Origin of the sequence: Streptomyces sp. NBC_01314, assembly GCF_041435215.1 — a bacterium.
GTDB lineage: Bacteria > Actinomycetota > Actinomycetes > Streptomycetales > Streptomycetaceae > Streptomyces.
Genome location: NZ_CP108394.1, coordinates 3,447,884 through 3,563,226, shown reverse-complemented (window position 1 = coordinate 3,563,226; position 115,343 = coordinate 3,447,884). Strand labels below are relative to the sequence as shown.

General features: G+C 70.6%; 97 protein-coding genes, 2 pseudogenes and 1 riboswitch (2 of these 100 running past the window's edge). Of the genes and pseudogenes, 74 read left to right on the top strand and 25 right to left on the bottom strand.

Annotated elements, in window-relative coordinates; translation table 11 throughout:
- A protein-coding gene (locus OG622_RS15535; protein WP_371576687.1) for a D-alanine--D-alanine ligase family protein crosses the window boundary here: on the top strand, positions 1–565 show its 3' end. Its footprint begins 593 nt before the window's first position; 565 of the gene's 1,158 nt are visible here — the last part of the coding sequence; the start codon falls outside the window, past its left edge; it ends in the stop codon at positions 563–565.
- A gap of 84 nt (positions 566–649) precedes the next feature.
- Here OG622_RS15535 and OG622_RS15530 read toward each other — a convergent pair whose 3' ends face one another.
- Together OG622_RS15530 and OG622_RS15525 are read right to left on the bottom strand one after the other, a co-directional pair.
- Complete coding sequence (locus OG622_RS15530; protein WP_371576686.1) at positions 650–1,171, bottom strand: DUF3515 family protein; 522 nt, start codon at positions 1,169–1,171, stop codon at positions 650–652.
- A 20-nt stretch (positions 1,172–1,191) separates the two neighbouring features.
- A complete protein-coding gene (locus OG622_RS15525) occupies positions 1,192–1,425 on the bottom strand; it encodes an Lrp/AsnC family transcriptional regulator (RefSeq protein ID WP_005479877.1) in 234 nt (77 codons plus the stop codon).
- 218 nt (positions 1,426–1,643) lie between these two features.
- Between OG622_RS15525 and OG622_RS15520 the strand changes: the two genes are divergently transcribed.
- Both OG622_RS15520 and thiD read left to right on the top strand, forming a co-directional pair.
- Positions 1,644–2,609, top strand: a complete 966-nt coding sequence (locus OG622_RS15520) for a thiamine-phosphate kinase (RefSeq protein WP_371576685.1) — start codon at positions 1,644–1,646, stop codon at positions 2,607–2,609.
- The gene (gene thiD / locus OG622_RS15515) at positions 2,606–3,439 is read left to right on the top strand and encodes a bifunctional hydroxymethylpyrimidine kinase/phosphomethylpyrimidine kinase (RefSeq protein ID WP_371576684.1); all 834 of its coding nucleotides are present in this window, start codon (positions 2,606–2,608) and stop codon (positions 3,437–3,439) included. The genes OG622_RS15520 and thiD overlap by 4 nt, the downstream gene beginning before the upstream one ends.
- Positions 3,440–3,546: 107 nt before the next feature.
- On the opposite strand, the gene rpmB is transcribed toward thiD, so the two are convergent.
- The gene (rpmB, locus tag OG622_RS15510; RefSeq protein WP_286064931.1) at positions 3,547–3,732 is read right to left on the bottom strand and encodes a 50S ribosomal protein L28; all 186 of its coding nucleotides are present in this window, start codon (positions 3,730–3,732) and stop codon (positions 3,547–3,549) included.
- Between the two features lie 300 nt (positions 3,733–4,032).
- Here rpmB and OG622_RS15505 point away from each other — a divergent pair, with 300 nt between their 5' ends.
- The gene (locus OG622_RS15505) at positions 4,033–5,718 is read left to right on the top strand and encodes a DAK2 domain-containing protein (protein ID WP_371576683.1); all 1,686 of its coding nucleotides are present in this window, start codon (positions 4,033–4,035) and stop codon (positions 5,716–5,718) included.
- Positions 5,719–5,736: 18 nt separating this feature from the next.
- Here OG622_RS15505 and OG622_RS15500 read toward each other — a convergent pair whose 3' ends face one another.
- Together OG622_RS15500 and OG622_RS15495 are read right to left on the bottom strand one after the other, a co-directional pair.
- The gene (locus tag OG622_RS15500; protein ID WP_371576682.1) at positions 5,737–8,700 is read right to left on the bottom strand and encodes a tetratricopeptide repeat protein; all 2,964 of its coding nucleotides are present in this window, start codon (positions 8,698–8,700) and stop codon (positions 5,737–5,739) included.
- Entirely contained in the window at positions 8,697–10,592 is a 1,896-nt protein-coding gene (locus tag OG622_RS15495; protein WP_371576681.1) for an HSP90 family protein, read from the bottom strand. Before OG622_RS15495 ends, OG622_RS15500 begins: the two co-directional genes overlap by 4 nt.
- 191 nt (positions 10,593–10,783) lie before the next feature.
- On the opposite strand from OG622_RS15495, the gene recG reads away from it, so the two are divergent.
- From recG to mutM, 8 genes are all read left to right on the top strand, one after another.
- Positions 10,784–12,991 (top strand): ATP-dependent DNA helicase RecG, encoded by a 2,208-nt coding sequence (gene recG / locus OG622_RS15490; RefSeq protein WP_371576680.1) that lies wholly within the window; start codon positions 10,784–10,786, stop codon positions 12,989–12,991.
- Positions 12,992–13,162: 171 nt separating this feature from the next.
- Complete coding sequence (rsmD, locus tag OG622_RS15485) at positions 13,163–13,750, top strand: 16S rRNA (guanine(966)-N(2))-methyltransferase RsmD (protein ID WP_371576679.1); 588 nt, start codon at positions 13,163–13,165, stop codon at positions 13,748–13,750.
- 26 nt (positions 13,751–13,776) lie between these two features.
- Positions 13,777–14,256, top strand: coding sequence for a pantetheine-phosphate adenylyltransferase (coaD, locus tag OG622_RS15480; protein ID WP_371584105.1), 480 nt, complete (start codon positions 13,777–13,779; stop codon positions 14,254–14,256).
- Positions 14,257–14,345: 89 nt separating this feature from the next.
- The gene (locus OG622_RS15475) at positions 14,346–15,425 is read left to right on the top strand and encodes a cell division initiation protein (protein WP_371576678.1); all 1,080 of its coding nucleotides are present in this window, start codon (positions 14,346–14,348) and stop codon (positions 15,423–15,425) included.
- Positions 15,426–15,556: 131 nt separating this feature from the next.
- Positions 15,557–16,204: a DUF177 domain-containing protein gene (locus OG622_RS15470; protein WP_371584104.1), complete on the top strand. Its 648-nt coding sequence runs from the start codon at positions 15,557–15,559 to the stop codon at positions 16,202–16,204.
- 2 nt (positions 16,205–16,206) lie between these two features.
- A complete protein-coding gene (gene rpmF, locus OG622_RS15465) occupies positions 16,207–16,380 on the top strand; it encodes a 50S ribosomal protein L32 (RefSeq protein WP_007493396.1) in 174 nt (57 codons plus the stop codon).
- 19 nt (positions 16,381–16,399) lie between these two features.
- Positions 16,400–17,215: a ribonuclease III gene (gene rnc / locus OG622_RS15460; protein WP_371576677.1), complete on the top strand. Its 816-nt coding sequence runs from the start codon at positions 16,400–16,402 to the stop codon at positions 17,213–17,215.
- Positions 17,216–17,460: 245 nt separating this feature from the next.
- Complete coding sequence (mutM, locus tag OG622_RS15455; RefSeq protein WP_371576676.1) at positions 17,461–18,321, top strand: bifunctional DNA-formamidopyrimidine glycosylase/DNA-(apurinic or apyrimidinic site) lyase; 861 nt, start codon at positions 17,461–17,463, stop codon at positions 18,319–18,321.
- Here the strand turns inward: mutM and OG622_RS15450 are convergent.
- Positions 18,294–18,734 (bottom strand): winged helix-turn-helix transcriptional regulator, encoded by a 441-nt coding sequence (locus OG622_RS15450; protein WP_371576675.1) that lies wholly within the window; start codon positions 18,732–18,734, stop codon positions 18,294–18,296. The genes mutM and OG622_RS15450 overlap by 28 nt on opposite strands.
- 76 nt (positions 18,735–18,810) lie before the next feature.
- Complete coding sequence (locus OG622_RS15445; protein ID WP_371576674.1) at positions 18,811–19,782, bottom strand: CAP domain-containing protein; 972 nt, start codon at positions 19,780–19,782, stop codon at positions 18,811–18,813.
- A gap of 188 nt (positions 19,783–19,970) precedes the next feature.
- On the opposite strand from OG622_RS15445, the gene OG622_RS15440 reads away from it, so the two are divergent.
- The 4 genes from OG622_RS15440 (at position 19,971) to OG622_RS15425 (ending at position 26,337) form a co-directional block, all read left to right on the top strand.
- On the top strand, positions 19,971–20,252 hold the full coding sequence (locus OG622_RS15440) for an acylphosphatase (RefSeq protein WP_371576673.1): 282 nt from the start codon (positions 19,971–19,973) through the stop codon (positions 20,250–20,252).
- A 402-nt stretch (positions 20,253–20,654) separates the two neighbouring features.
- Complete coding sequence (locus tag OG622_RS15435; protein ID WP_005479841.1) at positions 20,655–20,855, top strand: hypothetical protein; 201 nt, start codon at positions 20,655–20,657, stop codon at positions 20,853–20,855.
- A gap of 221 nt (positions 20,856–21,076) precedes the next feature.
- A complete protein-coding gene (smc, locus tag OG622_RS15430; RefSeq protein ID WP_371576672.1) occupies positions 21,077–24,697 on the top strand; it encodes a chromosome segregation protein SMC in 3,621 nt (1,206 codons plus the stop codon).
- Between the two features lie 221 nt (positions 24,698–24,918).
- The gene (locus tag OG622_RS15425) at positions 24,919–26,337 is read left to right on the top strand and encodes a sugar porter family MFS transporter (RefSeq protein ID WP_371576671.1); all 1,419 of its coding nucleotides are present in this window, start codon (positions 24,919–24,921) and stop codon (positions 26,335–26,337) included.
- 137 nt (positions 26,338–26,474) lie between these two features.
- On the opposite strand, the gene OG622_RS15420 is transcribed toward OG622_RS15425, so the two are convergent.
- Positions 26,475–27,446, bottom strand: coding sequence for an LLM class flavin-dependent oxidoreductase (locus OG622_RS15420; RefSeq protein ID WP_371576670.1), 972 nt, complete (start codon positions 27,444–27,446; stop codon positions 26,475–26,477).
- Positions 27,447–27,648: 202 nt separating this feature from the next.
- Between OG622_RS15420 and ftsY the strand changes: the two genes are divergently transcribed.
- Positions 27,649–28,848 (top strand): signal recognition particle-docking protein FtsY, encoded by a 1,200-nt coding sequence (gene ftsY, locus OG622_RS15415; RefSeq protein ID WP_371576669.1) that lies wholly within the window; start codon positions 27,649–27,651, stop codon positions 28,846–28,848.
- Positions 28,849–28,955: 107 nt separating this feature from the next.
- Here the strand turns inward: ftsY and OG622_RS15410 are convergent, their stop codons facing one another.
- Positions 28,956–29,612, bottom strand: a complete 657-nt coding sequence (locus OG622_RS15410) for a bifunctional DNA primase/polymerase (protein ID WP_371576668.1) — start codon at positions 29,610–29,612, stop codon at positions 28,956–28,958.
- A gap of 426 nt (positions 29,613–30,038) precedes the next feature.
- Here OG622_RS15410 and OG622_RS15405 point away from each other — a divergent pair, with 426 nt between their 5' ends.
- The 5 genes from OG622_RS15405 (at position 30,039) to ffh (ending at position 37,736) form a co-directional block, all read left to right on the top strand.
- Positions 30,039–31,514 carry a hypothetical protein gene (locus OG622_RS15405; protein ID WP_371576667.1) on the top strand — a complete coding sequence of 492 codons (1,476 nt, stop codon included), beginning with the start codon at positions 30,039–30,041 and terminating at the stop codon, positions 31,512–31,514.
- 430 nt (positions 31,515–31,944) lie between these two features.
- A complete protein-coding gene (locus OG622_RS15400) occupies positions 31,945–33,189 on the top strand; it encodes an ammonium transporter (protein WP_371576666.1) in 1,245 nt (414 codons plus the stop codon).
- Complete coding sequence (locus OG622_RS15395; RefSeq protein WP_093498850.1) at positions 33,186–33,524, top strand: P-II family nitrogen regulator; 339 nt, start codon at positions 33,186–33,188, stop codon at positions 33,522–33,524. The genes OG622_RS15400 and OG622_RS15395 overlap by 4 nt, the downstream gene beginning before the upstream one ends.
- Positions 33,525–33,550: 26 nt before the next feature.
- The gene (locus tag OG622_RS15390) at positions 33,551–36,001 is read left to right on the top strand and encodes a [protein-PII] uridylyltransferase (protein ID WP_371576665.1); all 2,451 of its coding nucleotides are present in this window, start codon (positions 33,551–33,553) and stop codon (positions 35,999–36,001) included.
- A gap of 184 nt (positions 36,002–36,185) precedes the next feature.
- Entirely contained in the window at positions 36,186–37,736 is a 1,551-nt protein-coding gene (gene ffh / locus OG622_RS15385; RefSeq protein WP_371576664.1) for a signal recognition particle protein, read from the top strand.
- Positions 37,737–38,073: 337 nt separating this feature from the next.
- On the opposite strand, the gene OG622_RS15380 is transcribed toward ffh, so the two are convergent.
- Positions 38,074–38,934, bottom strand: a complete 861-nt coding sequence (locus tag OG622_RS15380; RefSeq protein WP_371576663.1) for an SAM-dependent methyltransferase — start codon at positions 38,932–38,934, stop codon at positions 38,074–38,076.
- 202 nt (positions 38,935–39,136) lie between these two features.
- Between OG622_RS15380 and proS the strand changes: the two genes are divergently transcribed.
- From proS to OG622_RS15290, 18 genes are all read left to right on the top strand, one after another.
- The gene (gene proS / locus OG622_RS15375; RefSeq protein ID WP_371576662.1) at positions 39,137–40,552 is read left to right on the top strand and encodes a proline--tRNA ligase; all 1,416 of its coding nucleotides are present in this window, start codon (positions 39,137–39,139) and stop codon (positions 40,550–40,552) included.
- A gap of 260 nt (positions 40,553–40,812) precedes the next feature.
- Positions 40,813–41,409: a hypothetical protein gene (locus OG622_RS15370; RefSeq protein WP_371576661.1), complete on the top strand. Its 597-nt coding sequence runs from the start codon at positions 40,813–40,815 to the stop codon at positions 41,407–41,409.
- A gap of 417 nt (positions 41,410–41,826) precedes the next feature.
- The gene (gene rpsP, locus OG622_RS15365; RefSeq protein ID WP_371576660.1) at positions 41,827–42,246 is read left to right on the top strand and encodes a 30S ribosomal protein S16; all 420 of its coding nucleotides are present in this window, start codon (positions 41,827–41,829) and stop codon (positions 42,244–42,246) included.
- Positions 42,247–42,248: 2 nt separating this feature from the next.
- Positions 42,249–42,488: an RNA-binding protein gene (locus tag OG622_RS15360; protein ID WP_005479813.1), complete on the top strand. Its 240-nt coding sequence runs from the start codon at positions 42,249–42,251 to the stop codon at positions 42,486–42,488.
- An 84-nt stretch (positions 42,489–42,572) separates the two neighbouring features.
- A complete protein-coding gene (rimM, locus tag OG622_RS15355) occupies positions 42,573–43,172 on the top strand; it encodes a ribosome maturation factor RimM (RefSeq protein ID WP_371576659.1) in 600 nt (199 codons plus the stop codon).
- The gene (gene trmD / locus OG622_RS15350) at positions 43,172–44,005 is read left to right on the top strand and encodes a tRNA (guanosine(37)-N1)-methyltransferase TrmD (protein WP_371576658.1); all 834 of its coding nucleotides are present in this window, start codon (positions 43,172–43,174) and stop codon (positions 44,003–44,005) included. The genes rimM and trmD overlap by 1 nt, the downstream gene beginning before the upstream one ends.
- A gap of 134 nt (positions 44,006–44,139) precedes the next feature.
- Complete coding sequence (rplS, locus tag OG622_RS15345; protein ID WP_030797849.1) at positions 44,140–44,490, top strand: 50S ribosomal protein L19; 351 nt, start codon at positions 44,140–44,142, stop codon at positions 44,488–44,490.
- A 57-nt stretch (positions 44,491–44,547) separates the two neighbouring features.
- Entirely contained in the window at positions 44,548–45,279 is a 732-nt protein-coding gene (gene lepB, locus OG622_RS15340; RefSeq protein ID WP_371576657.1) for a signal peptidase I, read from the top strand.
- The gene (gene lepB / locus OG622_RS15335; RefSeq protein ID WP_371576656.1) at positions 45,272–46,402 is read left to right on the top strand and encodes a signal peptidase I; all 1,131 of its coding nucleotides are present in this window, start codon (positions 45,272–45,274) and stop codon (positions 46,400–46,402) included. Before lepB (OG622_RS15340) ends, lepB (OG622_RS15335) begins: the two co-directional genes overlap by 8 nt.
- Positions 46,368–47,258, top strand: coding sequence for a signal peptidase I (lepB, locus tag OG622_RS15330; protein ID WP_371576655.1), 891 nt, complete (start codon positions 46,368–46,370; stop codon positions 47,256–47,258). The genes lepB (OG622_RS15335) and lepB (OG622_RS15330) overlap by 35 nt, the downstream gene beginning before the upstream one ends.
- An 80-nt stretch (positions 47,259–47,338) precedes the next feature.
- Positions 47,339–48,085 carry a signal peptidase I gene (gene lepB / locus OG622_RS15325; RefSeq protein WP_371576654.1) on the top strand — a complete coding sequence of 249 codons (747 nt, stop codon included), beginning with the start codon at positions 47,339–47,341 and terminating at the stop codon, positions 48,083–48,085.
- Positions 48,075–48,590, top strand: coding sequence for an NUDIX hydrolase (locus OG622_RS15320; RefSeq protein ID WP_371576653.1), 516 nt, complete (start codon positions 48,075–48,077; stop codon positions 48,588–48,590). Before lepB (OG622_RS15325) ends, OG622_RS15320 begins: the two co-directional genes overlap by 11 nt.
- Positions 48,591–48,646: 56 nt before the next feature.
- Positions 48,647–48,955 carry a DUF2469 domain-containing protein gene (locus tag OG622_RS15315; RefSeq protein WP_005311352.1) on the top strand — a complete coding sequence of 103 codons (309 nt, stop codon included), beginning with the start codon at positions 48,647–48,649 and terminating at the stop codon, positions 48,953–48,955.
- Between the two features lie 178 nt (positions 48,956–49,133).
- Positions 49,134–49,529 (top strand): YraN family protein, encoded by a 396-nt coding sequence (locus OG622_RS15310; RefSeq protein ID WP_371576652.1) that lies wholly within the window; start codon positions 49,134–49,136, stop codon positions 49,527–49,529.
- On the top strand, positions 49,529–51,151 hold the full coding sequence (locus tag OG622_RS15305; RefSeq protein WP_371576651.1) for a YifB family Mg chelatase-like AAA ATPase: 1,623 nt from the start codon (positions 49,529–49,531) through the stop codon (positions 51,149–51,151). The genes OG622_RS15310 and OG622_RS15305 overlap by 1 nt, the downstream gene beginning before the upstream one ends.
- Positions 51,152–51,185: 34 nt before the next feature.
- Positions 51,186–52,346, top strand: coding sequence for a DNA-processing protein DprA (dprA, locus tag OG622_RS15300; protein WP_371576650.1), 1,161 nt, complete (start codon positions 51,186–51,188; stop codon positions 52,344–52,346).
- 272 nt (positions 52,347–52,618) lie between these two features.
- On the top strand, positions 52,619–53,455 hold the full coding sequence (gene whiG / locus OG622_RS15295) for an RNA polymerase sigma factor WhiG (protein WP_371576649.1): 837 nt from the start codon (positions 52,619–52,621) through the stop codon (positions 53,453–53,455).
- Between the two features lie 242 nt (positions 53,456–53,697).
- Positions 53,698–54,255, top strand: coding sequence for a TetR/AcrR family transcriptional regulator (locus tag OG622_RS15290; RefSeq protein WP_371584103.1), 558 nt, complete (start codon positions 53,698–53,700; stop codon positions 54,253–54,255).
- A 72-nt stretch (positions 54,256–54,327) separates the two neighbouring features.
- Here the strand turns inward: OG622_RS15290 and OG622_RS15285 are convergent, their stop codons facing one another.
- Positions 54,328–54,894, bottom strand: a complete 567-nt coding sequence (locus tag OG622_RS15285; protein WP_371576648.1) for a peptidoglycan DD-metalloendopeptidase family protein — start codon at positions 54,892–54,894, stop codon at positions 54,328–54,330.
- Between the two features lie 324 nt (positions 54,895–55,218).
- On the opposite strand from OG622_RS15285, the gene rpsB reads away from it, so the two are divergent.
- The 12 genes from rpsB (at position 55,219) to OG622_RS15225 (ending at position 67,199) form a co-directional block, all read left to right on the top strand.
- The gene (rpsB, locus tag OG622_RS15280) at positions 55,219–56,175 is read left to right on the top strand and encodes a 30S ribosomal protein S2 (protein ID WP_371576647.1); all 957 of its coding nucleotides are present in this window, start codon (positions 55,219–55,221) and stop codon (positions 56,173–56,175) included.
- A 159-nt stretch (positions 56,176–56,334) separates the two neighbouring features.
- Positions 56,335–57,171, top strand: a complete 837-nt coding sequence (gene tsf / locus OG622_RS15275) for a translation elongation factor Ts (protein WP_371576646.1) — start codon at positions 56,335–56,337, stop codon at positions 57,169–57,171.
- 195 nt (positions 57,172–57,366) lie between these two features.
- A complete protein-coding gene (pyrH, locus tag OG622_RS15270) occupies positions 57,367–58,128 on the top strand; it encodes a UMP kinase (RefSeq protein ID WP_037696047.1) in 762 nt (253 codons plus the stop codon).
- A gap of 155 nt (positions 58,129–58,283) precedes the next feature.
- Positions 58,284–58,841 (top strand): ribosome recycling factor, encoded by a 558-nt coding sequence (gene frr / locus OG622_RS15265; protein ID WP_037696051.1) that lies wholly within the window; start codon positions 58,284–58,286, stop codon positions 58,839–58,841.
- Entirely contained in the window at positions 58,841–59,959 is a 1,119-nt protein-coding gene (locus OG622_RS15260; protein WP_371576645.1) for a phosphatidate cytidylyltransferase, read from the top strand. The genes frr and OG622_RS15260 overlap by 1 nt, the downstream gene beginning before the upstream one ends.
- Positions 59,960–60,150: 191 nt before the next feature.
- Positions 60,151–60,594, top strand: coding sequence for a hypothetical protein (locus tag OG622_RS15255; RefSeq protein ID WP_371576644.1), 444 nt, complete (start codon positions 60,151–60,153; stop codon positions 60,592–60,594).
- A gap of 2 nt (positions 60,595–60,596) precedes the next feature.
- Positions 60,597–61,037, top strand: a complete 441-nt coding sequence (locus tag OG622_RS15250; protein ID WP_371576643.1) for a hypothetical protein — start codon at positions 60,597–60,599, stop codon at positions 61,035–61,037.
- A gap of 127 nt (positions 61,038–61,164) precedes the next feature.
- Positions 61,165–62,271 (top strand): 23S rRNA (adenine(2503)-C(2))-methyltransferase RlmN, encoded by a 1,107-nt coding sequence (gene rlmN, locus OG622_RS15245; protein WP_371576641.1) that lies wholly within the window; start codon positions 61,165–61,167, stop codon positions 62,269–62,271.
- 79 nt (positions 62,272–62,350) lie between these two features.
- A riboswitch (TPP riboswitch) is annotated at positions 62,351–62,457 on the top strand.
- Positions 62,458–62,546: 89 nt separating this feature from the next.
- Positions 62,547–63,623, top strand: a complete 1,077-nt coding sequence (locus tag OG622_RS15240) for a thiamine ABC transporter substrate binding subunit (protein WP_371576639.1) — start codon at positions 62,547–62,549, stop codon at positions 63,621–63,623.
- A 110-nt stretch (positions 63,624–63,733) separates the two neighbouring features.
- Positions 63,734–65,338, top strand: coding sequence for an ABC transporter permease (locus OG622_RS15235; protein ID WP_371584102.1), 1,605 nt, complete (start codon positions 63,734–63,736; stop codon positions 65,336–65,338).
- Complete coding sequence (locus tag OG622_RS15230; RefSeq protein ID WP_371576638.1) at positions 65,338–66,375, top strand: ABC transporter ATP-binding protein; 1,038 nt, start codon at positions 65,338–65,340, stop codon at positions 66,373–66,375. The genes OG622_RS15235 and OG622_RS15230 overlap by 1 nt, the downstream gene beginning before the upstream one ends.
- A 14-nt stretch (positions 66,376–66,389) precedes the next feature.
- Positions 66,390–67,199: a maleylpyruvate isomerase family mycothiol-dependent enzyme gene (locus OG622_RS15225; protein WP_371576637.1), complete on the top strand. Its 810-nt coding sequence runs from the start codon at positions 66,390–66,392 to the stop codon at positions 67,197–67,199.
- Between the two features lie 113 nt (positions 67,200–67,312).
- On the opposite strand, the gene OG622_RS15220 is transcribed toward OG622_RS15225, so the two are convergent.
- From OG622_RS15220 to OG622_RS15190, 7 genes and pseudogenes are all read right to left on the bottom strand, one after another.
- On the bottom strand, positions 67,313–68,008 hold the full coding sequence (locus tag OG622_RS15220) for an LAETG motif-containing sortase-dependent surface protein (RefSeq protein ID WP_371576635.1): 696 nt from the start codon (positions 68,006–68,008) through the stop codon (positions 67,313–67,315).
- Positions 68,009–68,201: 193 nt separating this feature from the next.
- Positions 68,202–69,326 carry an LOG family protein gene (locus OG622_RS15215; protein ID WP_371576633.1) on the bottom strand — a complete coding sequence of 375 codons (1,125 nt, stop codon included), beginning with the start codon at positions 69,324–69,326 and terminating at the stop codon, positions 68,202–68,204.
- Between the two features lie 133 nt (positions 69,327–69,459).
- A complete protein-coding gene (locus OG622_RS15210) occupies positions 69,460–69,867 on the bottom strand; it encodes a VOC family protein (RefSeq protein ID WP_371576631.1) in 408 nt (135 codons plus the stop codon).
- Between the two features lie 120 nt (positions 69,868–69,987).
- Positions 69,988–71,274 carry a hypothetical protein gene (locus OG622_RS15205; RefSeq protein WP_371576629.1) on the bottom strand — a complete coding sequence of 429 codons (1,287 nt, stop codon included), beginning with the start codon at positions 71,272–71,274 and terminating at the stop codon, positions 69,988–69,990.
- A 335-nt stretch (positions 71,275–71,609) separates the two neighbouring features.
- A pseudogene (locus tag OG622_RS15200) lies at positions 71,610–72,329 on the bottom strand (ABC transporter ATP-binding protein); the annotation flags it as partial.
- A gap of 212 nt (positions 72,330–72,541) precedes the next feature.
- On the bottom strand, positions 72,542–73,906 hold the full coding sequence (locus tag OG622_RS15195) for an aspartate aminotransferase family protein (protein WP_371576627.1): 1,365 nt from the start codon (positions 73,904–73,906) through the stop codon (positions 72,542–72,544).
- 19 nt (positions 73,907–73,925) lie between these two features.
- Positions 73,926–74,441 (bottom strand): Lrp/AsnC family transcriptional regulator, encoded by a 516-nt coding sequence (locus OG622_RS15190; RefSeq protein WP_371576625.1) that lies wholly within the window; start codon positions 74,439–74,441, stop codon positions 73,926–73,928.
- A 163-nt stretch (positions 74,442–74,604) separates the two neighbouring features.
- Between OG622_RS15190 and OG622_RS15185 the strand changes: the two genes are divergently transcribed.
- The 5 genes and pseudogenes from OG622_RS15185 (at position 74,605) to OG622_RS15165 (ending at position 79,738) form a co-directional block, all read left to right on the top strand.
- On the top strand, positions 74,605–76,041 hold the full coding sequence (locus OG622_RS15185; RefSeq protein WP_371576623.1) for a gamma-aminobutyraldehyde dehydrogenase: 1,437 nt from the start codon (positions 74,605–74,607) through the stop codon (positions 76,039–76,041).
- A 102-nt stretch (positions 76,042–76,143) separates the two neighbouring features.
- Positions 76,144–76,393: pseudogene (locus OG622_RS15180) on the top strand (spermidine/putrescine ABC transporter substrate-binding protein); the annotation flags it as partial.
- 208 nt (positions 76,394–76,601) lie between these two features.
- A complete protein-coding gene (locus OG622_RS15175; protein WP_371576621.1) occupies positions 76,602–77,261 on the top strand; it encodes a YceI family protein in 660 nt (219 codons plus the stop codon).
- An 85-nt stretch (positions 77,262–77,346) separates the two neighbouring features.
- Positions 77,347–77,895, top strand: a complete 549-nt coding sequence (locus tag OG622_RS15170; RefSeq protein WP_371576619.1) for a hypothetical protein — start codon at positions 77,347–77,349, stop codon at positions 77,893–77,895.
- A gap of 148 nt (positions 77,896–78,043) precedes the next feature.
- Positions 78,044–79,738 (top strand): sigma-70 family RNA polymerase sigma factor, encoded by a 1,695-nt coding sequence (locus OG622_RS15165; protein WP_371576617.1) that lies wholly within the window; start codon positions 78,044–78,046, stop codon positions 79,736–79,738.
- A 120-nt stretch (positions 79,739–79,858) separates the two neighbouring features.
- Here OG622_RS15165 and OG622_RS15160 read toward each other — a convergent pair whose 3' ends face one another.
- Positions 79,859–80,545: a glycerophosphodiester phosphodiesterase gene (locus tag OG622_RS15160; RefSeq protein WP_371576615.1), complete on the bottom strand. Its 687-nt coding sequence runs from the start codon at positions 80,543–80,545 to the stop codon at positions 79,859–79,861.
- 22 nt (positions 80,546–80,567) lie between these two features.
- On the bottom strand, positions 80,568–81,680 hold the full coding sequence (locus OG622_RS15155; RefSeq protein ID WP_371576613.1) for an adenosine deaminase: 1,113 nt from the start codon (positions 81,678–81,680) through the stop codon (positions 80,568–80,570).
- Positions 81,681–81,894: 214 nt separating this feature from the next.
- Here OG622_RS15155 and OG622_RS15150 point away from each other — a divergent pair, with 214 nt between their 5' ends.
- Positions 81,895–82,917 carry a DUF4190 domain-containing protein gene (locus OG622_RS15150; RefSeq protein ID WP_371576611.1) on the top strand — a complete coding sequence of 341 codons (1,023 nt, stop codon included), beginning with the start codon at positions 81,895–81,897 and terminating at the stop codon, positions 82,915–82,917.
- 98 nt (positions 82,918–83,015) lie between these two features.
- Here the strand turns inward: OG622_RS15150 and OG622_RS15145 are convergent, their stop codons facing one another.
- Positions 83,016–83,582, bottom strand: coding sequence for an NADAR family protein (locus tag OG622_RS15145; RefSeq protein ID WP_371584101.1), 567 nt, complete (start codon positions 83,580–83,582; stop codon positions 83,016–83,018).
- Between the two features lie 213 nt (positions 83,583–83,795).
- On the opposite strand from OG622_RS15145, the gene OG622_RS15140 reads away from it, so the two are divergent.
- The 6 genes from OG622_RS15140 to OG622_RS15115 all read left to right on the top strand — a co-directional run bounded on the left by OG622_RS15140 (position 83,796) and on the right by OG622_RS15115 (position 91,050).
- The gene (locus OG622_RS15140; protein ID WP_371576609.1) at positions 83,796–85,331 is read left to right on the top strand and encodes a gamma-aminobutyraldehyde dehydrogenase; all 1,536 of its coding nucleotides are present in this window, start codon (positions 83,796–83,798) and stop codon (positions 85,329–85,331) included.
- An 83-nt stretch (positions 85,332–85,414) separates the two neighbouring features.
- Positions 85,415–86,659, top strand: coding sequence for a PotD/PotF family extracellular solute-binding protein (locus OG622_RS15135; RefSeq protein WP_371576607.1), 1,245 nt, complete (start codon positions 85,415–85,417; stop codon positions 86,657–86,659).
- Positions 86,660–86,667: 8 nt separating this feature from the next.
- Positions 86,668–87,840 (top strand): ABC transporter ATP-binding protein, encoded by a 1,173-nt coding sequence (locus OG622_RS15130; RefSeq protein ID WP_371576605.1) that lies wholly within the window; start codon positions 86,668–86,670, stop codon positions 87,838–87,840.
- Positions 87,840–88,772: an ABC transporter permease gene (locus OG622_RS15125; protein WP_371576603.1), complete on the top strand. Its 933-nt coding sequence runs from the start codon at positions 87,840–87,842 to the stop codon at positions 88,770–88,772. Before OG622_RS15130 ends, OG622_RS15125 begins: the two co-directional genes overlap by 1 nt.
- Entirely contained in the window at positions 88,773–89,600 is an 828-nt protein-coding gene (locus OG622_RS15120; RefSeq protein WP_371576602.1) for an ABC transporter permease, read from the top strand.
- A gap of 31 nt (positions 89,601–89,631) precedes the next feature.
- On the top strand, positions 89,632–91,050 hold the full coding sequence (locus OG622_RS15115; RefSeq protein WP_371576600.1) for an NAD(P)/FAD-dependent oxidoreductase: 1,419 nt from the start codon (positions 89,632–89,634) through the stop codon (positions 91,048–91,050).
- Between the two features lie 768 nt (positions 91,051–91,818).
- Here the strand turns inward: OG622_RS15115 and OG622_RS15110 are convergent.
- Together OG622_RS15110 and gabT are read right to left on the bottom strand one after the other, a co-directional pair.
- Positions 91,819–92,505: a phosphatase PAP2 family protein gene (locus OG622_RS15110; protein WP_371576598.1), complete on the bottom strand. Its 687-nt coding sequence runs from the start codon at positions 92,503–92,505 to the stop codon at positions 91,819–91,821.
- Between the two features lie 375 nt (positions 92,506–92,880).
- Positions 92,881–94,224: a 4-aminobutyrate--2-oxoglutarate transaminase gene (gene gabT / locus OG622_RS15105; protein WP_371576597.1), complete on the bottom strand. Its 1,344-nt coding sequence runs from the start codon at positions 94,222–94,224 to the stop codon at positions 92,881–92,883.
- A gap of 338 nt (positions 94,225–94,562) precedes the next feature.
- Here gabT and OG622_RS15100 point away from each other — a divergent pair, with 338 nt between their 5' ends.
- From OG622_RS15100 to OG622_RS15090, 3 genes are all read left to right on the top strand, one after another.
- Positions 94,563–96,692 carry an ATP-binding protein gene (locus tag OG622_RS15100; protein WP_371576595.1) on the top strand — a complete coding sequence of 710 codons (2,130 nt, stop codon included), beginning with the start codon at positions 94,563–94,565 and terminating at the stop codon, positions 96,690–96,692.
- Between the two features lie 146 nt (positions 96,693–96,838).
- Positions 96,839–98,599 carry a PucR family transcriptional regulator gene (locus OG622_RS15095; RefSeq protein WP_371576593.1) on the top strand — a complete coding sequence of 587 codons (1,761 nt, stop codon included), beginning with the start codon at positions 96,839–96,841 and terminating at the stop codon, positions 98,597–98,599.
- 270 nt (positions 98,600–98,869) lie between these two features.
- Positions 98,870–100,321, top strand: coding sequence for an aldehyde dehydrogenase family protein (locus OG622_RS15090; RefSeq protein WP_371576591.1), 1,452 nt, complete (start codon positions 98,870–98,872; stop codon positions 100,319–100,321).
- Between the two features lie 144 nt (positions 100,322–100,465).
- Here the strand turns inward: OG622_RS15090 and OG622_RS15085 are convergent, their stop codons facing one another.
- Positions 100,466–103,318: a glycoside hydrolase family 3 C-terminal domain-containing protein gene (locus tag OG622_RS15085; protein ID WP_371576589.1), complete on the bottom strand. Its 2,853-nt coding sequence runs from the start codon at positions 103,316–103,318 to the stop codon at positions 100,466–100,468.
- A gap of 377 nt (positions 103,319–103,695) precedes the next feature.
- Here OG622_RS15085 and OG622_RS15080 point away from each other — a divergent pair, with 377 nt between their 5' ends.
- The 6 genes from OG622_RS15080 to OG622_RS15055 all read left to right on the top strand — a co-directional run bounded on the left by OG622_RS15080 (position 103,696) and on the right by OG622_RS15055 (position 112,823).
- Positions 103,696–105,381 (top strand): extracellular solute-binding protein, encoded by a 1,686-nt coding sequence (locus tag OG622_RS15080; RefSeq protein ID WP_371576587.1) that lies wholly within the window; start codon positions 103,696–103,698, stop codon positions 105,379–105,381.
- Between the two features lie 26 nt (positions 105,382–105,407).
- Positions 105,408–106,448, top strand: coding sequence for an ABC transporter permease (locus tag OG622_RS15075; protein WP_371576585.1), 1,041 nt, complete (start codon positions 105,408–105,410; stop codon positions 106,446–106,448).
- Positions 106,445–107,425: a carbohydrate ABC transporter permease gene (locus OG622_RS15070; RefSeq protein ID WP_371576583.1), complete on the top strand. Its 981-nt coding sequence runs from the start codon at positions 106,445–106,447 to the stop codon at positions 107,423–107,425. Before OG622_RS15075 ends, OG622_RS15070 begins: the two co-directional genes overlap by 4 nt.
- Before the next feature lie 230 nt (positions 107,426–107,655).
- Positions 107,656–109,893, top strand: coding sequence for a 1,4-beta-glucanase (locus OG622_RS15065; RefSeq protein ID WP_371576581.1), 2,238 nt, complete (start codon positions 107,656–107,658; stop codon positions 109,891–109,893).
- On the top strand, positions 109,893–111,872 hold the full coding sequence (locus tag OG622_RS15060; RefSeq protein ID WP_371576580.1) for a beta-galactosidase: 1,980 nt from the start codon (positions 109,893–109,895) through the stop codon (positions 111,870–111,872). Before OG622_RS15065 ends, OG622_RS15060 begins: the two co-directional genes overlap by 1 nt.
- 195 nt (positions 111,873–112,067) lie before the next feature.
- Positions 112,068–112,823, top strand: a complete 756-nt coding sequence (locus OG622_RS15055) for a hypothetical protein (RefSeq protein WP_371576579.1) — start codon at positions 112,068–112,070, stop codon at positions 112,821–112,823.
- A gap of 74 nt (positions 112,824–112,897) precedes the next feature.
- Here the strand turns inward: OG622_RS15055 and OG622_RS15050 are convergent, their stop codons facing one another.
- On the bottom strand, positions 112,898–115,153 hold the full coding sequence (locus tag OG622_RS15050; RefSeq protein ID WP_371584100.1) for an alpha-galactosidase: 2,256 nt from the start codon (positions 115,151–115,153) through the stop codon (positions 112,898–112,900).
- A 150-nt stretch (positions 115,154–115,303) separates the two neighbouring features.
- On the opposite strand from OG622_RS15050, the gene OG622_RS15045 reads away from it, so the two are divergent.
- Positions 115,304–115,343: the 5' end (the start) of a LacI family DNA-binding transcriptional regulator gene (locus tag OG622_RS15045; protein ID WP_371576578.1), read on the top strand. It continues 1,031 nt past the right edge of the window; only the first 40 of its 1,071 coding nucleotides appear in the window; the start codon lies at positions 115,304–115,306; the stop codon falls past the right edge of the window.

Below are 115,343 nucleotides of genomic sequence, written 5' to 3'. Positions count from 1 at the left end.
CGACCTCGCCGGTGAGCATGGTTGGCCCCTCTTCGTGAAGCCCGCCCGCGCGGGCTCCTCCATCGGCATCACGAAGGTCGACGACCTCGCCGGTCTCGACGAGGCGATCGCCGAGGCCCAGCGCCACGACCCGAAGATCCTCGTGGAGGCGGCCCTGCGCGGCCGGGAGATCGAGTGCGGCGTCCTGGAGTTCGAGGACGGCCCCCGCGCCTCCGTCCCCGCCGAGATCCCGCCGCCCGAGGCCCACGCGTACTACGACTTCGAGGCCAAGTACATCGACTCGACGCCCGGCATCGTCCCGGCCCCGCTGACCCCGGAGGAGACCGCCGAGGTCCAGAAGCTCGCCGTCGACGCCTTCGACGCGGCGTCCTGCGAGGGCCTGGTCCGCGCGGACTTCTTCCTCACGGAGGACGGCGAGTTCGTGATCAACGAGATCAACACCTTGCCCGGCTTCACCCCGATCTCGATGTACCCGGCGATGTGGAAGGCGAGCGGTATCGCATACCCGGAGCTGGTGGACCGCCTGATCCAGGCGGCGCTGCACCGCTCCACAGGTCTTCGCTGAGGGGCGCCCCGTAGGGGGCGCGGGGAACCGCGCGACCAGCCACGACGGACTCGCGGTCTCCCGACGGCCTTCCGAGGCACTCCCTCAGGAGGCGACCCCCTCGGGAACCGCCTTCTTGATGGCGGGCGCCAGCCCGACAAGGATCGGCGAGGTGTCCTCCGCGGCCCGATCCGCCGGCACCGAAACCTCCACATACGCGGAGCGGTTCGCGGTGGTGAAGCGGTACGACCCGTCGTCCCGCTTCTCCATCAGCCAGTCCACCCCGTCGACGGCCCCGGCCACGGCATCGGCATCGCGTCCCTCGGCCACCCCGGGGTCGATCATCTTGGGCGGCTGAGGGACACCACAGCGCAGTATGATCACCGCGTCACCCCAGCCCGCCGTCAGCTCGGAGGCCGGCTGCGGATCCTGGCGGCCGAGACCGTCCACCTTTCGCGGCAACACCTCGTCCAGGTTCCGGCACAGTTTCACGGCGGCGGCCCCAGCGCTGGGAACCGCCGCCGAGCCGCCGTCGTCTGCTGAGGAGCAGCCCGCGACGGCGATCAACGACACGGCCAGGACGGGCAGCCCGAGGCGAGTGGGGCGCCGGTGACGGAACGAGTTCACCGGCCAAGGGTAGACGGGGGCTACAGGTGCACGACCGGGCAGGTCAGGGTGCGGGTGATGCCGTCCACTTGCTGGACCTTGGCGACCACCAGTCGGCCGAGGTCGTCGACGGTGTCGGCCTGGGCGCGCACGATGACGTCGTACGGACCCGTCACGTCCTCGGCCTGGACGACCCCAGGGAGCTTGCTGATCGTGTCGGCGACGGTCGACGCCTTGCCGACCTCCGTCTGGATCAGGATGTACGCCTGTACCACGGAACCTCCAGGGCGGCCACGAGGATCATGTGGGGAAAAGGAACGCCACGGTATCGCGTCGCCACGCGCCGCGGGGAGACCCGTGGAGGCCGCGCCGCCCACACCGGGGTGCGGGGACGACGGAAGTTGACGGTCCACTCGACCGTACCGAGGACGACAACGGCCCGCGACCGGGCACGACTGACACTGGAAGCGGCACGAGAAGGGGCGATACGACGATGAAGGGCACCGTGGGAGAGCTGGGGGAGTTCGGGCTCATCAGGGAGCTCACCTCCCGGCTCACCACCACCCCGGCCGTCCGGGTCGGCCCCGGCGACGACGCCGCCGTGGTGGCGGCGCCGGACCGCAGGGTCGTGGCGAGCACCGACATCCTCCTGGAGGGACGGCACTTCCGGCGCGACTGGTCCACGGCGTACGACGTCGGGCGCAAGGCCGCCGCGCAGAACCTCGCGGACATCGCCGCCATGGGAGCCGTGCCCACCGCGTTGCTCCTCGGCCTGGTCGCGCCCGCCGAACTCCCGGTGACCTGGGCCACCGAGCTGATGGACGGACTGCGCGACGAGTGCCAGGTCGCCGGTGCGGCCGTGGTGGGCGGTGACGTCGTCCGCGGCGACACCATCATGATCTCGATCACCGCCCTCGGCGACCTGCGCAACCACGAGCCCGTGATCAGGGGCGGCGCCCAACCCGGGGATGTCGTGGCCGTCACCGGCTGGCTCGGCTGGTCCGCCGCCGGGCACGCGGTGCTCTCCCGCGGCTTCCGTTCGCCCCGCGCCTTCGTGGAGGCCCACCGGCGTCCCGAGCCGCCATACCACGCGGGCCCGGCAGCCGCCTCCCTCGGCGCGACCGCGATGTGCGACGTGAGCGACGGGCTGATCGCGGACCTGGGGCACATCGCCGAGGCGAGCAAGTGCCGGATCGACATCCGCTCCGGCGCGATCGACATCCCCTCCCAGATGCACGACATCGGCCAGGCCGTCGGCGTCGACCCCCTCCAGTGGGTGCTCACCGGCGGCGAGGACCACGCGATAGTGGCGACCTTCCCGCCGGACGTGAAGCTGCCCGCGCGGTGGAAGGTGATCGGTGAGGTCCTCAACCCCTCGGCGCTGCCCCAGGTGACCGTGGACGGGGCGCCCTGGACCAGCAAGGGCGGCTGGGACCACTTCGGGGACATCGAGTCATGAGCGCGTCCGGAGCCGCGGGCCCGGCGGGTGCCCCTCCGAGGGTGCTCACCGTGGCCGGGTCCGACTCCGGCGGCGGGGCCGGGATCCAGGCCGACCTGAAGACGATGCTGGCGCTCGGGGTGCACGGCATGAGCGTCGTCACGGCCGTCACCGCGCAGAACTCCGTCGGTGTGCAGGGCGCTTGGGAACTGCCCGTGGAGGCCGTGCGCGCCCAGTACCGCAGTGTCGTCGACGACATCGGCGTCCAGGCGGTCAAGACCGGCATGCTCGCCTCCGCCGAACTCGTCGAGACCGTCGCCGAGTTGCTGGCCGCCACGGACGCTCCCGTCGTCGTCGACCCGGTCGGCGTCTCCAAGCACGGCGACCCGCTCCTCGCCGCCTCCGCGCTGGACTCCGTACGGACGCGCCTGCTGCCGGTGGCGACCGTGGCGACCCCCAACCTCGACGAGGTCGCCCAGCTCACCGGCGTACTGGTCCGGTCGGAGGCCGGGATGCGCGAGGCGGCCGAGGCCCTGCTGGCGTACGGGCCCCGATGGGCGCTGATCAAGGGCGGCCATCTCCCGGGAGACGCCGTCGACCTGCTGACCGACGGGTCCGACGAACACTGGCTGCGGGCCCCCAGATACGACAACCGGCACACGCACGGCACGGGCTGCACCCTCGCCTCCGCGATCGCCTCGTACCTCGCGAAGGGACGGACCGTGCCGGAGGCCGTGGCGGCGGCCAAGGAGTACGTCACCGGGGCGATCGCCGCCGGGTTCGCGCTCGGCGGGGGGATCGGCCCCGTGGCGCACGGGTGGGCCCTCACGCGGGGTACTCCGGCAGCCTGATGCGCGTCGCCGACCTCTCGGTGGGCGGACATGGCAAAAAGCCGGCCCACCTTACGGTGGACCGGCTCTGAGCAGCGAACCAGCAGTGGCCGCGCGCTGGCTGAGCGTCAGCGCGAGACCTTGCCGGCCTTGATGCACGAGGTGCAGGCGTTCACGCGCTTCGGCGTCCCACCGACCACGGTACGCACGCGCTGGATGTTCGGGTTCCAGCGACGGGACGTACGGCGGTGCGAGTGCGAGATGCTGTTGCCGAAGCCCGGCCCCTTGCCGCAGACGTCGCAGTTGGCAGCCACGGGTCACTCCAAAGACTTCAGATGCTCTTACGGTTGATCCCGGCATGCCGGAATCACGATCCCAGTAACTGGGACCTGAGTGGCGTTGCCGGGGGGAGAGTCCGATTGGATCGTCGATCTGTATCGGACAACCGGAGCAGCATACAACGACTGCCTCGGTACAACGAAACTACCATGGCTGGTCCGGGCCTCGTCCCGGCCCCCTTACCCGCGGTCACCACCGCGGGTCTACGCTGCGTGCGACGTGCGGCGTCCCCTCTGGTCCCACGTCCAGCAGCCACGCAGCTCAAGGAGGCGCAGGTGCCGCAGGTGCCGCAGACATTCTTCGATGCTCTCGCGGTACGCACCTGGTGCGGACTCGCGCTGGCGGCGCTGGGACGCGCGCGTGAGGAGATCGACGCCATCAACGTGTACCCGGTGGCCGACGGCGACACCGGCACGAACCTGTACCTGACGATGGAGTCGGCCGCGGCGGCCGTGGAGGCGGTGTTCGCGGGCCACGAGGCCGCCGGCCCCACGGCCGGTGTGGGCAAGCCCACGCTCGCCGAGGCGGTGCGGGCCATGGCGCACGGGGCCCTGATCGGGGCCCGGGGGAACTCCGGGACGATCCTCGCCCAGCTTCTGCGGGGCATGGCCCAGATCCTCTCCGGCGACGGTGAGGCGGCCCACACCGACGGCCGGGGCCTGCGCCTCGCCCTCCGGCACGCCGCCGACTCCGCCCGTGACGCCGTCGCCCACCCCGTCGAGGGCACCGTCCTCACGGTCGCCTCCGCCGCGGCCGACGCGGCCACCGGCACCGAGGGCGACTGCGGCACGATCGCCCGCGCCGCCTACGAGGGCGCCGGTACGGCCCTGGCGGCGACCCCCGGCCAACTGGCCGCCCTGGCCCGCGCCGGCGTCGTGGACGCGGGCGGACGGGGCCTGGTGGCGGTGCTGGCGGCACTGGTGGAGACGTTCACGGGGGAGGCGCCGAGGGCGGTGGTCGTAGCCGGGGGGCACGCGCGCGTGGCCGAGGTCGCGGAGGCCGCGGAGGTCTGCGCGGACGACCGGCCCGGCGCGGGCGGTCCCGCCTTCGAGGTGATCTACCTCCTGGAGGCGGACGACACGGCCGTGGCCCGCCTGCGGCGACGGCTGGACGCGCTCGGCGACTCGCTCGTGGTGGTCGGCGGGGACGGCCTGTGGAACGTCCATGTGCACGTCGACGACGCCGGCGCCGCCGTGGAGGCGGGCGTCGAGGCCGGGCGGCCGTACCGGATCCGGATCACGCACTTCGGGGCCGAGGACGCCCACATGACCGGTGAGGCCGGGCGGCAGCCGCGCGAGCGCGCCCAGCGGGCCGTCGTGGCCGTCGTACCGGGGGAGGGCCTGGCCGGGCTGTACGCCGAGGCCGGCGCGACCACGGTCCTGGCCCGCCCCGGGGAGCCGCCCGCCAGCGGGGAGCTGGTGGAGGCCGTACGGCGTGCCCACGCGCGCGAGGTGGTGCTGCTGCCCAACGACGCGGACCTGCGCCACACGGCGGCGGCCGCCGCCGAGCAGGCCCGTGCCGAGGGCGTCCGGGTCGCCCTCATCCCCACCCGCTCGGCCGTCCAGGGCATCGCCGCCCTCGCCGTCCACGAGCCCGAACGCCGCTTCGACGAGGACGTCGTCTCCATGACCTCCGCCGCCGGCGCCACCCGCTACGCCGAGGTCGTCATCGCCGAGCGCCAGTCCTGGACCATGGCCGGTATCTGCCAGGCCGGCGACGTCCTCGGCCTCATCGACGGCGACGTCGCCGTCATCGGCTCCGACGTCACCCTGACCGCGGCCGCGGTGGTCGACCGGATGCTGGCCGCAGGCGGCGAGATGGTCACCCTCGTCCTGGGCGACGAGGCCCCGGCCGACGTCGTGGACCATGTGGAGACACGGGTACGGGAGTACCTGGCCGTGGACACGGTGGTGTACCGGGGCGGGCGGCAGGGCGCCCTGCTGCTGATCGGCGTCGAGTAGGGCTCTCCCCGCCCCCACTCAGCCCTCGTCGCGCACCTCCGCCGCCGCCTCCAGCAGCCGCTCCGCCTCCGCCCGCCGGGCGAGCGCCGTCTCGTCGTCCCTCCCGGCGAACGCGGACAGCACACCCCGCGCCCGGCCCGCAGCCGCGGCACCCCGCCGGAGGTCGGTCTCCAGCCAGCCCGCGGCGAGTTCGGCGGCGGTCCGCTCGTCGAGGAAGTCCGTGCCGAGGGAGTGGTACACCGAGACCGCCCGCTCGACGAAGCCGAGCGCCTCCTCGAAGACAGCACCGAAGGAGGCGAGTTCCGCGTCCTCGGCCACGGAGCGGGCGAGCAGGTCGCCGAACTGCCGGCAGGTCTCCCCGAGTTCCGCGACGATCCGCCGCCGGTTCTCCTCGCCGGTCACGTCGGACAGGGCCGCCTCGCAGCCCACCACCGCGTCACCCATCAGCTCCCGCGCCGCGTCCGGAGCGGAGGGCCTCGCGCCCTCACGGCTCTCCCGCGCCGCGTACCAGGCCCGCGCCCGCAGCGCCCTGACATACCCGTGGACGTTCCCCAGCTCGCCCCAGAGGTCGACGGCACGCGCGTACGCCCGGTCGGCCTCCGCGGGCAGCCCCGCGCGGGCCAGGGCTTCCGCGGCGAGATGGGCGAGCATGGCGTGGTCGCGCTGCTCGGGCCAGTGCCGGGCGATGTCGGCGGCCCGCAGCCACCGTTCGGCGGCCTCGCGGTGCTCACCCAGTTCGGTGTGGCAGTCGCCGAGCCACCATAGGGTCTGTGCGACGGCCCCGTCCCCGTGCGTCTCGGTGGTGAGATCCGGCAGCGCCGACTCCAGCACCTCGGCAGCCTCCGCCCACCGCCCCAGCCGCAGCAGGAACCCGCCGAGCAGATGCCGGGCCCAGGCACCGAGCGTCGGACCCTCACCCGCCTCGTCGGCCCAGTGCGCCGCCTCCAGGGCGTGCTCGGAGGCCGGCTCCACCCGCTCGCCGGCCCCGAGCAGTTCGGCCAGCTGGAGGTGCAGCTGGGCGTGGCCGACCGGCTCCAGATCCGACCCGCCGTGCTCCAGCGCCGCGCGGGCCGCCCGCTCGGCGGTCTCCAGGTCCCCGAGGTGTTGCGCGACCCCGGCGAGCCGTGACTCGTACTGCGCCGCGAACCACGGCAGCCCGGCCGCCACATACCGCTCCGCGGCCTCCGCGAACAGCCCGGCGGCGGCCTGGGCGTCCCCGCCGCGCGCGGCCAGCTCCCCGAGCATCGCCCGTGCCTCCGCGGCCCGCGAGGCCAGCCGTACGTCTTCCGCGCGGCGCGGCTCGACGAACTCCCGCAGCTCGCGCACGGCGGCCTCGGCCGGGGCCACCGCGTCGGCGTCCTCCGTCTCGTGCATCCTCTGCACGAGTATCCGCGCCCGCCCCACCAGCACGGACGCCGTCTGCCGCACACCCGTCCCGCCGTCCGCCCACAGGGCGAGGATCCGCTCGTACGGCTCGGAGATCAGCTCCAGGGCCGCATCCGCGTGGCCCGTCAGGGCATGGACGTTCGCCCCGCGCGCGCGTGCCGCCAGCGCCTCGCCCGGGTCGCCGGCCTCCTCGTACAGCTCGGCCGCGCGTTCGAAGAGGGCGCGGCCCTCCGGCCCGAGGCCGATCGCCTCGTGGTCGACGATCTCCGCGCGGTCCCGGGCGTCCAGTTCCGCGCCCTCGGCCCGGGCGGCCCGTGCCACGGCAGCCCAGGCCCCGACGGAACCGGGATGCAGCGACTCGGACAGCCGCCGGGCCTCGGCGAGGAGAGCGGGCAGGTCGTCCGGGGCGGCGACGGTTCCCATCCGCTCCACGGCGGCCGGCGGCCGGGGCGCGGGAACCGGAACGACGGTCCGATGCGAACGCACACCCAGCGGCAGCCGGTCCAGCAGCGGCGGCCGGTCCATCCGCTCACGGACATGCGTGCTGACGTACGCCGTGCCGTTGCGCTCGTCGAAGCGGGCGGCCAGGGAAAGGGCCTCCTCGCGCGCGTGGGAGGCCAGTTCGCCCGCGGTCCAGGTACGCCCGGCGGGACCGGGGACCGTTTGATCCGTGAACCCGCGTGCGGTCAGCCGGCCCATGAGCAGGGCCACCGCGCTCATGAAGTCCAGCTTGCTGCGCGGGTCCCCGGAGTCCGTGAAGTACGCCGGTCGCTCGGCCAGCAGCTCCAGGCCGCGCGCCTCGTTGCCGGTCAGGGCACAGAACTCCACGTGGTCCGCGTACGCGCCCCGCATGCTCTCCATCGCCCGCACCAGCCGGAAACCGCGCAGATGGTGGGCCCGCGCCTCGTCGGGGCGCCCCAGGCGCAGCAGCGGCACCAGGGAGGACGCCAGGACGGTGTGCGGCTCGTGGGCGCAGCTGTACTCGCCCTCCAGCACCGGCGCCCACAGCTCCAGCGCGTCGGCGTCCTCACGCCGCCGGGCCCGCCACCAGCCCTGGCCGTGCAGCTCGCACGCGTGACAGTCGGCCATCGTGTCCCGGTCGGCGGCCAGCCACGCCCCGTACGCCCGCTCGGCCCGCGCCAGGTCGCCGATGTGCGCGGCCACACTGAACTCGGCGCTGCGCACGGCCCGTTCCGAGTGCCCGGCGAGCCGGTAGCGGTGCTCCATCTCACCGAGCCACTTCTCGATGGAGGCGAGCGGGACGTGCGGCTGGTTCAGCATGCCGGCCGACATCCACTTGAACACCCAGTGCAGGGAGTGGATCTCGTACTCGTCGAAGTCCTCCGGGCGCTCGTCCCACATGCGCAGCAGGCGCGCGAAGGGGACGAACATCTTGTCCTTCTCGGAGCTGTAGTTGTAGACCTTCAGCTGGTGCCCGAGCGCCTCGATCACGGCGAGCGGCACGTTCAGCTTCTCGGCCTCCGCGAGCAGCAGCTCCGCGCGCGCGTTGCGTGCGGGGCCCTCCGGCTGCTCGTAGTTCTCCGCCATGGCCCGGCGCAGTTCGTCGAAATCTGTGATGCCGGTGAAGTGGTTCATCCGCGGCCGTCCTCCCCGAAGCCCGAACCGGAACCGGAACCGGGCCCCGACCCGGGCTCGGTGTGCGTGGCCCACTCCAGCAGGCCGATGAAGGCGCGGTTCAGGAGCGCCGAGTCCGCGGGTCTCAGTGGCCGCTGGGCCATCAGCAGGGCCTGCCCGTACAGGGACTCCGTGGCCGTGCCGATCAGCTCCCGGTCGGACAGGGAACTGATCCGCCGGATCAGCGGGTTGAGATGGTTGAGCACCAGCCGCGCGCGCGGGGCACTGCCCCGCAGCGAGCCCAGGATGCCCGCCCACAGATCGTCGGCGTGCTCCTGCGCCTCCGCGCGGGCCTGCTCGTGCCGGGAGGAGCGGTCGTCCAGGTGCAGCGCGGGCACCGAGAGCGGATGGAAGGCCCGCAGCACGACATCGCACCCCAAGGGGTCGAGTTTGGCCCGCGCGGCCGACAGGAAGCCCGCCAGCGCCAGTTCCTCGTCCGGGTCCAGCGTGTCCAGGTGCGCGGTCACCGTCTCGGCGTCCAGCTCGGCGACCACCGTCCCCGGACGTACCGACGGCAGCGCCTCGACCAGCTCGCTGTCGTACGTGTAGCCGCCGTTGACGACCCCCACGCCCTGCGCGGACGCGATCGGCGCGACCTGGCGGTACTCCTCGACCGTCCGCGTGAAGTGCACCACCGGGTGTCGCTGCGCGAACTCCTCCAGGGACAGCCGCCCGTCGGTCGTCTCGAAGGGCAGCCACGGCAGCATCGTGCGCAGCATCTCCCTGTCGTGCCGCGCCAGGGACTTCACGCCCAGGTAGTGCACCGACAGGAAGGCGGCCAGCCGCTCCGGATCTCCGGCGGCGAGCCCGGTGAGCCAGCCGCGGATCCGCTCGCCCAGTGCCTCCCGCACGGCCGCCAGGGTCTCGTCCTCGTACAGCGACTCCCGCGACGCGGTGGGCCGCAGACTGTCCGTGTCGAGGACGCACCGCACGAAGAACGCCCAGTCGGGCAACAGCTGTTCGGCCCGCTCGGTGAGCAGCATGCCCTTCAGATGCACCCGGTGGCTCGCCCGCTGGGCCGGGCTGACGGCGGTCGGCAGGACGTACGCCACGCCCCGGATCCCGGCCAGCGGCACGTTCAGCTCTATGGACTCCAGCGGGGTGAACCCGAACAGGTCGTGACAGTGCCGGGCCAGGGCCACCCGCCGGGTGGCGGGGGAGGGGTACGCGCGGTCCCAGGGCGCCGGCAGATCGGTGACGGCCTCGTCGCCCACCCGGACGTCGTACGGCAGCAGCGCCCCGAAGTCCCGTGCCAGTGTCAGCACGCGCGCGGGGGAGAGCCATTCGGCCGCCCCGGGCCGCGCGACCAGGTGCACGGTCGTGCCCGGCTCGGGACGCGCCTCGTCGGGCAGTGTCCGCACGGTGTACGAGCCGTCGTCGGCCGCCGTCCACTCCACGGGCGGCGCGTCCGGTGTACGGGCACTGCGGCTGACGACGCGGATCCGCTCGGCGACCACGAAACAGGCGAGCAGCCCGATACCGAACTGCCCCAGAAAGTCCGAGCGGACCTCCTGAATGCCACCGTCGCCGCGCTTGGAACTGCGCCCGATCGTGGCGAGCAGGTCGTGTACATCGGATTCGGTGAGACCGATGCCCGAGTCCTCCACCCGCAGCGCGCCGCCCTCGGCGAACAGCCGGACCCGCGCGGGCGCGTCCGGCTGTTCGGCTCGGCGCGCGGTGATCGCGTCCACGGCGTTCTGCAGCAGCTCCCGCAGATAGACCTTCGGACTGGAATAGAGGTGGTGCGAGAGAAGATCCACCAGGCCACGCAGATCGACCTGGAACGTATGAGGCGACTGGGGTGCCTGAGGAGTCTGGGGTGCCTGGGATGACTGTGAGGTCATTGAATCCATCGTCGCAGCGCCGGTGGGATGGGATTCTGGCGACGGCGGCGGGGTCGGGCGGTCCCGCGAGACGGTGACCGCGGACGGAGACGGGCCGGGCCCGTAACCAGGCCCGGGAGTGGGTCATCCTAGGCGCGAACGACCCGCCTGACCAGCGGATTTCAAGGACCTATACGGGATTGTCAGTGCCGTGGTGTGCAATGGATCTCGTGCCCGCGCTCGAAGAACCGCTCAAGAACACGCTCGGCGCCGCCACCGCGAAGGTGATGGCCGAGCACCTAGGCCTGCACACCGTCGGGGACCTGCTGCACCACTATCCCCGCAGGTACGAGGAGCGCGGCCAGCTCACCCACCTCGCCGACCTGCCCATGGACGAGCACGTCACGGTGGTCGCCCAGGTCGCCGACGCCCGCCTGCACTCCTTCGCCTCCGCCAAGGCCCCCCGGGGCAAGGGCCAGCGCCTCGAAGTGACCATCACGGACGGCAGCGGCCGCCTCCAGCTCGTCTTCTTCGGCAGCGGCGTGCACAAACCCCACAAGGACCTCCTCCCCGGCACCCGCGCGCTCTTCGCCGGCAAGGTCTCCGTCTTCAACCGCCGCCTCCAACTGGCCCACCCGGCCTACGAGCTGCTGCGCGGCGACGACGTCACGGAGACCGTCGACACCTGGGCCGGCGCCCTCATCCCGATCTACCCGGCCACCGCCAAGCTGGAGTCCTGGAAGATCGCCAAGGCCGTCCAGACGGTCCTGCCGAGTGCGCAGGAGGCCGTGGACCCGCTGCCCGAGTCGCTGCGGGAGGGCCGGGGCCTGGTATCGCTGCCAGAGGCTCTCCTGAAGATCCACCGCCCCCACACCAAGGCGGACAGGGACAGCGCCCGCGACCGCCTCAAGTGGGACGAGGCCTTCGTCCTCCAGGTCGCTCTCGCCCGCCGCCGCCATGCCGACGCCCAACTCCCCGCGGTCGCCCGCCGGCCCGCCCCCGACGGCCTGCTCACCGCCTTCGACGCCCGCCTCCCCTTCACCCTCACCGAGGGCCAGCAGAAGGTCTCCAGGGAGATCTTCGACGACCTGGCCACCGAGCATCCGATGCACCGACTGCTCCAGGGCGAAGTGGGTTCGGGCAAGACGATGGTGGCGCTGCGCGCCATGCTCGCCGTCGTCGACGCCGGTGGTCAGGCGGCCATGCTCGCGCCCACCGAGGTGCTCGCCCAGCAGCACCACCGGTCGGTCACCGAGATGATGGGCGAGCTGGCCGAGGGCGGGATGCTGGGCGGCACCGAGCACGCCACCAAGGTGGTGCTGCTCACCGGGTCGATGGGCGCCGCGGGCCGCCGACAGGCGCTGCTGGACCTGGTCACCGGCGAGGCCGGCATCGTCATCGGCACCCACGCGCTGATCGAGGACAAGGTGCAGTTCCACGACCTGGGTCTGGTCGTCGTGGACGAGCAGCACCGCTTCGGCGTCGAGCAGCGCGACGCCCTGCGCGGCAAGGGCAAGCAGCCGCCGCACGTCCTCGTCATGACGGCCACCCCCATCCCGCGCACGGTCGCCATGACCGTCTTCGGCGACCTGGAGACCTCGGTCCTCGACCAGCTCCCCGCCGGCCGCTCACCCATCGCCAGCCATGTCGTCCCGGCCGCCGACAAGCCCCACTTCCTCGCCCGCACCTGGGAACGCGTCCGCGAGGAGGTGGAGAAGGGCCATCAGGCGTACGTTGTCTGCCCCCGCATCGGGGACGAGGACGACGACCCGAAGAAGTCGGGCAGGAAGTCCCCGGAGGACGAGGCCGAGAAGCGCCCGCCTCTTGCCGTCCTCGACATCGCCGACCAGCTCGTCAGGGGCCCCCTCCAGGGCCTCGGCGTCGAGGTGCTGCACGGCCGTATGCACCCCGACGACAAGGACGCGGTGATGCGCCGCTTCGCCGCCGGCGAGACCCATGTCCTGGTCGCCACCACGGTCATCGAGGTCGGCGTGAACGTCCCTAACGCCACCGCCATGGTGATCATGGACGCCGACCGCTTCGGCGTCTCCCAGCTCCACCAGCTCCGCGGCCGGGTGGGCCGAGGCTCCGCCGCCGGCCTCTGCCTCCTGGTCACCGAGATGCCCGAGGCGAGCCCGGCCCGCCAGCGCCTCAACGCCGTCGCCTCCACCCTCGACGGCTTCGAACTCTCCCGCATCGACCTCGAACAACGCCGCGAGGGTGACGTCCTCGGCCAGGCCCAGTCCGGCGCCCGCACCAGCCTGCGCATGCTCGCCGTCATCGACGACGAGGAGATCATCGCCGAGGCGAGGGAGGAAGCGGCGGCGGTGGTGGCCGCCGACCCGGACCTGGAGCGCCTGCCGGGTCTGAGGACAGCCCTGGACGCGCTTCTGGACGAGGAGCGGGAGCAGTACTTGGACAAGGGCTAGGGAGCAGTACGCGACGGGGGCTGAGGGCAGCCGCGCTGCTCTCGCTCGCAGGGGCGCGGGGAGCCGTGCGAGCGACGACGACGAACCCGCGGCGGCCGACGGCGGGCAGGTACCCATCCCCCTCCGCCTGCCAGACTGAACCGCACAGCCGCCCACGAAGAAGGACCCCACATGACCCGCGTGATCGCAGGCCGAGCCGGCGGACGGCGTCTCTCGGTGCCGCCCGGCACCGGAACCCGCCCCACCTCCGACCGCGCACGCGAGGGCCTCTTCTCCACCTGGCAATCCCTCCTCGGCGGCCCCCTGGACGGCGAAAGGGTCCTCGACCTGTACGCGGGCTCGGGCGCCGTCGGCCTGGAAGCCCTCTCCCGGGGCGCCGGCCACACCCTCCTCGTCGAGGCCGACGCCCGCGCCGCCCGAACGGTCCGGGACAACGTCAGATCGCTCGGCCTCCCCGGCGCAGAGGTGAGACCGGGCAAAGCGGAGCAGATCATCCAGGGCCCGGCGCCTGACGAGCCGTACGACCTCGTCTTCCTCGACCCTCCGTACGCCGTCTCGGACGACGATCTTCGCGAGATCCTGCTCACACTCCGTACCGGGGGCTGGCTCGGAGAGGAAGCCCTCGTCACCGTGGAGCGCAGTACCAGAGGCGGTGAGTTCGCCTGGCCGACCGGTTTCGAAGCCATCAGGGCCCGTCGCTACGGCGAGGGAACGTTTTGGTACGGTCGCGCCGCCTCTACGTGCGAAGACGCACGATGACCGGACCGGAGAGCGAGGGAGCCCAAGTGCGCCGTGCCGTCTGTCCCGGGTCGTTCGACCCCATCACCAACGGACACCTCGACATCATTGGCCGCGCCTCCAAGTTGTACGACGAGGTCTACGTCGCGGTGATGATCAACAAGTCCAAGAAGGGCCTCTTCGAGGTCGAGGAGCGGATGGAGCTGATCCGCGAGGTCACCACCGAGTACGCGAACGTACGGGTGGAGGCCTTCCACGGCCTGCTCGTCGACTTCTGCAAGCAGCGCGACATCCCGGCCATCGTCAAGGGTCTGCGCGCGGTCAGCGACTTCGACTACGAGCTGCAGATGGCCCAGATGAACATCGGCCTGTCGGGCGTGGAGACCCTCTTCGTCCCCACCAACCCCACCTACAGCTTCCTGTCGTCCTCCCTGGTCAAGGAGGTCGCGACCTGGGGCGGCGACGTCTCCCACCTGGTGCCCCCGCTCGTCCTCGAAGCCCTGGGCGAACGCCTGAAGCAGGACTGAGCGGACGAACGTCCCCCGCTGGCCGTACAGTCGACCCGACCGTCTCCAACACAGTCGTAGAGAGTGGCGAGCACACGGTGGACCACACGGTGGACGTTCAGAAGAAGCTCGACGAGATCGTCTCGGTGGTCTCCGGCGCCCGATCCATGCCCATGTCGGCCTCGTGCGTGGTCAACCGCGCCGAGCTGCTCTCCCTCTTCGACGAGCTGCGCGCGGCCCTGCCCGACTCCCTCGCCCAGGCACGGGAACTGATCGGCGACCGTGACCACATGGTCGAGCGGGCCCGCATGGAGGCCGAGCGGATCATCGAGAACGCGCACGCCGAGCGCGGCTCCCTGATCTCCGACACCGAGGTCGCCCGCCGCTCCCAGAACGAGGCCGACCGCATCCTGGGCGAGGCCCGCCAGGAGGCCGAGGACGTCCGCGCGGAGGCCGACGACTACGTCGACTCCAAGCTCGCCAACTTCGAGGTCGTCCTCACCAAGACCCTCGGATCGGTGGGCCGCGGCCGCGAGAAGCTCCTCGGCACGGGCCCCGGCCTCGACGAGCGGGGCTACGAGGACGAGGACGCCCCCGAGCGCAGCCACGACCCCGAGACCCTGCGCCGCGACGCCGACGCCTACGTGGACTCCAAGCTCGGCGCCTTCGAGGCGGTGCTCGCCAAGACCCTGGAGGCCGTCGGCCGAGGCCGCCAGAAGCTCCACGGCCGGATCGCCACCGACGACCTCGGCACCCTCGCCCTGAACGACGACGGCACCTCCCCGCAGCTCACCAGCGACGCCGACTACCTGGCTGGGCTCGCCGACCTCTCCGACGCCCCCGCCCAGCAGGCCCGGCCGGTGACGGAGCAGCAGTCGTACGGCGGGCAGCAGGACGCCTACCGGACGACGGCGTACCAGCAGGATCCGTACGGGGGCTACCAGCAGCAGTACGCCCCGGCCCAGCAGGCCGCCGACCCCTACGGCTACCAGCAGGCCGACCCGTACGCGGCCGGCTATCCGCAGCAGCCGACGTACGACCCGAACCAGGAGCACGGGCAGCAGGACCAGGGGCAGCAGGACCAGCAGGGGTACGCGCAGCAGCAGGCGAACGTGCTCGACGAGACCAGCCTCTTCGACACGACCATGATCACGGCGGAGCAGTTGCGCCGTTACGAGCAGGGTCGCTGACACCGGATTGGGCCGAGAGCGAAAGGTCCAGTATCCTGGCTCTTCGGTCGCGTGTACGTCCGCGGTCAATGCTGCCCGGGAACACCGAAGGGCAGTGCCCCTGAGTTTCAAGATCGAAAGCAGGAACGGCTCTGAACGCCCGCCTCGACCACCGTAACCCTCTCGTGTTCGACACACACGAGCTGGGGCGACGTCCTGGTGCGCTGCAGCGCCTGACCCGTGAGATCGACGCTCCCAAGGACCTCGGGCTCCAGGGAGTCGTCGGGGTGCCGGAAGGCGCCCCGCTGAAGCTCGACCTCCGTCTTGAGTCGGTCATGGAAGGTGTGCTTGTCACCGGCACCGCCCGTGCACAGGCCAAAGGGGAGTGCGTAAGGTGTCTGGAGCCGCTCGAGCTGGAGCTCGAAGCGGAATTCCAGGAGATGTTTTCGTACCCTGACGCCGACGACCGGGGCCGTGTCAAAGCGGAGCCGGCCGACGACGCCGAGGAAGACGAGGACATGCTCTTCATCGAGGACGGCTTGTTCGACCTCGAACCCGTGCTGCGTGATGCGGTGGTGCTCGCACTGCCGATGCAGCCGGTGTGCCAGGACGACTGCCCCGGCCTGTGCTCCCAGTGTGGAGCGCGGCTGGCGGACGACCCGGACCACCACCACGACGCCGTCGACATCCGTTGGGCGGCACTGCAGGGACTCGCCGGTTCACTCGAAGATGGCGAGAAGGACGAGTTGGGCGGCGGCGCGCTTCCATCAGCGCACGTCGACGAGAAGCAGGAGAAGTAGCCGTGGCTGTTCCGAAGCGGAAGATGTCGCGCAGCAACACGCGCCACCGCCGGTCGCAGTGGAAGGCTGCGGTCCCCACCCTGGTTGCGTGCGAGCGCTGCCACGAGCCCAAGCTGCAGCACATCGCGTGCCCGTCTTGCGGCACCTATAACAAGCGCCAGGTCCTCGAGGTCTGAGCGGCTGGTGAGAGGCTCTATGTCTGACGCCAAGGCGGAGACCAACGCCAAGAAAAAGGCGGAGAACACAGCCTCGTCCCACACGCTTCTGGAAGGGCGGCTCGGCTACCAGCTCGAGTCCGCCCTTCTGGTGCGTGCGCTGACCCACCGTTCGTACGCGTACGAGAACGGCGGTCTGCCCACCAACGAGCGCCTGGAGTTCCTCGGGGACTCCGTCCTGGGTCTCGTGGTCACGGACACGCTGTATCGCACCCACCCCGACCTGCCCGAAGGCCAACTGGCCAAGCTGCGGGCCGCGGTGGTCAATTCTCGTGCGCTGGCGGAGGTGGGCCGCGGGCTCGACCTCGGCTCCTTCATCCGGCTCGGCCGCGGTGAAGAGGGCACGGGTGGCCGGGACAAGGCATCCATCCTCGCCGACACCCTCGAAGCGGTGATCGGCGCGGTCTATCTCGACCAGGGGCTCGACTCGGCGGCGGAGCTGGTGCACCGCTTGTTCGACCCGCTGATCGAAAAGTCTTCGAACCTCGGAGCCGGCCTGGACTGGAAGACCAGTCTCCAGGAGCTCACCGCGACCGAAGGGCTCGGTGTGCCCGAGTACCTGGTCACGGAGACCGGCCCCGATCACGAGAAGACCTTCACAGCTGCCGCCCGCGTCGGAGGCGTCTCGTACGGCACCGGCACCGGCCGCAGCAAGAAGGAAGCGGAGCAGCAGGCGGCCGAGTCCGCCTGGCTCGCGATCCGCTCCGCGGCGGACGAGCGGGCGAAGGCGGCGGCCGAGGCCGCGGCCCTGCCCGATGAGCCCGCCGAGACTCCTTCCGACGCCGGCCCGGCCTGACGGTCCGGCCGGGGGCTGCCGCCCCCAGACCCCCCGCGAGGGGATGAGGGGGCGGCTTCGGTACGTTGTCGCGTGCGTGCGGGTTGTGGTCGCTCGCGCAGTTCCCCGTGCCCTGCAAAAAAATTGCACGAGGCGCGGCCCCTGCTTTTTGAGGGGCGCGGGGACCGCGCGACCAGCCGCGCACCACCTGCGGCCGCCACCCGACATCACCCCAGAGCTCTCAGGCCCCACGTCCGGAGGACCCCGTGCCAGAACTCCCCGAGGTCGAGGTCGTACGACGCGGCCTGGAGCGATGGGTGGCCCACCGGACGGTCGCCGACGTGGAGGTCCTTCACCCACGGGCGATCCGCCGCCACCTGGCCGGCCCCGAGGACTTCGCGCTCCGGCTGAAGGGCCACCGCATCGGGGAGCCCAGCCGACGCGGCAAGTACCTGTGGCTGCCCGTGGAGGACACCGGCATCGCCGTCCTCGCCCATCTCGGCATGAGCGGCCAGCTGCTCGTGCAGCCGCACGACGCGGCCGACGAGAAGCATCTCAGGATCCGCGTCCGCTTCGCGGACGACCTCCGTACCGAACTCCGCTTCGTCGACCAACGCACCTTCGGCGGACTGTCGTTGCACGACACCACCCCCGACGGCCTGCCGGACGTCATCGCGCACATCGCCCGTGACCCTCTCGACCCGCAGTTCGACGCGGAGGCCTTCCATCAGGCGCTGCGACGGAAGCGCACGACCATCAAACGGGCCCTGCTCGACCAGTCGTTGATCAGCGGGGTCGGCAACATCTATGCCGACGAGGCGCTTTGGCGGTCGAGGATCCACTACGAGCGCCCCACGGCCGGTTTCACCCGCCCCCGTACCACCGAACTCCTGAGCCACGTACGGGACGTGATGAACGCGGCGCTCGCGGTGGGCGGCACGAGCTTCGACAGCCTGTACGTCAACGTGAACGGCCAGTCGGGGTACTTCGACCGGTCACTGGACGCGTACGGCCGCGAGGGGCTGCCCTGCCGCCGCTGTGCCACGCCGATGCGGCGGCGGCCGTGGATGAACCGGTCCAGCTACTTCTGCCCGACGTGTCAGAGGGCGCCGCGCGTCCCGTCGTAACGCTCGCGGGACCGGAGCACCTCCCCCATGCGGTCCTCCACGCAGGTGATGAGGGACAGCAGGCGCTCGGAGACGTCCCGGCCGAGCGGGGTGAGGGTGTAGTCGACGCGGGGCGGATTGGTGGGCTGGGCCTCGCGATGGACCAGGCCGTCGCGCTCCAGGGCGTGCAGGGTCTGGGAGAGCATCTTCTCGCTGACGCCGTCGACGCGACGGCGCAGCTCGTTGAAGCGGAGCGAGCCCTCGTGCAGTGCGCTGATCGTGAGCACGCCCCAGCGGCCCGTGACGTGCTCCAGGGTGCCCCGCGACGGACAGTTCCTGGCGAACACGTCGAAGGCCAGCCTGTCGAGGTTCGAGGCGTCCGCGCCCGCGGCGGCCTGCGCGGGCGTCACGGCGGTGTGCGCGGCTGATTCCATATGCCGAGCATACTCCGGCGCAGCGCTAACCAGAAGGTTGCACTAACTCCTGGTTAGTGAACGCGCCCGGCGGCGTCTAGTAGCCGAAGTCCTGTGTCCACCACGGTCCGCCGTCGCCCAGGTGGACACCGACGCCGAGGGTCTTGAAGTCGCAGTTGAGGATGTTCGCCTTGTGGCCGGCGCTGTTCATCCAGGCCTCCATGACCGCCTCGGCGGTGGCCTGGCCGCGGGCGATGTTCTCGCCGCCCAGGCCGGTGATTCCGAGGGCGGCGGCGCGGTCCCACGGGTCGTCGCCGTCGGGGTTGGTGTGGTCGAAGAAGCTGCGGAGGGCCATGTCCTCGCTGAAAGCCTCGGCCAGCTTCGCCAGATCGCTGTCGGCCGCCACCGGGCTGCAGCCCGCTTTGGCCCGCTCCTCGTTGACCAGGAGGAGGACCGCGGCCTCGGCCTGGGTCTCGACGGAGACCTCCACCGGGGAAGTGGTCTCCTTCTCCTTCTCCTTGGTGGGCTTGGCGGACGGCGTCTTGGTCTTCTTCGAGCCGGAGTCCTTGCCCGCCTTGTCGGAAGGCTTCTCGGGCGGCTTCCCCGAGGGGGACGGGCTGTTCGACGGCGAGGCCTCGCGCTGGGCGTCGCGGCTGGTGGACTCGTCCTCGCGCTGTTCCTGCGCGGCGCCGTCCGTACCGCCCTGCTGGGTCGCCGCACCCGTCGGCGAGCCGACGGGAACCACTGTCTCGTTGGCGTTGCCCCCGCTGACCGCGTACTTGTCGCCGCCCGGCAGCACCCCGGTGGCGACGGCGACGGTTCCGAGGGCGACGGCGGCGGAGACACCGAGGAGGCCGGTCTTCACAGGAGTCACGGTCCGCTTCTTACGGCGGCGCGAACCGCCGGCGCGCGAGGCGGCCTGGGCGTCGGCCTCCAGGACCGCGGCGAACCCGTACAGGTTCTCGGGACCGTAGTGGGGCTCCTCGGGAGCGAAACCCGTGTCGGTGACCCCGGCGGCGCGGCCCCCCCTGGCGGCGCGGCCGGCGGCGGAGCGTCGGTGGCGTCCCATGTCTTGGCCTTCCTCGTCCTTGCGTGTCCTGCGGTCAACGTTGGGGATCTCGTCGACGTTGTGATCGTCGCCTTCACGAACCTCACACGAAGGAGTGAGTTTCATATGAGATTCATTGGGTGGGGACGCTACAGCATGGCGCCAGGGGAGGAAGGGACCCGAGAGACATTGCCCGTTAGCGTGCAGGCATGAGTGAGGATGTACGGCTGGTCGCCTGGGTGCGTGGACGGGTGCAAGGGGTGGGTTTCCGCTGGTTCACCCGGGCTCGGGCGCTGGAGATCGGCGACCTGAGTGGTTTTGCTCTCAATTTGTCCGACGGGCGGGTGCAGGTGGTCGCCGAAGGCACCCGCGAGGCGTGCCAGGGGCTTCTGGAGTGGCTCCAGGGCGACGACACGCCCGGGCGCGTGGACGGCGTCACCGAGATCTGGGACACATCGCGAGGGGGCTACGACGGCTTCGCCATTCGCTGACCCCCTTCAGTGCAGCGGGCCGGGCGAGGGTGGAGGGGCGCGCCACCGGCATATGCCAGGAGCATGCACAAACCAGAAATGTGCAGGTGATTGCCAAGACAGGTTTGTCGTGGCACGCTCCGAAGAAAGGATGATCCCCTTGCTCCGCCGGCCAGGAGATGTCCCGGAAGCGCCGCAGCGTCGCCCGCTCAGGGCCGCGCGGCAGTGGGGTGCCCGCCGATGCGGGGCGTGATCGTGTTGACCGTCAAACTTTTTGGTGAGACGCTAAAAGCAACCCCGCGCACCTTAGCTGTTTGGCATGGAGAACGGCAGCAAAACTCAACAGTGCCAAGCATCGCGGGTGCGATTCCCTCACGACCCACACCGCTTCGGTCGGTCACTCAGTGTGGAGGACCATCCATCATGGCAAAGGCGCTTCTCGGTTACGTCGGCGGCTCCGACCCGCGACTCCTCGCCGAGATGCGACGGCTCCAGCAGCGTGTCCAGGACCTGGAATCCGAACTCGGACGAATCCAGGCGGAGAACGACGCGCTGACGGCTGCCGCTTCTCACGACTCGCTCATGGAGCTCGACGCACGCCAGGCGGAGCCTGCGCTCACCTGATCACCGCATCGCACCACGACAGACAGCAGTGGTCGGGCCGCTCGTGTCAGCCGCTACGTTGTCAGATCTGCAAGGGACGCCTTCTCCAGGCGTCCCTTCTTTCTTTCCCCCCGAACTCCCGAATCCCCCACACTCTTTAACGTCTGATGTGCCCTGCACGTTCATGTGCGAAACCGCGCGTTCATGGAGTGGGACAAGGCCGGAAGGTAGAGTCCGGCGGCGTGCACCTCAAGGCCCTGACCCTCCGCGGGTTCAAATCGTTCGCCTCGGCCACCACGCTCCGGTTCGAGCCGGGCATCACGTGCGTCGTCGGACCGAACGGCTCGGGCAAGTCCAACGTCGTGGACGCACTCAGCTGGGTCATGGGCGAGCAGGGCGCGAAGTCCCTGCGGGGCGGCAAGATGGAGGACGTCATCTTCGCCGGTACCACCGGGCGACCCCCGCTCGGCCGCGCCGAGGTGTCCCTGACCATCGACAACTCCGACGGGGCCCTCCCCATCGAGTACTCAGAGGTCACGATCACGCGGATCATGTTCCGCAACGGCGGCAGCGAGTACCAGATCAACGGCGACACCTGCCGCCTCCTCGACATCCAGGACCTGCTCTCCGACTCCGGTATCGGACGCGAGATGCACGTCATCGTCGGCCAGGGCCAGCTCGACTCCGTCCTGCACGCCGACCCCATGGGCCGCCGCGCCTTCATCGAGGAGGCCGCCGGTGTCCTCAAGCACCGCAAGCGCAAGGAGAAGGCGCTGCGGAAACTGGACGCCATGCAGGCCAACCTGGCCCGCGTCCAGGACCTCACCGACGAACTCCGCCGCCAGCTCAAACCCCTCGGCCGCCAGGCCGCCGTCGCCCGCCGGGCCGCCGTCATCCAGGCCGACCTGCGGGACGCACGCCTGAGACTGCTGGCCGACGACCTCGTACGACTCCACGCGGCGCTCCGCACCGAGGTCGCCGACGAGGCCGCGCTGAAGCAGCGCAAGGAGGCCGCCGAGACCGAGCTGAGGAAGGCGCTCCAGCGGGAGGCGCTTCTGGAGGGCGAGGTACGACGGCTGGCTCCGCGTCTTCAGCGGGCCCGGGAGACCTGGTACGAGCTGTCGCAGCTCGCCGAACGGGTGCGCGGCACGATCTCCCTGGCCGACGCCCGGGTCAAGAGCGCCACCTCCGCTCCCCCCGAGGAGCGGCGCGGACGCGACCCGGAGGACATGGAGCGCGAGGCCGCCCGTATCCGGGAACAGGAGGCCGAGCTCGAAGCGGCCCTGGAGGCGGCCGAGCACGCCCTGGAGGACACGGTCGAGCACCGCGCCGAGCTGGAGCGCGAACTGTTGGGCGAGGAACGTCGGCTGAAGGACCTCGCCCGCTCCATCGCCGACCGCCGCGAGAGCCTCGCCCGGCTGAACGGCCAGGTCAACGCCGCCCGCTCCCGCGCGGCCTCCGCCCAGGCCGAGATCGACCGTCTCGCAGCCGCCCGAGACGAGGCACAGGAACGTGCGGTCACCGCCCAGGAGGAGTACGAGGCGCTGAAGGCCGAGGTCGACGGCCTCGACGCCGACGACACCGAACTGGCCGAACAGCACGACACCGCGAAGCGCGCCCTGGCCGCGGCCGAGGCCACTCTCACCACGGCCCGTGAGGCCGCCACTGCCGCCGAACGCCGCCGCGCCGCCACCCAGGCCCGCCATGAGGCACTCTCGCTGGGCCTGCGCCGCAAGGACGGCACAGGCGCGTTGCTCGGCGCGAAGGACCGGCTCGGCGGGTTGCTGGGTCCGGCCGCGGAACTGCTGACGGTGACCCCGGGCCACGAGATCGCCCTGGCCGCCGCATTCGGGGCGGCGGCGGACGCCATCGCCGTGACGTCCCCCGCCTCGGCCGCCGAAGCCATCCGCCTGCTGCGCAAGCAGGACGCGGGCCGGGCGGCGCTGCTGCTGGCAGGGGCGCCGGAGGAGTCACAGCCCGCGCCCGACAGGGGCGCGGGGAACGGCGTGAGCAGCCACGACGAACCCGCGGCCGACCGGCGACCGCTCCCGGCATCTCCCACCGCGCACTTCGCCGCCGCCCTCGTGCGCGGCCCTTCCGACCTCATGCCGGCCGTACGCCGCCTGCTCCACCGCGTCGTCGTCGTCGACACCCTCGAAGACGCCGAGGACCTCGTCTACGCGCGCCCCGACCTCACCGCCGTCACCGCCGAAGGCGACCTGCTCGGGGCGCACTTCGCGCACGGCGGGTCCGCGGGGGCGCCGAGTCTGCTCGAGGTGCAGGCGTCCGTCGACGAGGCGGCGGCAGAGCTGGAGGAACTGGCCGTACGGTGCGAGGAGTTGGCCGAGGCCCAGCAGGGCGCGGTCGAGTCGCGCCGGGACCGGGCCGGGCTCGTGGAGGAGCTGGGGGAGCGGCGCCGGGCCGCCGAGCGGGAGAAGTCCGCGGTCGCCCAGCAGCTCGGGCGGCTGGCCGGGCAGGCGAGGGGCGCCGTGGGGGAGGCCGAGCGGTCCACGGCTGCCGCGGCACGCGCCCAGCAGGCGCTCGACAAGGCCGTACAGGAAGCCGAGGAGCTGGCCGAACGGCTCGCGGTGGCCGAGGAGATGCCCGTGGAGGAGGAGCCGGACACCTCCGTACGGGATCGGCTCGCGGCGGACGGGGCCAATGCACGACAGACCGAGATGGAGGCCCGGCTCCAGGTGCGGACGCACGAGGAGCGGGTCAAGGGGCTCGCGGGGCGCGCGGACTCCCTCGACCGGGCCGCGCGCGCCGAGCGCGAGGCGCGGGAGCGGGCCGAGCAGCGCAGAGCCCGGCTGCGGCACGAGGCGGCCGTGGCCGAGGCCGTCGCGTCCGGGGCCCGGCAGCTGCTCCGCCACGTCGAGGTCTCCCTCGCCCGAGCGGAGGAGGAACGCACCGCCGCCGACGCCGCCAAGGCACGCCGGGAGCAGGAACTCGCGCAGGCCCGTGGCGAGGGGCGTGACCTCAAGACCGAGCTGGACAAACTGACCGACTCCGTACACCGCGGCGAGGTGCTCGGCGCCGAGAAGCGGATGCGGATCGAGCAGCTGGAGACCAAGGCGCTGGAGGAGCTGGGCGTCGAGCCGGAGGGACTGATCACGGAGTACGGCCCCGACCAGCTCGTACCACCGTCGCCGCCCGCCGAGGGGGAGGAGTTGCCGGAGGACCCGGAGCACCCCCGCAACCAGCCGAAGACGTTCCACCGTGCCGAGCAGGAGAAGCGGCTCAGGGCGGCCGAGCGGGCGTACCAGCAGCTCGGCAAGGTCAATCCGCTGGCGCTGGAGGAGTTCTCGGCGCTGGAGGAGCGGCACAAGTTCCTCAGTGAGCAGCTGGAGGACCTGAAGAAGACCCGCGCGGATCTGCTCCAGGTGGTGAAGGAGGTCGACGAACGGGTCGAGCAGGTGTTCGCCGAAGCCTTCTGGGACACCGCGCGGGAGTTCGAGGGCGTCTTCGGCCGGCTCTTCCCCGGCGGTGAGGGGCGGCTGATCCTCACCGACCCGGACAACATGCTCACCACCGGCGTCGACGTCGAGGCCCGGCCGCCGGGCAAGAGGGTCAAGCGGCTGTCGCTGCTCTCCGGCGGTGAGCGGTCGCTGACCGCCGTCGCCATGCTGGTGTCGATCTTCAAGGCACGGCCCAGTCCGTTCTATGTGATGGACGAGGTCGAGGCGGCGCTCGACGACACCAACCTGCAGCGGCTGATCCGGATCATGCAGGAGCTGCAGGAGGCGTCGCAGCTGATCGTGATCACGCACCAGAAGCGGACGATGGAAGTCGCCGACGCCCTGTACGGCGTGTCGATGCAGGGCGACGGCGTGTCGAAGGTGATCAGCCAGCGGTTGCGTTAGCCGTTTTCGTCTGCGGGTAGGCGGGGGCTTGTCGTGCGGTTCCCCGCGCCCCGCGCCCGCACCCTGACTGTCGACGCAGATTCTTCAATACTTAAACTCAATCTCCCCATTTGCTCTTCCGTGGGCCCAAAGAAGCCCACCCGACCCCCTCTTGACTTCGAAACTTGAAGGCATATTCTCTGCAGCGTTGTTTTTACCTTCAGAGCGGAAGGTCCCCCCACGTGACCAGCACAGCGCAGACATCCAAGTCAGGAGCGCGCGAAGGCCAGCCCGACCATCTCTCGCACGTGATCTTCATCGCGGCGGCGGCAGCGATGGGCGGATTCCTCTTCGGCTACGACAGCGCCGTGATCAACGGCGCCGTCGAAGCCGTCCGGCACCGCTACGACATCGGCTCCACGGCACTGGCACAGGTCATCGCCGTCGCGCTCATCGGCTGCGCCGTCGGCGCGGCCACGGCCGGCCGGATAGCCGACCGCATCGGCCGCATCCGGTGCATGCAGATCGCGGCCGCCCTCTTCACGGTCAGCGCCGTCGGCTCGGCACTCCCCTTCGCGCTGTACGACCTCGCCTTCTGGCGGATCGTCGGCGGCTTCGCCATCGGCATGGCGTCGGTCATCGGCCCCGCCTACATCGCCGAGGTCGCCCCGCCCGCGTACCGAGGACGGCTCGGCTCGTTCCAGCAGGCCGCGATCGTCGTCGGCATCGCCATCTCCCAGCTGGTCAACTGGGGCATCCTGAACGCCGCCGACGGCGACCAGCGCGGTGAGCTGCTCGGCCTGGAGGCCTGGCAGATCATGCTCGGCGTGATGGTGGTCCCAGCCGTGCTGTACGGCCTGCTCTCCTTCGCGATCCCCGAGTCCCCGCGCTTCCTGATCTCCGTCGGCAAGGACGAGCGCGCCCGCGAGGTACTCGCCGAGGTCGAGGGCAAGGACGTCGACCTGGACGCCCGGGTCGCCGAGATCGAGTCGGCCATGCACAGCGAGCACAGGTCGACGTTCAAGGACCTGCTCGGCGGGAGCTTCCTCTTCAAGCCGATCGTCTGGATCGGCATCGGCCTGTCGGTCTTCCAGCAGTTCGTCGGCATCAACGTCGCCTTCTACTACTCCGCGACGCTGTGGCAGTCCGTCGGTGTCGACCCGGCCGAGTCGTTCTTCTACTCCTTCACGACCTCGATCATCAACATCGTCGGCACCGTCATCGCGATGATCTTCGTGGACCGGATCGGCCGCAGGCCGCTCGCCCTCATCGGCTCCGTCGGCATGGTCCTCGGCCTCGCCCTGGAGGCCTGGGCCTTCTCCTACGACCTCGTCGACGGCAAGCTCCCCGCCACCCAGGGCTGGGTCGCCCTGATCGCTGCCCACGTCTTCGTCCTCTTCTTCGCCCTCTCCTGGGGTGTCGTCGTCTGGGTCATGCTCGGCGAGATGTTCCCGAACCGGATCCGCGCCGCCGCCCTGGGCGTGGCCGCCTCCGCGCAGTGGATCGCCAACTGGGCCATCACCGCGAGCTTCCCGTCCCTGGCCGACTGGAACCTCTCGGTGACCTACCTGATCTACACGGTCTTCGCCGCGCTCTCCATCCCCTTCGTCCTCAGGTTCGTCAAGGAGACGAAGGGCAAGGCGCTGGAGGAGATGGGCTAGACCCGTCGGCCACCCGCCTCCCCGATCCCGAGGGGAAGGGCCAAGGTCCCCGGTGCCCCTCCTCGTACCCCGGCCGCCCTCCCGGCCCGACCACTGAGCGGGCCGGGAGGCGGCTGGGTTCGTTCAGGAGGCGTCGCTCAGCCGTTCAGTCGCGGCAGCACTCGCTCGGCGAACAGCCGAAGCCCGCGCCACCCCTCCTCGACCGGCATCCCACCGGCCAGCGGATGCAGTACGTAGTTGTCCAGGCCCAGTGCCACGCACTCGTCCGGGGTGACGATCCGGTACACGCCCTCCGCGCGCAGCTCCGCCACCGTCGCCGCCCCCGACCGCACGGCCGACCGGATGCCGGCCGACTGCCAGGAGGCGTACGTCCGCGCCTCGTGCAGGAAGTGCCCGCCGTACTCGGCCCACGCCCGGTCCGGATCCTCCGCCACGTGCAGCAACGGCGTCTCGGCGGCGGGCATCATCGTCCACCCCTCGGTGCCGTACTCGACGAGCCGCTCCTTGTAGTACGCCTCCAGCTCTGGCAGATGCGCGCTCGGGAAGAAGGGGAGCCCGAGGCGGGCCGCCCGGCGGGCCGCGGCCTTCGAGGAGCCGCCGACCAGCAGCAGCGGATGCGGCTCGGTCCCCGGACGCGGGGTCACCCGGACCGTGCGCCCCCGGTACACGAACGGCTCACCGGTCCACGCCCGGAGCAGCGTCTGCAACACCTCGTCCTGGAGCTTTCCGCGGTTCTTCCAGTCGACGTCGAACTGCGCGTACTCCTCCGGCCGGTACCCGATCCCGGCGACGGTCACCAACCGGCCGCCGCTCACCAGATCCAGTACGGCGATGTCCTCGGCCAGCCGCAGCGGGTCGTGCAGCGGCCCGATCACCGCCGACACCGTCACCGCTATCCGCCGGGTGGCCCCGAACACCGCTCCCGCGAAGACGAACGGCGACGGCAGCCAGTTGTTCTCGACCCCGTGGTGCTCCTCCGTCTGCACGGTGCTGAGGCCCCGCTCATCGGCGTACGCCGCCATCTCGACGGCGGCCCGGTAGCGGGCCCGGAGCGAGGCGGGCGTGGCGCCGGGCTCGACCAGGTTGAAACGGACGACCGTGACGGGCATGGGGGACCCCCTTCAGGCGGCTGTGGAGGGGGACAGTAACTGACGAGGTGTCAGGTTTCTAGGGAGGGTGTGTGACGGCCACCCCTGAGGGGCTTCCGCCCGACGAAATGTCGGACGGCGGGCCGGCCCGGCCCGTGGGGCGTGCAGCCCCGACGCGCCCAACGAACCGCTGGGCGGGAGGTCGCGCCATACTGGCGTTGTTATGGAACTCATCCTTGCTCTAGTCATCGCCGTGGTCGTGCTCGGCGTGCTGGGCGGGCTCGTCGTAGGCAGCCGCAGGAAGAAGCCGCTGCCCCCGGCACCCCCCACGACACCCGACATCACCGCTCCCCCGGCCGAGCCGCACGTCGGCGACGAGGCCGAGACGCCGCGCGACGAACCGCGCCGAACGATCGAGGAGGTAGGCCTCCCCGACGGCACGGCGCCGGCACCCGTCACCGTCGAGGAACCACCGGCCGCCCCCGCGATCGAGATCCCCGAGCCGGCCGCCGGCCGTCTGGTGCGGCTGCGCGCCCGGCTCTCCCGCTCGCAGAACGCGCTCGGCAAGGGGCTGCTCACGCTGCTCGCGCGCGAGCACCTCGACGACGACACCTGGGAGGAGATCGAGGACACCCTCCTCACCGCCGACGTCGGCGTCCAGCCCACCCAGGAGCTGGTCGAACGGCTGCGCGAGCGGGTGAAGGTGCTCGGCACCCGCACCCCGGCCGAGCTGCGCACCCTGCTGCGCGAGGAACTGCTGAAGATCCTCGTCCCCGAGTTCGACCGCGTGGTCAACACCGACTCGCCGCTCGACACCCCGGGCATCGTGATGGTCGTCGGCGTCAACGGCACCGGAAAGACCACCACCACCGGCAAGCTCGCCCGGGTGCTGGTCGCCGACGGCAAGAACGTCGTCCTCGGTGCCGCGGACACCTTCCGCGCCGCCGCCGCCGACCAGCTGCAGACCTGGGGCGAGCGGGTCGGCGCCCGTACCGTGCGCGGTCCCGAGGGCGGCGACCCGGCGTCCATCGCCTTCGACGCCGTCAAGGAGGGCATCGCGGCGGGCGCCGACGTCGTCCTCATCGACACCGCCGGCCGGCTGCACACCAAGACCGGCCTCATGGACGAGCTCGGCAAGGTCAAGCGTGTCGTGGAGAAGCACGCGCCGCTGGACGAGATCCTGCTCGTCCTCGACGCGACCACCGGCCAGAACGGTCTCGTCCAGGCCCGTGTGTTCGCCGAGGTCGTCGACATCACCGGCATCGTCCTCACCAAGCTCGACGGCACCGCCAAGGGCGGCATCGTCATCGCCGTCCAGCGCGAGCTGGGCGTACCCGTCAAGCTCGTCGGTCTGGGGGAGGGCGCGGACGACCTGGCGCCCTTCGAGCCGGAGGCGTTCGTGGATGCACTTATCGGCGAATAACCACACAGATCCACCACGGAAATTTCCTAGGTGGGGTCATAGAAGCGCCCGCCCCCAAGGTGCAGTCGGGGACGGGCGCTTCGCTGTATACGTGTGAGGGGCTGCGGTCAGGCCCGTGACCGGTGGGCCACGTATGCCAAGGTCCCCAGCAGCAGCCGCGCGGCGGGCGGCTTCGTCGCCGAGTCGAGGGCGGGGGAGCGGAGCCAGCTGACCGGGCCGAGGCCGCCGCGGTCGGAGGGCGGGGCGGTGACATGGCTGCCGGGGCCGAGGCCGCGCAGATCGAGGGCGGACGGGTCGTCCCAGCCCATGCGGTAGAGCAGCGTGGACAGCTCGGCGGCGGCGCCCGGGGCGACGAGGAACTGGGTGCGGCCCTCGGGGGTGGCGATCACAGGGCCGACGGGAAGGCCCATGCGTTCCAGGCGGACGAGTGCGTGCCGACCCGCCGACTCGGCGACCTCGAGCACGTCGAAGGAGTGGCCCACCGGCAGCATCACGGAGGCGCCGGGGAACTCGGCCCAGGCCTCGGTCACCTCGTCGAGCGTCGCTCCGGCGCGGACGGGATGCGCGAAGTCGAGTGGATGCGCGCCGGGCGCGGAACAGGTGGTCCTGCCGCACGAGCACGCGCCCGAAGCCGTCCGTGCGCCGGGGACGACGTCCCATCCCCAGAGGCCGGTGAACTCGGCAACGGCCGTGCAGTCCGAGGAACGGCCGCGCCGACGCGTGCCGGAGCGCATCTCCCGAATGCCGCCGATCGTGAAGCCCATGCCCCCTCCAACGGGTCCAGCGCGCCGTGGTTACGCGACGGAGTCGGAATGCGACGCTCTGCTTCCACAGGGGGTGGCGCACTGCGGCACCCGGGGTGGTGCGGTCAACGACACGCGCCCCTGAATGCATCGCTCCGCCCACTCCCGACCGTCTTGTGTCAAGTGAATCGCGTGCGGGCACCCGTGAGTTCATTCGAAGGGGTGGCGAATGGTGGCGTTTCCGGAATCGCCGTGGCCGGACGCGTGATCGTAGGATTACTTTGAGTGCACGGGACCTGGGGAGGCATGCGCTCGTGGGTATGCCGGAGGCAAGTCGTCTTTCCGTTCGATGGGTGACGAGGGTCGGACGTACGGCGTGGTAACCGGCATTCTGTTAGGGCTTGGCGCATACAGCGCACAGGTGGTTTCAGGGATGGGGGCGTTCCAGTGGGCGGCAACGGCGGAAGCGGCACGAACGCTGAGAAGCGCCCGAACGAACTGCTGGGCTCGTGGTTCGTCCGCAGCGGCTGGTCCAAGGGCGAGCTCGCCCGACAGGTCAACCGCCGGGCCCGTCAGCTCGGCGCCAACCACATCTCCACCGACACCTCGCGCGTACGGCGTTGGCTCGACGGGGAGAACCCGCGCGAGCCGATCCCGCGGATCCTGTCCGAGCTGTTCTCCGAGCGGTTCGGCTGCGTCGTCGCCGTGGAGGACCTGGGACTGCGCGCGGCCCACCGGTCCCCGTCCGTCTCCGGTGTCGATCTGCCCTGGACGGGCCCGCAGACCGTGGCGTTGATCAGCGAGTTCTCGCGCAGCGACCTGATGCTGGCGCGGCGCGGCTTCCTCGGGAGCTCGCTCGCCCTCTCCGCGGGCCCGGCCCTCATCGAGCCGATGCAGCGCTGGCTCGTCCCCGCGCCCCCCGCCCCGCGCGCGGAGCCCGAGCCCTCGCCCGCCGCCCGCCGCGCCGGTCGGCTCTCCAAACCGGAGCTGGACCTCCTGGAGTCCACCACGGTGATGTTCCGGCAGTGGGACGCCCAGTGCGGCGGCGGTCTGCGCCGCAAGGCGGTCGTCGGCCAGCTCCACGAGGTGACCGACCTTCTCCAGGAGCCCCAGCCCGAGGCCACCACCCGTCGGCTGTTCAAGGTCGCCGCCGAGCTGGCCGAGCTGGCCGGCTGGATGAGCTACGACATCGGCCTGCAGCCCACGGCCCAGAAGTACTTCGTCCTCGCACTCCACGCGGCCAAGGAGGCGGGCGACAAGCCCCTCGGCTCCTACGTCCTCTCCAGCATGAGCCGCCAGATGATCCACCTCGGCCGGCCCGACGACGCCCTCGAACTGATCCATCTCGCCCAGTACGGCAGCCGCGACTGCGCGAGTCCGCGCACCCAGTCGATGCTGTATGCGATGGAGGCCCGCGCCTACGCCAACATGGGCCAGCCCGGAAAGTGCAAACGGGCCGTCCGGATGGCCGAGGACGTCTTCGCCGACGCCGAGGAGTGGGACGACCCGGACCCCGACTGGATCCGCTTCTTCAACGAGGCCGAGCTGCACGGCGAGAACTCCCATTCCTACCGCGACCTCGCCTACGTCGCCGGCCGCAGCCCCGCCTACGCGTCCCTCGCCGAACCCGTGATGCGCCGGGCCGTCGAGCTCTTCTCCACGGACACCGAACACCAGCGGTCGTACGCGCTGAACGTCATCGGCATGGCCACCGTGCATCTGCTCCAGCGCGAGCCCGAGCAGGGGGCGGCCATGGCCCAGCAGGCCATGGAGACCGCGAAGAAGGTGCGTTCCGAGCGCGTCAACACCCGTATCCGCAAGACCGTCGACACGGCCGTACGCGAGTTCGGCGGTCTCGCCGAGATCGTCGACCTCACCGACCAGCTCGCCGTCCATCTTCCCGAGACCGCAGAGGCGGTCTGACCCCGGCCCCGTACCGCGGGCCCACGTACTCCGGCCGCGGCCGACCATCCCGACTGCCCGACTCGGCTCCCCCATGCCAGGTCATCGGATGGTCTGCCGTGGTCGGTCCGTTCGGGGAGGTTCCACCGGAAGTTCCATCGGATACGAAACCGTTATCCGCCGAGGGCCCCGCAGAGGCTGGGCCCCACACGGGATGCATCCTCCGCGATTCACGTTTCACCTGTCTGTAACGTGATGGGCGCCTTCGTCACGTCCGGGAAACATTTCCAAACTCCTGGCGAAACGGTGCTGCGTCAGTCTCCTCAGCACAGTCGGCCCTCCCCGATAGCTCCCAAGCTTCCGCATCCGCACGGGCCGTTCCGACCACGAGGAGATACCGGCATTGAACGGCACAGATACCGGATTCGTATTGATCAGTGCGGCGCTAGTCATGGTGATGACGCCGGGCCTGGCGCTCTTCTACGGCGGCATGGTCCGTGCCAAGAGCGTGCTGAACATGCTGATGATGTCCTTCATCTCGCTGGGCATCGTCAGCATCCTGTGGGTGCTGTACGGCTACTCGCTCGCCTTCAGCGGTGACCAGGGCGGCTTCATCGGCGACCTGGACGCGATCGGCCTCAAGGGCATCGACGTCACCAGCACGGTCGACAGCTTCGTCGCCGGCGCGAACGGCGAGCCGCACAAGATCGCCGCGTTCGCCTTCATCCTCTTCCAGATGCTGTTCGCGGTCATCACCCCGGCCCTGATGAGCGGTGCGCTGGCCGACCGCGTCAAGTTCAGCGCCTGGATGATCTTCGTCGCACTCTGGGTCACCCTGGCCTACTTCCCGGTCGCGCACTGGGTCTGGGCGCCGGGCGGCTGGCTCTTCGAACTGGGCGTCATCGACTTCGCCGGTGGTACGGCGGTCCACATCAACGCCGGTATCGGCGCGCTCGCCGCGGTCCTCGTCGTGGGCAAGCGGATCGGCTTCAAGAAGGACCCGATGCGGCCGCACAGCCTGCCGCTGGTCATGATCGGCACCGCCCTGCTGTGGTTCGGCTGGTTCGGCTTCAACGCCGGCTCCTGGCTCGGTGTCGACGGCACGACCGCCCGCATGGCCATCAACACGCAGATCGCGACCGCCGCGGCCATCATCGGCTGGCTGATCTACGAGCGCATCCGTCACGGCGCGTTCACCACCCTCGGTGCCTGCTCCGGCGCCGTCGCGGGCCTCGTCGCGATCACCCCGTCCGGCGGTCACGTCAACGCCTTCGGCGCCATCCTGATCGGCATCGTCGCCGGTGCCGTCTGCTCCTGGGCGGTCAGCCTCAAGTACAAGCTCGGCTATGACGACTCCCTCGACGTCGTCGGCGTCCACCTGGTCGGTGGTGTCATCGGCACCCTGCTGGTCGGCTTCCTCGCGACCGACGGGATCGGCGGCCTCGACCAGTTCGGCAAGCAGGCCACGGGTGCCTTCTCGGTCATGGGCTACACCTTCGTGGTGACCTGGCTCATCGCCTTCGCCATCCAGAAGACGATCGGCTTCCGGACGTCCGAGGAGGACGAGGTCACCGGTGTCGACCAGACCCTGCACGCCGAGACCGCGTACGACTTCTCCTCGGCCGCCGGTTCGCACATCTCCGCCAGCACCACGAGCAGCGTCGCTGCGCCCGAGAGCAAGAAGGTCGAGGCATGAAGCTGATCACCGCGGTCGTCAAGCCGCACCGGCTCGACGAGATCAAGGAAGCCCTGCAGGCCTTCGGGGTGCACGGCCTTACGGTGACCGAGGCCAGTGGGTACGGTCGGCAGCGGGGCCACACTGAGGTGTACCGGGGTGCCGAGTACACGGTCGACCTGGTTCCCAAGATCCGTATCGAGGTGCTCGCCGAGGACGAGGACGCCGAGCAGTTGATCGACGTCATCGTCAAGGCCGCCCGCACCGGCAAGATCGGTGACGGCAAGGTCTGGTCCCTCCCGGTCGAGACGGCCGTACGGGTCCGGACCGGCGAGCGCGGCCCGGACGCGCTCTGATCGAAGAGAAGAACAGGAGTCGCTGGGTGACGAGTACGGACGTACGTACGGATGCAGAGGACTCGGGACCCAGCGGTTATGCGGCGGCCCGGCTGCGCCTCCTCCAGGAGGAGGCGCAGTCCGGGCCGCCGCGCCGTTCGGCCCTGGCCGAGCTGACCGACGACTGGCTCGCGGGCCTCTTCGGCGCGGGCGCCACCGAATTGCGCGGTGCCTCGCTGGTCGCCGTGGGGGGCTACGGGCGGGGTGAACTCTCGCCCCGCAGCGATCTGGATCTGCTGCTCCTGCACGACGGGTCCGACGAGCGGGCGGTGGCCGCGCTGGCCGACCGCATCTGGTATCCCGTCTGGGACCTGGGGCTGGCCCTCGACCACTCCGTGCGCACCCCCGCCGAGGCCCGCAAGACCGCCGGTGAGGACCTCAAGGTGCAGCTGGGGCTGTTGGACGCCCGGCACATCGCCGGTGATCTGGGACTGACCGCCGGGCTGCGGACCGCGGTCCTCGCCGACTGGCGCAACCAGGCGCCCAAACGCCTCCCGGAACTCCAGGAGCTGTGCGCCGAGCGGGCCGAGCGGCAGGGGGAGCTGCAGTACCTGCTGGAACCCGACCTCAAGGAGGCGCGCGGCGGGCTGCGCGACGCCACCGCCCTGCGCGCCGTCGCCGCCTCCTGGCTCGCCGACGCCCCGCGCGAGGGGCTCGCCGAAGCACGGCGCCGGCTCCTCGACGTACGGGACGCGCTGCATCTCACCACCGGGCGCGCGACCGACCGGCTCGCGCTCCAGGAACAGGACCAGGTCGCCGCCGAGCTGGGACTGCTGGACGCCGACACCCTGCTGCGCCAGGTGTACGAGGCCGCGCGGGTCATCTCGTACGCCAGTGATGTGACCTGGCGCGAAGTGGGGCGCGTGTTGCGTTCGCGCGCCGTGCGGCCCCGGCTGCGCGCCATGCTCGGCGGTGGGAAGCCCGCCCCCGAGCGGTCGCCGCTGGCCGAGGGCGTGGTCGAGCAGGACGGCGAGGTCGTACTCGCGCGGGCCGCCAAGCCCGACCGGGACCCCGTGCTGCCCCTGCGTGCCGCCGCCGCTGCCGCCCAGGCCGGACTGCCGCTGTCCCTGCACGCCGTACGGCGACTCGCAGCCGCCGCCCGGCCGCTGCCGACGCCCTGGCCCGCCGAGGCGCGCGAGCAGCTCGTCACCCTGCTGGGTTCCGGGCGCCCGACCGTCGACGTCTGGGAGGCGCTGGAGGCCGAGGGCCTCATCACGCACCTGCTGCCCGACTGGGAGCGGGTGCGCTGTCGGCCGCAGCGCAACGCCGTGCACATCTGGACCGTCGACCGGCACCTCATCGAGACCGCCGTCCGGGCCTCCGAACTGACCCGCCGGGTCCACCGGCCCGACCTCCTGCTCGTCGCCGCGCTGCTGCACGACATCGGAAAGGGCTGGCCCGGCGACCACTCCGTCGCCGGCGAGATCATCGCCAAGGACGTGGCGGCCAGGATCGGCTTCGACCGCGACGACGTGGCGGTGCTCTCCACCCTCGTACGCCACCATCTGCTGCTCGTCGACACGGCCACCCGGCGAGACCTGGAGGACCCGGCCACCGTCCGGTCCGTGGCCGACGCGGTCGGGTCGCCGGGCACGCTCGAACTGCTGCACGCGCTGACCGAGTCGGACGCGCTGGCCACCGGGCCCGCCGCCTGGTCGTCGTGGCGTGCCTCGCTGGTGTCCGAGCTGGTCCAGCGGGTCGAGGCGGTGTTCGCCGGAGATGCCCCGGAGGAACCGGAGCCCGGCGAGACCAGCGCCGAGCAGGAGCGGCTCGCGATCGAGGCGTTCCGCACGGGCGGTCCCGTGCTGTCGCTGCGCGCGCAGACGGAGGCCGCCGCCGGGGAGAAGGACGAGAAGGCCGACCCCGAGCCGCTCGGCGTGGAACTGCTCATCGCCGTACCCGACCAGGCGGGCGTCCTGCCCGCGGTCGCCGGCGTTCTCGCCATGCACCGGCTGACCGTGCGCACGGCCGAACTCGGCACGTTCGACCTCCCGGACAGCGTCGAGGGCTCGGTATTGCTGCTGAACTGGCGGGTGGCCGCCGAGTACGGCTCGCTGCCCCAGGCGGCCCGGCTCCGCGCGGACCTCGTACGGGCCCTGGACGGGTCGCTGGACATCGCCGGGCGGTTGGCCGAACGGGACGCGGCCTATCCGCGGCGGCGGGGCGTGGTGGCGCCGCCGCCGCGCGTCACGGTGGCCGCGGCGGCCTCCCGGCACGCCACGGTCATCGAGGTCCGTGCCCAGGACGCCCCCGGGCTGCTCCACCGGATCGGGCGCGCCCTGGAGGACGCGCACGTACGGGTGCGCAGCGCGCATGTCAGCACGCTGGGCGCCAACGCGGTGGACGCCTTCTACGTGACCGGGCCGCAAGGGGCACCGCTGCCGGGCGACGAGGCGGCGTCCGTGGCGCGGAAGCTGGAGGAGATGCTGCGCGGGTGAGCTGACGGGTGCGGGGCCCGCCCGGCCCCGTGCCCGTGCCCATGCCCACGGCCACGGTCGTGCTCGTGCTCGTGCCGGGAGTCTTCCGTCACCACTATCCACAGGGGTGGAGACCCGACCACACCCAGACAGATACGCTGGAGGGCAGTCCAGACTGCCCCCGACTCCGAGGACCGACACCGCCGTGTTCGATACGCTCTCCGATCGCCTCTCAGCGACTTTCAAGAACCTGCGCGGCAAGGGGCGCCTTTCCGAGGCGGACATCGATGCCACGGCACGCGAGATTCGCATCGCGCTCCTCGAAGCGGACGTGGCGCTGCCCGTCGTCCGGACGTTCATCAAGAACGTCAAGGAAAGGGCGCTCGGGAGTGATGTCTCCAAGGCGCTGAACCCTGCCCAGCAGGTCCTCAAGATCGTCAACGAAGAACTGGTCGGCATCCTCGGCGGTGAGACCCGCCGCCTGCGCTACGCCAAGAACCCGCCGACCGTGATCATGCTCGCCGGTCTGCAGGGTGCCGGTAAGACGACCCTCGCGGGCAAGCTGGGCCTCTGGCTGAAAGAGCAGGGCCACTCGCCGCTCCTCGTCGCCTGTGACCTCCAGCGCCCCAACGCCGTCAACCAGCTCAGCGTCGTCGCCCAGCGCGCGGGCGTCGCGGTCTACGCCCCCGAGCCGGGCAACGGCGTGGGCGACCCGGTCAAGGTCGCCAAGGACTCCATCGAGTTCGCCAAGTCGAAGGTCCACGACATCGTGGTCGTCGACACCGCGGGCCGCCTGGGCATCGACCAGGACATGATGCGGCAGGCCGCCGACATCCGGGACGCGGTCTCCCCGGACGAGATTCTCTTCGTCGTCGACGCGATGATCGGTCAGGACGCCGTCAACACGGCCGAGTCCTTCCGGGACGGCGTCGGCTTCGACGGCGTGGTGCTCTCCAAGCTCGACGGCGACGCCCGCGGTGGTGCCGCCCTGTCGATCGCCTCGGTCACCGGCAAGCCGATCATGTTCGCGTCGAACGGCGAGAAGCTCGACGAGTTCGACGCGTTCCACCCTGACCGGATGGCCTCCCGCATCCTCGACATGGGTGACCTGCTCACCCTGATCGAGCAGGCGGAGAAGACGTTCAGCCAGGAAGAGGCCCAGAAGATGGCCTCCAAGCTGGCGTCCAAGAAGGGTCAGGACTTCACGCTCGACGACTTCCTGGCTCAGATGGAGCAGGTCAGGAAGATGGGCAGCATCAGCAAGCTGCTCGGCATGCTGCCCGGCATGGGCCAGATCAAGGACCAGATCAACAACATCGACGAGCGCGACGTCGACCGCACGGCCGCGATCATCAAGTCGATGACCCCCGTCGAGCGCCAGGAGCCGACGATCATCAACGGCTCGCGCCGCGCCCGTATCGCCAAGGGCTCCGGTGTCGAGGTCAGCGCGGTGAAGAACCTCGTCGAGCGGTTCTTCGAGGCACGCAAGATGATGTCCCGCATGGCCCAGGGCGGCGGCATGCCCGGGATGCCGGGTATGCCTGGCATGGGTGGTGGGCCCGGCCGGAGCAAGAAGCAGCCCAGGCAGGCCAAGGGCAAGCAGCGCTCCGGCAACCCGATGAAGCGCAAGCAGCAGGAGCAGGAGGAGGCCGCACGCCGGGCCGCCGGCGCCCAGGGCGGTGCCCTCGGGCTGCCGGACCAGCAGGCCCCTCAGGACTTCGAGCTGCCGGACGAGTTCAAGAAGTTCATGGGCTGACAGGCCCCATGGCGGACGCCGCGTGACCGGCCGGGGGGTGTGGCCGGGCGCGCGGCGCCGGGTGCCGTGTGCGTGGACGGCATGAGTGTGGTGTCGCTCGTGGTGCCTCTGGTGCCAACTCCCGTACGCAGATGTGTTGTTCCCCTGGACGATGCGCAGGCTATGGGTGCCGCGCCGCCCTTGGCCAAGCCAAATGCGCTACCGACCCGCTTTCTTCACACCATTCACACCCGCGCCGGAAGAAGTCTCGAAGACCTTTTCAGGGGTTCCCCGAAACGTTCGGGCTTCCCGAAGCGCTCAGGGACTGCCCCGACGTCGTCGAGACGCGCCCCGAGCCTCAGGGCGTCCGCGCGATCAGGTAGCGGAACACGTTCGGCATCCACACCGTGCCGTCCCGGCGGCGGTGCGGGTGCAGGGCCTCGGTCAGCTCCTTGTCCACCTGGGCCCGGTCGGTGGCCCTGATCGCCGCGTCGAACACCCCGGTCGACAACAGCCCCCGGACCGCGTTGTCCACGTTGGCGTACCCGAAGGGGCAGGCCACGCGTCCGGAGCCGTCCGGCTTCAGGCCGGCCCGCTGGGCGACCTCCTCCAGGTCGTCCCTGAGCGCCGGGCGCCAACTGCCCGCGCCGCGCAGCGGATCGGCGAGCTTCGTGGCCACGCGGAGCACCGCGGACGTGGTGCAGCGTTCCGGTGGGCCCCAGCCGGCGAGGACCACGGGGGTGCCGCGTTCCGCGAACGGGGTCGCCGAGACGAGCAGTTCACCGAGGCCCTCGGAGTCCCCGGCCAGACAGCCGATCGGCTCGAAGGCGGTCACCAGGTTGTACGTCGGCTCACCGGGGGCGCGGACCGTGTCCTCGGGGGCGCCGTCGACGACCCGTGTGCCGGCCCGCGCGCGCGGGCCCCATGCCTGCGGCTGGAGCCGCTCCCGCGCGAGTGCGGTTCTCTCGGGCGAGGCCGGGTCGACGCCGGTGACCGCGGCGCCCCGCGACGCCGCCATCAGCAGCGCGAGCCCCGACCCGCAGCCGAGGCCCAGGAGCCGGGTGCCGGTGCCGACGTCGAGCCGCCTGTGGACGGCCTCGTACAGCGGTACCAGCATCCGTTCCTGGATCTCGGCCCAGTCACGCGCGCGTGCACACCGGTCCACGCGGGGTACGGCCCCCGCGCGAGGCAGTTGCTGCCGCACGAGCGTAGGTGTCATATCGAAAGCGCCCCAATCCGCCGTGAGTTGCCGTTGCCGGATTTCCTGGCCCCCGTGGCAGTGCGCGCTCGCACTCCCCCCGTATGCCAGGAAACTCCGCACTCGGCGAGTCGTCCAGGGGTCTCGGACACCGGCTTGCGGACTGTCCGTGCCTGGGCAAAAGAATTCACATCCCCGCAACGTGGACCCGTACCATCGCGCCATGGCAAAGGCACCCGTACTCACGCCCCGCGCGGACGACTTCCCGCGCTGGTACCAGGATCTGATCACCAAGGCCGAGCTGGCCGACAACGGGCCGGTGCGCGGCACCATGGTGATCCGACCGTACGGGTACGGGCTGTGGGAGCGGATGCAGCAGGAGATGGACTCCAGGATCAAGGAGACGGGCACGCAGAACGCGTACTTCCCGCTTCTGATCCCGCAGTCGTACCTCGCCCGGGAGGCCGAGCACGTCGAGGGCTTCGCGCCCGAGCTGGCCGTGGTGACGCACGGCGGCGGCAAGGAGCTCGAAGAACCCGCCGTGGTCCGCCCCACCTCCGAGATGATCATCAACGAGTACTTCTCGAAGTGGGTGCAGAGCTACCGCGACCTGCCGCTGCTGATCAACCAGTGGGCGAACGTGGTCCGTTGGGAGCTGCGCCCGCGTCTGTTCCTGCGCACCTCCGAGTTCCTCTGGCAGGAGGGCCACACGGCGCACGCGACGTACGAGGAGGCGCGCGACTTCGCCGCGCACATCCACCGGGAGGTCTACGAGGACTTCATGGTGAACGTCCTCGCGATGGACGTCGTCCCCGGCCGCAAGACCGTCAAGGAACGCTTCGCGGGAGCCATCAACACCCTCACCCTCGAAGGCATGATGGGCGACGGCAAGGCCCTCCAGATGGCCACCAGTCACGAACTGGGCCAGAACTTCGCCAAGGCCTTCAACACCCGGTACCTGTCGAAGGAAGGCAAGCAGGAACTCGTCTGGCAGACCTCCTGGGGCTCCACCACCCGCATGATCGGCGCCCTGGTGATGATGCACGGCGACGACAACGGCCTGCGGGTCCCGCCCCGGCTGGCCCAGGTCCAGGCCGTCGTCCTCGCGATCAAGGGTGACGACGCGGTTCTGGCCAAGGTCCGCGAGCTCGGCGCCCAGCTCAAGGCCGCGGGCATCCGCGTCCAGGTGGACGACCGCACGGACATCCCGTTCGGCCGCCGCGCCGTCGACTGGGAGCTCAAGGGCGTCCCCGTACGCATCGAGGTCGGCCCCCGTGACCTGGAGAACGGCACGGCGATGCTCGCCCGCCGCATCCCGGGCGGCAAGGAACCGGTCGCCGTCGACTCACTCGTACGCCTGCTGCCCGCGATCCTCGAGGAGGACCAGGCGCTCCTCCTGAAGCAGTCGCGCGAGCGCCGCGAGTCCCGTACGACCGAGGTGTCCACCATCGACGAGGCGATCGACGCCGCCGCGGCCGGCGGCTGGGCGCGTATCCCCTGGTCGACGCTGGGCGAGGACGGCGAGACCAGGCTGGGGGAGCACGCCGTGACCGTACGGTGTCTGGTCGCCGAGGACGGGTCGGTGCCCGATTCCTACGACGCACCCGGTAACGTCGCCGTCGTGGCGCGCGCTTACTAGATCGCCCCGTTCCGCCGGGAGAGCGACCGAAAGGCCCCTTGCGCATCTGCCGACCACAGGTGCCCCGGCGCGCGGACCTCGTCTACGCGCCGGGGCGTACGTGTTACTACGTACCGCCTTGTGGGGAGCTGCGAGGCTTCTCCGCAGATCAGCGCACCCGCCCTCGTCAGGACGCACTAGTCGCAACTGACGGGTACGTGCAAATTAATTGGGATGGCCCGGAATCGGAACACAGGGGCACTCCGGCTCGTTGTCATTACGTGAGCACGACACAGACACCACCTGTTCTCGCCGCAGAACTGGCACAGGCGTGGGCCGACATTCAAAGGCACCACCCCGAGCTGCCGGATCTTGCCGCTCCCGAGTCCCTGATCGGGGAGTCGTCGTCCGCCTGTGGGCACGCACTCTCCTTCGAGCGACTGCTTCATGAGGCAGTCCATGGCATCGCCGCCGCACGCGGAGTCCGCGACACCTCCCGGGCCGGCCGGTACCACAACCGCAGATTCCTCGCGATCGCCGAGGAGCTCGGCCTCGACCACCCCGAGGAACCGCACCCCAGTAGCGGTTTCTCCCTGGTCACGCTCAACCCCGAGGCCAAGCGTCGCTACCGCCCGACCATCGAGAGACTGCAGCGCGCCCTCAAGGCCCACACCGCGGCGACGTCCGCGGACACGGCCCGCAGCTTCCGGGGCCCGGCCGCACGCCACGGCTCCTCGGGCGGCGGCGTCCGCGTCAAGGCCGTCTGCGACTGCGGCCGCAACGTCCGGGTCGTCCCCTCCGTACTCGCCCAGGCCCCCATCGTCTGCGGCGGCTGCGGCAAGCCCTTCCGGATCCCGGAGGTCATGGGCGCGGCGTGACGGCCGACGAGCTGGGACGACGACTGCTCGTGGCAGCCGTACACAGCTCGTGGGCTCGGATCAGGCCGCACCGCGGGGTGCCGCTGTAGTCATGCGTCGCCGCGTGCCCTCGTGCCGCTGGGGCGGCACGGGCGGGCGACGGGTCCCCCGCTCGAGCACGATCGAGAGTGGGGGAGGCACCCCGCGTGCGCCGGGCGAGCGAGAACGTCCAGGCGCCGGGTGCCGCTTCGGCATGGCTTCCCGTGGACCCGGTAAGAGACGAAGCGCAGCGTGTGGCAGAATGGCCAGCTGTACTCGACAGTCGCATAGGACCCCTCTCTCCTCCGGCTGACGCGTCCATCGGGCACTCGGGTACCGCAACCCCACGCGGCTCTCTCGCCGTGCCCAATCACGTCAAAACCAGGAGAACCCACTCCCGTGGCAGTCAAGATCAAGCTGAAGCGTCTGGGCAAGATCCGTTCGCCTCACTACCGCATCGTCGTCGCCGACTCCCGCACCCGTCGTGACGGTCGTGCGATCGAGGAGATCGGCAAGTACCACCCGACGTACCACCCGTCGGTCATCGAGGTCGACGAGGAGCGCGTCGCGTACTGGCTGGGTGTCGGCGCACAGCCGACCGAGCCCGTGCTCGCCATCCTCAAGAAGACCGGCGACTGGCAGAAGTTCAAGGGCGAGCCCGCTCCGGCGCCGCTCCTCGTGGCTCAGCCGAAGTCCGCGCGCCCGTCGTTCGAGGCCCTGGGCGGCGACGACGCGGGCAAGGGTGAGGCGATCACCCAGAAGAAGAAGGCCGACAAGAAGGACGAGGCTGCCGCCGAGTCCGAGTCGACCGAGGCCTGAGCATGCTCGAGGAGGCTCTCGAGCACCTCGTGAAGGGCATTGTCGACAACCCCGACGACGTGCAGGTCGCTTCCCGTGACCTGCGTCGCGGGCGCGTACTCGAGGTCCGGGTCCACCCCGACGACCTCGGTAAGGTGATCGGCCGCAACGGCCGTACCGCCCGCGCTCTGCGTACCGTCGTGGGCGCCATCGGCGGCCGCGGTGTCCGTGTCGACCTCGTCGACGTGGATCACGTCCGCTGACGAAGATTCGCAGCACCGGCTCGGGCCGGGGAGGGCCACTGGGCCGTCCCCGGCCCGCAGTCGTATGACAGGAGATCAAGCACAGTGCAGCTCGTAGTCGCACGGATCGGCCGCGCCCACGGCATCAAGGGCGAGGTGACCGTCGAGGTCCGCACCGACGAGCCGGAACTCCGGCTCGCCCCCGGCGCCGTCCTGTCCACGGACCCCGCCTCGACGGGCCCGCTCACCATCGAGACCGGCCGGGTCCACAGCGGCCGGCTGCTCCTGCGCTTCGAGGGCGTCCGCGACCGCAACGCCGCCGAGGCCCTTCGCAACACCCTGCTGATCGCGGAGGTGAACCCGGAGGAGCTGCCGGAGGAAGAGGACGAGTACTACGACCACCAGCTGATGGACCTGGACGTGGTCACCAAGGACGGAGCCGAGGTCGGCCGGATCATCGAGATCTCGCACCTGCCGTCCCAGGACCTCTTCATCGTCGAGCGGCCCGACGGCAGCGAGGTGATGATCCCGTTCGTCGAGAAGATCGTCACCGAGATCGACCTGACCGAGCAGCGGGCCGTCATCGACCCGCCGCCCGGCCTGATCGACGACCGGGCGGAGATCGCTTCCGCGCGGGACGCCGCCGAGGAGCCCGACGCGGATTCCGCCGCGGATTCCGCAGGCCCGGCCGGGGACGAGGTCTGATGCGGCTCGACGTCGTCACGATCTTTCCCGAGTACCTCGAACCCCTGAACGTCTCCCTGGTCGGCAAGGCACGCGCGCGGGGACAGCTGCAGGTGCACGTCCACGACCTACGGGAATGGACGTACGACCGGCACAACACGGTCGACGACACCCCCTACGGCGGCGGCCCCGGCATGGTCATGAAGACGGACCCCTGGGGCGCAGCTCTGGACTCCGTCCTCGCCGACGGCTACGAGACAGGGGCCCGCGAGCCCGCGCTCATCGTCCCCACCCCCAGCGGCCGCCCCTTCACCCAGGCCCTCGCCGTCGAACTCTCCGAGCGCCCCTGGCTGGTCTTCACCCCGGCGCGCTACGAGGGCATCGACCGCCGCGTGATCGACGAGTACGCGACCCGGATGCCCGTCCACGAGGTGTCCATCGGCGACTACGTGCTCGCCGGCGGCGAGGCGGCCGTCCTCGTCGTCACCGAGGCCGTGGCACGACTCCTGCCCGGTGTGCTCGGCAACGCCGAGTCCCACCGGGACGACTCCTTCGCGCCCGGCGCCATGACCAACCTCCTGGAGGGGCCGGTCTACACGAAGCCCCCCGAGTGGCGCGGCCGCGACATCCCCGAGGTGCTGCTCAGCGGACACCACGCCAGGATCGCGCGCTGGCGGCGCGACGAGGCCCTGAAGCGTACGGCGGCCAACCGGCCCGACCTCATCGAGCGCTGCGACCCCAAGGCCTTCGGCAAGAAGGACCGCGAGATGCTCTCCATCCTGGGCTGGGCCCCGGATCCGGAGGGTGAGGCGTACGGCCGATTTTGGCGGCGGCCGGAGGGCGTGGAAGAATAGGCCGCTGTTGTGCGTCGTCCGGCGCGCGCCCCTGCCGCAGGGGGACACGACGCCCGCCCCGACACGGACAGCATCCTCTCGAACCACCTAGCTCCCGCCTATGACCTGTGGCATGGGCGAAGAAAGCAGACGAAATGTCCCACCTGCTCGACACCGTCGACTCCGCGTCGCTGCGCAGTGACATCCCGGCCTTCCGCCCGGGTGACACCGTCAACGTCCACGTCCGCGTCATCGAGGGCAACCGCTCCCGTGTGCAGCAGTTCAAGGGCGTGGTGATCCGTCGCCAGGGCGCCGGTGTCCGTGAGACCTTCACGGTCCGCAAGGTCTCGTTCTCCGTCGGCGTCGAGCGCACCTTCCCGGTGCACACCCCGATCGTCGAGAAGATCGAGCTCGTCACCCGCGGTGACGTCCGTCGCGCCAAGCTGTACTACCTGCGCGAGCTGCGCGGCAAGGCGGCGAAGATCAAGGAGAAGCGCGACAACTGATCGCGCGCTCGAGTCACAAAAGGTTGTCACAGCGGGGCCGGATACGATCTGGCCCCGATGGACACCGAAGCACAGCAGCACATGGAGCGCGACCGTTCCCCTCGTCCTTCCGGCGACGAGGTCTCCGAGGAGATCTCTGACACAGGAGGGCCTGAGGAGCGGTCGCGTTTCGCATGGGTGGACCGGACCACCGAGTGGGTACCGGGTGGGAATTACACCCTGACCGTACTGATCTGCCTGCTTTTTCTGGTGCTCTTCAGCAACTTCGTGATGCAGCCCTTCCAAATTCCCAGCAGCTCCATGGCCCTTTCATTGAGGATCGGGGACCGCGTTCTCGTAAATAAGTTGGCGTACCGTTTCGGATCTGATCCGCAGCGTGGTGACGTCGTCGTGTTCGACGGCACCGGCTACTTCGGGAACGCCGACTACATCAAGCGCGTTGTCGGCGTGGGGGGAGACCGGGTGGTCTGCTGCGACCAGAAGGGGAGGCTTGAGGTGAACGGCCGGTGGGTCGACGAGTCGTCGTTTCTGTACCCGGGCGACAGCCCGTCGAACGTACCCTTCGACGTGGTCGTCCCCGAGGGCAGGCTGTTCCTCCTCGGCGACCACCGCAGTGACTCCAGCGATTCCCGCGAGCATCTGGGATCGCCCGGCGGCGGCATGGTCCCCGTCGACTCCGTGATCGGTAGGGCCGAGGGGATCGCCTGGCCGGCCGACCACTGGACGCGTCTGGACCGCCCGGACGCCTACGCGCGTGTGTCCGCCGCAGCCGGCGGTGCGCATGGGTAACCGCGGCAAACCCCGCGGTGCGGCTCCCAGCACCCCGGCCGACAACCTGCTGCCCACCGGCACCCGGCGGTCCGGCGGGGCCGCCCGGCCGAGCCGGGTCGAGCGGCGGAAGCTCGCCCGCAAGATCAAGGCGCGCAGGCGTCGCTCCGCGGTCAAGGAGATCCCGCTCCTGGTCGGTGTCGCCGTCCTCATAGCGCTGGTCCTGAAGACCTTCCTCGTCCAGGCGTTCGTGATCCCTTCGGGCTCCATGGAGCAGACGATCCAGATCGGCGACCGTGTCCTGGTCGACAAGCTCACGCCCTGGTTCGGCTCCAAGCCCACCCGCGGGGACGTCGTCGTCTTCAAGGACCCGGGCGGCTGGCTGGAGGACGAGCAGACGACGGCCGCCACCGAGGACCCGATCGTCATCAAGCAGATAAAGGAAGGCCTGCAGTTCATCGGCCTCCTGCCGTCCGACGACGAGCAGGACCTGATCAAGCGGGTCGTCGCGGTCGGCGGCGACACCGTCAAGTGCTGCGACACCCAGGGCCGCGTCACGGTCAACGGCATGCCGCTGGACGAGACGGCGTACATCCACCCCGGCAACCAGCCCTCGACCCAGCAGTTCCAGGTGACCGTTCCCCAGGGCCGTCTCTGGGTGATGGGCGATCACCGGGAGAACTCCGCCGACTCGCGCGCCCACCAGACCGACGATTCGAAAACGGCGCAGTACGGCGGTACGGTCCCGGAGGACGCCGTCGTCGGCCGGGCCGTGGTCATCGCCTGGCCGGTCGGCCACTGGGGGCAGTTGGAGGAGCCGGACACATTCACGGCCGTGCCGGGCGGGTCGACCGCCGCCCTCGGCGCTTCGCATAGGGTGGCTTCCGCGGATCGAAACGGATTGATCCCCCTCCCGACCCCTGCGGAACTCCCGCTCGTTATGGGAGTGGTGGGCCTGCACCGGCTGTGGCGCGGGCGGCGGTACGGAGTGAGGAGTGGATGTGGGGGATTTGGCGGTCGGCGCACGGTCCGGACACGGTGGTTCCGAAGATCGGCCGGAGCGATCCGACGAGGCGGCTTCCCCGGCCGCGGAGAACGTGGAGGGCGCCGTGAGTTCCGAGGGTTCGGCCGACTCCGGGAGTGACTCCCCGGGCGGAGCGGACGGCGGTGACGGCGCCCGGACCTCGGTCGACGACGGCGACCAGCACGAGAGGCCCAAGAAGAAGCAGCGTTCCTTCTGGAAGGAACTGCCGATCCTGGTCGGTATCGCGCTGGTGCTCGCGCTGCTGATCAAGACCTTCCTGGTGCAGGCGTTCTCCATCCCGTCCGACTCGATGCAGAACACCCTGCAGGAGGGCGACCGGGTCCTGGTCGACAAGCTCACCCCGTGGTTCGGCTCCGAGCCCGAGCGCGGCGAGGTCGTCGTCTTCCACGACCCGGACGGCTGGCTGAACGGCGAACCCACTCTGGAGCCCAACGCCGTACAGCGCGTCCTGGGCTGGATCGGCCTGATGCCGTCCGCCGAGGAGAAGGACCTGATCAAGCGGACCATCGGCGTCGCCGGCGACACCGTGGAGTGCAACGGCACGGGCCCGCTCAAGGTCAACGGCAAGGCACTGAACGAGCCGTACGTGTACCCGGGCAACACCCCCTGCACCGTCGACGACACCGGCGGTCAGTTCAAGGTGAAGGTACCCAAGGGCAAAATCTGGGTCATGGGCGACCATCGGCAGAACTCGCTGGACTCCCGTTACCACCAGAACGACTCGAACGACGGCATGGTCCCCGTGAGCCAGGTCGTGGGCCGCGCCATCGTGGTCGCCTGGCCGCCCACCCGCTGGTCCACGCTGCCGATTCCCGACACGTTCGACCAGAACCTGAGCGCCGCCGCTCCCGGCGCGCTCGGCCTCGCGGGCGCGGTGCCGCTGGTGCTGTGGCGCCGGCGCCGCCTTCTGGCCACCGGAAGCCCGAGGGTTACTGGCACGCGTACCGCCGGGTAGGGTGCCGTCCCAGATCGCCGATCTTCCGCGGCCCGCCAGGGGCACGGACGGTCGATTCTCCGACCCGGGGGAGCACTGGGATGAGCGGGACGACAAGTCGTACGGACGAGGGCCGCGGACGGCTCGGCAGCAAGCTGTCGGGACTGGCCGTGGCCCTCGGCTGTGTGCTCTTCATGGGCGGCTTCGTCTGGGGGGCGATCGCCTATGCGCCCTACACCGTGCCCACCGACTCCATGGCCCCCACCATCACCTCCGGGGACCGCATACTCGCCGAGCGGATCGACGGCGCCGAGATCAGGCGCGGTGACGTCGTGGTCTTCCGGCAGGAGACCTGGGGCAACAGCCCCCTGGTCAAGCGGGTCGTCGCGGTCGGCGGCGACACGGTCGCCTGCTGCACCGGCGGCAAGCTGACCGTCAACGGCAAGAAGATCGACGAGGCCTATCTGCCCGAGGGCCAGGCCGCCGAGCTGACCGGTATCCCCGAGATCACCGTGCCCAAGGGCCGGCTGTTCCTTCTCGGCGACGAGCGCAGCGGCTCCCTGGACTCCACCGCCCACCTCACGGAGGCCGGCAACGGCACGGTGCCGCGCGCCCATGTGGACGCGCGCGTGGACGCCGTCGTCTGGCCCATGGACGGCATGCTGGCCCGCCCCACGGGCTTTGAGAAGCTCGGTGCTCTCTCCTCTCCCGGCCCGCTGCGGCTGATCACCGTCGCGCTGGTCGTGGGCATGGTGCTCGTCCTGGGTGGCGGCGCCTACGGGCCCGTCGCCAAGCGGATCGGCGGACGCGGCCGCAGGACGCAGCCGGAGCCGGCCGTTGTCGGCTGAGGACACGTACGAGGGCGGGCTGCGCAGGGTGGCCCGGGTGATCCTGCTGGATCCCCGGGAGCGCATTCTGCTGCTGCACGGGCATGAGCCGGACGATCCGGCCGACGACTGGTGGTTCACGCCGGGCGGCGGTGTGGAGGGCACGGAGACCCGTGAGGAGGCCGCCCTGCGGGAACTCGCGGAGGAGACGGGGATCACGGACGTGGACCTCGGTCCCGTGCTCTGGCGGCGGATGTGCTCCTTCCCCTTCGCCGGACGCCGCTGGGACCAGGACGAGTGGTACTTCCTCGCCCGGACCACCGATACGCGCCAGGTGGTGCCCGGCGAGGCGGGCCTCACGGAGCTGGAACGACGCAGCGTCGCCGGAGCACGCTGGTGGACGTGCGGGGAACTGGCCCGGGCGCATGAGACGGTGTACCCGACCAGACTCGCCGAACTGCTCCGCACACTGCTCGACGAGGGTCCCCCGGCCAGACCCGTGGTCCTCGACACCGAAATTGTCTAGGGGCTCGCGGGACTGGCGCACAATGGTGGGATCGCACGGCTGAAGGGGAACATGCCATGAGCGCCGAGGACCTCGAGAAGTACGAGACCGAGATGGAGCTGAAGCTCTACCGGGAGTACCGCGATGTCGTCGGTCTGTTCAAATACGTGATCGAGACCGAGCGGCGTTTCTACCTGACCAACGACTACGAGATGCAGGTGCACTCGGTCCAGGGCGAGGTGTTCTTCGAGGTGTCGATGGCTGACGCCTGGGTGTGGGACATGTACCGGCCGGCTCGGTTCGTGAAGCAGGTGCGGGTGCTCACGTTCAAGGACGTGAACATCGAGGAGCTGAACAAGAGCGATCTGGAGCTGCCGGGCAGCTGAGGCCGGTCGGGTGTGGGCGGTCGGGCGGCGGGCGGCCGGGGGCGTTGCGGGCTGGTGAGCGCTGTCGTGGGTCGTCATCCGTGTGGGTGACGAAGTTATCCACAATCGGCTGCTTGTCCACCAAGATCCAATAGTGGGGCGAGTCGCCCTCAGTGTTGGCGCCGGAGGTGGTGCCGACATGAGCAAGGCACGAGGCGACAGCGCACGAGGCAACAGCGCACGAGGTGCACTCGGCAAATACGGCGAGGAGCTGGCCGCGCGGCGGCTTGTCGAGGCCGGGATGACGGTCCTGGAGCGCAACTGGCGCAGCGGCAGGACAGGCGAGATCGACATCGTGGCCCGCGACGGGGACGCGCTGGTCGTCTGCGAGGTGAAGACCCGCAGGGCCGGCCTCTTCGAGCATCCGATGGCGGCCGTCACGGCCACCAAGGCCGAACGACTGCGTGGCCTCGCCGAACGCTGGCTCCAGGAACACGGAGGGAGTCCACCGGGCGGCGTCCGCATCGACGTCGTGGGCGTCGTCCTCCCCGACCGCGGCGCTGCCGTGGTGGAACACGTGCGGGGGGTGGCCTGATGGGGTTCGCCCGCACATGCTCCGTGGCCCTCGTAGGGGTCGAGGGCGTCGTCGTCGAGGTCCAGGCAGACCTGGAACCGGGGGTGGCGGCCTTCACACTGGTGGGACTACCGGACAAGAGCTTGACGGAGAGCAAGGACCGGGTCAGGGCGGCGGTGGTCAACTCGGGCGCCGAGTGGCCGCAGAAGAAGCTGACGGTGGGGCTCAGCCCCGCCTCGGTCCCGAAGGCCGGCAGCGGCTTCGACCTGGCGGTCGCCTGCGCGATCCTGGGGGCCTCCGAGCGGATCGATCCGCGGGTGCTCACCGACATCGTGATGGTCGGAGAGCTGGGACTCGACGGGCGGGTCCGGCCGGTCCGGGGCATCCTGCCCGCTGTGCTGGCCGCCGCCGAGGCCGGATACGAGCAAGTGGTGGTGCCGGAGTGCGCTGCCGCGGAGGCCTCGCTGGTGCCCGGCGTCTCGGTACTGGGCGTGCGCACCCTGCGGCAGCTGATCGCCGTCCTCGCGGATGAACCCGTGCCGGACGAGGAGCCCGACGAGGGCCGCCCGGACCCTTTGATGGCGGGGCTCCGGCTACCGGGCACGGGGGCGGCCACCGGGATGCACACCACGGGAGCCGCGCAGCAGGACCTGGGCCACGATCTCGCGGATGTCGTCGGTCAGCGGGCGGCCCGGACCGCCGTGGAGGTCGCGGCGGCCGGCGGACACCACCTCTTCCTGGAAGGGCCGCCGGGTGCGGGCAAGACCATGCTCGCCGAGCGGCTGCCGGCCGTCCTGCCGAAGCTGGTCAGGGAGGAGTCGCTGGAGGTCACGGCGGTCCACTCGATCGCCGGTCTGCTGCCGGTGGGCAAACCACTGGTCGACGTGGCGCCCTACTGCGCTCCTCACCACTCGGCCACGATGCAGGCCCTCGTGGGTGGCGGCCAGGGCATCGCACGGCCCGGCGCGGTCTCTCTCGCCCATCGTGGTGTGCTCTTCCTCGATGAGACCCCCGAGTTCAGCGGCCAGGCCCTGGACGCCCTGCGGCAGCCGCTGGAGGCGGGGCACGTCGTGATCGCGCGCAGCGCGGGAGTGGTGCGGTTCCCGGCGAAGTTCCTGATGGTGCTCGCCGCGAATCCCTGTCCCTGCGGTCGCTTCTCGCGGACGGACGACCTGTGTGAGTGTCCGCCCGCCTCGATCCGCCGCTACCAGGCCCGGCTCTCCGGGCCGCTGCTGGACCGGGTCGACCTGCGGGTCGAGGTCGACCGGATCACCCGGTCCGAACTCACGCAGCCCGGGGCCCGTGGCGAGTCCACCGCGACGGTGGCCGAGCGGGTGCGCGCGGCCAGGGAACGGGCGGCCGCACGTCTGCTCGGCACACCCTGGCGGACGAACAGCGAGGTGCCGGGGCGCGAACTGCGCAGCCGGTGGCACGCGACCCCGGGTGCGATGGACGACGCCGAGCGCTGCCTGGAGCGGGGAGCGCTGACCGCGCGCGGCCTGGACCGGGTGCTGCGGGTCGCCTGGACCATCGCCGACCTCGTCGGCCACGACCGCCCGGACGCGACGGACGTCAACCTGGCCCTGCAACTGCGCACCGGAGTTCCACGCGGGGCGCCGATGGCGATCGGGGCCCTGACATGAGGTCCGGGGGCCGGGGTTCATCGGAGGGTGAGCCATGACCGGCGGCGGGGCGCCGGATGCCGAGCGGCTCGACCGGGCGTTCCTGGCCCGTGTCCTCGAACCCGGGGACGAACTGGGTGGGCGGTGGCTGAGGGAGTTCGGGGCCCGGGAACTGGTGCGGAGGCTCTCCTGCGGGGGGCGGCCGCTGCCGGAGGCCTCGGGGAAACGGTGGGCGGGACTGTGCGCCCGCTCCGGCCGCGCCGACCCCGGAGGGGACCTGGCCCAAGCCCGGGAGGCCGGGGTCCGGTTCCTCGTGCCCGGGGACGCCGAGTGGCCCGGGCAGCTCGATGATCTCGGCGACGGGCGGCCCGTGGGGTTGTGGGTGCGAGGGAAGGCCAATGTCCGGATGTGGGCGTTGCGGTCGGTGGCCGTGGTGGGGGCGCGGGCCTGTACGGAGTACGGGGCCCATATGGCGGCCGTGCTGGGGGCGGGGCTGGCCGAGCGGGGGTGGGTGGTGGTGTCCGGCGGTGCGTACGGCGTGGACGGGGCCGCGCATCGAGGGGTGCTGGGGGTCGGTGGGGCGACCGTCGCCGTGCTCGCCTGCGGGGTGGACCGGCCCTACCCCAGGGGGCATGTGCAGCTGATCAGCAGGATCGCCGAACAGGGTCTGGTGGTGGGGGAGTTGCCGCCGGGGGAGCACCCGACGCCGAGCCGGTTCATTCTGCGGAACCGGGTGATCGCCGCGCTCACCAGAGGGACCGTCGTAGTGGAGGCGGCCTACCGCAGCGGCGCGCTCGTCACGGCGCGGGCGGCGCAGCGGCTGGGCCGGTTCACGATGGGCGTGCCGGGGCCCGCGACCTCGGCCCTCTCGGCCGGCGTGCACGAACTGCTCCGGGACGACGCCGTGCTCGTGTCCGACGCCGCCGAAGTCATCGAGCTGGTGGGTGACATGGGAGAGCTGGCGCCCGACCGGCGGGGGCCCGTGCTCCCCCGTGATCTGCTGGAACCCGGCGCGCGGCAGGTTCTCGCCGCGCTGCCGGGGCGGGGGGCCGCGGCCGCCGACGAGGTCGCCCGGGGCGCGGGCACGACCGTCGACGACGCGGTCGGGAGACTGTACGAACTCCGCGCACTCGGATACGTCGAACGACACGGCGACTGTTGGAAGTTGACACGCCAGGCGATGATCTCCGTCTCTCCGGATCGGAGGCGAAGTTGACCGAGCGTGTTCGGCCGTCCGGGGGAACGCCGACAGCCTTGCGGTTTCCGGCAGTTGGCGTCCCGGCCCGGTCGCACAGCGCGATCACGGTGACCCCGCGGGGCGTCCAGCGGAACGTATCTGCGTACCGGCGATCCCCCGCCCTTCGCACACTGCGACTCTTCAGTCACGCTACGCTCACAATGGTTCCGACTCAGGACAGGAAACTCGACATCGGACCGACAGCTCACCCAGGCACCCACAGCTCACAGCAGAACGGCACAAGGCGACGAATGCCCCAGCACACCTCCGGGTCTGACCGGGCGGCGGTATCCTCCGCCACTCGCGGCACCGTGCGCCCGCCAGCCCCCTCGACACTCGACGAGCTGTGGCGGACGTACAAGACGACCGGCGACGAACGGCTGCGCGAGCAGTTGATCCTGCACTACTCACCGCTGGTGAAGTACGTCGCGGGCCGGGTGAGCGTCGGGCTGCCGGCCAACGTCGAACAGGCCGACTTCGTCTCCTCCGGAGTTTTCGGGCTCATCGACGCGATCGAGAAGTTCGACATCGACCGGGAGATCAAGTTCGAGACCTACGCGATCACCCGGATCCGGGGCGCCATGATCGACGAACTGCGTGCGCTGGACTGGATCCCCCGGTCGGTGCGGCAGAAGGCGCGCAACGTGGAGCGGGCCTACGCCACCCTGGAGTCGCGGCTCAGACGCACCCCGAGCGAGGGCGAGGTGGCTGCCGAAATGGGTATCGCGGTCGATGAACTCCACTCGGTCTTCAGTCAGTTGTCGCTGGCCAACGTGGTGGCGCTGGAGGAGCTGCTGCATGTCGGGGGAGAGGGCGGTGACCGCCTCAGCCTGATGGACACGCTGGAGGACACCGCCGCGGACAACCCGGTCGAGGTCGCCGAGGACCGGGAGCTGCGCCGCTTCCTGGCGCGGGCCATCAACACATTGCCCGAGCGGGAGAAGACCGTCGTCACGCTGTACTACTACGAGGGGCTCACCCTCGCGGAGATCGGGAACGTGCTGGGGGTCACCGAGAGCCGGGTGAGTCAGATCCACACGAAGTCGGTGCTGCAGCTGCGGGCGAAGCTGGCGAGCTTCGGTCGTTGACCCGGTGCGGCCCGGTCCGGTCCGATCCGGTTCGCCCGTCCGACCCGTCCGACCCGACCCGTCCGACCCGACCCGTCCGACCCGACCCGTCCGACCCCTGCCGACCTGACCGGATGTGGCGCGGGGGTCGGGCTTCGGCGGCGTCGGTGGGGCTTTCGTCGGGGCCGGCACGGGGGAGGCACTCCCGTGGGTGGCGGTCCGTTTGTAGAGTGGTTGACGTGCCAAGGATTCGAGCGGCCTCCGTGGCCGAGCACCGGTCGATGCAGCGAGCCGCCCTGCTGGACGCGGCACGGTCGCTGCTGTCCGAGGGTGGGACGGAGGCGTTGACGTTCCCCGCGCTCGCCGAGCGTACGGGACTGGCGCGGTCGTCCGTGTACGAGTACTTCCGGTCGCGGGCCGCCGTGGTCGAGGAGCTGTGCGAGGTCGATTTCCCTGTCTGGGCGGCGGAGGTCGAGGCGGCGATGGCCGCGGTCGCGTCGCACGAGGGCAAGGTCGAGGCGTACGTCCGCAAGCAGTTGGAGCTGGTCGGGGACCGGCGGCACCGGGCCGTGGTGGCGATCTCGGCGGGTGAGCTGGACGACGGGGCGCGAGAGAAGATCCGGGCGGCGCACGGCGGGCTTGTCGCGATGATCGTGGAGGCGCTCGCGGCGCTGGGGCAGGGGGAGCCACGGTTGGCCGCGATGCTCTTGCAGGGGGTCGTGGACGCGGCTGCGCGGCGTATCGAGCTGGGGGTCGCCGAGGATCCCACCGCGATCACCGAGGCGGCAGTGGCCATGGCGTTGCGGGGCGTGCGGGGCTGAGTTCCGGCGGCCGGCACCCGCCGCAGGGGCCGGGCGGGGCCGGGTTGGCTCTCCGGCGCTTGGGCGCTACGCCTACGCGGGCACCGGCAGTAGGCGGGACGGGCCCCTCCGGAGCAGCCACGGTGGCAGCAGCGAAAGCGGGTCCAGGTAGGCCTCCCCTCTGCGCAGGCCCCAGTGGAGGCAGGCTGTCGGGCAGTGGGAGGGGGCTGCCTCCAGGGTGCCCAGGAGGGTGCCCGCGGTTACCTCGTTGCCCTTGTGCACTGAAGTCCGGACCGGTTCGTAGGTCGTGCGCAGGGGTGGGTCGCCGGTGCCGGTCAGTTCGACAGTGACGACTCCGCGGCCCGCCACCCGGCCCGCGAAGGAGACGCGGCCCGCTGCCGCCGCGCGTACCGGGGACCCGGCCGGGGCGGACAGGTCGACGCCCCGGTGACCCCGGGCGTAGGGGGTGGGCGGTGGCTCCCAGGCGCGGACCACCAGGGGGCGCAGACCCACGGGCCAGGAGCGGCCCAGGGCAGGGACGGACTCCTCGGGGGTCGGTGGTCCCGGTGCCGCGCGTGGTACCGCGCGTGGCGCCGTCGTCCAGGCCGTGACCAGGAGTGTCGACGCCAGGCACAGCAGCAGGGCCGTCCATGCACCCATACGCCGTCGGATCGTTCGCTTCGCCCACTCGTGGGACATCTCGTGAGACATGGGACAAGCGTTCCGTGAACCGGGCGATCATGGCCGGGATCTGTGGAGTACTCGCCGGTTGTGGATATCGGCGTCACCCGGGGCCCCGTGGGTCCCGTACACTTCTGGTGGCGATCCGGGTCACCGGGTCGACTTCGCACGCCCCGGTACGAGGCCCGTCTGTGGTCCGTATCAGCGCCCCTCGGTCCTTCGTGGCAACGGCGCATCGCGGGCGTCAGGCGCGGGAGCCGTCCGGTTCCCGCGGCACAACCGAGAAAATCAAGGAGAACGGCCATGGCCGTCGTCACGATGCGGGAGCTGCTGGAAAGCGGCGTCCACTTCGGTCACCAGACCCGTCGTTGGAACCCGAAGATGAAGCGCTTCATCTTCACGGAGCGCAACGGCATCTACATCATCGACCTGCTCCAGTCGCTGTCGTACATCGACCGCGCCTACGAGTTCGTCAAGGAGACCGTCGCCCACGGCGGCACGGTCATGTTCGTCGGCACGAAGAAGCAGGCGCAGGAGGCGATCGCCGAGCAGGCGACCCGCGTCGGCATGCCCTACGTCAACCAGCGCTGGCTGGGCGGCATGCTCACCAACTTCTCGACCGTCTACAAGCGTCTGCAGCGCCTCAAGGAGCTCGAGCAGATCGACTTCGAGGACGTCGCCGCGTCGGGTCTCACCAAGAAGGAGCTTCTCGTGCTCTCGCGCGAGAAGGCCAAGCTGGAGAAGACCCTCGGTGGTATCCGCGAGATGTCCAAGGTGCCCAGCGCCGTCTGGATCGTGGACACCAAGAAGGAGCACATCGCGGTCGGTGAGGCCCGGAAGCTCAACATTCCGGTCGTCGCGATCCTCGACACCAACTGCGACCCCGACGAGGTCGACTACAAGATCCCGGGCAACGACGACGCGATCCGCTCCGTCACGCTGCTCACCCGTGTGATCGCGGACGCGGTCGCCGAGGGCCTCATCTCCCGCTCCCGGGTCGCCACCGAGGGCAAGGGCGACAAGGCCGCGGGCGAGCCGCTGGCCGCGTGGGAGCGCGACCTGCTCGAGGGTGAGAAGAAGGCCGACGAGGCTCCGGCCGCCGAGGAGGCTCCGGCTGCCGCCGAGGCCCCCGCCGAGGCTGAGGCTGAGGCTGAGGCTCCGGCCGAGGCCGCTGCCGAGGCTCCCGCCGCTGAGGCTCCGGCCGCCGAGGAGGCCCCGGCCGCCGCTGAGGCTCCGGCCGCGGACGCCGAGCAGGCCTGACCTTCACGGTCGTAGCGCTGTCGACATGACGGCGGGTGGCGCCGAGCGCGCCACCCGCCGTTCACCCACAGCCCGTAGATCTTCGGCGGGCGCCCGCCCGATGAGCGGCGGCGGACGCCGACTTCGAGACTTCGAACTCCGAGAAGAGATTCACAGATCATGGCGAACTACACCGCCGCCGACGTCAAGAAGCTCCGTGAGCTCACCGGCGCCGGCATGATGGACTGCAAGAAGGCCCTGGACGAGGCCGAGGGCAGCGTGGACAAGGCCGTCGAGGCCCTGCGCATCAAGGGCCAGAAGGGCGTCGCCAAGCGCGAGGGCCGCTCCGCCGAGAACGGCGCCGTGGTCTCCCTCATCGCCGACGACAACACCTCCGGTGTCCTCGTCGAGCTGAAGTGCGAGACGGACTTCGTCGCCAAGGGCGAGAGGTTCCAGGCCGCCGCCGCCGCGATCGCCGAGCACGTCGCCAAGAGCTCCCCGGCCGACCTCGAGGCCCTGCTCGCCTCCGAGATCGAGGCCGGCAAGACGGTCCAGGCGTACGTGGACGAGGCCAACGCCAACCTCGGCGAGAAGATCGTCCTCGACCGCTTCGCGCAGTACGCCGACGGTTTCGTCTTCTCCTACATGCACCGCACCATGCCCGACCTGCCCCCGCAGATCGGTGTCCTGGTCGAGCTGGACAAGGCCGACGCCGCCGTGGCCAAGGGCATCGCCCAGCACATCGCCGCCTTCGCGCCGAAGTACCTCGCCAAGGAGGACGTGCCGGCCGACGTCGTCGAGTCCGAGCGTCGCGTCGCCGAGGAGACCACCCGCGCCGAGGGCAAGCCCGAGGCCGCCCTGCCGAAGATCGTCGAGGGTCGCCTCAACGGCTTCTTCAAGGACGCCACGCTGCTCGGCCAGCCGTACGCGCTGGACAACAAGAAGTCCGTCCAGAAGGTCCTGGACGAGGCCGGTGTCACCCTGAAGCGCTTCACGCGCATCAAGGTCGGCATCTGAGTCCGTTACGCGACGGGCGCCCGGCCCCGATAGGGTCGAGTGCAGTCGTTCGCGTACGCACGCCACGTGCGCGCGTGACGCGTGACGGACGACAGCGGATCTGACGAGGAGGCCATTGCCGCGCATGGGATGCGAACACCACCCCACCGGCAGTGGCCTTCTTCGTATGTGCGACAGGTAAAGAGGCGAATCTCCATGACCACCAAGCCCGAGAAGAGCGACGAAAGCAAAGCGGAACGCGGCCGGTTCATGCTGAAGCTGTCCGGAGAGGCGTTCTCCGGGGGCGGTGGCCTCGGCGTCGACCCGGACGTGGTGCACGCCATCGCCCGGGAGATCGCGGCCGTCGTACGCGACGGAGCGGAGATCGCGGTCGTCATCGGCGGCGGCAACTTCTTCCGCGGCGCGGAACTCCAGCAGCGCGGCATGGACCGGGCGCGCTCCGACTACATGGGCATGCTCGGCACGGTCATGAACTGCCTCGCCCTCCAGGACTTCCTGGAGAAGGAGGGCATCGACAGCCGCGTCCAGACCGCCATCACCATGGGCCAGGTCGCCGAGCCGTACATCCCGCTGCGCGCCGTGCGTCACCTGGAGAAGGGGCGTGTGGTCATCTTCGGCGCCGGTATGGGCATGCCGTACTTCTCCACCGACACCACCGCCGCCCAGCGCGCTCTGGAGATCGACGCCGAGGCGCTGCTGATGGGCAAGAACGGCGTGGACGGGGTCTACGACTCCGACCCCAAGACCAACCCGGACGCGGTCAAGTTCGACTCCCTCGGCTACGGCGAGGTCATCACCCGTGAGCTGAAGGTCGCCGACGCCACCGCGATCACGCTCTGCCGCGACAACAAGCTCCCGATCCTCGTGTTCGAGCTTCTCAAGGCGGGCAATATCGCGCGGGCCGTCAAGGGTGAGAAGATCGGCACTCTCGTGGGTGATCAGGGAAGCCGGGCCTGACCGGGTCCTTCCCCTGCCCTGGGGACGGAGCCTGACCGGGGGATGGACAATGTCCTGCCGGTCGGGAACCGTGCAGGAACAAGACGCGACGCAGCCGGCCGCCGACCTGACCAAGTACAGCTGCCGGGCCCACTCAAGACACGCAGGAGCAAGTGGTGATCGAAGAGACCCTCCTCGAGGCCGAGGAGAAGATGGAGAAGGCCGTCGTCGTCGCCAAGGACGACTTCGCCGCGATCCGCACCGGTCGTGCGCACCCGGCGATGTTCAACAAGATCGTGGCCGACTACTACGGTGCGCTGACACCGATCAACCAGCTCGCCTCGTTCTCGGTGCCCGAGCCGCGCATGGCCGTGGTGACCCCGTTCGACAAGACCGCCCTGCGCAACATCGAGCAGGCGATCCGCGACTCCGACCTCGGCGTCAACCCGAGCAACGACGGCAACATCATCCGAGTGGTGTTTCCCGAGCTGACCGAGGAGCGCCGCCGCGACTACATCAAGGTCGCCAGGAGCAAGGCGGAGGACTCCAAGGTGTCCATCCGCGCGGTCCGCCGCAAGGCCAAGGACGCGATCGACAAGCTCGTCAAGGACGGCGAGGTCGGCGAGGACGAGGGCCGTCGTGCGGAGAAGGAGCTCGACGACACCACGGCGAAGTACGTCGCCCAGGTGGACGAGCTGCTCAAGCACAAGGAAGCGGAACTCCTCGAGGTCTGATGAACGACTCTTCCTGGGGAGCGCCGCAACAAGCCGGGTACTGGGCGCCGACCGACCGGGGACCTGTCCAGGGGCACGCCCCGGCGGGTCCCACGTACGATGCGCCTGAGGCCCAGCAGACTCGCCCCATGCCCATCGTGCCCGACGTACCCGCGCATGGCGGGAACCAGGACGACGACCGGGGGGCCGCTCGGCAGGCCGGCCCCCTGTTCCGCGACGAGACGCCGTCGGCGCACCCCCACGGGGAGGCGCCGCAGAAGCCGGAGCCCATGCCCGACGCGCCGCAGCCCGCCCCGCAGAAGAAGAGCGCGGGCCGTGACCTGGGCGCCGCCATAGGCGTTGGCGTCGGCCTCGGAGTGGTCATCGTCGCCTCGCTGTTCATCGTCAAGGCGGCCTTCGTCGGCGTGATAGCGGTCGCCGTGGTGGTGGGACTGTGGGAGCTCACCTCGCGCCTGCAGGAACGCAAGGGCATCAAGGCGCCCCTCGTGCCGCTCGCGGTCGGCGGGGCCGCGATGGTCGTCGCCGGGTACGTACGCGGGCCCGAGGGCGCCTGGGTGGCCATGGCGCTCACCGCGCTCGCCGTCCTCGTCTGGCGGATGACGGAACCGCCGGAGAACTATCTCAAGGACGTCACGGCGGGGGTCTTCGCGGCCTTCTACGTTCCGTTCCTGGCCACGTTCGTCGCGCTCATGCTCACCGCCGACGACGGGCCGCAGCGGGTCCTGGTGTTCCTGCTGCTGACGGTCGTCAGTGACACGGGCGCGTACGCCGTCGGCTGGCGCTTCGGCACGCACAAGCTCGCGCCGCGCATCAGCCCCGGCAAGACCCGTGAGGGGCTGCTCGGCGCGATTGCCTTCGCGATGGTCGCGGGCGCCCTGCTCATGGAGTTCGTCATCCACGACGGCGTCTGGTGGCAGGGCCTGCTCCTCGGCCTCGCCGTCGCGGCCAGCGCCACGCTGGGCGACCTCGGCGAGTCCATGATCAAGCGGGACCTCGGCATCAAGGACATGGGCACGCTGCTGCCGGGCCACGGCGGCATCATGGACCGCCTGGACTCCCTGCTGCCGACCGCTCCGGTGGTGTGGCTGCTGCTGGTGCTGTTCGTGGGCTCCGGCTGACCCGACTGATCGAGATCATGCACGTCGCTGACGTGCCGTTTCGCCGATGAGGCCCGCTGTCCGAGAGGACAGCGGGCCTCATTCGTGTCCGGATTCACTGCGTCCGGAAATGATCTCAAAGTCTTGGCCTGAGTGTTGCAATATGTGCTGGTCCGCAAGATCAAGTGCAGAAAACAACGGGAGGAGCACAGATGAGGACACGTGTGAAGGCCAGAGCGGGAGCGTTCGCGGGGGCGCTGGCCGTCGTGGCCACCACGATGGTGGCCGGAGCCGGTCCGGCGGCCGCTGAGGACAGCTTCAGCTTCACCTACACCGACATCACCGGTTCCAAGGACTACGTCATCGCCGTCAACAACAACACCTGGAGCGAGACCGCGGGTCACGCCATCTGGCGGGCCGATCCGAGCGGCGGCTCCACCGGTGACACACTGGTCGCCGATGACATCCTGCCGGACGGCTACGGGATCGAGGCCCACCTCAGCGACGGCCGTATCGCGACGACGCGCGGGCACAGCGCCAACTACTCCGACGAGACCTCGGGCAACCTCACCGAGGGCACCACGTGGTCGATGTGGGTGTGCGTGGTGAAGGGCTCCTTCTCCAAGTGCTCCTCGAAGATCGGCGTCAAGGCCTGATCGTGAGCACACCAATGAAGGCGCGGCTCGGCGCGCTCGCGGCAACTCTGGCCGTCGCGACCACGACAGTGATCGGCGGGGCGGGTACGGCGGCGGCGGCCGACAGTTTCAGCTTCGGTTACGTGACGAACACCTCGGGCGACGCCTTCATCAGCGTCAGGAACAACTCCTGGGGCGAGGCGGCGGGGAACGCCATGTGGCAGAAGGACCCCAGCGGCAGTGAACCGGGTGACGCCCTGAGCGCCTATGACGTCCTCGCGGACGGCTACGGGATCGAGGTCCATCTCAGCACCGGCAGGGTTGCGACCACCCGTGGCCACGGCTCCCCCTACTCCGTGACGGTCACGGGCAACCTGCCCGAGGACACGGGGTACACGATGTGGGTGTGCGTGGTGAAGGGCGACTTCTCGAAGTGCTCGGAGAAGTACACGGTGCGCTCCTGACCTGAACGTCGTGCCTGCGGCCCACCACGGGCCGCAGGCACGTCTGCCTCGGGTGGTACGGATGGCAAGGCGGACCGGTGCTCGGCGCGCTGGGCCACTCCCGTTGATCTGCGACACTGGTACGGCTATGCCTAAGCCCGGAGAACTCACATTCGTCGCCCCCCGCGGAGCCAAGAAGCCGCCGCGGCATCTTGCCGATCTCACGCCTGTGGAGCGTAAGGAGGCTGTTGCCGCGATCGGGGAGAAGCCGTTTCGCGCCAAGCAGCTGTCGCAGCACTACTTCGCGCGGTACGCGCACGACCCGGAACAGTGGACCGACATCCCCGCGGGTGCGCGCGCGAAGCTTCAGGATGCGCTGCTTCCGGAGCTGATGACGGTCGTGCGGCATCTGTCGGCCGACCAGGAGACGACGCGTAAGACGCTGTGGCGACTGTTCGACGGGACGCTCGTCGAGTCGGTGCTGATGCGGTACCCGGACCGGGTCACCATGTGCATCAGTTCGCAGGCCGGATGCGGGATGAACTGTCCCTTCTGTGCCACCGGGCAGGCCGGGCTCGACCGGAATCTTTCCACCGCCGAGATCGTCCACCAGATCGTCGACGGGATGCGGGCGCTCAGGGACGGCGAGATTCCCGGTGGGCCGGCGCGGCTCTCCAACATCGTCTTCATGGGGATGGGCGAGCCGCTCGCCAACTACAACCGGGTCGTCGGCGCCATTCGCCGGCTGACCGATCCGGAGCCGGACGGGCTCGGGCTCTCGCAGCGCGGGATCACCGTGTCCACGGTCGGGCTGGTGCCCGCGATCCACCGGTTCTCGGACGAAGGGTTCAAGTGTCGGCTCGCCATCTCGCTGCACGCCCCGGACGACGAACTGCGCGACACGCTCGTCCCCGTGAACACGCGGTGGAAGGTGCGCGAGGTCATGGACGCCGGGTGGGAGTACGCGGCCAGGTCCGGGCGTCGGCTGTCCATCGAGTACGCGCTGATCCGGGACATCAACGACCAGGCGTGGCGCGGTGACCGGCTGGGCCGGCTGCTCAAGGGCAAGCCGGTGCATGTGAACCTGATTCCGCTGAACCCGACTCCGGGGTCCAAGTGGACCGCTTCCCGGCCCGAGGACGAGAAGGCGTTCGTCGACGCCATCGCCGCCCATGGGGTGCCGGTGACCGTCCGGGACACCCGGGGCCAGGAGATCGACGGGGCGTGCGGGCAGCTGGCGGCCACCGAGAGGTAGGACCGGAGACAGGGCCCCCTGGCCACCGGTAGGAGTCGGAATCAGGCCACGGGGTACTCTGACCTTCGTACACATCTTCATATTCCGACAGGGGAGCGCCACAGCGCTGAGAGTGCGGCAAGCGGCCGCAGACCCTCTGAACCTCGCCCAGGTCATTCTGGGTAGGAAGTTCGGTCATCACTCAAGCTGTTGCGCCCTGCCCGGGAGCCTTCGGAAATCTCCGACGATCCCGGGCAGGGCCGCGTCTCTTCCTGGTCACCCCCAGGAGGAATCCAGTGCAGATCAGATCGTTCGTCGCCGCGGCTGTCGGCCTCGGGCTCGTCACGCTGTCCGCGTGCGGTTCCTCGTCCGACGACACAGGGTCGGGCGCTTCCAAGACCGTCACCCTCGTCAGCCACGGCTCCTTCGCCTACTCCAAGGACGTGCTGAAGGCGTTCGAGAAGGAGTCGGGGTACAAGGTCAAGGTCCTCAAGAGCGGGGACGCGGGGCAGGCCGTCAACCAGGCGATCCTGACCAAGGGCAACCCCCAGGGCGACGTCTTCTTCGGTGTCGACAACACGCTGCTGTCCCGCGCGCTCGACAACGGCCTCTTCCAGCCGTACGAGGCGAAGGGGCTCGACAAGGTCGGCGCCGAGTACCAGTTGGACAAGGACGAGCACCGGGTCACTCCCATCGACTCCGGTGACATCTGCGTCAACTACGACAAGGCGTACTTCAGCAAGAACAAGATCGAGCCGCCGCAGTCGTTCGACGATCTCGTCAAGCCCGAGTACAAGGACCTGCTCGTCACGGAGAACGCGTCCACCTCCTCACCGGGGCTCGGATTCGTCCTCGGTACGGCCGCGCGGTACGGGGACGACGGGTGGGAGGGCTACTGGGACAAGCTCAAGGCCAACGGTGTGAAGGTCGTCAACGGCTGGGAGCAGGCGTACTACCAGGAGTTCTCCGGGTCGACGGACGGCAAGAAGGCCGGGGGTGACCGGCCGCTCGTCGTGTCGTACGCCTCCTCGCCGCCCGCCGAGGTCGTCTACGCGGACCCGAAGCCGAAGACCGCGCCCACCGGGGTCGCGACCGGCACCTGCTTCCGGCAGATCGAGTTCGCGGGGCTGCTGAGCAACGCGAAGAACGCCGAGGGCGGCAAGGCGCTGATCGACTTCCTGATCTCGAAGAGGTTCCAGGAGGACATGCCGCTCAACATGTTCGTGTACCCCGTGGTCGAGGGGGCGTCCGTGCCCGCCGAGTTCACCGAGTACGGGCCCGCGGCGAAGGACCCGGCGACCATGGCGCCCGAGAAGATCGCCGAGAACCGTGACCAGTGGGTCAAGTCGTGGGCCTCGCTCGTACTGAAGTGACCGAGGAAGCCGAGGCGGCCGAGGAAGCTGAGGCGGCCAAGGAGGTCGTGGCCGTACCGCGTCGACCTCGCGGGCCGCGTCGGCGGGGGAGCGCGGCGCGGCTCTGGCTCATGGTGCTGCCCGTCGCGTTCTTCGGGGTGTTCTTCGCCTACCCCGTCGCCGCGATCGTCGTGCGGGGGCTGAAGGGCGACGGGACCTGGCACCTCGGGCGGATCGCGGATGTGGTGGGGGACCCCGGCATCCGGCATGTGCTGTGGTTCACCACCTGGCAGGCACTCGTCTCGACCGCGCTCACGCTGCTGATCGCGCTCCCTGGCGCGTATGTGTTCGCGCGCTTCGATTTCAGGGGCAAGGACATCCTGCGGGCGGTGGCGACCGTGCCGTTCGTGCTGCCGACCGTGGTCGTCGGTACGGCGTTCCTGGCGCTGGTCGGGCGCGGCGGACTCTTCGACGAACTGTGGGGCGTACGCCTGGACACCACGGTCTGGGCGATCCTGCTCGCGCATGTGTTCTTCAACTACGCGGTCGTCGTACGGACCGTCGGCGGGCTGTGGGCGCAGCTCGACCCGGGGCAGGAGGAGGCCGCGCGGATGCTGGGGGCGTCGCCGCTCTCGGCCTGGCGGAAAGTCACGCTTCCGGCGCTCGCACCCGCCGTGGCCGCCGCCGCGTTGATGGTCTTCCTCTTCACCTTCACCTCCTTCGGGGTGGTGCAGATCCTCGGCGGGCCGACCTTCTCGACGCTCGAAGTGGAGATCTACCGGCAGACCTCGGAGATCTTCGACCTCGCGACGGCCGCCGTGCTGACGCTCGTGCAGTTCGTCGCGGTCGGGGTCATCCTCGCCGTGCACGCGTGGACCGTACGGCGACGGGAGACCGCCCTGCGGCTGGTGGACGCGTCGCTCACCTCCCGACGACCGCGTGGGGCGGGGCAGTGGGCACTGCTGGGCGGGGTCCTCGCCACCGTCGTCGTGCTGATCCTGCTGCCGCTGGGCGTGCTGGTGGAGCGGTCGCTCGACGCGCCGGGGTCCGCGTTCGGCTACTACGAGGCGCTGACCGGCGACGACAGTGGGATCTTCCTGGTGGCACCGATCGAGGCGGTCGGGAACTCGCTCACGTACGCGCTCGCCGCGACCGTCATCGCCCTGTTGATCGGCGGGCTCGCCGCCGCCGCGCTCACCCGGCGTGCCGGCCGTCTCGTCCGTGGTTTCGACGCGTTGCTCATGCTGCCGCTCGGGGTGTCCGCGGTGACCGTCGGCTTCGGGTTCCTGATCGCGCTGGACGAGCCGCCTCTCGACCTGCGGTCCTCCTGGATCCTGGTGCCGCTCGCCCAGGCCCTGGTCGGCGTCCCCTTCGTCGTACGGATCATGCTGCCCGTGCTGCGCGCGGTGGACGAGCGGCTGCGGGAGGCGGCGGCCGTGCTCGGGGCGTCGCCGTGGCGGGTGTGGCGGGAGGTCGATCTGCCGATGGTGCGACGGGCGCTGCTGATCGCGGCCGGGTTCGCCTTCGCCGTGTCGCTCGGTGAGTTCGGGGCGACCGTGTTCATCGCTCGGGCCGACAACCCGACGCTCCCGGTCGCCGTGGCACAGCTCCTCGGTCGTCCCGGTGACCTCAACTACGGCCAGGCCATGGCCCTTTCGACGATTCTGATGGTGGTGTGCGCGGTGGCCCTGCTGGTGCTGGAGCGCCTCCGTACCGATCGTACGGGGGAGTTCTGATGTTGCTCGGGCTTGAGAACGCGACCGTGCGGTTCGACGGACGGCCCGTGCTCGACGCGGTCGATCTGGAGGTCGCGGAGCACGAGATCGTGTGTGTGCTGGGGCCGAGCGGCAGCGGCAAGTCGACGCTGCTGCGGGTCGTCGCGGGGCTCCAACCGCTCGACGGCGGACGGGTGTTGTTGGATGGGCGGGACCAGCGGGGTGTGCCCGCCCATAAGCGCGGTGTGGGCCTGATGTTCCAGGACCACCAGCTCTTCCCGCAGCGGGACGTGGCCGGCAACGTCGCCTTCGGTCCCCGCATGCATGGCGCGGCGAAGGATGAACGAGCCGTACGCGTAAGGGAGTTGCTGGAGCTGGTCGGGCTCCCCGGAGCGGCTCGGCGGCGGGTCGGGGAGCTGTCCGGCGGTGAGCAGCAGCGGGTCGCGCTGGCCCGGGCCCTCGCCCCCCGCCCCCGGCTGCTGATGCTCGACGAGCCCCTCGGCCAGCTGGACCGGTCGTTGCGGGAGCGACTGGTCGTCGAACTCCGGGAGCTGTTCGGAGAGTTGGGGACGACCGTGCTGGCTGTCACGCACGACCAGGGTGAGGCCTTCGCGCTGGCCGACCGGGTCGTGGTGATGCGGGACGGGCGGATCGCCCAGTCCGGCACGCCTCTTGAGGTGTGGCAGCGGCCGGTGGACGAGTTCGTGGCCCGGTTCCTCGGCTTCGACAACGTGGTCGAGGCGACGGTGACCGGGGCGGTCGCGGACACGGCGTGGGGCAAGGTGCCGGTGCCGGAGGGCTCGCCGCAGGGGGCGTGCGCGCTGCTCGTCCGGCCCGCCGGTGTGCGGCTGGTCGACCCGGCCGACGGGTCGCTGCGCTGCACCGTGGCCGCGCGCACCTTCCGGGGCACCCATGTCGCCGTGCACCTCCAGCCCGGGGACGCGCCGCGCCTGGAGGCGGCGTGCGCGCTGCGGGACGCTCCGGAGCCGGGAGAGCGGGTCGGCGTGAGCTTCGACGCGGCCGAAATCGTCGTGCTGGGAGCCGGTCCGGCCGCATAAGGTGCGGCATGGCGATGCGTTCGCAAGAACCCCGGGCCCGGCACGACCGCTACTGCGCCGAGATCGAGCTGCGGGTGCGGCGGTTGCGGGGCATCGTGACCTCCGGCGCCGATCTGTCGGTGACCGTGCCGACCTGTCCCGACTGGTCACTGGAGCAGCTCGTACGCCACACCGGCGGCGCCCTGCGCTGGGTCGAACTGAACGTACGGACCCGGTCGGAGAATGAGGTGCCCGAGCCGGACGTCCCGCTGTACGAGGGCCCGGAGAAACAGGGGGACCCGGCCGCGCCGGACGCCTGGCTCGCGGAGACCGGCGAGATGATCGTGGACACGCTGCGTGAGGCGGGGCCCGAGGCGCCGGTGTGGTCGTGGGGCTGGGAGCGCAGCGCGGGGTTCTGGGCTCGCCGGATGGCGCATGAGCAGGTCGTCCATGGCGCCGATGCGGCTCTCACCGTCGGGCGGCCGGTCGAGGTGGCGCCGGAGATCGCCGCCGACGCGATCGACGAGTGGCTGGAGATCGTCGAGTTCTTCCAGCGGACCATGCCGCACGACGAGGCGGCCGAACTGCGCGGCCCGGGGCGCGGTATCCATCTCCACGCGACGGATACCGATACCGAACTGAACGCCGAGTGGCTCGTCGAGCTGACCGAGGACGTCGTGCGCCGGCGGCGCGGCCACGAGAAGGCGACCGTGGCGCTGCGCGGCCCCCTCACCGAGGTGCTGCTCGCTTTCCACCGCCGACTCCCCCCGAACGGTGGGCGGTTGGAGGTGCTGGGCGATCGCGAGCTGCTGGACTTCTGGCTGGAGCGGGCGACGTTCCGGTGAGCGCGGGACCATACCCCGCGGTCCGGGCGAGACGGGACCGGCCGCCTTCCCCGGACGAGCGTGGGGCCCGTACCCCTCGGTGAGAGGTACGGGCCCCAGCCCTGTGGAACGGGTCAGCGTGTGGAGGCCCCACGCCGCCGCATGCTGTAGTACACGGCACCGGCGCCGAGGGCGACCAGGGCCGCCGCGGCCCCGGCGATCGGGCCGGTGTTGGAGTCCCCACCGGTCTCGGCGAGGTTGGAGTCGCCCTCGGGGGACGGGGCGTTGTTGTTGTTCGAGCCCGCGGGCGTGGTGTCTTCGGGAGCGGACGGTGTGGGGGACGTCCTGGTCTCGGACGGCACGTCCTTGTCCTTGTCGTCCGCGGGCTTCCCCGGCTTCTTCGAGGCGGCCGGCGGGGTGTCCGCCTCCGTCTCGCAGGCCTCGGCGGGGGCGATCAGGTTCGGCTTGATGTCGTCGTCGACGTAGTTCTCCGCCGTGACGTGTACGCGGTACTCGGCGTTCGGCTCCCAGTCCTCCTCGAAGGTGACGGTGACACCGTCGGCGGTGGCGTTCTCGATCGTCCTGCTGCCGACCTGACGCAGGTCGGCCCCGTTGTTCTCCAGGTAGACGGTGATCTCGGCCTTGACGCCCAGGGGGTCCACGTCGGTCACACGGATGACGCCCTTGTCACCGTCGCACTCGGCGACGGCGGAGAAGTCCTTGATGCTGCAGGCCATGGCGTTGCCCGCGGCGCCGAACACGAGTGCGGCGGACGCGAAAGCAACACCGACATAGCGCGAAGTTCGCGCGGTACGCGGAGATATGGACACTTTTGCCCTTCACGGGAAGCACAGGGGAGTGGGGGTGACGGAGGGCCGCCGGAAGAGCGGCTTCCCCATGTGCCTCACAGGTTTATAAGGGCGCCATAAGTACTGTCAATCCGAAGAAGTGTTTGAGCGGTTGCCTTTGCCCGCTGATGGCCCGTCCGAGGGTTTGACGCGTGGTCAGCGACGGGCGGAATTCTCACTCCCCGAGCCGTGCCAAGGCCTCCGGGGCCTCCTCGATCCGGTCCACCAGCGCGATCCGGGCCTCCATCGAACGGCCCCGGGCCAGCGACCGGAGCAGCGGCCAGGTCGGCAGGGTCTCCGTCCAGTGGACGCGGTCCACGAGGACCATGGGGGTCGGTTCGCCGCGCGACTCGTAGTAGTTGGGGGTCGCGTTGTCGAAGATCTCCTGGACGGTTCCGGCCGCGCCCGGCAGGAAGACTATGCCGCTGTCGCAGCGGGCGAGGAGTCCGTCCTCGCGAGTGGCGTTGGCGAAGTACTTGGCGATGTGCGAGGCGAACGGGTTCGGCGGCTCATGGCCGTAGAACCAGGTGGGGATGCCGACGGAGGCGCCGCCCTTCGGCCAGCGGGTGCGCACCTCGAAGGCTGCCCCCGCCCACTCGGTGATCGAGGGCGTGAACTTCGGTGCCTTCGCCAGAAGTCGCAGTGACTCGGCGAGCATCCCGTCGTCGTACGGGGCCGAGTAGGCGCCCAGGTTCGCCGCCTCCATCGCGCCCGGACCGCCGCCGGTGGCGACGGTGAGACCAGAGCGGGCCAGGGTGCGGCCGAGACGGGCGGCGCCCTCGTACGCCTCCGTGCCGCGTGCCATCGCGTGGCCGCCCATCACGCCCACCACCCGTGCGCCGGAGAGGAGTTCGTCGAGGGCGTCCGAGACGGAGTCGTCGTGGATGGCGCGCAGCATGGAGGCGTGGACGTCCCGGTCGGCCTTGGTCCGCTGGAACCAGGCGTACGCGAGGGCGTCGGGTGTCGCCTCGTAACCGCCGTCCGACAGGGACGCGAAGAGTTCATCGGGGGAGTAGAGCAGGCCGCGGTACGGATCGAAGGGCAGGCCGGGGACGGGCGGGAAGACCAGGGCGCCGTCCGCGCGGATCTTCGCCGCGGCCTCCTCGCGCATCGGGCAGCCGAGGAAGACGGCTCCGGCCGTGCCGGTGGCGAGCAGTTCGCGCGTACGGTCCGTCAGGTCGACTGCCTGGACCCGGAATCCGGAGAGGGTGCCACGTGCCGAGACGATCGCGTCGAACTCCTCGATCGTCTCGATCTCGTGGTCGTCGTGGTGGGCCGCGTGGGCGGGCATCGTCTGCACCCGCCCATGCTAGGGCGCTCCGCCGGGTCGGGCCGGGCGCCTATGGGGTGGGGGGCGACTGTGCGTGAGCCGGTGCGGGTGGGCAGGTGGTTGCTCGCGCAGTTCCCCGCGCGCCCCTTATGGGGCGCGTGCCTCAGCCTTCGATGGCGGCCGGGTCCATCCACACGACCTCCCAGGTGTGGCCGTCGAGGTCGTCGAAGGCGCGGCCGTACATGAAGTCCATCTCCTGGGTCTTCTCCGAGGCCGTGCCGCCGGCGGCGACTGCCTTCTCGACCAGCTCGTCGACCTTCGCGCGGCTCTCCGCGCTCAGACAGAGCATCACCTCGCTGGTCTTCGTGGCGTCCGCGATCTCCTTCTTCGTGAAGGACGAGTAGAACGGCTTGGTGAGCAGCATCGCCACGATGGTGTCGCTGATCACGACGGAGGCCGCGTTCTCGTCGCTGAACTGGGGGTTGAGCGCGTACCCGAGCTCCGTGAAGAACTTCTTCGAGGCGTCGAGGTCGTTCACGGGCAGGTTCACGAAGATCATCTGCTGGTACATGGCGAGGTCTCTCCCGTTCGGTTTCGGTCCGTTCGAAGGGGTAGACCGGGGACTCCCGTGAAACTCATCGCCGGTCCGGGACTTCTTTCGTACGAGTTTCCGGCGCCCAGGGGGCGCGTGTCAGGCGGCCAGTGGCAGCGCCGCCAGCTGCGCGACCGTCCAGGTCAGCGGGCCGAACACGGCGAGCAGCGCGCCCGCGCGGAGCAGGGCCGCCTGCAGGGGCAGGGTGCCGGGCGCCCCCATCCGCAGCAGGGCGGCCGTGGTGTCCGCGTGCGCCTGCCGGGCCTCGACGGCGGCCGTCGCGAGGGTGAGCACGGCACAGCCGGTCACCACGAGTGCGCCCAGCAGGGTGAGCGGACCGACCGTGGGGCGCACGCCGGAGGACAGCGTCACCATGGCGTACGCGCCGGAGGCCACCGCGCACACCACTCCGAGCGGGCGCCCGATGCGCCGGGCCTCTTCCTGGAGCATGCGCCCGGAGAGGAGGCGCAGTGCGCCAGGGCGTACGGACTGGAGCAGGCGCCCGGTGAGGTGGGTGAGCCCGGGGCCGGTGAGGACCAGCCCGAGCGCGGTGAGCAGCCAGCCGCCGAGGACTCCGGCGGGGCTGTCCGCGAAGCCGCCGGGGAGGGTGAGGCCGGAGCGGTCGTCGGACTGTCCGGTGTACGTCTCGGTGGCTAGGCCGACCGCGAGCACGGCGATGCCCCAGGGAAGGCCGCCGGGGGCGGGGCGCGGAGTCGCCGGTGCCGATGGCACCCGGGGGTCCGTGGGGGCGACGGCCTCCTCGTCCGGCTCCTCCTCGTACCGCGTGGCGCCCGCCGGGGACGCGGCCCGTCGGCCGATGGCGAAGGTGTCGTACGCCATGAAGCGCGTCCGGAGTCCCGCGGGCCGGGCCCCGGTCTCCTTGGGGCGCAGGACGAGGGCGGTGGTCACGGAGGCGACTGCCGGTACCAGGGCGAGAAGGGTGAGGGCCGCGGGGAGGGGCAGGGGCCGCCCGGCGGCGAGGGCGTCGGTCGCGGCGCCGTCGAAGGGCATGCCCGTCAGGTCGCCGCGCAGATGGAGGAAGACGAGCAGGGCGAGGAGCGAGCCGAGGACGGTGGACAGGGCCGTCGTGACCGCCGAGACGGCCATCAGTCGGCCGGGACCGAGACCGATCGCGGACAGGCCGGGGCGGGGCCGCGTGCCGGGGTCGGTGCGGGCCACGGTCACCGCGAAGTACACGGTGGCGGCGGCGGGCGCGACGCACCAGGCCAGGCGGAGCACCGAGCCGGCCGGGGCGTGCGGGTGGGCCATGGCGTGCCCGAGGGCGCAGAGCAGCAGGAAGCCCGTGCCGCCGGCGGCCGCGGCCACCAGGAGACGGCGGAGCTGGACGACGGGGTGGGCCCGGCGGGCTAGGCGGAGAGCGAGCACGCGGCCCGGCCTTCCCCGTCGGCGGCGGCCCGGTCTTCCCCGTCGGCGGCGGCCCGGTCTTCCCCGTCGACGACGGACGACCGCGCCCCGTCGGCAGCGGGCTCGCCTTCCCATGCGGCAGTGGGCTCGCCTCCTTCGTCGGCGGCGGGCCGGCCTCCTCGTGCGGCGGCGGACTCACCTCCTTCGTCGGTGGTGGGTCGGCCTGGCCGCTCAGTGGTGGTCAGGCCTGGTCGTTCGGCGGTGCGTCGGTTTTTGGCTTCGGTGGGCGGTCGGCCGCCTCCCGGGGTGGTGGGTCGGCCCTTGCCTACGGTGGTGTGGTGGTGGTTCTGCTCGGTGGCGGGTCGGCCTTGGCCTTCCGTGGCGGAGGGCAGGTGGACGGTCCTCACATGGCGGCCGTCGAGCAGGGACAGTGTGCGGTCCGCGAGGGCGGCGGTTTCGGGGTCGTGGGTGGCGAGGACGACCGTGATGTCGTGCGAGCGGGCCGCCGTGGTGAGGGTGCGCAGGACGTGGGTGTGTTCGGCGCGGTGCAGCGGGGCGGTCGGCTCGTCCGCGAAGAGCACGGTGGGGGCGGCGACCAGAGCGCGGGCCACCACCACGCGCTGGCGCTCGGACTGGAGGATGGCGTGCGGGCGCCTGCGGGCCGTGTCACGGATGTCGAGGCGCTCCAGCCACTCCAGGGCGGCGGCCTTGGCGGCCCGGCGGCCGGTGCCGCGCAGCATCAGCGGCAGGGCGGTGTTCTCCCAGACGTTCAGCTCGGGGACGAGGACCGGCTCGGGGTCGATCCAGCCGAAACGGTCGCGGCGCAGCCGTTCCCGGGCGAGCGGACCCATGGTGTGCACGGGAACGCTGTTGTACCACACCTCGCCCCGCTGTGCCCGCAGCTGTCCGGACAGGCACCTCAGGAGCGTGGTCTTTCCGCTGCCGCGCGGGCCGGTGACGGCGAGGATCTCGCCCTCCCGGACGCCCAACGACACGCCTCGCAGGGCGGGCGAGCCGTCGTGCGCGTAGGTCAGACCACGTGCCCAGAGCACGTCGTTGTCCGGCGGGGCCACCATGGGCGTACACCTCGGTTCGGATCAGGGTTGCCGGGGGAGCCCCCCGTCCGGGGGAACGAAGGCAGGGCCGATCGGTTACAGAGGCACGCTAGGGAGTCAGGGTGGCGGGGGCCGGACAGCACACGGCCCGGGACGCCCTCATCTCACTCGGATGGGGGTGTCCCGGGCCGTGGGGAAGACCGGGCGGTGGGGCGGACGAGACCGCCGGAGGGCTACAGCAGGGTCCATGCCTCCGTCAGCGTCGCGCGCAGGATCTGCTCGATCTCGTCGAAGGTCGACTGGTCGGAGATCAGCGGCGGCGCGAGCTGGACGACCGGGTCGCCACGGTCGTCGGCCCGGCAGTAGAGGCCGTTCTCGAACAGCTTCTTCGACAGGAAGCCGTAGAGGATCCGCTCGGTCTCGTCGTCGTCGAAGCTCTCCTTCGTCGCCTTGTCCTTGACCAGCTCGATTCCGTAGAAGTAGCCGTCGCCGCGGACGTCGCCGACGATCGGCAGGTCGTACAGCTTCTCCAGCGTGGAACGGAACGCCGTTTCGTTGTCGAGGACGTGCTGGTTGAGTTTCTCGCGCTCGAACAGGTCGAGGTTGGCGAGGCCGACGGCCGCCGAGACCGGGTGCCCGCCGAAGGTGTAGCCGTGCAGGAAGGTGTTGTCGCCCTTGTAGAAGGGCTCGGCGAGACGGTCCGAGATGACACAGGCACCTATCGGGGAGTAGCCCGAGGTCATGCCCTTGGCGCAGGTGATCATGTCCGGGACGTAGCCGAACTTGTCGCAGGCGAACATTGTGCCGAGCCGGCCGAAGGCGCAGATGACCTCGTCCGACACCAGCAGTACGTCGTACTGGTCGCAGATCTCGCGGACCCGTTGGAAGTAGCCGGGCGGCGGCGGGAAACAGCCGCCCGCGTTCTGAACCGGCTCCAGGAAAACCGCCGCGACCGTGTCGGGGCCCTCGAAGAGGATCTCCTGCTCGATCTGGTCGGCGGCCCAGCGGCCGAAGGTTTCCGGGTCGTCGCCGAAGTACGGGGCCCGGTAGATGTTGGTGTTCGGGACCTTGTGCGCGCCCGGCACCAGCGGCTCGAAAGGGGCCTTCAGGGCCGGCAGGCCGGTGATGGACAGGGCGCCCTGCGGGGTGCCGTGGTAGGCGACCGCGCGTGAGATGACCTTGTACTTGGTCGGCTTGCCCTGAAGCTTGAAGTACTGCTTGGCGAGCTTCCAGGCGGTCTCGACCGCCTCGCCGCCGCCGGTGGTGAAGAAGACCTTGTTCAGGTCGCCGGGCGCGTAGGAGGCGATACGTTCCGCCAGTTCGACGGCCTTCGGGTGGGCGTAGGACCACACCGGGAAGAACGCCAGCTCCTGCGCCTGCTTGAACGCGGTCTCCGCCAGCTCGGTGCGGCCGTGGCCCGCCTGCACGACGAAGAGACCCGCGAGACCGTCGAGGTACCGCTTGCCCTTGTCGTCGTAGATGTACGTGCCCTCGCCCCGGACGATGGTGGGGACCGGGGAGTTCTCGTACGAGGACATGCGGGTGAAGTGCATCCACAGGTGGTCGTACGCGGTCTTGCTGAGGTCCTTGGGGCTCACGGCTTTTCCGTCCTCACGGTTATCGGGTTCCCCACATGTAGGTCTGCTTCTTGAGCTTGAGGTAGACGAAACTCTCCGTCGACCGCACGCCGGGCAGGGTCCGGACGCGCTTGTTGATGACCTCCAGGAGGTGGTCGTCGTCCTCGCAGACGACCTCCGCCATCAGATCGAAGGAGCCGGCGGTGATCACGATGTACTCGACCTCCGACATGGCCGTCAGCGCCTCCGCCACGGGATCCAGGTCGCCGTCGACGTTGATGCCGAGCATCGCCTGACGCCGGAAACCCACGGTGAGCGGGTCCGTGACGGCGACGATCTGCATCACGCCCTGATCGAGCAGCTTCTGGACGCGCTGGCGCACGGCCGCCTCGGAGAGGCCGACGGCCTTGCCGATCGCCGCGTACGGCCGTCGGCCGTCCTCCTGGAGCTGCTCGACGATGGCGAGGGAGACGGCGTCCAGTTGCGGTGTGCCGTTCCTGGGCTCCCGCGGGTCCTTCTGATCTGCGCTTCGACTGGCCACGGCCTCACTGTGCACGACGTCTCGACAGTTCCGCAAGGATGGATCGATGAAATTCGTTGTCTGTGGGCACGTGACTTGCGGATTTCGCAGCAAGTGGGGTGTCGGGGGGTTGAAAACGCGGGGCGGCGGATTAGGGTGTTGTCTCAAGGAATGGACACCCACATCTGGAGGGCCGGCAGTGAGCACCGAGCTGCGTCGTCTGCGTAACTACATCGACGGGGAATTCCGTGACGCCGTCGACGGACGGACCACCGAGGTGGTCAACCCCGCGACGGGCGAGGCCTACGCGACCGCGCCCCTGTCCGGCCAGGCCGATGTCGACGCGGCGATGGCCGCCGCCGAGGCCGCGTTCCCGGCCTGGCGCGACACGACCCCGGCGGAGCGCCAGAGGGCCCTGCTGAAGATCGCCGACGCGTTCGAGGAGCGGGCCGAGGAGCTCATCGCGGCGGAGGTGGAGAACACGGGCAAGCCGATCGGGCTGACCCGCTCCGAGGAGATCCCGCCGATGGTGGACCAGATCCGCTTCTTCGCGGGCGCCGCGCGGATGCTGGAGGGCCGGTCGGCCGGCGAGTACATGGAGGGGATGACCTCGATCGTCCGCCGTGAGCCGGTCGGTGTCTGCGCCCAGGTCGCGCCGTGGAACTACCCCATGATGATGGCCGTGTGGAAGTTCGCGCCGGCGATCGCCGCAGGCAACACGGTCGTGTTGAAGCCGTCGGACACGACGCCGGCCTCGACCGTCCTCATCGCCGAGATCATCGGGGCGATCCTGCCGAAGGGCGTCTTCAACGTGATCACGGGTGACCGTGACACCGGGCGGCTGATGGTCGAGCACCCGGTCCCGGCGATGGCGTCCATCACCGGGTCCGTGCGGGCCGGTATGTCCGTCGCCGGGTCCGCGGCCAAGGACGTCAAGCGCGTCCACCTGGAGCTGGGCGGCAAGGCGCCGGTCGTCGTCTTCGCCGACACCGACATCGCCAAGGCCGTCGAGGACATCTCGGTGGCGGGCTTCTTCAACGCCGGGCAGGACTGTACGGCGGCGACCCGCGTCCTCGTCCAGGAGGGCATCCACGACGAGTTCGTGGCCGCGCTCGCGAAGGCGGCGGCCGAGACGAAGACCGGGCAGCCGGACGACGAGGACGTGCTGTACGGGCCGCTCAACAACCCCAACCAGCTCAAGCAGGTCGCCGGGTTCATCGAGCGGCTGCCGGCGCACGCGAAGGTCGAGTCCGGTGGTCACCAGGTCGGCGAGAAGGGGTACTTCTACGCGCCGACCGTCGTCTCCGGGCTGAAGCAGGACGACGAGATCATCCAGAACGAGGTCTTCGGGCCGGTCATCACGGTCCAGTCGTTCGCGGACGAGGCGCAGGCCGTGGGCTGGGCGAACGGGGTCGAGTACGCGCTCGCGTCGTCGGTGTGGACGAAGGACCACGCCCGGGCGATGCGGATGTCGAAGGCGCTGGACTTCGGGTGCGTGTGGATCAACACGCATATCGCGCTGGTCGCGGAGATGCCGCACGGGGGATTCAAGAAGTCCGGGTACGGCAAGGACCTTTCGGGCTACGGATTCGACGACTACACGCGGATCAAGCACGTGATGACTTCGTTGGGCTGATGACGTCGTTGGGCTGAGGGGTTCGTTGGCGGCCGCGGTTGTGTGCGGCTGCTCGCGCGGTTCCCCGCGTCCTTCGGGGCGCGGGGATGGCATGTTGCCTGAATGTCCCTCCCGCACATCGGCCGCCGTTCGCCGCTGCGCGCCCTCGGTGTGGGCGCGGCGCTCGGCGCGCTCGCCGGGTGTGGGGTGCCCGGGGCCTGTGTGGTGCCCGGGGCCCGGGCGGGTCGATCTCTCGGTCCGTGACAGGCGGCTGAGCTGGGCCAACTGGCCGTCGTACATCGACACGGACGACGAGGGCGACTCGCGGCGACCGACACTGGAGGCGTTCGAGGAGCGGACCGGGATCGCCGTGGTGCTCGAGGGACGTCACTGAATCCGGGGGGCTTATTCCGGTCGTCCCGAGGTGAATTCCGGCGGGAAATTCGTGGCGACGTTGTGGAGATAGTGCAATTGTCTGCCGCGTGGTGGCGTTTTATCGTCCTTTCGGTGTCCATTCGGACCCGACGGATCGCACGACAAAGGGTTGCGGTGCATTCCGTCGTGCCGTAGTTACGTGAAGCATGAACCTGTTCACCCGTGCTGCGTCCCTGCGCCGCCCGGCAGCCCCCACAGCCTCGCGACTCCCCCACGAGTCACAGGCATTCCCTTCCACCGGCCCGTCCGATCCCGCCCTGGCGATGCTGACCGGCGAATGGATGATCGACGCGGCGCACAGCCGTATCGGATTCTCCGTCCGGCACGCCCTGGTGACGACCGTGCGCGGGGCGTTCACCGAGTATCAGAGCCGGCTCTACTTCGACGGCCGTGATCCCTCTCGTTCACGGGCCGAGATAGTTCTGTCCACTTCGTCCGTCGACACCGGAGTGCAACAACGCGACGCCCATCTGACGGGCCGCGACTTCCTGGACGCCGCGACCCATCCGCGCATGCGTTTCGTCAGTACGGCGGTGCGTTTGGTGGGCAACGATGTCTACCGCATGGCCGGAGAACTCACCATCAAGAGCGTCACCCGTCCCGTCGATCTCGAACTCACCTACATAGGGCACGTCATGGACCCGTTCGGATACGAGCGGGTCGGTTTCGACGGGACGACCACCATCAACCGTTCCGATTGGGGTCTCACGTACAACCAGCGGCTCGCGGAGGGCGGCGCCATGGTGAGCGAGAAGGTGCGCCTGCAGTTCGACCTCGCCGTGATCCGCTCGATCCCCCACAGCTGACACCCTGTCGCGTTCTCGTGGGGGCCCGGCACCAGCCGGGCCCCCATTTTTGAACGCGTTCAAGGTGGGGCGTACGCTCTCCCGCATGAGCGACAGAGCCGCCCTGTTGAGGGGCATCCGAGCGTGGCTGGTCTTCTTCGTCGTCTGTCTGGTGCTGAGCGGCGCCACGGCGTTCCCGCTGGTCCACGAGCTGCGGTGGACCGAGGAGTTGTTGCGGTCGCTGTCCGTCGGCGAGTACCTGCCGGCGCTCACGGAGTGGATCGAGCGCGTACGGGCGGGGCTCGACGAGGCCGACGCCGAATACCCGTTCCTCCTCTACGGCACCGACTGGCTGGCCTTCGCGCACCTCGTGATCGCGGTGGCCTTCTACGGTCCCTACCGCGACCCGGTACGCAACATCTGGGTCGTCGAGTTCGGCATGATCGCCTGCGCGGGGATCGTTCCGCTGGCCCTGATCTGCGGGCCGATCCGGGGCATCCCCTTCTGGTGGACGGTGATCGACATGTCGTTCGGAGTGATCGGGGTGATCCCGCTGTACGTCGTACGGCAGCGCATCAAGCGGCTGGAGGCGCTGACGCACGGGTGGGACGGGAAGAAAACTGTTATCCCGGCCGCCTCCACACCGTCTCCGTAGGCACTCCCTGTTTCCCACGTACAGGAGCGAGCCGTATGAGCAGTGTGATCTCCGCCTCGGAGGATCCCCATGTCACGGAGTTGGCTGAGAAAGTACGGAACACAGCCGAGTGAGCAGGGCGATCCCAGCGGGACCGGAAGGAACGTACGTGGACGGGCGGCAGTGGCGCTCCACCATCGCGGCCGCACAGGCAGGGGACCGGCGCGCCCTCGACGAGCTGGTCGAGGGCTGGCTGCCCCTCGTCTACAACATCGTCGGCCGGGCCCTCAACGGTCATGCCGATGTCGACGACGTCGTGCAGGAAACCATGTTGCGCGCCGTCGACAACCTCGACACGCTGCGTGATCCGGACAGTTTCCGCTCCTGGCTGGTCGCGATCGCGATGCGGCAGATACGGGACCGGGCGCGCCGCCGCACCGCCGACCAGCTCGACGACGGCGACGCCCACCACGCCGCCGACTTCGCCGAACTGACCGTGCTGCGACTGCAGTTGGAGGGTCAGCGCAAGGAGGTCGCGGAAGCGGTCCGCTGGCTCGACGACGAGGACCGGCAACTGCTGTCGCTGTGGTGGCTGGAGGTCGCGGGCGAACTCACCCGACGCGAACTCGCCGCCGCCGCGGGTATCAGCCGACAGCACGCCGCCGTACGGGTCCAGCGGATGAAGGCCCGCCTGGAGACCGCGCGCGGCATCGTCCGCGCCCTCGACTCCTCCTGCTCCGACCTGGGCAGGGTCACCGCCCGCTGGAGCGGTCGGCCCGACTCGGTGTGGCGCAAGCGCATCGCCCGGCACATCCGTGGCTGCGCCCGCTGCGACGGCCACGGCCACCCCGGCGAGGTCGTCGTCCCCGCCGAACGCCTCCTCGTCGGCCTCGCCCTGGTCCCTGTCCCCGTCGGCTTCACCCTGTCGCTGGCGTTCGGCGGGAAGACCGCCGTGGCGGCGACCGCCGTGAGCGCCTCGGTGGGCTGGTCCGCCAAGGTGATCGGCGTCCTCACCAAGCCCGCCGTCGCGGTGACGGCGGGCGCGACGATCGTCGCCGGGGGCACGTACGCCGTGACGCAGACCCCGGGTGACCGGACTCCGCAGGCCGCGCCCACCGCGCTGAGCACGGCCCGCGCGCCGGAGGTCGCGGCGCCCCGCCGCCCGTCGCCCTCCACCTCGCCGTCCCCCTCGTCCTCTCCGTCCCCCTCCGCTTCCCCGTCCGCGACCGGGAAGGCCGGCCTGTACGGCACCGTCGTCGACGTCGCGGACCGGGCGCCGGACCCGGACACCCGGCCGGCCGGCCTCCCGCATCGGCCCGAGTCCGGCCTCACCAGCAGCGGCGGCGCGCGGACCGTGATGAACCATCGCGGTGACAGCGTGACCTTCACGGGCGAGGGTTATGTCCTGGTCCGCTGGCAGATCTCGCCCCAGTACCGGGCGGGCGGCCTGGTCATGCCGTCCTGGACCGGCCTGAAGGGCAGGCTCTTCCATGTCGCCTCGGGCGGCGGCCGCCGCATGGACGACCCGACCTCCGCCGACGGCAGGACCTCCGGCATGGGCGGCCCCGCCACCGGATACACCGTCCTGCCGGCCGGCACCCAACAGATGTGGCAGAACGAGTACTTCTACGTCGACGGCACGGTCACCCTCACCCAGAACGAACGGGGCGCCGACTACGGCATCACCGTCGCCGCCTCCACCTGGGACACCATCACCGACGACATCACCTACGGCCCCGACCGCGGCGCCATCCGCTACGGCCTCGTGCGCGACACCGGTGAGGACTCGGCGCCCGTGCCGCAGTACGTCACGCGAGGGAAGCCGGAGGACGCGGCGACTGTGGCGCAGCGGTCGGAGGTGTAGAGGGTCGGCCGTGGGCGCCCGAGAGCTCGGGGGATGTGTGGTGCGGCGGCGGCTGCGGGTGTGATGGGGCTGATCGCGCAGTTCCCCCGCCCCTTTCGGGGCGCTGCCGGTGCCTCCTGGCTAGAAGAGCTGCCGTAGTGCGCACAGTGCGTCGACCCGGTTGGTGGTGATCGAGTCGACGCCCATGTCCAGCAGGCAGCGCATGGAGCGTCGGGTGTCGGGGGTCCAGACGGAGAGGAGGTGGCCGTCCTGGTGGATGCGGTCCGCGAGGGGGCGGGTGACGAGGCCGAAGCGGTAGTTGAGCCAGCGGGGGCGGATCGCGGCGAGGAGGGCGGGGCGGGGTGGGGCGAGGGTCTTCCAGGTGAGGGCGAGCTCGGCGGCGGGGGCGGCGGCGCGGACGGCCAGCAGGGTGGGCGGCTCGGCGCTGTAGTAGACGCGGTCCTCGGCCCCGTACTCCCGTACGACGCCGAGGATCTGCCGCACCGCCCGGGGGTCCACCGCGCCCGGCAGGTCCACCATCACCCGGCTGTCCTTGATGGTGAGCAGCGCGTCGGCCAGCGTCGGTACCCCGCAGGCCGTCAGCCCGCGCAGCTCCGCGGCGGAGAGCGCGGCCAGTTGCCGTTCCACCTCCCACAGCCGGTTCAGCGTCGAGTCGTGGAGCAGGACGGGCACGCCGTCGCGGGTCGTCCGTACGTCGAACTCGATGACGTCCGCGCCCAGTTCGAGTCCGGCCCGCAAGGAGTCGAGCGTGTTCTCACGGTGGCGGTAGGGGGCGCCGCGATGGGCGACGGCTGTCACGGTACGCATGGGGGTGGTGGTCCCGATCGGGTCAGGGCGTCAGCCAGGCCGAGGTGTAGGTGTCGATCTCGGCGCACAGACGGGTCTTGCCGGGCTCGTCGAGGAAGGACGCCCGCACGGCGTTCTTCGCGAGCGCGGCCAGCCCCTGCTCGTCGAGGCCGAGGAGGCGCGCGGCGACCGCGTACTCGGTGTTGAGGTCGGTGCCGAACATCGGCGGGTCGTCGGAGTTGACGGTGACCAGCACCCCGGCCCGTACGAACTCCTTGATGGGGTGCTCGTCGAGGGTGCGGACCGCGCGCGTGGCTATGTTCGAGGTCGGGCAGACCTCCAGGGCGATCCGGTGCTCGGCGAGGTGCGCGAGCAGTTTCGGGTCGCCGGCCGCACTGGTGCCGTGCCCGATGCGTTCCGCGCGGAGGTCGGTGAGCGCGTCCCAGATCGTCTCGGGCCCGGTGGTCTCGCCGGCGTGCGGCACGGAGTGCAGCCCGGCCGCGATCGCCCGGTCGAAGTACGGCTTGAACTGCGGCCTCGGTACGCCGACCTCGGGCCCGCCGAGCCCGAACGACACCAGCCCCTCGGGACGCACCCGGTCCTCGGTCGCGAGCCGGGTCGTCTCCTCGGCGGCGTCGAGCCCCGCCTCGCCGGGGATGTCGAAGCACCAGCGCAGAACGGTCCCGAACTCGGCCTCCGCCGCCTTGCGCGCGTCCTCGATCGCCGCCATGAAGGCCAGCTCGTCGATCCCGCGGCGGGTGGAGGAGAACGGTGTGATGGTCAGCTCGGCGTACCGGACCTGCTGCCGGGCCAGATCCCGCGCCACCTCGAACGTCAGCAGCCGGACGTCCTCCGGGGTGCGGATCAGGTCGACGACGGACAGATACACCTGGATGAAGTGGGCGAAGTCCGTGAACGTGAAGTAGTCCGCGAGCGCCTCGGGGTCCGTCGGCACCTTGGAGTCGGGGTGGCGGGCGGCCAGTTCCGAGACGATACGGGGGGAGGCGGAGCCGACGTGGTGCACGTGCAGTTCGGCCTTGGGCAGTCCGGCGATGAAGGCGTGCGGGTCGCGGGTGCCGGAGGCGCCGGGAGCGGTGGACGCGCCGGGAACGGCGGGGGTCACGGGCACGCCCTGCGCGGTGCGGTGGTCGGTCAAGGTTCCTCCCCGGGAACGGCGTCCGCCCCGGACCGTGGTCTGCCTCGGGGGACGCGGGTGATCGGCTGATCGATGACTCCGGGATCATCGTAGGCGGCGATCCGCCTACCGAGCCCGGGCCTTAGCATGATCGAACGTACAGCTGATCGTGGACGCCGGAAAAACCGGTGATGACGACGCAGAACGGCACGGAACGTTACAGGGGGACCCATTCATGCCGTCCGACGAGGCGCCGATCCCAGAGACACCGGCCGCCCCGCGGCCGGACCCGTGGACACCGCCACAGGACCGGGTCCCGGCACCGGCGCGGACGGTGGCCGACGGTGCCGCACTGCCGAGGGTGGCCGACGCCGTTCCCGCGTCGGCCGGGTCGAACGCCGCCTCGCAGCCCGAGGGCGTGATGCCGGCCCCGAAGGTGGCGCTGAACAAGCCGACCGCGCCGACGGGGTCCGCGCCGTCCCCTCCCTCGGTGCACGACCAGATGACGGTCGCGTCCATGCCTGGTGTGGATGCGACCGGTCCGATACCGGCCGGCGTCGGCGGGCCGGTCTCTCCCCAGGCCCCCGCGACCCCGCAGTCCTGGGCCGGCCCCGGCACGTTCGCACCGCCGGGCGGCCCGCAGTCCACCATGTCCTCCACCTCCGCGCCCGACCCGTTCGCCCCGCCCGCGCCCTACACGTCCTACCCGCCACCGGTGGCCGGCGTTCCCCACGTCGCCCCCACCCCCGGCGCCGCCGTACCGCCCCCGCCCATCAGCCCCGACGGGCCCGGGCAGGTGCCGTACGGCTACCCGCAGTACCCGGCGTACCAGGGCGTTCCCGCCCACCCCGGTGTCGGCTACCCGGCCCCCGGCGTCGGCTACCCCGCCCCGGGAGCGGGCTACGCCTGGCCCGTGATGGCGCCGCCGCCGAGCAACGGGATGGGAATCGCGGCGATGGTGCTCGGTATCTGCGCCGCCGTGCTGTTCTGCCTGTGGCCGCTGGCGATTCTGCTCGGAGTGATGGCCGTGGTCTTCGGATGCGTCGGCCGGGCCAAGGTCCGCCGCGGCGAGGCGACGAACCCGGGGCACGCCCTGGCCGGGATCATCTGCGGAGTGGTCGGCATCCTGCTCGGCATCGGCTTCATCGTCCTGATCATCGTGGCGCCCGGCAGCGACGGCTACGACTCCGACCCCTCCGACGACGGCTACTCCACGTCGCTGTCCCTGATGCTGCCGCCGGGAGACAGCGGCGTGTAGCGCCCCGGCAGGGGCGCGGCCGCAGACGCCTTACCCGCAGGCCTCCCACCCTCAGGCGCCTCACCCGCAGAGGGCGCGCCAGGTTTCCAGCGGAGCGCTCAGGCGTCGACCCCGCTCAGCAGTCTCTCCCGGGCAGCCATCAGCGCGAAGCCCAACAGGTTGGGGCCCCGCCACCGCGCGGGGTCCATGGCGCGCTCGTCGTCCGCCGCGAGACCGATGCCCCAGACGCGATCAAGGGGGCTGGCTTCGACGAGTACGCGGTTGCCCGTGCCCAGGAGGAACATCCGCAGGTCCGTGTGGGCGGCGAACTTGTGGAAGCTGCCCTCGGCGACGATCGCGAAGCGCTCCCGCTGCCACACGGCGTCGTCGAAGCCGCGGACGAGCCGCCCGATCTTCTTCGCCTGCGCGGGGCTCGAAGCGGCCACGGACTTGCGCTCCGCCTCGGTGTCCCCGAACAGCCGGGCCTTCGACGCCATCATCCAGTGCTCGGCCGTCGCGTACTCCACCCCGTCCACCGTGAACGGTGACGGCCACCACTGGCTCAGACAGCTCGCGCCGATCCGCCCGTCGGGCCGTGGGCGGTGTCCCCAGAAGTGCAGGTACTTGACCCTTGCCCCCGCGCGGACCGCTTCCGTCAGCGTGTCCCAAGAATCGATCTTCTCCATGTCGACGAGTCTGGCAGCCACCACTGACAATCCGTCCTTGATTTTCCGTCCTGACTCGACACCTGGTCGACAGATTCCGTCGCGTAACCAAAAGGCAACAACGGAATCACTTGTTGGTGTCCCATGGCTCTGTCAGGATCGGCACTCAAATCGAGCTGGAGCTACGCCACCCGCCCCTCGGGGACAGAGGGGGCACCGGCGGAGGAGAGCGACATGCAGAACCCGGGCACCGCCACCCCGGACCGATTCCCCGCACACGACCGCTTCGCGGCCGGCGCGCAGTACATCGCAGGCCGCCTGACGAAGGGCACATCGGGGCGTACCCACGCGGTCGTCGACCCCGCGACGGGCGACGAGGTCCTCACCTACGAACTGGCCGGCACCGACGACGTGGACGCGGCCGTCGCCGCCGCCCGCGCGGCGTTCCCCGGCTGGGCCTCCACCACACCCGGTGAGCGGTCGGACGCGCTGCACCGCCTGGCCGCCGTCCTGGCCGACCGGGCGGAGGAGTTCGCGCGGGCCGAGTCCCTGCAGTGCGGGAAGCCGCTCAAGCTGACGCGCGAGTTCGACGTGCCCGGCACCATCGACAACACCGCGTTCTTCGCGGGCGCCGCCCGGCACCTGCAGGGCCAGTCGGCCGGCGAGTACTCCGGCGACCACACCTCGTACGTACGCCGCGAGCCCATCGGAGTGGTGGGTTCCGTCGCGCCCTGGAACTACCCGCTCCAGATGGCCGCCTGGAAAATCCTCCCGGCGGTCGCCGCGGGCAACACGATCGTCCTGAAGCCCGCCGAGCTGACCCCGCTCACCTCGCTGCTGTTCGCGCAGGCCGCCAAGGACGCCGGAATCCCCGCCGGCGTGATCAACATCGTCACCGGGACGGGCAAGGAGGCCGGGGAGCACCTCGTCGGGCATCCCGACGTGGTCATGACCTCCTTCACCGGGTCCACGGCGGTCGGGAAGCGTGTGGCCGAGATCGCCACGGCCACCGTCAAACGCATCCATCTGGAGCTGGGCGGCAAGGCCCCGTTCGTGGTCTTCGACGACGCCGACCTGGAGGCCGCGGCCAACGGCGCGGTCGCGGGCGCCCTCATCAACACCGGCCAGGACTGCACGGCCGCCACGCGCGCGTACGTGCAAAGGCCCCTTTACGAGGAGTTCGTCGCACGGACGGCCGCCCTCATGGAGACCGTCCGGCTCGGCGACCCCTTCGCCCCGGGCACGGACCTCGGTCCGCTGATCTCGCACGTCCAGCGTGACCGTGTCGCCGGGTTCGTCGAGCGGGCACGCGCGTACGCGCGCGTGGTCACCGGTGGCGAGGCACCCCAGGGAGAGCTGAAGGACGGCGCGTACTACCGGCCGACGCTCGTCGCGGACGCGGCCCAGGACAGTGAGATCGTCCAGTCGGAGATCTTCGGGCCGGTGCTGGTGGTCCTGCCCTTCGACAGCGACGACGAGGGCATCCGGCTGGCGAACGACACCCCGTACGGGCTCGCCGCCTCCGCCTGGAGCCGGGACGTGTACCGGGCGGGCCGCGCCACACGGGAGATCAAGGCCGGGTGTGTGTGGGTCAACGACCACATCCCGATCATCAGCGAGATGCCGCACGGCGGCTACAAGGCGTCCGGCTTCGGCAAGGACATGTCCGTGTACTCGTTCGAGGAGTACACCCAGGTCAAACACGTCATGTTCGACAATACGGCGATCGCCAGGAAGGACTGGCACCGCACGATCTTCGGGGACCGCTAGCCAGTCCGGGGACCGGTCGCCCGACCCCCGGCCGGTCCTCGCCCACCCTCCCGAAAGGGCACCTCCGAAAGGGCATCACGCGCATGGAGCAGTACGAGCCCGACCGCCTGTCCCAGGCCCAGGCGGCCGCCGTGCGGCGCAGCCTCACGGGCGGCAGGGCCGCCCTCAGCCGCCGTTCGCTGCTGCGCGCCACGACCGGCGGCGCACTGGCGATAGGCGGGCTCGGCGCGCTGAGCGCCTGCGGCATCCCCGGGGCGAAGAACACCTCGGCCGTCTCGTCCGAGGACCACTCGGCCAAGGAGAAGGAGGTCCACTTCTCCAACTGGACCGATTACATGGACATCGACGACACCGGCAAGCGCCATCCCAGCCTGGACCAGTTCACGCGACGCACCGGCATCAAGGTCGAGTACACCGAGGACATCAACGACAACGTCGAATTCTTCGGCAAGATCAAACCGCAGCTCGCCGCGGGGCAGGGCACCGGTCGCGACCTCATATGCGTCACCGACTGGCTCGCCGCCCGGCTGATCCGCTTCGGGTGGGTCCAGAAACTGGACGCCGCGAATCTGCCGCACGCCTACACGAACCTCTCCGACCAGTTCCGCAACCCCGACTGGGACCCGGGCCGGGCGTACTCCTACCCCTGGCAGGGCATCTCGACCGTCATCGCCTACAACAAGAAGGCGCTCGACGGCGAGGAGGTCAAGTCCGTCTCCGACATGCTCGACAACCCGAAGCTCAAGGGCCGGATCGGGTTCCTCTCCGAGATGCGCGACAGCATCGGGATGACGCTGCTGGACATGGGCAAGGATCCGGCAAAGTTCACCGACGACGACTACGACGCGGCGATCGCCCGCCTCCAGAAGGCCGTCGACAACGGCCAGATCCGCCGCTTCACCGGCAACGACTACATCTCGGACATCAGCACGGGCGACCTCGCGGCCTGTATCGCCTGGGCCGGTGACGTGGTCCAGCTCAAGGCCGACAGCCCGGACGTCGACTTCGTCATCCCCGACAGCGGTTACATGACCTCGACGGACAACCTGCTGATCCCGAACAGGGCCCGGCACAAGACCAACGCCGAACGGCTCATCGACTACTACTACGAGCCGAAGCCGGCCGCCGAACTCGCCGCGTTCATCAACTACGTGTGCCCCGTCGACGGCGTGAGGGCCGAGCTGGCCAAGATCGACCCGGACGCGGCGAACAACCCGCTGATCATTCCCGACGCGGCCATGGCAGCCAAGTCCCACGCTTTCCGCTCCCTCAGCCAGAAGGAAGAGACGGCGTACGAAGAGAAGTTCGCGAAGCTGACAGGGGCGTGACGAGGACGATGACCAGCAACAAGACCAGCAACAACGGCCCGGACGACGGCAGCGGTGACGTCCGCCTCTCCGGCATCGGCAAGACCTACGGCTCCTTCACCGCCGTGCACCCGCTCGACCTGACCGTGCCGGAAGGTTCCTTCTTCGCCCTCCTCGGAGCGTCGGGCTGTGGCAAGACGACGACCCTGCGCATGATCGCCGGCCTGGAGGAACCTTCCTGCGGAAGTGTCCGGCTCGGCGACCAGGACGTGACCAACCTGCCCCCGTACAAGCGGCCGGTGAACACGGTCTTCCAGTCGTACGCCCTCTTCCCACATCTCGACATCTTCGAGAACGTGGCCTTCGGTCTGCGTCGCCGCGGCGTCAAGGGTGTGAAGAAGCAGGTCGAGGAGATGCTGGAGCTGGTCCAGCTCGGCGAGCAGGCCCGCAAGAAGCCGCACCAGCTCTCCGGCGGCCAGCAGCAGCGCGTCGCCGTGGCCCGCGCGCTCATCAACCACCCGAAGGTGCTCCTCCTCGACGAGCCGCTCGGTGCCCTCGACCTCAAGCTGCGCCGCCAGATGCAGTTGGAGCTGAAGCGGATCCAGACCGAGGTCGGCATCACGTTCATCCATGTCACGCACGACCAGGAGGAGGCCATGACCATGGCCGACACGGTCGCGGTGATGAACGGCGGCAGAGTCGAGCAACTCGGCGCACCCGCCGACCTGTACGAGAACCCGCGCACCACCTTCGTCGCCAACTTCCTCGGCACCTCCAACCTCATCGAGGCCGAGGTCGACTCCCGGAGCGGCGACGAGATCGTGCTGAAGACGGGCGCCGACCAACTCGTCCTCCCCGAGGCGCGGTGTTCCGCGCCCGCCGCGACCGGCGGCAAGGTGCTGGTCGGGGTACGCCCGGAGAAGATCACCCTCACGCACGCGGACGACGCCGGGGAGATCCCGGTCGGCCGCAACCGCGTCACCGGCAGGATCGCCGCCACCAGCTTCATCGGCGTCTCCACGCAGTACGTGATCGACAGCCCCGTCTGCCCCGCCTTCGAGGTGTACGCGCAGAACATCGACCGTGACGCCCGGCTCGTGCCCGGCGCCGACGTCGTCCTGCACTGGAACCCCGCGCACACGTTCGGCCTGGACGCCGCCCAGGACATCGACGCGGGCGTCGACGAAGGGGCGGCCGTCTGATGTCGACCCTCACCGAAGTCGAGGCACCACCGCCTCTCGCTCCCGTGCCGACGGCGAAGCGGCCCCGCAAGCGAGGCCGCTGGACGCCGTACCTGCTGCTCGCGCCCGGCCTCGTCTGGCTGCTGGTCTTCTTCGCGATGCCGATGGTCTACCAGGCCTCCACGTCCGTGCAGACGGGCTCCCTGGAGGACGGCTACCAGGTCACCTGGCACTTCGCGACCTACTGGGACGCGCTGAGCGAGTACTACCCGCAGTTCCTGCGCTCGGTCCTCTACGCGGGCTCGGCGACGATCCTGTGCCTGCTCCTGGGCTACCCGCTGGCCTACCTGATCGCGTTCCGGGCCGGCCGATGGCGCAACCTGATCCTGATCCTGGTGATCGCCCCGTTCTTCACCAGTTTCCTGATCCGCACCCTCGCCTGGAAGACGATCCTGTCGGACGGCGGCCCGGTCGTCGGCGCCCTCAACACCCTGCACGTCCTGGACGTCACCAGCTGGCTCGGCCTCACCGCCGGCGACCGGGTGCTGGCCACACCGCTCGCGGTGGTCTGCGGCCTCACCTACAACTTCCTGCCGTTCATGATCCTGCCGCTCTACACCTCGCTGGAGCGCATCGACGGGCGGCTGCACGAGGCCGCCGGCGACCTCTACGCCAAGCCGTTCACCACCTTCCGCAAGGTCACCTTCCCGCTCTCCATGCCGGGCGTCGTCTCCGGCACGCTGCTGACCTTCATCCCGGCCGGCGGCGACTACGTGAACGCCGAACTCCTCGGCTCCACCAACACCCAGATGATCGGCAACGTCATCCAGAGCCAGTTCCTACGGATCCTCGACTATCCGACGGCCGCGGCCCTCTCGTTCATTCTCATGGCCGCGATTCTCCTCATGGTCACGGTCTACATCCGTAAGTCGGGGACGGAGGATCTGGTCTAAATGGAAACGCGACAGAGTCACAGACTCGGCACCGGCGTCAACTGGCTCAAGCACCGTCTCGTCGTCATCGCGGGACTGCTGACCCTCGGATATCTGCTTCTCCCGAACGTGGTCGTCACGGTCTTCTCCTTCAACCAGCCGAAGGGCCGCTTCAACTACGACTGGCAGGAATTCTCCACCGCCGCCTGGACCGACCCGTGCGGCGTCGCCGACCTCTGCGGCTCGCTCTCGCTCAGCCTCCAGCTGGCCGCCTGGGCCACCCTCGGCGCGACCGCCCTCGGCACCATGATCGCCTTCGCGCTGGTCCGCTACCGCTTCCGCGCACGCGGCGCCGTCAACTCACTGATCTTCCTCCCGATGGCGATGCCCGAGGTCGTGATGGCCGCCTCCCTGCTCACGCTCTTCCTCAACATGGGCGCACAGCTGGGATTCTGGACGATCCTCATCGCCCACATCATGTTCTGCCTCAGCTTCGTCGTCGTCGCCGTCAAAGCACGCGTGATGTCGATGGACCCCAGGCTGGAGGAAGCCGCGCGCGACCTGTACGCGGGACCCGTCCAGACCTTCGTCCGGGTCACCCTGCCCATCGCCGCCCCCGGCATCGCGGCGGGCGCGCTGCTCGCCTTCGCGCTCTCCTTCGACGATTTCATCATCACCAATTTCAACGCGGGCTCGACCGTCACCTTCCCCATGTTCGTCTGGGGCTCGGCACAACGCGGCACACCCGTCCAGATCAATGTCATCGGTACGGCCATGTTCCTTGTCGCCGTACTGTTCGTGATGGCGGGAATGCTCATCGGAAACCGTAAGAAGAAGCACAAGGCATAAGCCCCTGTCGACTCTGTAGGGAGTTGGAATCATGGCCCCAAGCGCCATGAACCGTTGGACAAAGTCACTCGCCGACGCACAGCCGGAGCCGTACTGGCTCGAAGATTCCGGCAAGCCCCACCCCGAGCCCGCGCTCACCGGCTCCGAGAGCTGCGACCTGCTGGTCGTCGGCGGTGGCTACAGCGGGCTGTGGACCGCGCTGATCGCCAAGGAGCGCGACCCGGGGCGGGATGTCGTCCTGCTGGAAGGCCGTGAGGTGGGCTGGGCCGCCTCCGGCCGCAACGGCGGCTTCTGCGCCGCCTCGATCACCCACGGGCTGGCCAACGGCCTCGCCCGCTGGCCCGACGAGATCCACAAGCTGGAGGAACTGGGCGCCCGCAACCTCGACGAGATCGAGGCGGCGGTCGCCCGCCACGGCCTGGACTGCGACTTCGAACGCGCCGGCGAGATCGACGTGGCCACCGAGCCGTACCAGGCCCGGGAACTGCGCGACTGGTACGACGAGATCGTCGGCAAGGGCCTCGCCGACGGCATCGAGTTCCTGGACGCCGACGCCGTCCGCGACCAGGTCGCCTCCCCCACCTTCCAGGCGGGCCTGCACGACCGCCGGGGCGTCGCCATGCTGCACCCCGCCAAACTCGCCTGGGGCCTCAAGCGGGCCTGCCTGAACCTCGGCGTCCGCGTCTACGAGCACACCCCCGCGCTCAACCTGAAGAACCACGGCGTCGGCATGGCCGTCCGCACCCCCTACGGCCAGGTCCGTACCCGGCAGGTGGCGCTCGGCACGAACATCTTCCCCAGCCTGGTCAAGCGTGTCCGCGCGTACACCGTCCCCGTCTACGACTACGCCCTGATGACCGAGCCGCTGACCGCCGACCAGCTGGCGTCGATCGGCTGGAAGAACCGGCAGGGGCTCGGGGACTCGGCCAACCAGTTCCACTACTTCCGGCTCAGCGCCGACAACCGGATCCTCTGGGGCGGCTACGACGCGGTGTACCAGTACGGCGGCCGAGTGCGCGCCGAGTACGACGACCGGCCGGAGACGTACGCCAAGCTCGCCGGGCACTTCTTCACCTGCTTCCCGCAGCTGGAGGGGGTCCGCTTCACCCACGCCTGGGGCGGCGCGATCGACACCTGCTCCCGCTTCTCGGCCTTCTTCGGCACCGCCCACCAGGGCAGAGTCGCCTACGCGGCCGGCTACACGGGGCTGGGCGTGGGCGCCACCCGGTTCGGCGCCGACGTCATGCTGGACCTGCTCGCGGGCGAGCGCACCGAGCGCACCGAACTGGAGATGGTCCGCAGGAAGCCGCTGCCGTTCCCGCCGGAGCCCTTCGCCTGGACCGGTATCACCCTCACCAAGTGGTCCCTGGCCCGCGCCGACTCCCACGCAGGCCGCCGCAACCTGTGGCTGAAGGCCATGGACCGGCTGGGGCTGGGCTTCGACAGCTGACGGAGCGGGAGCGCCGAGGGCGTGAAGGCGCGCACGTGATCAACAGGCGTACGCCTGTTGGGTGGGTTACCTCATTCACCACCAAGAGGTGGTCGGAACCCGCGTAATGCCCGGCCAAAACCTCTGTCTGTGCTCCTGACGCGAAACCGCGTCCGGCGGAGCTCTGGAGAGAGGAAGGTCCCTGTCATGACTGGGGCCAAGACGGCGGCCGAGTGGCTGGCATCCGTATCACCGGATCCCGAGGCCTGCCGCTGGGAGTGGGAGCGCAACCGTTCCTGTGGACTGAGCGGGGGTGAGTCCGTTCAGCCGCGCGCCCCGAACGGTCTTGGGCGAGCTGGTCCCCGGCGTTCTCGGCCCCGGGTGGCGACGCGCATCCTGTGCGTGGTCCGGGCCCGGGAGGCCCCCGCGGCCGGAGGCCGCTGACGGACACAGCCCTGCGCGACCTGGCCATGTGGGTACGGCCAAGGCGACGGGGAGGCCCTGAACCATCCTCTCGTGGAGCAGGGGCCCCGCACGCCGACGCCGTACCCGGTGTCCCAGGTCGCACGATCACGTCAGCCGATCAGCCGATCAGCCCAGGGCACCGCAAGCCCACAAGCGGACGATCACACGATCGAGCTAACTCGGCCTTGTGCGCACTCCTTGGTGAGCAGTTCCAACCCCCTGGGGGTCGCCCTGCTTCCGGCGGGCAGGGCCTGGGACGTGTTGATCCTGCCGAACGCACTCGGCTATCCCACGCTGGATGTCCTGACCCGTCGACCGAGAACCTCACCCCGCAGGACGACGACGCACCCGGAACCACAGCGAGGAGAGCAGCGTCGCGCACACGCACCAGCTCGCCACCACGTCGAGCGGCCAGTGGTAGCCCTGGCGCACCAGGCCGAAGCCGACCCCGATGTTCAGGACGACCGCGAGGACGACGACCGCGCGGCGCGCGGGGGCGCCGCGCAGCCAGGGCAGCAGGAGCAGGACGGCACCGCCGTACGCGACGGAGGCGGTCGCGGTGTGGCCGGAGGGGTAGAAACCCGTCCCGGGGCCCATGACCGGCGGGCCCGACCGGGCGATGAGCTCCTTCAACGGGATCACCCAGAGCGGTACGGCGGCCATGAGGAGCGCCGCCGCGGCGGAGGGCCGCCACCAGTGGTCCCTACCGGTGGCACGCGTACGCCACGCGACGTACAGGAGCACGAGGGCGAGGACCGGGACGGCGACTGTGATGTTGCCGAGGTCGGCGAGGAACCGGGTGGGGGCGCCCCGGTGGACGAGGGCGTCGCTGACGCTTTCGTCCGCGCGGGCCAGGGGGCCGTGCGCGAGGACCTGCCAGGTGATCAGGGCGAAGAGAAGGGCCGGGGCGCCGAGAAGGAGGAGGGCGGCGCGGCGGCCCGAGGGGGTGGACGGCCACCCCCGAACAGGGGGGGTGGTTCGGGGGTGGCCGTCCGGATCGGTGTGCCGCACGCCCCGGGGGGTTTGGGGCGGGCGGCCATCCGATCGGTGAGGAGATCCGGAGCCGGAAGCTCCGGGTGTGTGCGCGAGGGCACGACCAGGGCGAAGCTGGGGAGGCCCCGACCCGGTGTCACCCACAGTCCCCTGTGGGCGGGGTGTATCTCTCATCTGCATCAGAACCTACGACAGGGAACGCGGTGACGACAGCCGGAATCGCGACCCGCCATGCACCTTGCACACCTTCTTCACGTGCTCTGACGCTTGTCCACAGGGACCGGAATCCGGGATCGGATTCCGGTTCCGGGAAGCGTGGGACGTCGGAGGCGGGTGGGAGTTCCGTATGCGAGCGCCCCGCGAAGAGGGGTGCTCGGCACCGTGCGTCGTGTGTCAGACCCGGGTGAACGCCTGCTCGATGATGTCGAGGCCCTCGCTCAGGAGGTCCTCGCCGATGACGAGCGGCGGCAGGAAGCGGAGCACGTTGCCGTAGGTGCCACAGGTCAGGACCAGCAGGCCCTCCTGGTGGCAGGCCTTCGCCAGCGCGGCGGTCACCTCCGGGTTCGGCTCCTTCGTCGTACGGTCCTTGACCAGTTCGATGGCGATCATGGCGCCGCGGCCGCGGATGTCGCCGATGACGTCGAACTTTTCGGCCATGGCGGTGAGCCGGGCCTTCATGACCGCCTCGATGCTCTTCGCCCTGGCGTTGAGGTCGAGTTCCTTCATCGTCTCGATCGAGCCGAGGGCGCCCGCGCAGGCGACGGGGTTGCCGCCGTAGGTACCGCCCAGGCCGCCCGCGTGCGCCGCGTCCATGATCTCCGCGCGCCCGGTGACGGCGGCGAGCGGGAGGCCGCCGGCGATGCCCTTGGCGGTGGTGATCAGGTCCGGGACGATGCCCTCGTCCTCGCAGGCGAACCACTGGCCGGTGCGGCAGAAGCCGGACTGGATCTCGTCGGCGACGAAGACGATGCCGTTGTCGGCGGCGAACTCGCTGATCGCGGGCAGGAAACCCTTGGCCGGCTCGATGAAGCCGCCCTCGCCGAGCACCGGCTCGATGATGATCGCGGCCACGTTCTCCGCGCCGACCTGCTTGGAGATCTGGTCGATGGCCTGCGCGGCGGCCTCGGGGCCCGCGTTCTCCGGACCGGTCGGCCAGCGGTAGCCGTACGCCACCGGGACGCGGTACACCTCGGGGGCGAACGGCCCGAAGCCGTGCTTGTACGGCATGTTCTTCGCGGTCAGCGCCATCGTGAGGTTGGTGCGACCGTGGTAGCCGTGGTCGAACACGACCACAGCCTGCCGCCTGGTGTAGGACCGGGCGATCTTCACGGCGTTCTCGACGGCCTCGGCGCCGCTGTTGAACAGCGCGGACTTCTTGGCGTGGTCGCCCGGGGTCAGCTCGGCGAGGGCCTCGGCGACCGCCACGTAGCCCTCGTACGGCGTGACCATGAAACAGGTGTGCGTGAAGTCCTGGAGCTGGGCGGTGGCCCGGCGGACGACGGCCTCGGCGCTGGCGCCGACGCTCGTGACGGCGATGCCCGAGCCGAAGTCGATCAGCCGGTTGCCGTCGACGTCCTCGATGATGCCGCCGCCCGCGCGCGCGGTGAACACCGGCAACACCGACCCGACCCCCGCCGCGACCGCGGCGACACGACGAGCCTGCAGCTCCTGCGACTTCGGTCCGGGGATGGCGGTGACTACGCGGCGCTCCTGGGGAAGCGGCGGAAGGGCGGTCATGGGAGCTCCCTGGTGATCGTGCGTGTGTACGGCATGGGACGTACGGCGGGCGGGTCGGCGCTCGCGCCGAGCCCTGAGGGTGTTTTTCGGACGCTTGCCTTCTTTTCTCGCAGGCTAGGGCGGCGACCGGAGGGTGGGCATGCTCCATGTGGGCGTTGTCGAGGGTTCGTCTTGTCCGCGTTGGACATGGAGCAACGGTGGGCACGGGTCTGCGCCCAGCCGCGTAATACGGTGAGCACTGGGGGCCACCCGGCCGCGTAAACGGTGAACTCCCCTTGCGGGAGCGTTAGATTGGCTCGCTGATGGTGGACGGAACGGCTGGTCAGGGGGCAGGCGCGATGGACAGCGACGGAACGCGGGACGCGCGGGGCACGCACGCACATTCCGTGCCGCGTCCGGCGGGGTCGCCGGAGATGCCGGCGGCACCTCCCCGGCCTCCCCTGCCCGCGGGAGTTCCGGGGGCGCCGCCCAGGCCGGACGGGAACGCCTTCCTGTCCTGGCTGCGGACGCCGCGACCTGACGCCGCGCCCGGCGTGTGGCGGTTCGGGCACCGGCCGCGGCCGGAGGAGGAACCGGAGATCGTCCCCGCCCGGCAACTGCTCGGCGGCGCCCTGATCGCCTTCCTCGTCGGCTGGCTGATCTGGTCCCTGCTCTGGAACGGCTACCTCGGCGGCTGGTGGCTCGTGCCGCTCTTCGCGATGATCCCGGACTCCTGGGCGCCGGCCCACTCGTACTCCGCGGTGGTCCTCAGCTATGTCTGGTACACCGTCGTCGCCCTGACGATCATGATCGGTGTCGGACGGCTCGGCCGCTGGGGTGAGGTCTGGCGCCGGTACGGCGCCCCGCGCTTCCGGCAGCCGCAGCAGCGTCAGGTCGTACCGCCGCCCGAGGACGACCCCGCCCGGTGGAACCAGCTCCGCGAGGCCGGGGCCGTCGAGGCCGCCGAGCGGCTGGTCGTCGAGGCGGGGGCCGGGCTCATGCGGGATGTGGATCATGCGCGGATCACGCGGGCGTGGCAGGGCGTGAAGAGCGGACGGCACAGCCTGGCGACGTTCACCGGCGCGGTGCTGAAGGACGGCGCGGCGGCGTGTCTGCACCCCTCCGGGGAGCGGGACCTGCCCGCCCGGCTCGCCAGGCACGACATGCTCACCGGGCAGGTCCGTCTGGGCGGCACCGTCGACGACCCGCGCAATCCGTACGCCTACCGGGGCACGGGCATCGCCCTGGGCCCCGAACTGCTCGGTACGTCCCTGCTGGCCGTCGGGCCCGCCGGATCGGGCAAGACCGGGAGTGTGGTCTGGCCCGTCGCCGAGTCGCTGTGTCTGCACGCGCTCGCCGGCCGCGCCGCGGTGGTGGTCGTGGGCGCCGCGGGGGCGGGCCTCGGACCGGCCGACGCGTACGACGTCGTGGTGCGGATCGGGAACCCGGAGTCCGTCTACGACCTCGACCTCTACGGGGGGACCACGGACCCCGACGAGGCCGCGGCCGTCCTCGCGGAGGCGCTCGTCGGCGACCTGGCCGACCCGCACCCGGGCGGCGACAGCCGGCGCTCCACCACGGTGCTCGCCCAGTTGCTCGGCCCGTTCCGGGCGGTGCACGGGCGGTTCCCTTCGGTGCCGCAGCTGCGGCAGCTGCTGGACGGCTCGCCCGCACAGCTGGGCGAGCTGCGCACGGCCCTCCAGAACGCCGGGCAGGAGTCGCTGCTGCGGGAACTGGACGCGCGGGAACGCCAGCTGGCGCACCCCGGGGACGTCGGCTCCGTACTGGCCGACCGGGTCGCCCTCCTCGACCGGCCCGCCTTCGCCACGTTCTTCGACACCTCCGGCCAGTCCCGGCCCTTCTCCCTGCGCGCCCTCGACCACCCCGTACGGGTCCGTATCGACCTCCCCGAGCGCGGCCACGCCGACGCCTCGCGCATCCTGGCACGGCTGGTGCTGGCCCAGTTCACCGCGAGCGTCGCCGTACGGGAGGACCGCTCACTGTTCGCCTGCCTCGTGCTGGACGACGCGACCGGCGTAGTCACGCCGGAGGCCGTACGCGGCATCCAGCGGCTGCGTTCGACCAACGCGGGCACGGTCCTCACCCTCCGCACCCTCGACGACGTGCCCCGGCCGCTGCGCGGGCCGCTCCTCGGCGCCACCGGCTGCCGGATGGCGCTGTCCGGGCTCACCCCGTGGGACGGGCAGGACTTCGCCGAAGTCTGGGGCAAGGAGTGGACCGAGGCGCGGGACGTCACCGACCGGCAGATCATCGCCGACTCCCCGGCGGGCAAGGCCTGGCACGCGCTGCGCCGCGCCATCACCGGCCACGCACCCACCGCGCGGGCCGTGACCGTGCGCCAGGTCGAACGGGAACGGTGGTCCGCCTCCGAACTGGCGCACGGAGTCCCGCCGGGCCACGCGGTGCTGTCGCTGACGAACGTGCGGGGCGAGCACGCGCCGCCGTTGCTGGTGGATCTGCGGGGCTGAGCGGGGCGGGCCGGGGGCGGCCGGGCGCCGTTCGGTTCGAGCCATTCGACGTGCGGTGCGTGGGGCCCGTGATCGTACGGTGCGGCAGAATCGGGGCAGGCCGTTCATACGCGGCGGCCAAAAGCCCACGCCGACGTGAAGGTCCCATGCCACCCACGCTCGCCTCGCTCGTCCACCACTCCTCGCTCAAGCTGACCGTGCGGGCGGGCGAGGACCGTCTGGATGTGCCGGTGCGCTGGGCGCACGGCAGTGAACTCGCCGATCCCGTGCCGTACATGGAGGGCGGGGAACTGCTGCTGATCACCGCGCTCAAGCTGGACGCGGAGGATCCGGAGGCGATGCGGCGCTATGTACGGCGTCTGGTGGGCGCCGGGGTCGTCGGGCTCGGCTTCGCCGTCGGGGTGCACTACGAGGACATCCCCGAGGCGCTCGTCGCCGCGGCCGAGAAAGAGGGGCTGCCGCTGCTGGAAGTGCCCCGGCGTACGCCCTTCCTCGCCATCAGCAAGGCGGTCTCGGCCGCCATCGCCGCCGAGCAGTACCAAGCGGTGACGGCGGGGTTCGCCGCGCAGCGCGAACTCACCAGACAGGCGCTGACCGACAGCCCCGAGGGGCTGCTCGGCGCGCTCGCCGCGCAGGTCGACGGATGGGCCGCCCTGTACGACGCCTCCGGTGCGGTCGTCGCGGTGGCGCCGGAGTGGGCGGAGCGGCGGGCCGGACGGCTCACGGCCGACGTCGAACGGCTGCGGGACCGGCCCGCGCCGGCCAGCGCGGTCGTCGGCGGTGAGGACCGCGTCGAACTGCACTCCCTCGGCACCGGGCGCCGGGCTCGTGCCGCCCTCGCCGTCGGCACGGCGGCCGCCCTCGGCACGGCCGAGCGCTACGCCCTCCACTCCGCGATCGCCCTGCTGACGCTCACGACGGAACGGTCACGCGCGTTGCACGCCGCCGAGCAGCGGATCGGTGCGGCGGTGCTGCGCATGCTGCTGGCCGGGGAGTGCGACCACGCGCGCGCCGTCGCCGGGAATCTGTACGGGGAGCTGTTGGACGCGCCGTTCCGGCTGATCCTCGCGGAGTCCGCCTCGGCGTCGGCGGCGCGGGCACGGGTGGAGGGGGCGGCGGCCGCGGGCGGGGGAGCGGCAGGGGCCGGGGCGGGGGCCGCGGGTCCGGCCAGGGCCGGGAACGCCGCCGGGGCCCGGGGGGCGGCCGGCGGGGTGCTCGCCGTCGGCTCGGGTGCTGATCTGCTCGGGCAGCTCGTCGAGGTGCTGGAGGCCGCCGCCGCGCGGGCCGGGGAGGCGGTACTCGTCGTTCCCGACGGGGAGCGGCTCGTGGTGCTCGCCGTGGACGGGGGCGCGGCGGTCGCCGCGTGCGGGGAGTTCGCGGTGGCGTTGGAGGCGTCGCGTGCGGCCGGGCGGGATCCAGGGTCCGCGGCCGCACCCGTCCCCGCTTCCGTGGCCGTCCCCGTCTGCGTCGAGGAGGAGGAACTCGTCGTCGGGCTGTCCGCGCCCGCCGGGCCGATCGCGGCCGCCGGAGCGTACAAGCAGGCCGAGCAGGCGCTGTCCGTGGCCCGGCGGCGTGGGCGGTGTCTCGTCGAGCACGAGGAGCTGGCCGCCGGGTCCGTGCTGCCGCTTCTCGGCGATGACGCGGTGCGTGCCTTCGCCGACAGTCTGCTTCGGCCGCTCCGTGAACACGACGCGACCGGGCGTGGGGATCTCGTCGCCTCGTTGCGGGCGTGGTTGTCTCGGCACGGGCAGTGGGATGCGGCTGCCGCCGACCTGGGGGTTCATCGGCACACCCTGCGCTACCGGATGCGGCGGGTGGAGGAGATCGTGGGGCGCTCGCTGGACGATGCCGATGTGCGGATGGAGCTGTGGCTGGCGCTCAAGGCGACGGCTGCGGCGGGGGAGTAGGGGGCTTTTTCGCCCCCGCCGCCCCTACCCGTCCCATCCTCGAGGGGTGGTGCCCCTTCGACCTCCGGGTGCGGGTCCGTCGTGGTCGCTCGCGCAGTTCCCCGCGCCCCTTGCGGGCCTACGGCCGGCCCACCAGCTCGACCCACCCCTCCAATCCGGCACAACCGCCACCCGCACTCATACGTGCCGGACAAGCGACCCCTCGCCGCCCCGGCCCTACCGTGGAGCCGGAAGCGAAATGTGTTACCCACCGAAGGGCCGGGATCGACTATGACCGCCACCCACGCCTTCTGGCTCGCCGGCCGTCAGGCCACCGGTGAGACCACGTTCGATGTGACGTCGCCCTGGGACGGCCGCCTGGTCGGCAGGGTGAGCGTGCCGACGGACGAGCAGGTCGAGGAGGCCGTGGCCGCCGCGTACGCCGTGCGGGACGCGTTCGCGGCGACGCCGGCGCATGTGCGGGCCGCCGCTCTCGACCACGTCAGCAGGAGTCTTGTCGAGCGGACGGAGGAGATCGCGCAGCTGATCTCCGCCGAGAACGGCAAGCCGATCAAGTGGGCCCGGGGCGAGGTCGGCCGGGCGGTCTCCGTGTTCCGGTTCGCGGCCGAGGAGGCCCGGCGGTTCAACGGCGGCGAGGCGCAGCGGCTCGACACCGACCTGGGCGGACAGGGGCGGCTCGCCCTCACGCGACGCTTCCCCAAGGGCGTCGTCCTCGGTATCGCGCCCTTCAACTTCCCGCTCAACCTCTGCGCCCACAAGATCGCCCCGGCGATCGCGGCCGGGGTGCCGATCATTCTGAAGCCCGCCCCGGCCACCCCCCTCTCCGGTCTGATCATCGGCGACCTGCTCGCCGAGGCCGCGACCGCGCTCCCCGCCGGGTCCTGGAGCATCCTCCCCGTCGCCAACGACCGGATGCCCGCCCTCGTCCAGGACGAGCGGCTGCCCGTGATCTCCTTCACCGGGTCCGAGAAGGTCGGCTACGCGATCATGGACTCGGTGCCGCGCAAGCACTGCACGCTGGAGCTGGGCGGCAACGGCGCGGCGGTCGTGCTCGCCGACTACGCGAGCGACGAGGACCTCGACCGGGCCGCAGGCCGCATCGCGACCTTCTCCAACTACCAGGGCGGCCAGTCCTGCATCTCCGTGCAGCGGGTGATCGCGGACGCGTCCGTGTACGACCGGCTGCTGCCGCGCATCGTCGCCGCGGTCGAGGCGCAGGTGACCGGCGACCCGTCCGACGGCGCGACCGACGTCGGGCCGCTGGTCAACGAGGACGCTGCCAAGCGGGTCGAGACGTGGGTCCAGGAGGCGGTCGACGCCGGGGCCGCGCTTCTCGCCGGCGGCAAGCGCGACGGCGCTTCGTACGCGCCGACCGTCCTCGCCGACGTACCCGCCGATGTGACGATCTCCTGCGAGGAGGTCTTCGGGCCCGTCCTCACCGTGCGGAGGGTGGAGGGCGAGGCCGAGGCCTTCGCCGCCGTCAACGAGTCCAAGTACGGCCTCCAGGCGGGCGTCTTCACCCACGACCTGCAGACCGCCTTCCGCGCCCACCGCGCGCTGGAGGTGGGCGGCGTGGTCATCGGTGACGTGCCGTCCTACCGCGCCGACCAGATGCCGTACGGCGGGGCGAAGCAGTCCGGTGTGGGGCGTGAGGGTGTTCGCTTCGCCATGGACGACTACACCTACGAGCGGGTGATGGTCCTGACGGGGCTTCAGCTCTGAGGCATCGGTGGGATCGCCCCGCCTCACCCCTAGCTTGTGACAATCGTTTTCATGTAGTCTGGGGTCAGATCCCGGGATGAAGAGGCCCGGCACCGATGCCTTCCGGTGCCGGGCCCCTTCTGTGTGTCGGCCTGTTCCGGACCCTCAACCGGAGAAGCCGACGTGCGCCAGCCGCAGCGGGCCGCGCAGCTTGAGATGGACGTCGTGCACGCCGGCCGCCGAGACGGCGGCGCGCAGAGTCGTGTACGTGTACGAGTCCGCGGTGGGCGTGTCGAGCGTCAGGGTTGCCAGTACCGGCCCGCCGACGAGCGAGAACTCCACGCTCCCCCCGCCCGTCACCTCCACCGTCACCTCGGTGACACCCGCGCCGAAGTCGCACTGCTGGAAGAGCAGTTCACCGGAGCCGCCGCCCGCCGGCGCCACCGAGTCCCCCGACACCTTCGTGCGGTCGACGATCTCCGTGCCGCGCTGCTCGTCGAAGTCCGCCGCGGTCAGGCCGTGGGTCACGACCGGGCGGGGGGCGACCGGTTCGCCGTCGACGGTGACGGTCGTACGGAGGCGGATGTCCTCGCTCGACGCGCCGGCCAGCAGTTCGTACGCGCCCGGCTCCCGATGCCAGGTGCCGTGCGCCACGTCCCAGAACTCCAGTACGGAGAGCGGCAGCCGGAAGGTCAGCTCCGTCGAGGCGCCGGGGGCGAGGGTGACGCGGCGGTGGCCGGCCAGCTCACGGCGCGGGCGCGGGACCGACGGGTCTTCGGCGCGGACATAGAGCTGGGCGACCTCGTCGGCGGTCACCGCGCCCGTGTTGGTGACGGTGAAGGAGACCGTCAGCTCGCCGTCGCCCACGTGGGCGACCAGGTTTCCGTACGCGAACTCCGCGTACGACAGGCCGTGGCCGAACGGGAACAGCGTGGCGCCCTCGAAGTAGAGGTACGTCTGACGGGCACCGATCACGTCGTAGTCGAGGAGATCGGGAAGATCCGTGTCGGCCGCGTACCAGGTCTGCGGGAGGCGGCCGGCGGGGGAGACGTCGCCGGCGAGGACGCGGGCCAGGGCGGTGCCCGCGGCCTGGCCGCCGTGCGCGGTCCACAGGACGGCGGCCAGGCCGGCGGGGTCGACGGCGTACGGATAGGCCGAGACCAGGACCAGCGCGGTGTTCGGGTTGGCGGCGCGGGCCGCGCGCAGCAGGCGCTCCTGGTGGGCCGGGAGCGCGAGGGTCGTACGGTCCTCGGTCTCGCGGCCGTTGATGTGCGGGTCGTTGCCCGCGACCACGAGGACGACGTCGGCCTCGGCGGCCACACGCGTGACGGACGCCTCGCCCTGCTCGGTCACGATCAGTTCGAAGGTTTCCGGATTACCGTCGGCAACCTTTACTCCGTCGGCGCCGACAGTGACGTACCGGCCTGTCCCTGTGTGCTTGAGGAGGTGACCGTTCCCGTGGGCTTCGGAGGGCTCCAGGCGGAAGGTCTCCTGGACGATCCAGCCGCCCGGCTGATCGGCCGAGGCGCGCAGATGTCCGTCGTCGGCGACCGAGAGGTAGCGGCCGTCCGGCGCGCGGAAGGTGAGCAGGCCCTCGCCCCAGTCGACGAGAGCCAGCTCGGTGCCGTGCGCGTCCGTGATGAGCGGCGACAGGTCGGTGCGGCCGGCCAGGAGCGCCGGGTCGAGCGCCCCCTCCGCGCCGCGCACCTCGTCGGCGGCCTCGGCCGCCTCGGGGACCGACACGAACGCGCCGGTGGAGAGCGCCCTGAGGCGTACGCGGTCCACGCCCTCCGCGAACGTCACGCGCTCGGCGCCGAAGCGGTCGTACAGGCCTTCGAGCGGGGTCGAGCGGTGGATGAGGGTGCCGCTGTACCAGTCGAGCTTGCACTCGTCGGCGAGCAGACCGACGACGGCGATCCGGGCGTCGGCCGCGAGCGGCAACAGGTCGTTCTCGTTCTTCAGCAGGACGACCGCCTGCTCGGCGGCCTCCTGGGCGAGGGCGCGGTGGGCCGGGGTGTCGAAGTCCTTGAGGTCGGCGTACGGGTCCGATTCGGGGTCGAACTCGCCGAGGCGGAAGCGGACCGAGAGCTGGCGGCGGACCGCCTCGTCGATGTCGTCCGAGGTCAGCAGGGACTGGGCCAGGGCGCCCCGGATGCGTCCGATCATCGTCGAACTCTCCGTGCCGTGGTCGGTGAAGCTGTCGACGCCGGCGCGCAGCGAGGCGGCGGTCGCCTCCTCATGGGTGTCGAAGTAGTGCTCGGAGTCGACCAGGTTCGACGGCGCGCCCGCGTCCGAGCAGACCAGCAGGTGCTCGTCGGTCCAGGTGCGCAGCTGCTCGGCCAGGTAGGGCGAGACATGGTTGGGGCGGCCGTTGACCAGGTTGTACGCGGGCATGACGCCGGCCACCGCGCCCGCCTCGACCGTCTCGCGGAAGGCGCGCAGGTCGTACTCGTGCAGGACGCGGGGGCGGACCGAGGAGGAGGTGGTGGAGCGGTCGGTCTCGTTGTTGTGCGCCAGCCAGTGCTTGAGAACCGGGGCCGTGCGCCAGTACGTGGGGTGGTCGCCGCGCAGACCGCGGGTGTACGCGGTCGCGATCGCCGAGGTCAGTTTCGGGTCCTCGGAGTAGCCCTCCTCGTTACGGCCCCACAGAGGGTGGCGCAGCAGGTTGACCGTGGGGGACCAGACGTTGAGGCCGACGCGGTCGTCGCGGGCGCGCATCGCACGGGTCTCGGTGGACACGGCCTCGCCGACGCGTCGGACGAGCTCCTCGTTCCAGGTCGCGCCGAGGCCGATGGCCTGCGGGAACACCGTCGCGGGGCCCATCCAGGCCACGCCGTGCAGCGCCTCCTGGCCGGTGCGGAAGGCGGCCACCCCGAGACGGTCGACGGCGGGCGCGAACTGGTGCAGGAACGCGATCTTCTCGTCCGGACCGAGCCGCTGGAGCAGATCGTCGATGCGCTTCGCGAGCGGCAGCTGCGGATCGCGGAGAGGCGGCGTGGGCGGCGTCTGTGCGGTCACGTGGGGATCCCTTTGCGGTGGAGCGGCGAGGCGCTTTCGAAGCGCTTCGATGCTCATTCGACCGTGGGGTGGGTGTCAAGAGACCAAGGCGCAACAGATCCGTTTCCCCACCGTCATACAGGCCGGGATATCCGAGGTCGGAAGGGATCGCTCCGGTCGTTCGCACCTCCGAGGAATCTGGGAATCGACCCTTGTGCACCCCCGGTCGTTCACTTAACCTCGCAGCAACATCGAAGCGCTTCGACTGCGGAGGGAAACGCTTCGCGTGCTCACCTCCCTCCGATGATCATCGCTTCAGCACAGCCAGTTCTACTCAAGACACCGCAGCCGACGGCCACCGCCGGGTGTCCTGGTGTGCGCCATGAAGGGTTGACGCAATGACGCCGAACTCCGCCACCTCCGCCGCGCCCAGCCGGAGAAGCTTCCTCGCCTCCACGGCGGTCGCCGCCGCCGTAGTGGCGGGGGGTGTGCCGCTGCTGTCCGCCTGCGGCGGCTCGCAGGAAGGCCGCAAGGAGGGCGCCACGTCGGGCAAGGACGCGCAGAAGATCCTTCCGGCGTTCGTCGCGTCGAACGTCGTGGCGCCGGACATCCCGGCGAAGAACGGCGCGCCCGCAGGCTTCACCAAGGCGATCGCCACGGCCGACCTGAAGACCTCGGTCCCGAAGAAGCTGGGCAGCGGCGGCAAGCTGAAGGTCATGTCCCCGTTCTGGGGGACGCCGCCGAAGGGCGACAACCCGTACTACACGGCGATGAACGAGGCCGCGGGCGTCGAGGTGACCTGGCAGAACCAGGACGGCACCACCTACGACCAGAAGCTCGGCGCGGTCCTCGCCTCCAGCGACATCCCCGACGTCGTGGTCGTCCCCGCCTGGAACCTGATGGGCCGGATACCCAGCGCCATCAACGCCAAGTTCGCCGACCTCGGCCCGTACCTCTCCGGCGACAAGGTCAAGGAGTACCCGAACCTCGCGGCCGTTCCCACCGAGGCCTGGCAGCGCGGCATCTTCGGCGGGCAGCTGCGCGCGGTTCCCATGCCCTCCCCGTACGTCACCGGCATCGCGCCCATGTACCGCAAGGACCTCTTCGAGAAGAAGGGCTACAGCGTCCCGACGAGCCCGGACGACTTCCTGTCCTGGGCGAAGGAGGCCACCGACGCCAAGTCCAAGCTCTGGGCCTGCGACGACATGAAGTGGGCGGCGCTGCACATCTACGGCGTCTTCCCCGGCGGTGACAAGGCGCTCTGGTGGAACATGGTCGACGGCAAACTCGTCAACCGCATCGAGACCGACGAGTTCCTGGAAGCTCTGGAGTGGACGCGCAAGCTCTACGCGGCCGGTGTGGTCCACCCGGACGCCCTCAACGTCAAGGCCGGAGGCAACGCGGGCAACCGCTTCACCGCCGGGGAGGTGCTGGTCTACAGCCAGAACATCTCCGACTGGTGGGGCAAGACGGCCGAACAGGGCACCCAGAAGAACGACTTCGAGATGGCCGCGTTCGACTACTTCGGCGCCGACGGCGGCGACCCCACGCTCTGGGCGGACCAGCCTGCCGGCATCTTCACCTTCATCAGCAAGAAGGCGAGCAAGCAGCAGATCAAGGACTTCCTCGCCCTCTGCAACTACTGCGCCGCGCCCTACGGGACCAAGGAGTTCATGCTCACCGCCTACGGCGTGGAGGGCACGGACTACGAGACCAAGAAGGGCCTGCCGGTCAAGACCACCCAGGGCATCAACGAGGTCAACGGCGCCTACGACTACACCGGCAACCCCGCCCCGTACGTCGCCTACGTCGATCTGCCCGAGGTCACCAAGGGCATCGTCGAATGGCAGCAGCGCATGGGGGCCTTCACCAAGAAGACCTCCTTCTTCGGGCTGACCGTCACCGAACCCAACCGCTGGGCCAACCTCGCCGACAACTTCGAGCAGTTGGAGGACGACGTCGTGCGCGGCCGCAAGAAGATCAGCGACGTCCAGCAGGCGGTGTCCGACTGGAAGAGCAAGGGCGGCGACGGCCTGCGCGACTGGTACAAGAAGCTGCTCGACGAGTCCGGTTCGGCGAGCTGACCCGGGGCTGAGGCAAGGAGAAGGCCGTGTCCCACAGCACGGTGCCCCGGCCCAGGGCCGAGGCGAAGACTCCCGAGGAGGCCCCGGTGGCCTCCGGCGGCACCACCGGGTCCCGCCCCCGGGGAGACCGGCGCACCGGCAGACTGAGCCTCCGGCTCAGATTCCGGCGTGACCGCACACTGATCCTGATGACGCTGCCGGCGATCCTGCTGGTCCTGGTCTTCAACTACATACCGATCCTCGGCAATGTGGTCGCCTTCCAGGACTACGACCCCTATCTCAGCGAAAACGGCTTCGTCGCCATGCTGGAGAGCCCCTGGGTCGGCCTCGAACAGTTCGAGCGGATCTTCGCGGACTCGGCCTTCTGGCACGCGGTGCAGAACACCTTCGTGCTGTTCTTCCTCCAGCTCCTGCTGTTCTTCCCGGTCCCGATCGTGCTCGCGCTGCTCATCAACAGCGTGGTCAGGCCCCGGATCCGGGCGGTCGCCCAGGCGGTGATGTACCTCCCGCACTTCTTCTCCTGGGTCCTCGTAGTCACCGTGTTCATGCAGATCTTCGGCGGCGCCGGCATCATCGCGCAGACCCTCCGCCAGCACGGCGTCGAGGGCTTCGACCTGATGACCAACCCGGAGACCTTCAAGTACCTGGTCACGGTCGAGATGATCTGGAAGGACGCCGGCTGGGGCATCATCGTCTTCCTCGCCGCGCTCTCCTCCGTCTCCACCGACCTCTACGAGGCCGCCGCCATGGACGGCGCCGGCCGCTGGCGGCGCATGTGGCACGTCACCCTCCCCGCGCTGCGCCCGGTGATCGCCCTGCTCCTGGTGCTGCGCGTCGGTGACGCCCTCACCGTCGGGTTCGAGCAACTGCTGCTCCAGCGCTCCGCGGTGGGCGTCGACGCCTCCGACGTCCTCGACACCTATGTGTGGTGGAACGGCATCCGCAACCAGGACTTCAGCTACGCCGCCGCCGCGGGACTCATCAAGGGCGTCGTCGGCCTCGCACTGGTCCTGACCGCCAACAAGGTCGCCCACCTCATGGGCGAGCAGGGGGTGTACAAGAAATGAGCGCGCTCGTCGACAAGGCGGCCAAGGCGGCCGAGACGACCAAGCCCACCGACGAGCGGCCGACGGTACGCGAGCCGAGCCGCTGGGCCGCGCCGCCCCGCCCGTCCTGGGAGGAGGAACCCGCGAAGGCGGGACTCGCGGGGAAGGGCCTCGTCCTTGGCTTCGCCTGCCTCGCGATCCTCTTCCCCCTGTGGGTCGTCATCGTCACCAGCCTCCAGACGAAGAAGACCATCGACGAGGCGGGCGGCCTGGTCGTCATCCCCAAGAGCATCACCTTCATCGCCTACCGCGAACTCCTCGGCGGTGGCCAGGTCCAGACGGCCGCCCTGGTCAGTGTGGGCGTCACGCTCGTCGGCACCCTGTTCAGCATGACCGTCTCGGTGCTGTGCGCCTACGGCCTCTCCCGCGTCGGCTCACTCGGCCACCGCTGGATCCTGATGACCCTGCTCGCCACGATGTTCTTCGGCGCGGGCCTCATCCCGACCTATCTGCTGGTCCAGGGCCTCGGTCTCACCGACACCTACCTCGCGCTGATCCTGCCCAGCGCCGTGAGCGTCTTCAACATCCTGGTCCTGCGCTCGTTCTTCATGGGCATCTCGCCGGAACTCATCGACAGCGCCCGCATCGACGGCGCCGGCGACTGGCGCATCCTGTGGAAGATCGTGATGCCGCTGTCGAGGGCCGTCCTCGCGGTCATCGCCCTCTTCTACGCGGTCGGCTACTGGAGCGCCTGGTTCAACGCCTCCATCTACCTCACCGACCAGGACATGATGCCGCTGCAGAACGTCATGATCCAGCTCGTCCAGAAACAGGAACGCCCGGTCGGCCTCTCCGCCCAGATCAACACCGGTCAGCTCTCCCCCCTCGCCATCCAGATGGCGGTCATGGTCATGGCCCTGCTCCCCGTCGCCTTCCTCTCGCCCTTCGTCCAGAAGCACTTCAAGAAGGGCATGCTCACCGGCGCGGTCAAGGGCTGACCGGGGCGCCTCACAGCTCGGGGGTGCGGGTTCGTCGGCGGCTGCGGGTGGTTTGTGGTCGCTCGCGCAGTTCCCCGCGCCCCCTAAGGGCCTACGGCCCTTCCGGGCCGAGAAGCAGGGGCGCGGGGAACTGCGCGACCAGCCACGAATCACCCGCAGCCCTACGCACCGAACCCCCCGAGCTACAAGGCGCCCACCCCGTACCCCTTCCCCGCAAAACGAGGTATGTCATGCGCACCCCACAGCCGAGCCGCCGCACCGTACTCGCCGGGACAGCAGCCACCGCATTCGCCGGCCTCCCCGCGCTGGGAATGCCGGCCCACGCAGCCGAGGCATCGGCAGCCGACGCCGGCTCGGCAGCCACCGGTGACAACACGTACCGTTGGCGCACCGCGGTGATCGGCGGCACCGGCTTCGTCACCGGCGTCCTCTTCCACCCCTCCGTACGCGGCCTCGCCTACGCCCGCACCGACATCGGCGGCGCCTACCGCTGGGACGACCACAAGGCCCGCTGGACCCCGCTGACCGACCACCTCGGCTGGGACGACTGGAACCTCCTCGGCGTGGAGGCCATCGCCGTCGACCCCGCCCACCCGAACCGCCTCTACCTCGCCCTCGGCACCTACGCCCAGTCCTGGGCCGGCAACGGCGCGATCCTCCGCTCCGACGACCGCGGCGCCACCTGGGCCCGTACCGACCTCACCGTCAAACTCGGCGCCAACGAGGACGGCCGGGGCGCGGGCGAGCGCCTCCTCGTCGACCCGCGCGACAGTGACACCCTGTGGCTGGGCACCAGACACGACGGCCTGCTCAAGTCGACCGACCGGGGCGCCACCTGGGCGAAGGCGACCGGCTTCCCGGCGACCCCCAGCGGCTCGGGCCAGGGCGTCACCCTGCTCGTCGCCGCCGGACGCACCGTCCTCGCCGGCTGGGGCGACGGCGACGGCACCTCCGCCAACCTCTACAGGACCAGCGACGGCACCACCTGGGAGCCCGTCCCCGGCCGGCCCACCGGCACCGTCGCCAGGGTCCCGATCCGTGCCGCGTACGACAGGCACACCCGTGAGCTGTACGTGACGTACGCCAACGCCCCCGGCCCCAACGGCCAGTCCGACGGCAGTGTGCACAAGCTCCGCACCACCTCCGGCAAGTGGACCGAGGTGACCCCGGTGAAGCCGGGCGGCACCACGGGCGACGGCGGCGCCGACACCTTCGCCTACGGCGGCGTCGCCGTCGACGCCCGCCGCCCCGGCACGGTGGTCGTGTCCACCAACAACCGCTGGGCCGCCATCGACACCGTGTACCGGTCCACCGACGGCGGCCGTACCTGGACCTCCCTCAAGGACTCCGCCGTCTTCGACGTGTCCGAGACTCCCTATCTCAAGTGGGGTGCGGACAAGCCGAAGTTCGGCTGGTGGATCCAGGCGCTCGCCCTCGACCCGTACGACTCGAAGCACGTCGTGTACGGCACCGGCGCGACCCTCTACGGCACCCGGGACCTGAAGCGCTGGGCGCCGCAGATCCGGGGTCTCGAGGAGACGTCCGTGCGCCAGCTGATCTCGCCCCCGGCCGGAGAGGCGCACCTGATCAGCGGTCTCGGGGACATCGGCACGATGTACCACGAGCGGCTCACGGCGTCCCCCTCACGCGGCATGGCGTCGAACCCCGTGTTCGGTTCGGCGACGGGACTCGCGCAGGCCGCGGCGAAGCCGTCGTACGTGGTCCGCACCGGCTGGGGCGACCACGGCAACGGCGCGCACTCCGACGACGGCGGGCGGACCTGGGCGCCTTTCGGGGCCCAGCCCGACGTCGCCAAGAACGCACCGGGGCCGATCGCCACCAACGCCGACGGCAGCGCGCTGCTGTGGTCCTTCGTGCACTGGGACGGCACGAAGTACGCGGCCCACCGATCCGGCGACAACGGCGCGACCTGGACCGAGGTCTCCTCCTTCCCGAAGGGCGCCACGCCGGTCGCCGACCCGGCCGACCCGACCCTCTTCTACGCCTACGACACCGACACGGGGACGCTGCACGCCAGCACCGACGGTGGCCGTTCGTTCACGGCACGCGCGACCGGACTGCCCGCGGGGGACAGCCAGTTCAAGCTGGTCGCGGCCCCCGGACGCGGCGGTGACCTGTGGCTGAGCGGGAAGTGGAACGGCCTGTACCGATCCACCGACGGCGGGGTGACCTTCTCGAAGATCGACAGCTGCTGGGCCTCGTACGTCCTCGGCTTCGGCAAGGCCGCCGAAGGCGCCGGCTACCCGGCGATCTACCAGGTCGGCTCGACGGAGACCAGCACCGCCGTCTACCGCTCCGACGACGGCGCGAAGACCTGGACCCGCATCAACGACGACGCCCACCAGTGGGGCTGGACCGGCGAGGCCATCACCGGTGACCCGCGCGTGTACGGCCGCGTGTACCTGGCGACGAACGGACGGGGCATCCAGTACGGGGAGCCGGTCTGATGCCGGACCTGAGTCACGCCACGCGTGGTCGCGTCCTCTTCGGCGGCGACTACAACCCCGAGCAGTGGCCCGAGGAGGTGTGGCACGAGGACGTACGCCTCATGAAGGAGGCCGGCGTCAACACCGTCACCCTCGGCGTCTTCTCCTGGGCGAAACTCGAACCCCGCCCCGGAGTAAGAGAGTTCGGCTGGCTGGACACGCTGATGGACCTGATGCGGGACAACGGCATCGGTGTCGTCCTCGCCACCCCCACCTCCTCCCCGCCGCCGTGGATGGGCCGCCTCCACCCCGAGACCCTTCCGCGCGACGAGAACGGGCAGGTCGAGTGGTGGGGCTCCCGCCAGCACTTCTCCCACTCCAGCGACACCTACCGCCGCTACGCCGCCGCCATCACCGAGGACCTCGCCGCCCGCTACGGCGGCCACCCGGCCCTCACCATGTGGCACATCAACAACGAGTACTGCACCTACGACTGGGGCGACGAGGCGGCGGTCACCTTCCGCGACTGGCTCAAGCGCCGGTACGGCACCCTCGACGCGCTCAACGAGGCCTGGGGCACGGCCTTCTGGAGCCAGGGCTACGACGGCTGGCACGAGATCCTCCCGCCGCGCCGCGCCCACTACATGAAGAACCCCACGCACGTGCTCGACTTCAAGCGCTTCACCAGCGACATGCTCCTGGAGTGCTACGTCATCGAGCGCGACATCGTCCGCCGGCACACCCCGCACCTCCCGGTCACCACCAACTTCATGCCGATGTGGGTGGGCCAGGACGCGTGGCGGTGGGCCGAGGAGGAGGATGTCGTCTCGGTCGACCTCTACCCGGACCCGCGTGACCCGCTGGGTGCGCAGAACGGGGCCCTGGTCCAGGACATGACGCGCTCGCAGGCGGGCGGCGGCCCCTGGATGCTCATGGAGCAGGCCGCCGGTCCGGTCAACTGGCGCGGAGTCAACCACCCCAAGCCGCGCGGCCTCAATCGTCTGTGGTCCCTCCAGGCCGTCGCCCGGGGCGCGGACGCCGTCTGCTACTTCCAGTGGCGGCAGTCCCGCCAGGGCGCGGAGAAGTTCCACTCCGGAATGGTCAGCCACGCGGGTGAGCAGGGGCGCACGTACCAGGAGGTCAAGCAGCTCGGATCCGAGCTGGCGGTCATCGGGCGTGAGGTGGCCGGGCATCACATCGACGCCGAGGTCGCGGTGCTGTTCGACTGGAACTCCTGGTGGGCGGGCGCCCACGACGGCAGGCTGTCGTCGGAGGTGGACCTGGCCCAGGTCGTACGGTCCTGGCATCGCGCCCTCTGGGAGTCGAACCTCACCACCGCCTTCGCCCACCCCGAGCACGACCTCTCCGCCCACAGACTCGTGGTCGTACCGCAGCTCTACCTGCTCACGGACACCGCCATCGAGAACCTCCTCGCGTACGTACGGGGCGGCGGCACCCTTGTCAGCGGTTTCCTGACCGGCATCGCCGACGAGGACGACCGGGTACGCCCCGGCGGCATGGACCCGCGGCTCCGGGACCTCTTCGGCATCCGCACCCTGCACGAGTGGTGGCCGCTGGACGCGGGGGAGGAGGTCGAGTGCGAGGGCCTCCGGGGGGCCTTCCAGGGGTCGCTGTGGTCCGAGGAGATCGAGGCGGCGGACGCGGACGAGGTCGTCCCCTACAAGGGCGGCGATCTCGACGGACTCCCGGCCGCGTTGCGGAAGGGCCGCGCCTGGTACGTCTCCACCCTGCCCGAACCCGCCGAACTGCGCGCCCTGTTGGCTCGGATCGCGGCCGACGCCGGGGTGCGGCCCGTGCTGGACGGACTGCCCGACGGGGTCGAGGCGGTGCGCCGCGGCGACGTGCTCTTCGTGCTCAACCACGGCCGCGACGCGGTCACCGTCGACGTGCCGGGCACCCATCGCGACCTGCTCACGGGGGCGACCGTCACCGGAAAGCTGTCGCTCGGCCGGTACGGCGTGGCGGTGCTGCGGCCATGACCACTCGGACATCCACGCCGCGGCCATGACCACTCGGACTTCCACGCCGCGGTCATGACCACTAGGACTTCCACCGGCGCCGGAACGCTCGCAGCGCTCGACCTCGTCGCCGGCGAAGACCGCGTCCTCACCCAGGGGCCGCGGTAGCTCCCCACCCCCGCATTTCCCCCCACCCATGGAAGGAACCGACACCCCATGGCAACACGCACCCGCACCGGGACCACCAGTCGTCCCCGCTCCCGCACTCGCACTCTGGGCCGGATCGGCAAGGCCCTGCTCGCCCCCGCACTCGCGCTCGGCGCCACCATCGGCCTCGCCTCCGCCCCCGCGTCGGCCGCAGTCTGGAGCTCCTGCGACCAGTGGGGCAACACGAGCCTGAACGGCTACACGCTCTACAACAACATCTGGGGCTCCGGCGCCGGCAGCCAGTGCGTCTGGGCCAACTCCGGCACCAACTGGGGGGTCTGGGCCAACCACCCCAACACCGGCGGCATCAAGTCGTACCCCGACTCCAAGAAGGTGATCAACAAGACGATCACCTCGCTCGGTTCGCTCAACAGCAGCTACAACGTCACGGTCCCGTCGTCCGGCGCGTACAACACCTCGTACGACATCTGGGACACGGACTACGACTACGAGATCATGCTCTGGGTGAACTACAACGGGGCCGTCGGCGCCCTCGGCACCTCGCAGGGCAACGTGACGCTCGGCGGCCACACCTGGACCGTCTACAAGGGCAACAACGGCGCGAACGAGGTCTTCTCGTTCCTGCGGACCTCCGACTCCAACTCCGGCACCGTCCAGATCCTCCCCATCCTCAAGTGGATCAAGGACACCAAGGGCTGGATGGGCAACGAAACCATCGGCGACGTGCAGTTCGGCTTCGAGATCACCTCGTCGTCCGGCGGTCTGGACTTCGTCACCAACAACCTGACCGTCAGCAGCAGTTGACGATCCACGGCAGCTGAGCCGTAGGTGAGTCCGAGCCGGTGCCGTACCCCCACGCGGCGCCGGCTCGGGTCGTCCTATGCCTCTGTCCGGCCCTCCGGCGTCAGACGGATCAACAGCACGCGGGGCGTGCGTGGCACCGACACCCGCAGTTCACCCGCGGCCGGGTCCCAGACCGCCGTCGAGTCCGCCCGCGCGGCGGAAGGATGCAGGATCTCCGTGCGTACGGTGGCTCCCCTCCCCGCCAAGTGCCGGACGGGGAGCCGCACTTCGGCATCCCCGCCCCTGCGCCACACCGACACGTACGACGGTCCGAGTCCGTCTCCGTCCGGCACCCGCAGCCCCAGCGCCAGCCACTCGTCCGTCCAGCCCGGCAGACCGAGCGGCCAGAAGGGCACGGCCTGCGCCAGGTCACCGCGGATCGACTTGTACGCGTCCACGGCGTCGCGTACGAGACCGAGTTGACGTTCCGTCATCCGGTCGAGGTGGCCCGACAGATGGATGCGGCCGAGGAGGGCACCGCCGAGGGTGAAGGTGATCAGGTCGTCGTCGTGGCCGGGCTGCGGGTAGGCCCATACGGCGCCCTGTTCCGGCGGTACGGCCGTGGGCGCGGCGGCGGCGATCGGGGGGTAGCGGAGGGGGTCCTGCTGGTCGCTGGTGGACTGGAGCTGGGAGACGGCCAGGGTGGCGCCGTCCATGCGCATACCGCCGGAGGCGCAGTTCTCGACGACCAGGTGCGGGTAGCGGTCCAGGACGTCGGAGAGCCAGCCCAGGTAGGCGTGGGCGTGGCCCAGGAGGCCGGCGCCGGGGGAGAGGTCGCCGGGGGCGGTGGTGCCGGGGTCGATCACGATGTTGTAGTCGAGCTTGAGGTAGCCCACGCCCCAGTCGCCGACGAGGCGGTCCACCGTCTTGTCGAGGTGCGCGCGGGCGGCCGGATGGCGCAGGTCCAGCTGGTGACGGCCCTGCTCGGTCAGCCGTACGCCGTCCCGCTGGAAGAACGCCTCCGGCGGCAGCTCCGCCGCCACCGGACTGCGCACGCCCACGACCTCCGGCTCCAGCCACAGCCCGGGGACCATGCCGCGCTCCCGGATCCGGTCCAGGACGGCCCGGATGCCGCCGCCGGGGAAGCGGCGCGGTGACGGCAGCCATTCGCCGACGCCGTCCCACCAGCCGCCGTCCACCGAGTCGTCGTACCAGCCGGAGTCGACGCAGAAGTACTCCGCGCCCGCGTCCGCCGCCGCGTCGATCAACGGCAGCAGCTTCTCGGTGGTCGGATCGCCCATCAGGGTGTTCATGTAGTCGTTGAAGACGACCGGCAGCGCCTCGTGGTCCGGATGCGGGCGGCGGACGGCCCGGCGGTACGCGGTCAGGGCGGCCAGCGCCGCGTCCAGCCCCGAGCCGCGCCCGGCGGCCTCTACGGCCGCCCCACAGCTCTGCCCGCCGGCCGACCCGATGGCCAGCGCCGCCGGCACCGTCGTGAACTCCTCGCCCGGGGCCAGCCGCACCCGCCACTGGTGCTCGGCGTCGGTCGGGCCGTTCACGGCGAGGTAGCTGCCGTGCGCCCGTTCCCCCAGGTCCCAGCGCCACCCGGCCGGCGACTCCACCTGCCAGACCCAGGCCCGGCCCCCGCCCCGGCCTTCGTCCCCGTCCCCGGTCCGCTCCGTGAGCGCCCCCATCGGCAGATGCCCGTCACTGGGCCAACTGCCTCGCCCGGTGAGGGTGAGCGCCGCCCGGCTGTCGTGCTGATGGACGTCGACGCTGATGTCGGCGACCGTCGCCCGCAGCGGCTCGGCGTACCAACGGCACTCCGCGAGCCAGTCGTTGCGGGCCCGGTGCACGTCGAGACGGTCGGGAGAGGGCAGCCCACCGAGGAGAAGGCTGCTGACGGACTGGACGACGAGGGGTTCGGTGCCGTCGTTGCGCAGCCGCACCCGGGAGCGGAGGACGGCGACGCCGGTGGGGGAGGACAGCTCGACGAACGCGGTCAACCCGCCGACGGGATCGTGGAGTTCGATCGTCAGCCGCTGCCAGCCACCGCCACCACTACCGCCACCACCGTCGTCATCACTGTCACTGCGATGCCCCCGGTACGCGAGCCTGGCACCGAACGCCGTACCGGTGAAGCGCGGCCCGGACCACCCGCTGCCGTGCCCGAACGCGGTCAACTCGACCAGGGGAAGAGCGACATCGGGATCGGTGGAGTCACCGCGGGGGCCGAGCCGGATCAGCCGCAGCGTTCCGTCGGCGGCTGTCGCGAACTCCGTCTCGATCGCCGGGTGTCCCCAAGTAAAGCCCGCCTCCACATGGTTGGGGCCTGTCGTGCCGTCCCTCACGTCGCTTCCGCCGAAGTCGCTCGCACCCGCGTTCAAGTCGCTTTCCCTCCCAAGCCGTCCCGTCGCGCGCCTTCCGCCGCCGGAGGCACCCGCGTGAATCCCTTGTTACATTCTCTTGACGACTCTCGTGTGACCGGTCACAATCCTGGCATGAATGTGACCGGTCACACAAGGCGCCCGGCGAGCATCC

Coding starts and splice junctions, on each gene's coding strand:
- OG622_RS15520 (WP_371576685.1), top strand. CDS start 1,644: ATGAAGGGCACCGTGGGAGAGCTGGGGGAGTTCGGGCTCATCAGGGAG.
- thiD (WP_371576684.1), top strand. CDS start 2,606: ATGAGCGCGTCCGGAGCCGCGGGCCCGGCGGGTGCCCCTCCGAGGGTG.
- OG622_RS15500 (WP_371576682.1), bottom strand. CDS start 8,700: ATGAACCACTTCACCGGCATCACAGATTTCGACGAACTGCGCCGGGCC.
- OG622_RS15495 (WP_371576681.1), bottom strand. CDS start 10,592: ATGGATTCAATGACCTCACAGTCATCCCAGGCACCCCAGACTCCTCAG.
- recG (WP_371576680.1), top strand. CDS start 10,784: ATGGATCTCGTGCCCGCGCTCGAAGAACCGCTCAAGAACACGCTCGGC.
- rsmD (WP_371576679.1), top strand. CDS start 13,163: ATGACCCGCGTGATCGCAGGCCGAGCCGGCGGACGGCGTCTCTCGGTG.
- rnc (WP_371576677.1), top strand. CDS start 16,400: ATGTCTGACGCCAAGGCGGAGACCAACGCCAAGAAAAAGGCGGAGAAC.
- OG622_RS15450 (WP_371576675.1), bottom strand. CDS start 18,734: ATGGAATCAGCCGCGCACACCGCCGTGACGCCCGCGCAGGCCGCCGCG.
- OG622_RS15445 (WP_371576674.1), bottom strand. CDS start 19,782: ATGGGACGCCACCGACGCTCCGCCGCCGGCCGCGCCGCCAGGGGGGGC.
- OG622_RS15440 (WP_371576673.1), top strand. CDS start 19,971: ATGAGTGAGGATGTACGGCTGGTCGCCTGGGTGCGTGGACGGGTGCAA.
- OG622_RS15435 (WP_005479841.1), top strand. CDS start 20,655: ATGGCAAAGGCGCTTCTCGGTTACGTCGGCGGCTCCGACCCGCGACTC.
- OG622_RS15420 (WP_371576670.1), bottom strand. CDS start 27,446: ATGCCCGTCACGGTCGTCCGTTTCAACCTGGTCGAGCCCGGCGCCACG.
- ftsY (WP_371576669.1), top strand. CDS start 27,649: ATGGAACTCATCCTTGCTCTAGTCATCGCCGTGGTCGTGCTCGGCGTG.
- OG622_RS15410 (WP_371576668.1), bottom strand. CDS start 29,612: ATGGGCTTCACGATCGGCGGCATTCGGGAGATGCGCTCCGGCACGCGT.
- OG622_RS15400 (WP_371576666.1), top strand. CDS start 31,945: ATGGTGATGACGCCGGGCCTGGCGCTCTTCTACGGCGGCATGGTCCGT.
- OG622_RS15395 (WP_093498850.1), top strand. CDS start 33,186: ATGAAGCTGATCACCGCGGTCGTCAAGCCGCACCGGCTCGACGAGATC.
- OG622_RS15380 (WP_371576663.1), bottom strand. CDS start 38,934: ATGACACCTACGCTCGTGCGGCAGCAACTGCCTCGCGCGGGGGCCGTA.
- proS (WP_371576662.1), top strand. CDS start 39,137: ATGGCAAAGGCACCCGTACTCACGCCCCGCGCGGACGACTTCCCGCGC.
- OG622_RS15360 (WP_005479813.1), top strand. CDS start 42,249: ATGCTCGAGGAGGCTCTCGAGCACCTCGTGAAGGGCATTGTCGACAAC.
- trmD (WP_371576658.1), top strand. CDS start 43,172: ATGCGGCTCGACGTCGTCACGATCTTTCCCGAGTACCTCGAACCCCTG.
- rplS (WP_030797849.1), top strand. CDS start 44,140: ATGTCCCACCTGCTCGACACCGTCGACTCCGCGTCGCTGCGCAGTGAC.
- lepB (WP_371576657.1), top strand. CDS start 44,548: ATGGACACCGAAGCACAGCAGCACATGGAGCGCGACCGTTCCCCTCGT.
- lepB (WP_371576656.1), top strand. CDS start 45,272: ATGGGTAACCGCGGCAAACCCCGCGGTGCGGCTCCCAGCACCCCGGCC.
- lepB (WP_371576654.1), top strand. CDS start 47,339: ATGAGCGGGACGACAAGTCGTACGGACGAGGGCCGCGGACGGCTCGGC.
- OG622_RS15315 (WP_005311352.1), top strand. CDS start 48,647: ATGAGCGCCGAGGACCTCGAGAAGTACGAGACCGAGATGGAGCTGAAG.
- OG622_RS15310 (WP_371576652.1), top strand. CDS start 49,134: ATGAGCAAGGCACGAGGCGACAGCGCACGAGGCAACAGCGCACGAGGT.
- OG622_RS15305 (WP_371576651.1), top strand. CDS start 49,529: ATGGGGTTCGCCCGCACATGCTCCGTGGCCCTCGTAGGGGTCGAGGGC.
- dprA (WP_371576650.1), top strand. CDS start 51,186: ATGACCGGCGGCGGGGCGCCGGATGCCGAGCGGCTCGACCGGGCGTTC.
- whiG (WP_371576649.1), top strand. CDS start 52,619: ATGCCCCAGCACACCTCCGGGTCTGACCGGGCGGCGGTATCCTCCGCC.
- OG622_RS15285 (WP_371576648.1), bottom strand. CDS start 54,894: ATGGGTGCATGGACGGCCCTGCTGCTGTGCCTGGCGTCGACACTCCTG.
- rpsB (WP_371576647.1), top strand. CDS start 55,219: ATGGCCGTCGTCACGATGCGGGAGCTGCTGGAAAGCGGCGTCCACTTC.
- tsf (WP_371576646.1), top strand. CDS start 56,335: ATGGCGAACTACACCGCCGCCGACGTCAAGAAGCTCCGTGAGCTCACC.
- pyrH (WP_037696047.1), top strand. CDS start 57,367: ATGACCACCAAGCCCGAGAAGAGCGACGAAAGCAAAGCGGAACGCGGC.
- OG622_RS15260 (WP_371576645.1), top strand. CDS start 58,841: ATGAACGACTCTTCCTGGGGAGCGCCGCAACAAGCCGGGTACTGGGCG.
- OG622_RS15255 (WP_371576644.1), top strand. CDS start 60,151: ATGAGGACACGTGTGAAGGCCAGAGCGGGAGCGTTCGCGGGGGCGCTG.
- rlmN (WP_371576641.1), top strand. CDS start 61,165: ATGCCTAAGCCCGGAGAACTCACATTCGTCGCCCCCCGCGGAGCCAAG.
- OG622_RS15235 (WP_371584102.1), top strand. CDS start 63,734: ATGGTGCTGCCCGTCGCGTTCTTCGGGGTGTTCTTCGCCTACCCCGTC.
- OG622_RS15230 (WP_371576638.1), top strand. CDS start 65,338: ATGTTGCTCGGGCTTGAGAACGCGACCGTGCGGTTCGACGGACGGCCC.
- OG622_RS15225 (WP_371576637.1), top strand. CDS start 66,390: ATGCGTTCGCAAGAACCCCGGGCCCGGCACGACCGCTACTGCGCCGAG.
- OG622_RS15210 (WP_371576631.1), bottom strand. CDS start 69,867: ATGTACCAGCAGATGATCTTCGTGAACCTGCCCGTGAACGACCTCGAC.
- OG622_RS15175 (WP_371576621.1), top strand. CDS start 76,602: ATGAACCTGTTCACCCGTGCTGCGTCCCTGCGCCGCCCGGCAGCCCCC.
- OG622_RS15170 (WP_371576619.1), top strand. CDS start 77,347: ATGAGCGACAGAGCCGCCCTGTTGAGGGGCATCCGAGCGTGGCTGGTC.
- OG622_RS15160 (WP_371576615.1), bottom strand. CDS start 80,545: ATGCGTACCGTGACAGCCGTCGCCCATCGCGGCGCCCCCTACCGCCAC.
- OG622_RS15150 (WP_371576611.1), top strand. CDS start 81,895: ATGCCGTCCGACGAGGCGCCGATCCCAGAGACACCGGCCGCCCCGCGG.
- OG622_RS15145 (WP_371584101.1), bottom strand. CDS start 83,582: ATGGAGAAGATCGATTCTTGGGACACGCTGACGGAAGCGGTCCGCGCG.
- OG622_RS15140 (WP_371576609.1), top strand. CDS start 83,796: ATGCAGAACCCGGGCACCGCCACCCCGGACCGATTCCCCGCACACGAC.
- OG622_RS15135 (WP_371576607.1), top strand. CDS start 85,415: ATGGAGCAGTACGAGCCCGACCGCCTGTCCCAGGCCCAGGCGGCCGCC.
- OG622_RS15130 (WP_371576605.1), top strand. CDS start 86,668: ATGACCAGCAACAAGACCAGCAACAACGGCCCGGACGACGGCAGCGGT.
- OG622_RS15125 (WP_371576603.1), top strand. CDS start 87,840: ATGTCGACCCTCACCGAAGTCGAGGCACCACCGCCTCTCGCTCCCGTG.
- OG622_RS15120 (WP_371576602.1), top strand. CDS start 88,773: ATGGAAACGCGACAGAGTCACAGACTCGGCACCGGCGTCAACTGGCTC.
- OG622_RS15115 (WP_371576600.1), top strand. CDS start 89,632: ATGGCCCCAAGCGCCATGAACCGTTGGACAAAGTCACTCGCCGACGCA.
- gabT (WP_371576597.1), bottom strand. CDS start 94,224: ATGACCGCCCTTCCGCCGCTTCCCCAGGAGCGCCGCGTAGTCACCGCC.
- OG622_RS15100 (WP_371576595.1), top strand. CDS start 94,563: ATGGACAGCGACGGAACGCGGGACGCGCGGGGCACGCACGCACATTCC.
- OG622_RS15095 (WP_371576593.1), top strand. CDS start 96,839: ATGCCACCCACGCTCGCCTCGCTCGTCCACCACTCCTCGCTCAAGCTG.
- OG622_RS15090 (WP_371576591.1), top strand. CDS start 98,870: ATGACCGCCACCCACGCCTTCTGGCTCGCCGGCCGTCAGGCCACCGGT.
- OG622_RS15080 (WP_371576587.1), top strand. CDS start 103,696: ATGACGCCGAACTCCGCCACCTCCGCCGCGCCCAGCCGGAGAAGCTTC.
- OG622_RS15070 (WP_371576583.1), top strand. CDS start 106,445: ATGAGCGCGCTCGTCGACAAGGCGGCCAAGGCGGCCGAGACGACCAAG.
- OG622_RS15065 (WP_371576581.1), top strand. CDS start 107,656: ATGCGCACCCCACAGCCGAGCCGCCGCACCGTACTCGCCGGGACAGCA.
- OG622_RS15060 (WP_371576580.1), top strand. CDS start 109,893: ATGCCGGACCTGAGTCACGCCACGCGTGGTCGCGTCCTCTTCGGCGGC.
- OG622_RS15055 (WP_371576579.1), top strand. CDS start 112,068: ATGGCAACACGCACCCGCACCGGGACCACCAGTCGTCCCCGCTCCCGC.